General features: G+C 66.8%; 109 protein-coding genes, 1 tRNA gene and 7 pseudogenes (2 of these 117 running past the window's edge). 80 read left to right on the forward strand and 37 right to left on the reverse strand.

All coding sequences use genetic code 11. The features are described from left to right. On the reverse strand, positions 1-106 hold the start of the coding sequence (locus VZQ01_RS07755; protein ID WP_426747371.1) for a serine hydrolase domain-containing protein. 1085 nt of this gene lie to the left of the window's left edge; the window shows 106 of its 1191 coding nt (coding positions 1-106); it begins with the start codon at positions 104-106; its stop codon lies off the left edge, out of view. Further along, complete coding sequence (locus VZQ01_RS07760; protein ID WP_223750540.1) at positions 103-1002, reverse strand: S66 peptidase family protein; 900 nt, start codon at positions 1000-1002, stop codon at positions 103-105. Before VZQ01_RS07760 ends, VZQ01_RS07755 begins: the two co-directional genes overlap by 4 nt. 692 nt (positions 1003-1694) lie before the next feature. On the opposite strand from VZQ01_RS07760, the gene VZQ01_RS07765 reads away from it, so the two are divergent. The 4 genes and pseudogenes from VZQ01_RS07765 (at position 1695) to tnpC (VZQ01_RS07780) (ending at position 5709) form a co-directional block, all read left to right on the forward strand. Further along, positions 1695-3332 (forward strand): RNA-directed DNA polymerase, encoded by a 1638-nt coding sequence (locus tag VZQ01_RS07765; RefSeq protein WP_426747372.1) that lies wholly within the window; start codon positions 1695-1697, stop codon positions 3330-3332. 134 nt (positions 3333-3466) lie between these two features. Then, complete coding sequence (gene tnpA, locus VZQ01_RS07770) at positions 3467-3796, forward strand: IS66 family insertion sequence element accessory protein TnpA (protein WP_426747373.1); 330 nt, start codon at positions 3467-3469, stop codon at positions 3794-3796. A gap of 31 nt (positions 3797-3827) precedes the next feature. Further along, positions 3828-4166 (forward strand): IS66 family insertion sequence element accessory protein TnpB, encoded by a 339-nt coding sequence (gene tnpB, locus VZQ01_RS07775; RefSeq protein ID WP_426747374.1) that lies wholly within the window; start codon positions 3828-3830, stop codon positions 4164-4166. Positions 4167-4275: 109 nt separating this feature from the next. Beyond that, positions 4276-5709: pseudogene (gene tnpC / locus VZQ01_RS07780) on the forward strand (IS66 family transposase). An 81-nt stretch (positions 5710-5790) separates the two neighbouring features. Here the strand turns inward: tnpC (VZQ01_RS07780) and VZQ01_RS07785 are convergent. Continuing rightward, positions 5791-5973: pseudogene (locus tag VZQ01_RS07785) on the reverse strand (IS1182-like element ISStau7 family transposase); the annotation flags it as partial. A gap of 174 nt (positions 5974-6147) precedes the next feature. On the opposite strand from VZQ01_RS07785, the gene VZQ01_RS07790 reads away from it, so the two are divergent. The 3 genes from VZQ01_RS07790 (at position 6148) to VZQ01_RS07800 (ending at position 8737) form a co-directional block, all read left to right on the forward strand. After that, on the forward strand, positions 6148-6399 hold the full coding sequence (locus tag VZQ01_RS07790; RefSeq protein ID WP_426748940.1) for a hypothetical protein: 252 nt from the start codon (positions 6148-6150) through the stop codon (positions 6397-6399). 104 nt (positions 6400-6503) lie between these two features. Continuing rightward, positions 6504-7832 (forward strand): AAA family ATPase, encoded by a 1329-nt coding sequence (locus VZQ01_RS07795; protein WP_426747375.1) that lies wholly within the window; start codon positions 6504-6506, stop codon positions 7830-7832. Beyond that, positions 7829-8737: a DUF4435 domain-containing protein gene (locus VZQ01_RS07800; RefSeq protein WP_426747376.1), complete on the forward strand. Its 909-nt coding sequence runs from the start codon at positions 7829-7831 to the stop codon at positions 8735-8737. Before VZQ01_RS07795 ends, VZQ01_RS07800 begins: the two co-directional genes overlap by 4 nt. Before the next feature lie 129 nt (positions 8738-8866). Here the strand turns inward: VZQ01_RS07800 and VZQ01_RS07805 are convergent, their stop codons facing one another. The 7 genes and pseudogenes from VZQ01_RS07805 to VZQ01_RS07835 form a co-directional block, all read right to left on the reverse strand. Beyond that, positions 8867-10192 carry a hypothetical protein gene (locus VZQ01_RS07805; protein ID WP_426747377.1) on the reverse strand — a complete coding sequence of 442 codons (1326 nt, stop codon included), beginning with the start codon at positions 10190-10192 and terminating at the stop codon, positions 8867-8869. Then, positions 10189-10779 (reverse strand): annotated as a pseudogene (locus tag VZQ01_RS07810) (hypothetical protein); the annotation flags it as partial. The pseudogene VZQ01_RS07810 and the gene VZQ01_RS07805, both read right to left, overlap by 4 nt. Positions 10780-10811: 32 nt before the next feature. Then, positions 10812-11998, reverse strand: a protein-coding gene (locus VZQ01_RS07815) for an IS3 family transposase (RefSeq protein WP_426746270.1) whose coding sequence is annotated in 2 segments (ribosomal slippage) — positions 10812-11716 and positions 11716-11998 — 1188 coding nt in all. Because the reading frame shifts where the segments join, the coding sequence is not laid out codon by codon here. A gap of 51 nt (positions 11999-12049) precedes the next feature. Continuing rightward, a pseudogene (locus VZQ01_RS07820) lies at positions 12050-13810 on the reverse strand (hypothetical protein); the annotation flags it as partial. After that, complete coding sequence (locus VZQ01_RS07825; RefSeq protein WP_426747378.1) at positions 13800-15257, reverse strand: hypothetical protein; 1458 nt, start codon at positions 15255-15257, stop codon at positions 13800-13802. The pseudogene VZQ01_RS07820 and the gene VZQ01_RS07825, both read right to left, overlap by 11 nt. Before the next feature lie 638 nt (positions 15258-15895). After that, positions 15896-16816, reverse strand: a complete 921-nt coding sequence (locus VZQ01_RS07830; protein ID WP_426747379.1) for a DUF2381 family protein — start codon at positions 16814-16816, stop codon at positions 15896-15898. A gap of 73 nt (positions 16817-16889) precedes the next feature. After that, on the reverse strand, positions 16890-18857 hold the full coding sequence (locus VZQ01_RS07835) for a serine/threonine protein kinase (RefSeq protein WP_426747380.1): 1968 nt from the start codon (positions 18855-18857) through the stop codon (positions 16890-16892). Between the two features lie 195 nt (positions 18858-19052). On the opposite strand from VZQ01_RS07835, the gene VZQ01_RS07840 reads away from it, so the two are divergent. After that, positions 19053-19427, forward strand: coding sequence for a helix-turn-helix domain-containing protein (locus VZQ01_RS07840; RefSeq protein WP_426747381.1), 375 nt, complete (start codon positions 19053-19055; stop codon positions 19425-19427). Between the two features lie 52 nt (positions 19428-19479). Continuing rightward, complete coding sequence (locus VZQ01_RS07845; protein ID WP_020478959.1) at positions 19480-19827, forward strand: helix-turn-helix domain-containing protein; 348 nt, start codon at positions 19480-19482, stop codon at positions 19825-19827. 200 nt (positions 19828-20027) lie between these two features. Here VZQ01_RS07845 and VZQ01_RS07850 read toward each other — a convergent pair whose 3' ends face one another. Both VZQ01_RS07850 and VZQ01_RS07855 read right to left on the reverse strand, forming a co-directional pair. Further along, positions 20028-20414 carry a hypothetical protein gene (locus tag VZQ01_RS07850; RefSeq protein WP_426747382.1) on the reverse strand — a complete coding sequence of 129 codons (387 nt, stop codon included), beginning with the start codon at positions 20412-20414 and terminating at the stop codon, positions 20028-20030. Positions 20415-20420: 6 nt separating this feature from the next. Further along, a complete protein-coding gene (locus tag VZQ01_RS07855) occupies positions 20421-21590 on the reverse strand; it encodes a serine/threonine-protein kinase (protein ID WP_426747383.1) in 1170 nt (389 codons plus the stop codon). A gap of 251 nt (positions 21591-21841) precedes the next feature. Here VZQ01_RS07855 and VZQ01_RS07860 point away from each other — a divergent pair, with 251 nt between their 5' ends. Beyond that, on the forward strand, positions 21842-22222 hold the full coding sequence (locus VZQ01_RS07860) for a DUSAM domain-containing protein (protein WP_426747384.1): 381 nt from the start codon (positions 21842-21844) through the stop codon (positions 22220-22222). A gap of 112 nt (positions 22223-22334) precedes the next feature. Here VZQ01_RS07860 and VZQ01_RS07865 read toward each other — a convergent pair whose 3' ends face one another. The 11 genes from VZQ01_RS07865 to VZQ01_RS07915 form a co-directional block, all read right to left on the reverse strand. Next, positions 22335-22904 carry a PspA gene (locus VZQ01_RS07865; protein ID WP_426747385.1) on the reverse strand — a complete coding sequence of 190 codons (570 nt, stop codon included), beginning with the start codon at positions 22902-22904 and terminating at the stop codon, positions 22335-22337. A gap of 116 nt (positions 22905-23020) precedes the next feature. Next, positions 23021-23197 carry a hypothetical protein gene (locus VZQ01_RS07870; protein ID WP_426747386.1) on the reverse strand — a complete coding sequence of 59 codons (177 nt, stop codon included), beginning with the start codon at positions 23195-23197 and terminating at the stop codon, positions 23021-23023. 245 nt (positions 23198-23442) lie between these two features. Continuing rightward, a complete protein-coding gene (locus VZQ01_RS07875) occupies positions 23443-24990 on the reverse strand; it encodes a recombinase family protein (RefSeq protein WP_426747387.1) in 1548 nt (515 codons plus the stop codon). Then, positions 24987-25187: a hypothetical protein gene (locus VZQ01_RS07880; protein WP_426747388.1), complete on the reverse strand. Its 201-nt coding sequence runs from the start codon at positions 25185-25187 to the stop codon at positions 24987-24989. Before VZQ01_RS07880 ends, VZQ01_RS07875 begins: the two co-directional genes overlap by 4 nt. Then, the gene (locus VZQ01_RS07885; RefSeq protein WP_426747390.1) at positions 25184-25747 is read right to left on the reverse strand and encodes a DUF2924 domain-containing protein; all 564 of its coding nucleotides are present in this window, start codon (positions 25745-25747) and stop codon (positions 25184-25186) included. The genes VZQ01_RS07880 and VZQ01_RS07885 overlap by 4 nt, the downstream gene beginning before the upstream one ends. An 88-nt stretch (positions 25748-25835) precedes the next feature. Further along, the gene (locus VZQ01_RS07890) at positions 25836-26027 is read right to left on the reverse strand and encodes a hypothetical protein (RefSeq protein ID WP_426747391.1); all 192 of its coding nucleotides are present in this window, start codon (positions 26025-26027) and stop codon (positions 25836-25838) included. 96 nt (positions 26028-26123) lie between these two features. Next, a complete protein-coding gene (locus VZQ01_RS07895) occupies positions 26124-29309 on the reverse strand; it encodes a hypothetical protein (RefSeq protein ID WP_426747392.1) in 3186 nt (1061 codons plus the stop codon). 26 nt (positions 29310-29335) lie between these two features. Continuing rightward, the gene (locus tag VZQ01_RS07900) at positions 29336-30847 is read right to left on the reverse strand and encodes a DEAD/DEAH box helicase (RefSeq protein WP_426747393.1); all 1512 of its coding nucleotides are present in this window, start codon (positions 30845-30847) and stop codon (positions 29336-29338) included. Between the two features lie 89 nt (positions 30848-30936). After that, positions 30937-31680 (reverse strand): hypothetical protein, encoded by a 744-nt coding sequence (locus tag VZQ01_RS07905; RefSeq protein ID WP_426747394.1) that lies wholly within the window; start codon positions 31678-31680, stop codon positions 30937-30939. 5 nt (positions 31681-31685) lie between these two features. Further along, entirely contained in the window at positions 31686-31847 is a 162-nt protein-coding gene (locus VZQ01_RS07910) for a hypothetical protein (protein WP_426747395.1), read from the reverse strand. A 392-nt stretch (positions 31848-32239) separates the two neighbouring features. Then, entirely contained in the window at positions 32240-32923 is a 684-nt protein-coding gene (locus tag VZQ01_RS07915) for a sigma-70 family RNA polymerase sigma factor (protein WP_426747396.1), read from the reverse strand. 1419 nt (positions 32924-34342) lie between these two features. Here VZQ01_RS07915 and VZQ01_RS07920 point away from each other — a divergent pair. From VZQ01_RS07920 to VZQ01_RS07945, 6 genes are all read left to right on the forward strand, one after another. Continuing rightward, a complete protein-coding gene (locus VZQ01_RS07920; protein WP_426747397.1) occupies positions 34343-34942 on the forward strand; it encodes a hypothetical protein in 600 nt (199 codons plus the stop codon). Between the two features lie 130 nt (positions 34943-35072). Continuing rightward, positions 35073-36248 carry a RecB family exonuclease gene (locus VZQ01_RS07925; RefSeq protein WP_426747398.1) on the forward strand — a complete coding sequence of 392 codons (1176 nt, stop codon included), beginning with the start codon at positions 35073-35075 and terminating at the stop codon, positions 36246-36248. Continuing rightward, entirely contained in the window at positions 36248-36907 is a 660-nt protein-coding gene (locus VZQ01_RS07930) for a 3'-5' exonuclease (protein ID WP_426747399.1), read from the forward strand. The genes VZQ01_RS07925 and VZQ01_RS07930 overlap by 1 nt, the downstream gene beginning before the upstream one ends. Then, on the forward strand, positions 36904-37242 hold the full coding sequence (locus tag VZQ01_RS07935) for a hypothetical protein (protein ID WP_095957623.1): 339 nt from the start codon (positions 36904-36906) through the stop codon (positions 37240-37242). Before VZQ01_RS07930 ends, VZQ01_RS07935 begins: the two co-directional genes overlap by 4 nt. Continuing rightward, positions 37218-38048, forward strand: a complete 831-nt coding sequence (locus VZQ01_RS07940) for a hypothetical protein (protein ID WP_426747400.1) — start codon at positions 37218-37220, stop codon at positions 38046-38048. The genes VZQ01_RS07935 and VZQ01_RS07940 overlap by 25 nt, the downstream gene beginning before the upstream one ends. A gap of 8 nt (positions 38049-38056) precedes the next feature. Continuing rightward, positions 38057-38980, forward strand: coding sequence for an AT hook motif domain protein (locus VZQ01_RS07945; RefSeq protein ID WP_426747401.1), 924 nt, complete (start codon positions 38057-38059; stop codon positions 38978-38980). Positions 38981-41158: 2178 nt separating this feature from the next. Here VZQ01_RS07945 and VZQ01_RS07950 read toward each other — a convergent pair. After that, complete coding sequence (locus tag VZQ01_RS07950; protein ID WP_426747402.1) at positions 41159-41773, reverse strand: tyrosine-type recombinase/integrase; 615 nt, start codon at positions 41771-41773, stop codon at positions 41159-41161. Between the two features lie 128 nt (positions 41774-41901). Between VZQ01_RS07950 and VZQ01_RS07955 the strand changes: the two genes are divergently transcribed. Beyond that, positions 41902-42438, forward strand: coding sequence for a hypothetical protein (locus VZQ01_RS07955; protein WP_426747403.1), 537 nt, complete (start codon positions 41902-41904; stop codon positions 42436-42438). An 83-nt stretch (positions 42439-42521) separates the two neighbouring features. Here VZQ01_RS07955 and VZQ01_RS07960 read toward each other — a convergent pair whose 3' ends face one another. Next, positions 42522-42980 carry a hypothetical protein gene (locus VZQ01_RS07960; RefSeq protein ID WP_426747404.1) on the reverse strand — a complete coding sequence of 153 codons (459 nt, stop codon included), beginning with the start codon at positions 42978-42980 and terminating at the stop codon, positions 42522-42524. 313 nt (positions 42981-43293) lie between these two features. Here VZQ01_RS07960 and VZQ01_RS07965 point away from each other — a divergent pair, with 313 nt between their 5' ends. From VZQ01_RS07965 to VZQ01_RS07995, 7 genes are all read left to right on the forward strand, one after another. Beyond that, entirely contained in the window at positions 43294-43884 is a 591-nt protein-coding gene (locus VZQ01_RS07965) for a phage terminase large subunit family protein (protein ID WP_426747405.1), read from the forward strand. A 430-nt stretch (positions 43885-44314) separates the two neighbouring features. Further along, on the forward strand, positions 44315-44929 hold the full coding sequence (locus tag VZQ01_RS07970) for a bacteriocin fulvocin C-related protein (RefSeq protein ID WP_426747406.1): 615 nt from the start codon (positions 44315-44317) through the stop codon (positions 44927-44929). 207 nt (positions 44930-45136) lie between these two features. Beyond that, a complete protein-coding gene (locus tag VZQ01_RS07975) occupies positions 45137-46465 on the forward strand; it encodes a neutral/alkaline non-lysosomal ceramidase N-terminal domain-containing protein (RefSeq protein WP_426748941.1) in 1329 nt (442 codons plus the stop codon). 198 nt (positions 46466-46663) lie between these two features. Continuing rightward, positions 46664-46978 (forward strand): IS66 family insertion sequence element accessory protein TnpA, encoded by a 315-nt coding sequence (gene tnpA / locus VZQ01_RS07980; protein WP_426747407.1) that lies wholly within the window; start codon positions 46664-46666, stop codon positions 46976-46978. Positions 46979-46981: 3 nt separating this feature from the next. Continuing rightward, on the forward strand, positions 46982-47347 hold the full coding sequence (gene tnpB / locus VZQ01_RS07985; RefSeq protein WP_426747408.1) for an IS66 family insertion sequence element accessory protein TnpB: 366 nt from the start codon (positions 46982-46984) through the stop codon (positions 47345-47347). A gap of 109 nt (positions 47348-47456) precedes the next feature. Beyond that, entirely contained in the window at positions 47457-48896 is a 1440-nt protein-coding gene (gene tnpC / locus VZQ01_RS07990; protein WP_426748942.1) for an IS66 family transposase, read from the forward strand. A gap of 102 nt (positions 48897-48998) precedes the next feature. Further along, the gene (locus VZQ01_RS07995; RefSeq protein ID WP_426747409.1) at positions 48999-49310 is read left to right on the forward strand and encodes a terminase; all 312 of its coding nucleotides are present in this window, start codon (positions 48999-49001) and stop codon (positions 49308-49310) included. A gap of 677 nt (positions 49311-49987) precedes the next feature. Here VZQ01_RS07995 and VZQ01_RS08000 read toward each other — a convergent pair. After that, the gene (locus VZQ01_RS08000; RefSeq protein WP_426747410.1) at positions 49988-50890 is read right to left on the reverse strand and encodes a hypothetical protein; all 903 of its coding nucleotides are present in this window, start codon (positions 50888-50890) and stop codon (positions 49988-49990) included. A 239-nt stretch (positions 50891-51129) separates the two neighbouring features. Here VZQ01_RS08000 and VZQ01_RS08005 point away from each other — a divergent pair, with 239 nt between their 5' ends. From VZQ01_RS08005 to VZQ01_RS08095, 19 genes are all read left to right on the forward strand, one after another. Then, on the forward strand, positions 51130-51330 hold the full coding sequence (locus VZQ01_RS08005; RefSeq protein ID WP_426747411.1) for a hypothetical protein: 201 nt from the start codon (positions 51130-51132) through the stop codon (positions 51328-51330). After that, a complete protein-coding gene (locus VZQ01_RS08010) occupies positions 51327-53126 on the forward strand; it encodes a phage portal protein (protein ID WP_426747412.1) in 1800 nt (599 codons plus the stop codon). The genes VZQ01_RS08005 and VZQ01_RS08010 overlap by 4 nt, the downstream gene beginning before the upstream one ends. A 74-nt stretch (positions 53127-53200) precedes the next feature. Next, positions 53201-53404: a hypothetical protein gene (locus VZQ01_RS08015; protein ID WP_426747413.1), complete on the forward strand. Its 204-nt coding sequence runs from the start codon at positions 53201-53203 to the stop codon at positions 53402-53404. Further along, positions 53385-54461, forward strand: a complete 1077-nt coding sequence (locus VZQ01_RS08020) for a head morphogenesis protein (RefSeq protein WP_426747414.1) — start codon at positions 53385-53387, stop codon at positions 54459-54461. Before VZQ01_RS08015 ends, VZQ01_RS08020 begins: the two co-directional genes overlap by 20 nt. 54 nt (positions 54462-54515) lie before the next feature. Then, on the forward strand, positions 54516-54701 hold the full coding sequence (locus tag VZQ01_RS08025) for a hypothetical protein (protein ID WP_426747415.1): 186 nt from the start codon (positions 54516-54518) through the stop codon (positions 54699-54701). Continuing rightward, the gene (locus VZQ01_RS08030) at positions 54694-56046 is read left to right on the forward strand and encodes an XkdF-like putative serine protease domain-containing protein (protein ID WP_426747417.1); all 1353 of its coding nucleotides are present in this window, start codon (positions 54694-54696) and stop codon (positions 56044-56046) included. The genes VZQ01_RS08025 and VZQ01_RS08030 overlap by 8 nt, the downstream gene beginning before the upstream one ends. Beyond that, positions 56043-56744: a hypothetical protein gene (locus VZQ01_RS08035; protein ID WP_426747418.1), complete on the forward strand. Its 702-nt coding sequence runs from the start codon at positions 56043-56045 to the stop codon at positions 56742-56744. The genes VZQ01_RS08030 and VZQ01_RS08035 overlap by 4 nt, the downstream gene beginning before the upstream one ends. A gap of 45 nt (positions 56745-56789) precedes the next feature. Then, on the forward strand, positions 56790-57401 hold the full coding sequence (locus tag VZQ01_RS08040) for a phage major capsid protein (RefSeq protein WP_171442062.1): 612 nt from the start codon (positions 56790-56792) through the stop codon (positions 57399-57401). A gap of 101 nt (positions 57402-57502) precedes the next feature. Then, complete coding sequence (locus tag VZQ01_RS08045; protein WP_426747419.1) at positions 57503-57730, forward strand: hypothetical protein; 228 nt, start codon at positions 57503-57505, stop codon at positions 57728-57730. 8 nt (positions 57731-57738) lie between these two features. Beyond that, entirely contained in the window at positions 57739-58116 is a 378-nt protein-coding gene (locus VZQ01_RS08050) for a hypothetical protein (RefSeq protein ID WP_426747420.1), read from the forward strand. 1 nt (position 58117) lies between these two features. Beyond that, the gene (locus VZQ01_RS08055; RefSeq protein WP_426747421.1) at positions 58118-58756 is read left to right on the forward strand and encodes a hypothetical protein; all 639 of its coding nucleotides are present in this window, start codon (positions 58118-58120) and stop codon (positions 58754-58756) included. Continuing rightward, positions 58756-59280, forward strand: a complete 525-nt coding sequence (locus VZQ01_RS08060; RefSeq protein ID WP_426747422.1) for a hypothetical protein — start codon at positions 58756-58758, stop codon at positions 59278-59280. Before VZQ01_RS08055 ends, VZQ01_RS08060 begins: the two co-directional genes overlap by 1 nt. A gap of 74 nt (positions 59281-59354) precedes the next feature. Beyond that, complete coding sequence (locus VZQ01_RS08065) at positions 59355-59585, forward strand: hypothetical protein (protein ID WP_426747423.1); 231 nt, start codon at positions 59355-59357, stop codon at positions 59583-59585. Next, the gene (locus VZQ01_RS08070; RefSeq protein WP_426747425.1) at positions 59582-60223 is read left to right on the forward strand and encodes a hypothetical protein; all 642 of its coding nucleotides are present in this window, start codon (positions 59582-59584) and stop codon (positions 60221-60223) included. Before VZQ01_RS08065 ends, VZQ01_RS08070 begins: the two co-directional genes overlap by 4 nt. A gap of 7 nt (positions 60224-60230) precedes the next feature. Beyond that, a complete protein-coding gene (locus VZQ01_RS08075; RefSeq protein WP_426747426.1) occupies positions 60231-60827 on the forward strand; it encodes a hypothetical protein in 597 nt (198 codons plus the stop codon). Then, on the forward strand, positions 60827-61729 hold the full coding sequence (locus VZQ01_RS08080; protein WP_426747427.1) for an IPT/TIG domain-containing protein: 903 nt from the start codon (positions 60827-60829) through the stop codon (positions 61727-61729). The genes VZQ01_RS08075 and VZQ01_RS08080 overlap by 1 nt, the downstream gene beginning before the upstream one ends. Continuing rightward, on the forward strand, positions 61726-62055 hold the full coding sequence (locus tag VZQ01_RS08085; RefSeq protein WP_426747428.1) for a hypothetical protein: 330 nt from the start codon (positions 61726-61728) through the stop codon (positions 62053-62055). Before VZQ01_RS08080 ends, VZQ01_RS08085 begins: the two co-directional genes overlap by 4 nt. A gap of 50 nt (positions 62056-62105) precedes the next feature. Continuing rightward, positions 62106-64268 (forward strand): phage tail sheath family protein, encoded by a 2163-nt coding sequence (locus tag VZQ01_RS08090; protein WP_426747429.1) that lies wholly within the window; start codon positions 62106-62108, stop codon positions 64266-64268. Positions 64269-64279: 11 nt separating this feature from the next. Beyond that, positions 64280-64741 carry a phage tail protein gene (locus VZQ01_RS08095; RefSeq protein WP_426747430.1) on the forward strand — a complete coding sequence of 154 codons (462 nt, stop codon included), beginning with the start codon at positions 64280-64282 and terminating at the stop codon, positions 64739-64741. A 7-nt stretch (positions 64742-64748) separates the two neighbouring features. Here the strand turns inward: VZQ01_RS08095 and VZQ01_RS08100 are convergent, their stop codons facing one another. Then, positions 64749-66878 carry a patatin-like phospholipase family protein gene (locus VZQ01_RS08100; protein ID WP_426747431.1) on the reverse strand — a complete coding sequence of 710 codons (2130 nt, stop codon included), beginning with the start codon at positions 66876-66878 and terminating at the stop codon, positions 64749-64751. 508 nt (positions 66879-67386) lie between these two features. On the opposite strand from VZQ01_RS08100, the gene VZQ01_RS08105 reads away from it, so the two are divergent. The 9 genes from VZQ01_RS08105 to VZQ01_RS08145 all read left to right on the forward strand — a co-directional run bounded on the left by VZQ01_RS08105 (position 67387) and on the right by VZQ01_RS08145 (position 74865). After that, positions 67387-68160, forward strand: a complete 774-nt coding sequence (locus tag VZQ01_RS08105; RefSeq protein WP_426747432.1) for a T4 family baseplate hub assembly chaperone — start codon at positions 67387-67389, stop codon at positions 68158-68160. After that, entirely contained in the window at positions 68157-68348 is a 192-nt protein-coding gene (locus tag VZQ01_RS08110; RefSeq protein WP_426747433.1) for a hypothetical protein, read from the forward strand. The genes VZQ01_RS08105 and VZQ01_RS08110 overlap by 4 nt, the downstream gene beginning before the upstream one ends. Before the next feature lie 3 nt (positions 68349-68351). Then, positions 68352-71045 carry a phage tail tape measure protein gene (locus VZQ01_RS08115; RefSeq protein WP_426747434.1) on the forward strand — a complete coding sequence of 898 codons (2694 nt, stop codon included), beginning with the start codon at positions 68352-68354 and terminating at the stop codon, positions 71043-71045. Between the two features lie 14 nt (positions 71046-71059). Beyond that, complete coding sequence (locus VZQ01_RS08120) at positions 71060-71572, forward strand: CIS tube protein (protein ID WP_426747435.1); 513 nt, start codon at positions 71060-71062, stop codon at positions 71570-71572. Then, positions 71572-71913, forward strand: coding sequence for a hypothetical protein (locus tag VZQ01_RS08125; RefSeq protein WP_426747437.1), 342 nt, complete (start codon positions 71572-71574; stop codon positions 71911-71913). Before VZQ01_RS08120 ends, VZQ01_RS08125 begins: the two co-directional genes overlap by 1 nt. Before the next feature lie 263 nt (positions 71914-72176). Further along, positions 72177-73193, forward strand: coding sequence for a phage late control D family protein (locus VZQ01_RS08130; RefSeq protein WP_426747438.1), 1017 nt, complete (start codon positions 72177-72179; stop codon positions 73191-73193). Between the two features lie 10 nt (positions 73194-73203). After that, the gene (locus tag VZQ01_RS08135; RefSeq protein WP_426747439.1) at positions 73204-73782 is read left to right on the forward strand and encodes a phage baseplate assembly protein V; all 579 of its coding nucleotides are present in this window, start codon (positions 73204-73206) and stop codon (positions 73780-73782) included. A gap of 8 nt (positions 73783-73790) precedes the next feature. Beyond that, positions 73791-74465 (forward strand): hypothetical protein, encoded by a 675-nt coding sequence (locus tag VZQ01_RS08140; RefSeq protein ID WP_426747440.1) that lies wholly within the window; start codon positions 73791-73793, stop codon positions 74463-74465. Between the two features lie 10 nt (positions 74466-74475). Continuing rightward, positions 74476-74865 carry a GPW/gp25 family protein gene (locus VZQ01_RS08145; protein ID WP_426747441.1) on the forward strand — a complete coding sequence of 130 codons (390 nt, stop codon included), beginning with the start codon at positions 74476-74478 and terminating at the stop codon, positions 74863-74865. Positions 74866-75862: 997 nt separating this feature from the next. Here VZQ01_RS08145 and VZQ01_RS08150 read toward each other — a convergent pair. Then, a complete protein-coding gene (locus VZQ01_RS08150) occupies positions 75863-76711 on the reverse strand; it encodes a TIR domain-containing protein (protein ID WP_426747442.1) in 849 nt (282 codons plus the stop codon). Positions 76712-76801: 90 nt separating this feature from the next. On the opposite strand from VZQ01_RS08150, the gene VZQ01_RS08155 reads away from it, so the two are divergent. The 18 genes and pseudogenes from VZQ01_RS08155 to VZQ01_RS08240 all read left to right on the forward strand — a co-directional run bounded on the left by VZQ01_RS08155 (position 76802) and on the right by VZQ01_RS08240 (position 91653). Next, the gene (locus VZQ01_RS08155) at positions 76802-78331 is read left to right on the forward strand and encodes a baseplate J/gp47 family protein (protein WP_426747443.1); all 1530 of its coding nucleotides are present in this window, start codon (positions 76802-76804) and stop codon (positions 78329-78331) included. A 1-nt stretch (position 78332) separates the two neighbouring features. After that, complete coding sequence (locus tag VZQ01_RS08160; RefSeq protein WP_426747444.1) at positions 78333-78863, forward strand: hypothetical protein; 531 nt, start codon at positions 78333-78335, stop codon at positions 78861-78863. A gap of 7 nt (positions 78864-78870) precedes the next feature. Beyond that, positions 78871-79566 carry a hypothetical protein gene (locus VZQ01_RS08165; RefSeq protein WP_426747445.1) on the forward strand — a complete coding sequence of 232 codons (696 nt, stop codon included), beginning with the start codon at positions 78871-78873 and terminating at the stop codon, positions 79564-79566. A 4-nt stretch (positions 79567-79570) separates the two neighbouring features. Next, positions 79571-79966, forward strand: coding sequence for a hypothetical protein (locus VZQ01_RS08170; RefSeq protein WP_426747446.1), 396 nt, complete (start codon positions 79571-79573; stop codon positions 79964-79966). A 9-nt stretch (positions 79967-79975) separates the two neighbouring features. Further along, a complete protein-coding gene (locus tag VZQ01_RS08175) occupies positions 79976-81313 on the forward strand; it encodes a phage tail protein (protein WP_426747447.1) in 1338 nt (445 codons plus the stop codon). A gap of 712 nt (positions 81314-82025) precedes the next feature. Further along, on the forward strand, positions 82026-83936 hold the full coding sequence (locus VZQ01_RS08180) for a hypothetical protein (protein WP_426747448.1): 1911 nt from the start codon (positions 82026-82028) through the stop codon (positions 83934-83936). A gap of 9 nt (positions 83937-83945) precedes the next feature. Beyond that, complete coding sequence (locus tag VZQ01_RS08185; RefSeq protein WP_426747449.1) at positions 83946-84383, forward strand: hypothetical protein; 438 nt, start codon at positions 83946-83948, stop codon at positions 84381-84383. 146 nt (positions 84384-84529) lie between these two features. Next, positions 84530-84827 (forward strand): annotated as a pseudogene (locus VZQ01_RS08190) (hypothetical protein). Positions 84828-84899: 72 nt separating this feature from the next. Beyond that, complete coding sequence (locus VZQ01_RS08195; protein WP_426747450.1) at positions 84900-85124, forward strand: DUF6900 domain-containing protein; 225 nt, start codon at positions 84900-84902, stop codon at positions 85122-85124. Positions 85125-85238: 114 nt separating this feature from the next. Next, positions 85239-85856, forward strand: coding sequence for a DUF2924 domain-containing protein (locus VZQ01_RS08200; protein WP_426747451.1), 618 nt, complete (start codon positions 85239-85241; stop codon positions 85854-85856). Between the two features lie 8 nt (positions 85857-85864). Further along, a complete protein-coding gene (locus tag VZQ01_RS08205; RefSeq protein ID WP_426747452.1) occupies positions 85865-86227 on the forward strand; it encodes a hypothetical protein in 363 nt (120 codons plus the stop codon). Positions 86228-86492: 265 nt separating this feature from the next. Next, on the forward strand, positions 86493-86831 hold the full coding sequence (locus VZQ01_RS08210; protein ID WP_426747453.1) for a hypothetical protein: 339 nt from the start codon (positions 86493-86495) through the stop codon (positions 86829-86831). A gap of 213 nt (positions 86832-87044) precedes the next feature. Next, a complete protein-coding gene (locus tag VZQ01_RS08215; protein ID WP_426747455.1) occupies positions 87045-87386 on the forward strand; it encodes a hypothetical protein in 342 nt (113 codons plus the stop codon). Positions 87387-87763: 377 nt separating this feature from the next. Next, positions 87764-88738: an amidoligase family protein gene (locus tag VZQ01_RS08220; protein ID WP_426747456.1), complete on the forward strand. Its 975-nt coding sequence runs from the start codon at positions 87764-87766 to the stop codon at positions 88736-88738. Between the two features lie 221 nt (positions 88739-88959). Further along, the gene (locus VZQ01_RS08225; protein WP_426747457.1) at positions 88960-89400 is read left to right on the forward strand and encodes a gamma-glutamylcyclotransferase; all 441 of its coding nucleotides are present in this window, start codon (positions 88960-88962) and stop codon (positions 89398-89400) included. Beyond that, complete coding sequence (locus VZQ01_RS08230; protein ID WP_426747458.1) at positions 89397-89786, forward strand: gamma-glutamylcyclotransferase family protein; 390 nt, start codon at positions 89397-89399, stop codon at positions 89784-89786. The genes VZQ01_RS08225 and VZQ01_RS08230 overlap by 4 nt, the downstream gene beginning before the upstream one ends. Positions 89787-89791: 5 nt before the next feature. Then, complete coding sequence (locus tag VZQ01_RS08235; protein WP_426748943.1) at positions 89792-90022, forward strand: hypothetical protein; 231 nt, start codon at positions 89792-89794, stop codon at positions 90020-90022. Between the two features lie 905 nt (positions 90023-90927). Further along, complete coding sequence (locus tag VZQ01_RS08240; protein ID WP_426747459.1) at positions 90928-91653, forward strand: hypothetical protein; 726 nt, start codon at positions 90928-90930, stop codon at positions 91651-91653. Between the two features lie 35 nt (positions 91654-91688). Here VZQ01_RS08240 and VZQ01_RS08245 read toward each other — a convergent pair. Both VZQ01_RS08245 and VZQ01_RS08250 read right to left on the reverse strand, forming a co-directional pair. After that, positions 91689-93565: pseudogene (locus tag VZQ01_RS08245) on the reverse strand (HEAT repeat domain-containing protein). Positions 93566-93616: 51 nt separating this feature from the next. Next, the gene (locus VZQ01_RS08250) at positions 93617-94009 is read right to left on the reverse strand and encodes an RDD family protein (RefSeq protein ID WP_426747460.1); all 393 of its coding nucleotides are present in this window, start codon (positions 94007-94009) and stop codon (positions 93617-93619) included. 698 nt (positions 94010-94707) lie between these two features. On the opposite strand from VZQ01_RS08250, the gene VZQ01_RS08255 reads away from it, so the two are divergent. Continuing rightward, on the forward strand, positions 94708-94947 hold the full coding sequence (locus VZQ01_RS08255) for a hypothetical protein (protein ID WP_426747461.1): 240 nt from the start codon (positions 94708-94710) through the stop codon (positions 94945-94947). A gap of 616 nt (positions 94948-95563) precedes the next feature. Here VZQ01_RS08255 and VZQ01_RS08260 read toward each other — a convergent pair. Next, positions 95564-96691: a hypothetical protein gene (locus VZQ01_RS08260; RefSeq protein WP_426747462.1), complete on the reverse strand. Its 1128-nt coding sequence runs from the start codon at positions 96689-96691 to the stop codon at positions 95564-95566. Between the two features lie 260 nt (positions 96692-96951). On the opposite strand from VZQ01_RS08260, the gene VZQ01_RS08265 reads away from it, so the two are divergent. Continuing rightward, positions 96952-98733 (forward strand): DUF7380 domain-containing protein, encoded by a 1782-nt coding sequence (locus VZQ01_RS08265; RefSeq protein ID WP_426747463.1) that lies wholly within the window; start codon positions 96952-96954, stop codon positions 98731-98733. A gap of 215 nt (positions 98734-98948) precedes the next feature. Here VZQ01_RS08265 and VZQ01_RS08270 read toward each other — a convergent pair whose 3' ends face one another. Together VZQ01_RS08270 and VZQ01_RS08275 are read right to left on the reverse strand one after the other, a co-directional pair. Next, positions 98949-99377, reverse strand: a complete 429-nt coding sequence (locus tag VZQ01_RS08270; RefSeq protein WP_426747464.1) for a hypothetical protein — start codon at positions 99375-99377, stop codon at positions 98949-98951. Between the two features lie 247 nt (positions 99378-99624). Next, entirely contained in the window at positions 99625-99927 is a 303-nt protein-coding gene (locus VZQ01_RS08275; protein WP_095957570.1) for a helix-turn-helix domain-containing protein, read from the reverse strand. Between the two features lie 565 nt (positions 99928-100492). On the opposite strand from VZQ01_RS08275, the gene VZQ01_RS08280 reads away from it, so the two are divergent. Then, complete coding sequence (locus VZQ01_RS08280; RefSeq protein WP_426747465.1) at positions 100493-100711, forward strand: hypothetical protein; 219 nt, start codon at positions 100493-100495, stop codon at positions 100709-100711. A gap of 205 nt (positions 100712-100916) precedes the next feature. On the opposite strand, the gene VZQ01_RS08285 is transcribed toward VZQ01_RS08280, so the two are convergent. Next, on the reverse strand, positions 100917-102098 hold the full coding sequence (locus VZQ01_RS08285; RefSeq protein WP_426747466.1) for a hypothetical protein: 1182 nt from the start codon (positions 102096-102098) through the stop codon (positions 100917-100919). Positions 102099-102185: 87 nt separating this feature from the next. Here VZQ01_RS08285 and VZQ01_RS08290 point away from each other — a divergent pair, with 87 nt between their 5' ends. After that, complete coding sequence (locus VZQ01_RS08290) at positions 102186-102392, forward strand: hypothetical protein (RefSeq protein ID WP_426747467.1); 207 nt, start codon at positions 102186-102188, stop codon at positions 102390-102392. A gap of 923 nt (positions 102393-103315) precedes the next feature. Here VZQ01_RS08290 and VZQ01_RS08295 read toward each other — a convergent pair. Further along, positions 103316-103388: transfer RNA gene (locus tag VZQ01_RS08295), tRNA-Asn, on the reverse strand. Between the two features lie 139 nt (positions 103389-103527). Between VZQ01_RS08295 and VZQ01_RS08300 the strand changes: the two genes are divergently transcribed. Next, positions 103528-104730 carry an RsmB/NOP family class I SAM-dependent RNA methyltransferase gene (locus VZQ01_RS08300; RefSeq protein WP_223750640.1) on the forward strand — a complete coding sequence of 401 codons (1203 nt, stop codon included), beginning with the start codon at positions 103528-103530 and terminating at the stop codon, positions 104728-104730. A gap of 132 nt (positions 104731-104862) precedes the next feature. Beyond that, complete coding sequence (locus VZQ01_RS08305; RefSeq protein ID WP_223750539.1) at positions 104863-105252, forward strand: hypothetical protein; 390 nt, start codon at positions 104863-104865, stop codon at positions 105250-105252. Positions 105253-105274: 22 nt separating this feature from the next. Here the strand turns inward: VZQ01_RS08305 and VZQ01_RS08310 are convergent, their stop codons facing one another. Continuing rightward, the gene (locus VZQ01_RS08310) at positions 105275-105826 is read right to left on the reverse strand and encodes a transposase (protein ID WP_370640420.1); all 552 of its coding nucleotides are present in this window, start codon (positions 105824-105826) and stop codon (positions 105275-105277) included. Between the two features lie 334 nt (positions 105827-106160). On the opposite strand from VZQ01_RS08310, the gene VZQ01_RS08315 reads away from it, so the two are divergent. The 4 genes and pseudogenes from VZQ01_RS08315 to VZQ01_RS08330 all read left to right on the forward strand — a co-directional run bounded on the left by VZQ01_RS08315 (position 106161) and on the right by VZQ01_RS08330 (position 111194). Next, positions 106161-106556, forward strand: coding sequence for a hypothetical protein (locus tag VZQ01_RS08315; protein ID WP_223750538.1), 396 nt, complete (start codon positions 106161-106163; stop codon positions 106554-106556). 538 nt (positions 106557-107094) lie between these two features. Further along, positions 107095-107493, forward strand: coding sequence for a hypothetical protein (locus tag VZQ01_RS08320; RefSeq protein ID WP_223750648.1), 399 nt, complete (start codon positions 107095-107097; stop codon positions 107491-107493). Positions 107494-107641: 148 nt separating this feature from the next. Next, positions 107642-107921, forward strand: a pseudogene (locus VZQ01_RS08325) (DDE-type integrase/transposase/recombinase); the annotation flags it as partial. Positions 107922-108278: 357 nt separating this feature from the next. Then, the gene (locus VZQ01_RS08330) at positions 108279-111194 is read left to right on the forward strand and encodes a cell wall anchor protein (RefSeq protein WP_223785976.1); all 2916 of its coding nucleotides are present in this window, start codon (positions 108279-108281) and stop codon (positions 111192-111194) included. A gap of 639 nt (positions 111195-111833) precedes the next feature. Here VZQ01_RS08330 and VZQ01_RS08335 read toward each other — a convergent pair. Then, positions 111834-112158 carry the final stretch of an SDR family oxidoreductase gene (locus tag VZQ01_RS08335; protein ID WP_426747468.1) on the reverse strand. It continues 392 nt past the right edge of the window, so 325 of the gene's 717 nt are visible here — the last part of the coding sequence; its start codon lies off the right edge, out of view; it ends in the stop codon at positions 111834-111836.

Consider the following 112158-nt stretch of genomic DNA (forward strand, 5'->3'; position numbering starts at 1 on the left):
GGTGGAGGACAACGGCCTGGGCGGCGGGGAAGACGCCGATGCCCACGGCCTCGTCGAGCAGCGTCTGGAGGACGGCGACAGGGTGTTGTTCGGGAGGGGCGCTCATGGGCGCACGGCTCCTTCGAGGAAGGTGAGGCGCGCGGCGTCAGCGTCCAGGCGGACCTGGGTGCCGAGGGCCACGGGGTAGTTGAGGGTGCCGTGGCCGATGGGGAAGCCCGCGGCGCAGGGCAGACCGGATTCCTGGGCGAGTCCCCGGAGGACGTCGGCGCTGGAGTACTCCGCGTTGCGCTCCTCGCAGGCGGTGAAGTCCCCGAGGACGATGCCGCGCACGCGGGAGAAGACGCCGGCGAGGCGCAGCTGGGTCCACATGCGGTCGAGGCGGTAGGGGCGCTCGGTGACATCCTCGAGGAGGAGCACGGCGCCGTCGAGGGGCGGCAGGTACGGGGTGCCCAGGAGGCAGGCGAGGACGGAGAGGTTGCCGCCGACGAGGTGGCCCTCGGCGGAGCCGGGGACGTAGGTGGCCGAGCCCGAGAGGGGTGGCGGGGGCTCGGGGGACTCGAGGAGGCGGAAGTAGTACTCGCGGACCTCGGGGGGCTGCTTGCCGAGCTGGGTGAGGACGGGCCCGTGGATGGAGACGCGGCCGAGGGCCTGGAGGGCGCCGTGGACGGAGGTCAGGTCCGAGAAGCCGGTGAAGAGGCTGGGGGCGGCGTCGGCGAGGTTCAGGTGCGGCAGGAGGCGGGCGCTGCCGTAGCCGCCGCGGGCGCAGAAGATGGCGCGGGCGGAGGGGTCCGTCAGGGCGTGGCCGAGCTCCTGGGCGCGGCGGGCGTCGTCACCGGCGAGGTAGCGGTGGACGGAGGAGATGTCGGGGCGGAGGGAGGGGGTGTAGCGCTCGGCGATGAAGGCGAGGCCGGCCTCGAACAGCGGGCGGTCGAAGGGGCCTGCGGGGGCGACGACGTGAACGGTGTCGCGGGGGCGGAGCGGGAGGGGCTTGAGCCAACGCACGGGCGCTTCATACCACCCGGGACACGGGGGGCCTTGGGATTCGAGTCCAGGTGTCCGTCGGAGCACGGCTCCCTGGTCGCTCGCGGCGCCCCTCCTCCGACCCAGCAACCGCCCGGCGCCAGGCCCCAGGCCCGTGGCTCGACGCGTGATGCTGGAAAGAAAAAAGGGCCCTATCGGAATCGATAGGACCCTTCGTTCAGCTCCCCGAATGAAGGCCTGCGCGAACTCGTTCTCGGCGCTCTCTCCAGAGACTGCGACGGAAAAACGAAAGACATCATAGGGTTGGATGAAGTCCGGAAAATTCGGGGTCCGATTGAGTGTCCGCGAACTCAGGTGCGCCTGCACCCGATTATCGCGAATTGGGGATAGCGTCCAGCATCCGCCCTCAAGGTGTGAGTGAGTGTCGGATGGGGTCGGGGCGTGGGGCTTCATGCCTCCGTGAAATCGGAAGCGCAGCACGTCTCGCTCTGCTACGTCGGCCCCATCGAGTTTGAGGCGCTTGTCTCGTGGTGGAAGGGCGAGTCTCGTGCGACCCATCGCGTCCTTCTAGTGGATGAGGGCACTGCGGCTCGCGTGGCCGGTTGTCCCTCTGCGCGCAATCAGTTCGCGAGGAGCTGTCGGTCCCCCGGTGACTATAAGGTGGTAGGGGTACTAACGGCCCCTGCAACAACCTAGGAACCGCGGAGAGGCGGATGAATTCGATCACGGAGTCTCTGCTGGCATTGGGCTACTTCCCCAAGGAACTCCCGCCATGCTTCTCGACGGAGGCCTTCGCCACGTGGGCAAAGGGCGCGCCAGCCATAGCGGTGCCGAAGGCGCAGACCTACCTGCCGGTTACTCACAGCCTCGCTCGCGTAGCCGGTGTCCGCAGGACGCTCTCCGTTCCGCATCCCGAAGCGTATCTGCGCCTATGCAAGCAACTCGGTGACGGCTGGAATGAGGTAACTGCCCTTTTGAATCAGAGCAACCTCAGTCGGAGCAAGCCGACCAAGGGGAAGGATCCGGAGAGGGCATTCGTTCCGGAATTAGTGCCCGGCGACTTGGCGAGGGTGCGCATCAACAACCGTCGCAATCGACGCTATTTACTCGTCGCGGACGTCGCCGAGTTCTATCGCAGCATCTACACACACAGCGTTCCGTGGGTGCTTCACTCGAAGGCGGTCGCCAAGAAGCGACGGCGTGACGACTCTCTCTTGGGGAACCGGTTGGACAGCTCCCTCATGGCAGGCCAAGACGGGCAGACCAATGGGATTCCTGTCGGCCCTGACGCGTCGCTAATCATCGGCGAACTTGTGCTCTCTGCCATCGATGCAGAGATGCAGAGACGTCTTGGCTCTGAGGTCCAAGGTTTTCGGTACTACGATGACTACGAGTTCGCCTTTGTCCGCCGAGGTGCCGCAGAGGACGCGCTGAGCCACATGCAAGAACTGCTCGCGGACTACAGCCTCCAGCTCAATCCGCTCAAGACGCGGGTGCTTGAGCTCCCGCAGCGTCTCGAGACTCCATGGCTCACCGAGTTTCGCGAATTCGACTTCTCCAGAGGCACTCGGGCGTCACTGCAGCGCATCATCCGGTACTTCGACCGCGCGTTTGAGGTCCACAACGAACACCGCGACTCCTACGTGCTCGCCTACGCCATCTCTCGCACCGAGGGAGAGAAGTGGAGCAAGAAGACCGACTGGCCGGTAGTGCAGGATCTCTTGCTGCAGGCGGTGGCTGTCGAAATGAGCGCCACGCAGCAGTTTGTCACCGCGCTCCTGGTCGCGCAGCAGCGTGGATACCGCTTGGCTAAGGCGGCAATCTCGGATGCACTCAACCACGTCATCAGAGAGAGCGCTCCGGCAGGGCTCGCAAGCGAGACCACGTGGGCGTTGTGGGGCCTGCTCACCTTGAAGTTGAATGTCAACAAGTCTGCGGCTGAGGCATTGAGGCAGTCACAGGACGTCTTCGTGGCTTTACTCGCCTTGGATGCCAAGTCCCAGTCGATGGTGTCGGGAGTTCTTGAGACGAGCCAATGGGAGTCAGCGCTTTCGGTAGAGGAGTTGCACGGCGAGCGCTGGCTTCTCGCCTATGAGGCGGCGCTTCGTGGCTGGCTGGGCGGGCCCAGCCCTTATCAGCAGCACATCAATAAGGACCCGTTCTTCAACGCCCTGCTCGCGGCCAAGGTGAGCTTTTATGCGCCCGTGACGGGCGTAGAGGTCAGTAAAGAGACCATCAGGCGACTCAAGAAGCGACAAGCGCAGAGCTATAGCTCTGCGGCCCAAGATGATGCGGAGCAAGAGACGTCACTCGCTGGCGAGCCCGAAGAATACGACCCCAACAGGGACTAAACCGAGGTTCGTGATTCTCGATCTGGCGTTACACCGGTCTCGTTGAGTCCCAGCGACTTGGTGGGGCAAGCCGCAGTTCGGTAACCGTCCGGCGAGCGACGTGGCGGGAGGCATTGCCGGGGTAGCAGTCGTGGTTGACCCTGGCCGGAACGTCGAAGCCGGTTGAGAAGCAGGAGTGGTTCCAGGTCGCCGAGGCATTCGAGGCGAGCGGACTGACGCAGAAGGAGGTCTCCGCGCAGCGAGGGCTGCGGCTGAGCACGCTGCAGTCGTGGGTGTACCGGCGCCGACGCCAGCACGCCCGGAAGGCCCAGCAGGTGCACCTGCTGCCGGTGGAGATGTCGGCCGTTGCGCAGGTGAGTCCCGTGCTGCTCGAGGTGGTGCTGACCAGCGGAGCCAGGTTGCGGTTCCCCGTGGGCGTCGACGTCGACTACGTGGCTCGGCTCGTCACGGCGCTGGGCAGGTGAGTGGGGGTTCACGCTGCCAACGTCGGTGCGCGTGGTGCTGGCCACCGAGGCGGTGGACATGCGCACGTCGATTGATGGCCTCATGGCGCTGGTGAAGGCCGCCTGGGGCGAGGATGTCTACTCCGGCCACCTCTTCGCCTTCGTCTCCAGGCGCGGGGACCGAATCAAGGTGCTGACGTGGAGTCGGGGCGGCTTCGTGCTGCTGTACAGGCGGCTGGAGACCGGCCGCTTCCGGCTGCCGAAGGTGGACGCCGACGCGAGCGCGGTGCACCTGGACGCGACGCAGTTGGCGATGCTGCTGGACGGCATGGACGTCACCGACGTCAAACGCTCGCCCGGCTGGACGCCTCCCGGGCGCACGTCCTCGTAGCGCGAGGATAGGCCGTGGCGCGGTGAGGTGTTGGCACCAGGTGCCACGCGAGCTGCCCCAAGACCACTTCTGCCCCTGGCGCGAGGAAGCCGAGGAGCTTCGCGAGCGGATGACGTCGCTGGAGGCGAAGATGGCGGCGCTGGAGCGGCGCGTCTTCGGCCGCAAGACGGAGAAGCTGCCGCCGGTGGCCAAGGAGTTGAAGTCGCAGGCCACCAGCCCGGAGGACGAGGCGGCCCGGGCCGCGAGCGCGCTTCAGACGCGACGCGAGCGCGCGGCACGCAAGGCCGCCGGGGCCGTGGAGCGTCCGGCACGAGGTGCCCGCCGAGGAGCGGCGCTGCCCGGCGTGCGGCGGCGAAGCGCTCAAGCCCCTGGGGCCGGGGCGCCGGACGGTGGTGTACGAGTACGTGCCGGCCTTCTTCGAGAAGCAGGTGCACGTGCAGGAAGTCCTGGCGTGCACCTGCGGCCGAGGCGTCGTCACCGCACCCGCGCCGCCCAAGGTGGTGGACAAGGGCGAGTACGGGCCGGGCCTCCTGGCGCACGTCGTCGTCTCCAAGTGCGCGGACGCCATGCTCTTGCACCGGCTGGCCCAGCGGGTGGAGCGAAGCGGCGTGCCCATGAGTCGCAGAACCCTGACGGACCTCTTCCACCAGGCAGCCTCGGTGCTACTGCCGTTGTCCCAGCACCTCCTGCAATGCATTGCCTCGGCGGACGTGGTGTGGCCGACGAGACGCCGCTGCGCGTGCTGGACGTGAAGAAGACGAAGCTGGGCTACGTCTGGACTTTCCTCACCCGGAATGACGCGGGCGAGTGGCTCATCGGCTACCGCTTCAGCATGGGCCGGGCCAGCAAGACGCCGAAGGAAGTCCTGGGTGGCACCGCGGGCGCTCTCGTGGTGGACGCGTACACCGGCTACAACGCGGTGACGCTGCCGCAGGGCCGGGTGCGCGTCGGCTGCTGGGCCCATGTGCGTCGCCGCTTCTTCGACGCGCTGGCCACCGCGCCCGAAGCGCGACAGGCGATGGACTTCATCCTCGAACTCTACCGGGTGGAGGCACAGGCGCGAGAGGCGGACGTGGTGCGCACCGCGGCCCACCGCGAGCTGCGCCAGGTGCACAGCGCCCCCATCCTCGCCAGGCTGCGCGTCTGGCTCGAAGCCCAGGCGCCGCGTCACCCGCCCAAGAGTCCACTGGGCCAGGCCATCTCCTACGCCCTCAAGCAGTGGGAGGCCCTCACGCGCTTCGTGGAGAATGAGCGTCTGCCTCTCGACAACAACCGCTCGGAGGCGGCGCTGAGAAAGGCGGCTCTGGGCCGTAAGAATTTTCTCTTCGTCGGCCACGAGGCAGCGGGTGAAAACCTCGCGGGCCTCTACGCGCTGGTCGCCACCTGCGAGGCCAACGGCGTCAATCCCGAGGCGTACCTGGCTGACGTGCTGCTCCGGGTGCAGACGCATCCCAACTCGCGCATCGGTGAGCTGCTACCCCACGAATGGAAGCGGCGACGCGCCGCCGACCCGCCCGATTCGCCCCTCCAGCTCAGTCACTGAACAGCTCGCTCGTCGCGGCGCTCGCCGAACACGGTCCTCGACCGGCATCAAGCCCTCCGGCACGACGTCCACCGGACGGTTACGCGGCTCTTGCCCCTGGCCCGTCTGTCGGTACATCGCTTCGAGCTCGTCCTGAAAGGCCTCGTCGAACAACTCGTGCCGATGCTCGCGCAGGAAGACGAAAAGCTTCCTGCTCTTCCCCGCCAGCTTCAGCAGGCGCTGCTCCCGTGCGCTCTGCTCCACAGTCGGCTTCCAGCGTTCCATGCGCCACCTCCGAAGGTGGCGACCTGATCACGCGACCACAGCCCGAGTCGAGCCCCTACCGCTTGCCTGCTCCCTCGCCGTAACCTGATCGGCGCTCTAGGGCCACTCATCCGCGCCACGCCGGCCTACTCGCTGGACAGCAACGGCATGGCCAAGCCCTTCGCGAAGAGCTTCATGCGCGACGACTTGTACCTTGCCCGCTCGTACAGCGCCGAGGGGTTCTCGAGCAGTTCCCCCCGCTGGTTCGACGACTACAACGCAGTGGACCCGCACAAGTCACTGAAGATGCGTTCCCCGCGCGACTTCAGGCTCGCGAGTTCATTCCACTGCCCTATCCGATTTGACGGGGCAATTCCACCTCATGGGTTCGACGCACACCATCAGAAAAAGGCCCGAGCACCATCTTGCACACAACAAGACCGTTAAATACCATCCCTAAACAGCCACGGGGGCGAACCCTGTCATAGAGGCAGGGAGACGGCACATCAGAAATTCACACCAAGACAACCCCACAACCACACGGACCAACAATGAAGAGACTAGTATCGATCGAAGCGCATGGACTATTCGGAGCACTCGATCACAAGATCAATCTAGACACGGAGCGCGGAATCACCATCATCCATGGCGCCAACGGAACAGGAAAAACAACACTCCTTCGTGCCGTAAGCCAACTCTCCAAATCCATCCCACCATTTCTCTCCCATCTCAAATTTAAGGACATTCGCCTAACATTCAGCGACACAACCTCCATAGTCACCAAAAAGGACGGAAGACACTTACAGCTGGAGGAGTGGCGGAACCAAAAACGAATAAACCAATTCAATACAAAGGAAATCTCAGGTAGAACAACCAGGCTAAATCAATACGAAATGATGCGGCACCTGGCCGGCGACGAGGTAACCCCGCTCGGCAGCGGAGACTGGTTCATCTCCGGACGAGTCGTGAGCCCAGATGAAATATGGGAACACATTCCGCTCTCCTCACTAACAACCACGCTCGCACGACAAAAATCACTATTCGGCGAGCACGAAATTGTCCCCAAGTGGCTGACGAATTTTTGGTCGCAATTCCGGTGCACACTCATCGAGGAACAGCGACTATTGCGTGTCGCCGAGGATCGCAAGAAGGGCAAACCGCTATTCAAACGCGTGGTCGAAGACTATGCCGACAAGGTTCGCACTTTAATCAAGGATGTTCTTGGAGAGTACGCGGAACATTCCCAGTCACTTGATCGCTCATTTCCGCGACGCGTCGTCGAGGCATTGGAAAAGCCAAGCCCGAACGCCGACCTTGTCTCAAAAAAGCTCAATGACATCGAACGACGACGGGACGAATTGTATCTGGCAGGCCTCCTCGAAAAGGAGAGTTCGATCAACAGATTCGACCCATCAAAGCTCGGTCGTCAGGAGACCGTTCAAGTTCTGAGCGTCTACGCCGCAGACACCGAGAGTAAACTAGAGAAGTTCTCCGAAATACATAAAAAAATCACCCTATTCGAAGACCTCGTAAACTCACACTTCGTTAGAAAATCTGCAAGAATCTCCAAGGATGCGGGCCTCGTATTACAAACCGATTCGGGAGAGAATCTAGATCCCGCAGCGCTTTCTTCGGGAGAGCAACACCTACTAGTGCTGTGTTATGAACTCATATTCGGCGGATTTCATTCAAACCACCTGGTAATGATCGACGAGCCAGAACTCTCTCTCCATCCTGCTTGGCAGCTTCGATTCATTGACGACCTTGAGCGCGTACGCGAAGTCAACCAAATGGACTTCGTACTAGCCACTCATTCGCCACAAGTAATTGGAGGAAACTGGGGGCTTACTCGCGAGCTATCCGTTCAGGCTGGAACATGAGAGAACTCATAACTGGGGAGATAGTTGCAAGCGCAGTAATGATGCTCCGGGCCGCACAGACAACAAGAGTCCCAATACTCGTAGTCGAGGGCGGCTCCGATCGTCGAATCCTTGAGCACTGCTTTGGCTCGCGAGTGCAATTCTATCCCGCTGGCGGAAAGGACTATGTTTGCGAAGGCATATACATTCTGCATGATCAACGGGGGGAACGAGACTGGTTCGTCGGAGTGGTTGACGCAGACTTCGATCGAATCCTAAACAGGATTCGCAATCATCCTGCAATCATAGTGTCCGACATGCACGATATCGAATGCGAGTATGTCCGTAGTCCCGCCCTCACAAAGCTTATCCGTGAATTCGCTTCGACTGAGAAACTACACCGCACGCTTTCAGTCACCGCAGACTCCGAACTTGAGGAAATTTCAACGGCCGTTAGAAGCGAACTGCTAACGTCGGCATCAGCAATGGGTGCGGCTCGACTGGTAAGTGCAAGAGACAACTTGGCGCTTGACTTCAAGGAAATCAAACACGAAGGGTACCTAATCCCGAAATCGCTCAAGGCAGATCAAGCGCGGCTAATCGACCTAATCTGCATGAAGAACAAACTGGAGGCCTCGGCCAAAGAGCGCTTCGCATCTGCTGTACAAGAGGCGCTCAGGGAGGGACATGATCCGTGGCAACTCTGTCAAGGCCACGACCTAGTTGAGTTGCTCTCCCTTGGTTTAAGGCGAATGTGGGGCACCTCTACTCCTGACGTCGATGTGCTTCAAAAGGCATTGCGACTAGCCTATGAGGTAGTGTTCTTTCAGATTACCGAAGCAGGAAGGAGGCTAGCCGGACTGATTAGCCAATTTGAGGGAAGGCTCAGCCATGGCGCCCCGAAACATTCCCTGGAGGCGGTCTAACCTGAGCGCCGCAGATACGCACCCCAACAAACGCCATTGGCATCTCCATTAGTGGCAGCTCGCAGCGGGGTTCGCCTTGTTCTACGCGCCAGCAAGCACGGCCTGGCGCGCGCAGGGAGGAAGCCCCAGTTAGGGCCGGTACCGCTCCACCTCATGGAAGAACTGCGTGAGCGAGTAGTCCAGCAGCGACTGGCGGGACTGCATGTACCGGCGGGCGCGGAGGAAGGGCAGCCAGACGCGCTTGCCCACGCGCACCTGGGACTCTTCCATCTTCTGCCGCAGCACCCATGTCCCGCCCAACCGCCGCACCAACACGTCCCCCAGGTAGGCCCCCAGCGCCGGAGCTGTGTGACTGTCGATGAGTTCGCGCGTGTACCGCTCCGGGAAGTTCTCCTTCCAGAAGTAGAAGTCCAGGTCCGTGAGGGACTCGGCCGACTCGTCCATGATGGAGGGTACCTTGGTGTGCAGTGCCGCCACGAGTCCTTCGGACAAGTCGCCGTAGGACTCGAGGACGCGCTCCGGATTCACCACGTCCGAGGGATGAGCGACAGGGAGCCACTCCTCCGGCACGGGGGGTCGGAAGGCGTTGAGTTCGGCAATCTTCCGTTGCCGCTCGCTGATGGCGAACTCGTCCGGCAGCCGCGAGAGGAACGGCGCCACGTCAGGGTGAAAGCATGGCTCGACGGGTACGAGCACGGCACTGCGCTCCCGCAGCGTGCGCAGCACCGTGTCGAAGTCGAGGTCCGGCCGCAGGTGAACGTGCGCGCGGGCCTGGGCAACACGGGCCTCGTCGCTCGCGAATTCGGCGGGAGTTGGCCACAGCACCAACAGGACGGAGCCGTTGGGAAGCTCCTCGACGAGATGCGCAGGCGTCGAGAGCATCCGCTCACGGCCTACTGACTCCACCAACTTCGGACCGAAGATGTTCAGCCAGAACAACTCATAGATCTTGTCGAACCCGTCCCGTTTCCATGTCGCATCGTCACGGCCGAATGCGGGAGAGTCCGCCAATTGCAAATCTGCCAAACCATGAGCTACCGAATGATGCGTAGGGTATCGTGAGGCCCAGGCACGCACCATAGCCACAAAATCGCGACAGGCCTCCGCCGCAGCAAAAAACGTGAGCGGCTGTATAGTGAGACTGACGCTCAGGTCGGACGTCCGCTGAGTGAGCCCGAGGTCGAGTGCCATCGAAACAGCAGGACTCTCCGCGCGAGACAGCCCAATGATTGAGCCATACTCGTCGCGCCGCTCCTCTAGCGCGCGCAGCACAGCGTCTCGGGAGTATTTGCGTTTCCGACTGCCTTTGATAGTAGTCGGCATCCAACTGACGAAATGCCTCTCAAGAGCATCAAGGAAGGGTGCCACTTCGCGCTCCAATCCATCCTTCGGCTCGAAGGCCCCGTCGAAGGTGAAGCGAAAACTATCTACCTTGCTCAGTTCATCCAGCCTCATTGAAACAACACCTCCACCCCCTCGATCCGCCTCTGCGTCCTGGTTACCGCATCGTTCAATATCGTGGGGTCGCTGGGCAGGAGTTTTCCTCCCTCGTACACAAGGCGCACTCTCTGAACCTTCGCCTGCTGTCGCAGTCCGTCCCGAACAATCTTCAACGTTCCACCGTAGTATTTCATCGCATTGCTCGCATCCGTATTCAACTGCACGCGTAGGTCCTCGGCCTCGAAAGGCTTGAGGTCTCGGCTCTTGAAGCTGAACGTCTCCACCCGAGGTGGCTGGCCCGGTGGAGGGCGCTCCTCGATGACAAGGACGTCGGCGTACCGAAGGTCCATCTTCGACACGCCCACGTGCGTTTCGATGCGGGGCTGCTCGAAGTCGCCTAGCCACCGCCGCTGTGCGCGGGGCAACGCAGCGTCCGCCTCCAGGATGGCGATCATGGTCCTCTCGAAAGCCATGCCCCGAGCATAGTAGGCGCGCATCCCCCCGTAGCCCTCCCACTTCAGGGGACCCTTGACGGCGTCACCGCCCCGAATCTCCTTCAGCCGCCTCTTGCGGTAGGCAACGTACTCCTGCCAGAGCGGAGCCTGAGCTTGCCCCGGCTCCGTGGACAGCGTGGTTATGCTGCCTGAGCTATCGATGAGGCCGTCCGCTCATACTCCACCGGGCTCACGTAGCCCAGCGAGGAGTGGCGGCGCTGCCGGTTGTAGAAGACCTCGATGTATTCGAAGAGCGCGGAGCGGGCCTGGTCGCGCGTCGCGAAGTCCGCATCGTGGACGAGTTCCATCTTCAAGGTGCTGAAGAAGCTCTCGGCCACGGCGTTGTCCCAGCAATTGCCCTTGCGGCTCATGCTGCACTCGATGCCACGGGAGGCCAGTGCCTGCTGGTAGTCCTCGCTGGCGTACTGGCTACCACGGTCCGAGTGGTGCAGCAGCCCTCGCGGAGGCTGGCGGCCCTTGAGCGCCATATCGAGCGCGCCCAGAACCAGGTGGCGGTCGATGAACTCGCTCATGGCCCAGCCGACGACTCGGCGCGAGAAGAGGTCGAGCACCACGGCCAGGAAGAGCCAGCCCTGCCTCGTCCAGACGTAGGTGATGTCCGTCACCCAGGTGCAGTTGGGCTGGTCGGCAGAGAAGTTCCGCGCGAGCACGTTGGGCGCCACCGGCTGGCAGTGGCGTGAGTCCGTGGTGCACACGAAGCGACGCTTCTTGCGCGCGGCCAGTCCCTGCTGGCACATGAGGCGCGCGACGCGTTTGCGGCTGACGTACCGGCCTGCGGCTCGCAGCTCCGCGTGCACCCGGGGGCTGCCGTAGGTGCCGCGGCTCTTCTGGTGCACGGCCGCCACCTCCGCCGCCAAGGCCCGGTTCGCCTTCTGCCGCTCGGACTCCGGTCGCTTCTGCCACGCGTAGTAGCCCGAGCGGGCCACCCCCAGCTGCTGACACATCAGCTCGATGGGGAAGTGGGCCTTCTGCGCTTCGATGAGCTCGAACTTCACTTCGAGCCCTCCTTCGCGAAGAAGGCCGCTGCTTTTTTTAGGAAGTCACGCTCCATCTGCAACTGGCGGTTCTCCTTACGCAGCCGCGCCAGTTCCTCACGCTCGGCTGTCGTCAGCGCTCCCGCCTTGCCCTGGCCCCGGTCCGCCCGGGCTCGCTCCACCCAGGTGCGAAGGGCCGTCTCGGTGAGGTCCAGGTCTCGCGCCACCTGGCCCACCGTCTTGCCCTCCTCCAGCACCAGCCGGACAGCCTCCACCTTGAACTCGGCGGTGAAACTGCGGCGCTTCCTTCTCTGCTTCGTATCCGTGGACATCCTTGGTCCCCTTCATCACATCTCGGGTGTCCACGGAACTGGGGCAGACTCAGCCCCCTTCTCAACTCCCGGCGGCGGCTCGTTCAGCTTGGGCGCCATCTCCTTCAGCAGCTTCACGTCCTTCGGGAGACGGGGCCCCGAGGACTCCAGCTCCGCCTGGAACAGCTTGGCCCTCGCGGACTCCTTTGCGCCGACCTTGGCATCCTGCGCGAAGAGGTCCAGGTTGACGTACCGATTCCCGCTTGCGCCCCGTGAAGCCGCGGGTTGCGCGGACTCGCGACTCGCGCCTCCTCTCGTCGCCGCAGCCCCGGACGACTCGCGGCTGGCCGCCTGCGCCTCCGCAGCGGACACCTCGGCATTCTGCTCGAAGAGGTCCAGGTTGACGGGCCGCTTCCCTGCGGAGCCCCTGCTGGCCACTGCTTGGGCGGACTCGCGGCGCGCCGCCTCCATCAGCACGACCTGCGCCTTCGCGGGGTTTCCGCGCGCCTCGTACAGCGCCAGCAGTCCCGCCTCCCCCCACTCGGCGGCCACCAGCGCGCCCTCGCGGCTCGCCTGGAGGTAGCGCAACAAGTCGCGCGCGGCGGTGATGCCGAGCTGCTCCTCCAGGCGCGCCATCAGCGCCTTCATGCCGGCCACGTCGAGCGCCGGCATCTGGAGGCGCCGCAGCCCGCCACGCGACTCCACCAGAGCCCGAGCGCCCTTGCCCCCGGCGTACACCGCCACCGCCAGCGCGGCTGGCGCCAGCTCGCGCGTGGCCTGCTCGTACTTGCCCTGCGCCAGCGAGTACGCCCCGTGCCCCGTCCCCACCGCCAGGTGGTAGAAGCCCACCGGCACACCGAAGGTGAGAGAGTCAAAGGCTCCCGCCGAGAGGCTTCCCGGCGAGTAGTGCCTCTCCATCAGAGCCTTCCCCACCTCATCGATGGCGGCTTGGTAGGGCGACGGCATCTGCCCACGCATCGCCATGAGCTCCGTGTACCGGGCCTCACCGCTCACCAAGGTGCTGGAGAGCATGTCCCTGCCCGCTCGCCCCAATCCGCGCAGCACGTCGCCGGCCTTCTCTTCTCGCTCTGGGAAGGACCCCAGCTCCATGCCCCGCCGCTTCAGCTCCTCGCGGACAGCAGCCATGGCGCCCAGCGTCTCGCCCAGTTGCTTGTCACGAGCGAGCCGCTGCACCACCTCGCGAAGCTCGTCGTCGAAGGCCGCATGGAGGACGAAGAGGGCGAGCACCTCCGCATACGGCACGCCGTACTTCTCCACCGACGTGACGATGAAGTCGGCGCGCTTGCGGCTGAGGGCTGCCGATGCGTCTTCGTCCATCGGCCCCAGGGCGCCCAGGCGGACTGCATCCCAGGCCGTGAGGGACTGCACCAGCGCGGCCATGTCCACCCCGCGCTGCATGGCCACGAACTCCGCGGGCGAGGCACATGCCAGGAAGGGCGCCAGCACCTCCCGGCTTTGAGTCAGGCGGGGCCAGCCCGGTGGCAGGGCCTTGCCGCCACAGACGAAAGCCCCTCCCCCGCCGCTCGAGCCGCGCGCCCCCTCCTCGGGAAGGGCCCGGCCGATGACTCCACGTCGAAAGCCCATCGGCCCCGGGTCTGGCGTCCCATCCGCGGAGCCCGACGCCTCCCCCTGGTACACACCCGTCGCCGCGCTCCTCGCCACCTGGGAGGGCACGGAGACGGGGCTGAAGGCCAGGACGGCCCCACGGCCCGCCTGGCCCGGCCTCGCTGGCAACGAGGCGCACCCAGACGCCAGGAGGGCCACCACCAGCGCGAGCCCAAGCCCGCCGCGCCAACGCCGCTCAGCGCGCATTGTCCACCCCCAGTCCCACGGAGGCGAAGGCGCCTGGCCGCAGCGTCCCTTCCGCCGTCGGGAAGAGCAGCGTGCCGCCCTGCCCCACCGCGTACAGCTTCCCGCCCAGGAAGCGCCACCGCGCGTCAGCCGAGGCGAGGTAGCGCGCGCCCGCCTGGCCCGCGCCCACCGACAGGCCGCCCACCCCCACCGAGAGGTTCCGGTGGAAGAGCTGCGTCTCCAGCCGGCCATCCACGTCCACCCGGCCCCAGTTGAACACCTCGGCCCCCATCGACAGGCGGAAGTGGCGCTGCCCCAGCACGCCCAGGCTCTCCGCGTCCCAGTTGAGAATCAATTCGCCGTGGGCCGAGTACCCATCCGGGAAGGGCGCGTCCGCCTGCGGAACGGCAGACGGGCCCGCCACCTGGAAGCGCGCCAGCTCGTAGTCCGGGCCGAAGGCGCCCTGACGGAAGCCTCCGCGCTGGAGACGGCCCTCCAGGCGCGCGCGCATGTCCACCGTCGAGGACATGTACTCCGCCCCCAGCCCCGCCACCGCGCCCCACGCGCCGCCCTCTCCCGGACGCCCGCCCCAGCCCGCGTTCGCCTGCAGCTCGAAGCCACCTTTCCCGTTGCGGCGGCTCACGAGGATGGCCGTCCCGTCGAGGTGGGCCAGCGTCATCGGCTCCGACGTCCCTCCGGCCTTGCCCCAGTCATGCACCGCGGACAGCGCCAGCATGTACTTCATCGGGTACGGCTGTCGGCCCATGAGGATGTGCTGCACATCCAACACGACTTCCGCCCCCATCAGCCGCGCGCCCAGCACGTCCGAGGCGAAGGCCTCGACGTACAAGGGCCTCAGCATCCCCGTCACCACCGCGCCGGCTGGGTTGTAGTTGGGGTTGGCCCGGTTGTTGTAGCGGCGCACCAGGTGCCCGGACAGCAGCGTGTACGACTCGAAGGCGCCCACCCACACGAAGTTCGGCGCGTCGCCCCCCACCATCAGGTTCTGCACCACCTGGCCCCAGTCGGAGAGCTCGTCCCAGTCCTCCTTGCGCACCAGCCTGTCCCCCGCCTCCCCGCCCCACATGCGCAGGCGCACGGGAGCGCCCATCTCGACTTGGAGGAAGCCTGGTTTGACGACCTCCAGCCGCGGATGCACCTGCAGGAAGCCTTCATCCGTCCCCGCCCCACGGCGAGGCAGCAGCGCCCATGTCGTGGTCTCCAGGCTCAGCCGGTTCGCCCAGCCAGAGCCCGAGCTGGACGAGGCCGGCTGCTCCTCCACCATGGCGTCCCCCTCTTCGACCAGGGCGTTTCCCTCGTCCACGGAAGGCCCGAGGAGCGCGTCTCCCTCTTGCTCAAGGAGAGCGGTGTCCTCCTCGGCCACGTAGTCTTCAGGATAGGCAATCTCTTCCGCCCACCCCACTTCGGGTAACACCAACAGCAACACGACGGCCCAGCGCATGAACATCGACGTCTCCAGGGAAGGCCCCCGGCAGGGGCAAAGGACAGAGGTTTCCCGTTCAGTCCGGCAGGGCGCCGGGCTGCGGGGTGAATGCATTGCATTGCGGAAGTCGCCGGCAGGCCGGCCGGGCAAAGCGACAAGCAGACGAGTCACGTCACGGCGCCAGGAAGCCCGGCTCCGTCCCACCAGCAGGCAGACGTGTCGCGCGACGGCGCCAGGGCAAAGCCCGGCTCCGCTCATGACTCCAAGCGCGAATTGGGATGACTGGAGGAGGGCTCCTCAGCGCCCGTCAGACACGCGGTCCGACAAAGCGCAGACGGCCACTCGGCGCACGACGACAGCCAGCACGCGCCTCACATGGCAGTGCGGGAGGTCCTCGGCTCAGCGCGCGAGCCCAACGCATGTTTCGAAGTGGAGCTAGGAAGGCGGCTCAGGTGCGTCGCCCTCCGGGAGCTCTCCGCAGCCACCAAGGAAGCGCGCAGTTACGCGCGCGCTCTCCAGCACAGTGAGGAACACATCGCCTCCAGGGCACGCCAGAATGAACTAGACCAATAGGTACAGTCCATTGGACCCTAGATTGGCATTCGGCACAAGCCCCCAATGTCGGAAACCCGCGAAAGGGCTTGGAGACAGCGCTCGTAAGGTTAAGGAAAGGTGACGTTCCCCAGGGTGACGGTGCGGCGTCCATCCACATCCCAGAGCTTCAGCGTGAAGGGGCCTTGAGGAGACTCGGCTGCAGCCTCGGCCTCCACGACGAGTCGCTGCGATGTCGAATCTGAGGCCACGGGGCCAGACTGCCATACTCGAAGCACCTTCAGCTCCTCGTTGGCTTTGCCCCGGAGCATCGCCCCCACCGCTGTCCACGGTTGGGCGTCCCCTCCTGACATGAAGATAACCTCGACAGCCACCCTGCGGGCTGCGCGATATGCATAAACATACTGCCTAGCTGCGGCCCCTCCCGGGGCCTGGCTCACCCCCTTGGTCAGGTCGCGGTAGTCAACGCCTCGCTTGCTGAGGACTTCCGTCGAGATGAGTCCCGTCAGCCCGTCAGGAGCACTTCGCTCCGCGCGCAGGCGCGCATTCTCCTCCCGGCATTGCTCGGCCTCGCTGCGCGCCAGACGGACTTCCTCCTGGTACGTCTCGACGCTCCTCTTGCGTCGATAAACTTCGACATGCGCCTCCGACCGTGCAGGGTGCGCGACCAAGACAAACGTCGAAGCAGCCGGGGCCGACCCATCCTGGAAACGCACCGTCAGCTTGAGCCGCTCGCCCGCCAAGATTTTCTCTGAAGGGACCAGGCGCAAGGTGTTGAGCCCAGCGTCCACCATCGCAAAGCGCTCGCGTCCCTCGAGCATCAGCCCCTCTCGACTCACCTCCGAATCAAAGAGGAACACCGTCGAGAGGCCCGGGCTCACCGCCACTTCAACTGTTGGCTGGGCATCATCCGGGACCAACTCGACTCGGCGAACGCTCAGCCCCACGGTGGATGAGGGCGACTGCGCCAGAGCTGCCCCCGTTCCTGAGAGAAGGAGGGAAAGCAGCACGGCCGACACGGAATGATGCACTCGACGTTTCTCCTGGACCAAGCCAGCGTCAACGCCGCTGGCGACTCACGGGCGCCTGCCAGACAGCAACACTTCACTCAAACCCACTCACTGCCTTGACAGTAACGGCAGAGAACACGCGCGCCCTACCCGTCTCCCCTCCTCCACCCTCTATCTCCAGTCCGCGGCTGCCTGAGCTGTCCAGCACCTCCAGACACACGGGGAAGCTCTCTCCGCGAAATCGCGCTCGCGTCAATCGGACATGGACGCGGTCGGCAATAATGAGCCGCCCCGACAGCGTGGCGTAGTCCGAGCCCACAATGATCTGTGCAGTGCCTTCTTTCACCGTTACGTATTTCGCTGGCCCTCGGATGAAGCTCGCGTACTCCTCGTCCCCAATGTCCATGCCCAGCTTCTTCATTCCCTTGGTGGCGCCTGCCGGGCACGGTTCAGGGTCGGGAGCCGGGCGCACTTGGGGACCGGAGCACGCGAACGTGGTGCAGAGGGCCGCCGTCGCCACGGCACTGCTGACGCTCCTCGTGGCCTTCTTGGCAGGCACCGGCGGGGAGGTCGGGGAGTCACTCTTCGTCGTCGTCACAGTGGCAGTCACCTCGGGAAGCGTCGCGGAGGGAGCGACGGCCGCAGGTGTGGCCTCCGGCCCGGTGGGAGCTGCGGCCGGGGCAGCTTGAGGTTTTTCTATATATGGCGCTACTTCTTGGCCGGTGACGGCCTGCGGCTGCGGTGAGTCCGCCCGCAGCGAGAAGTACGCCCCAGACGCGAGGGCCATGGCCAGCAGCCCCGCGCCCAGCACGCGTCCCATTCTGAGTCGCGCGAGGAACAAGCGCCGCTCCACCTGGACAACGGGGGCCTCGGGTGCCACTTGCGGCGCGCCGTTCGCCTCCAATGCGGCTTCCGGCCCCACCCCGACCTCGAGCGCCAAGCACAGCCCATGCGCCTCCACAGGCCGGGGGGCAGCGGGCGCCAGCGGGACCTCGAGTGGCAAGGCCGCGGGCCTGCCTTCGCCTGGGAGTTCCGGCAGTGCCAGCCCTGGCGGCTTGCCACGGCGCATCTGGCGCAGGGGCCGCTTCGCCCACCGCTCCAGCTTGTTCACCTTGCCCTCGTTCTCGGTGGTGGCCGAGTTCGGGCCATACGCATCGAACAGGGGCGTGTCCCACGCCTCTCCTTCCGCCCCGGCCAGGAGCGTCTCCAGGGCCGCACAGACAGCGCTCGCGCCGGGACGCGCAGCAGGGTCCTTCTCCAGCAGCCGCATGCACACCTGACTCAGCCGCTCCGGGACGAAGCGGTTGACGTGGTGAGGGGGCACAGGCGCCCTGCTAATGACAGCCTTGACGTACTCCTCTTCCAACCCCGCGTCGAAGGGCAACCTCGCCGTGAGGAGGCGGTAGAGGACAGTGCCCAGGGCCCACATGTCATCCGAGGGGGCGGACACGTAGCGAGCGCCCGTCTTCTGGCCGAGGTACTTCTGCTGCAGGAAGCGCCAGGCCTCGGGGGGCCGGTACTCCATCGTCCCCGGCGGCAGCAGGGACTGGGTGATGCCGGAGGGGGCTCCCTCGTAGTCCCCGATGCCGTAGTCCACCAGCACCGCCAGGCCGTCCGCGTCGCGCACCATGACGTTGGAGTCCTTCACGTCCCGGTGCACCACTCCCGCCTCGTGAGAGGCCTCCAGCGCCCGCGCCATGTCGAGCGTCACCTTCGCGATTCGCCGGGCCGAGGGGTTCTCATCCTTCACCCACGCGCTCAGCTTCCGCCCCTCCACGTACTCCATGGCGATGAGGGCGAAGTCGCGCTCCTCGGCTTGCCAGTAGGTGAAGCCGCGAATGCCCACCACGTTCGGGTGCGTCAAGCGCAAGAGGATGGACACCTCCTTCTCCACCCGCCCCTCCACGCGCTGCCGCTCCACGAGCTTCAGTGCGCAGGGCTGCCCACCGTTCGTCGCGAGGTACACGGTGCCGAAGCCACCTCGGTCCAGTTGCCTCACCACCGTGTAGCCCATCACCGAGTCCCCAGGGGACAGCACGGCTGGGGGGCCGTTGTCCCTCATGGCGACTTCCTTGAGACTCTGTAGGACAGCAGGACTGCGGCCACGCGCATGCGACTCCCTCCCAGGCGCCGGCCCACGCTACCAGAAGCCCGGGGAAATCGCGCGAAGTCCTATCCCACCTCCAACCACCCTGAAAGATTCCGACCCGCACCACAAGGTGAAGTCAACTAGACTAATGGGTATAGTTTTCCTGAAATGCATATCCCACTTGATGTCCGCAACTTCGCCCTTCCGAAGGAGCCCGCCCGCCCCCTGCCCAGCATCATCAGCGGCACTTTGCGCGCGGCCCGCCTTCGGGCAGGACTGAAGCAGACAGAGGTGGCCCACCTCATCGGAATCTCCCCCGGCGTCTACAGCCGGCTCGAGCGCGGGCGAACGCTCCCCAGTGTCCCGACGCTGTTCCGCCTGTGCATCGTACTCGAAGCCTCTCCCAACGAGGTGCTGGGCTATCCCGATGCGCTGCCGCCGGACGTCGTTGCTGCCGCGAAGGACGCCCTGCGACGCCGTGTGCACCAGTTGGACGGACGCCAGGCCCTTGCTCTCATTCATCTCTTGTCGGGCGTGCGTTGATGGAATCGTACTCCCTTGACAACGCGTAACTCGGGTATACTCCCTTGTACCTATGAACCAACAGCTTGCAGCGCACCTTGGGAGTATCGCCCGCCTCGCTCGGGAACAGATGAGTCTGACGCAGGTCCAAGTCGCTGAGCGCGTGGGGCTGGCCTCTGCCGTCTACAGCCGGATTGAGCGTGGGCAGATGATTCCCAGCGTCGAGACGCTGAAGAAGCTGTGCATCGAGTTGATGGTCTCCCCGGAGGACCTGATGGGCCTCACCGAGTCCCCCAGTAGCGGGAGTCCAACTCGGCCGGACGACGATGTGACGCTGCGGCGGCTGATCTTCTTGGCGAGGAAGCTCGACGCGTCGAAGCTGGACGCCCTCGTCCGCATCACCACCGAGCTGGCCCGCTGAAGCAGCGCTCCGAGGGAGCCCGCCCCCTGAGCGCCAGGCGGCTTGCGGCCGGCGCTCCGGAGGGCTCCGAGCAGGGAGCCGGCCCGGCGTGCAGGGCCCCATGCCTCGGGGCCCTGCGCCGGCCCCTAGCCCGCAGCCCGAGTGGTCCCCGGAGATGACGGAGCGCCTCCCCGTCCGAAGGAGGAGGCCCCCCGCTACGCCTACGCTGCACCGCGCTCCGCCAACTCCTCATTCAAGTCGGCGAGCTGCGCCTCCAGGGCTTTCTTCCTGAGTTGGAGGCGGGCCACATCGTCCAGTCCCGCTTCCTCGTCGAGGCGCCTCTCCCTCGGAGGGTCAGGCTCCAAGTCCTCACGCACCTCCACCGTGAGGACGTCGCCCGCACGGATGTCCTTGGCGTAACACCACTTCAGGTGCTCGCGGTACTCTCTGCCCACGGAGCCCCCAAGGTGGAGGTCCACCTCCGGGTTGTCGCGCGTCTCATCATCGGGGCGGCGCACCCACGTCAGAATGGTGGAGACGACTCCGAAGCCCGACACCCCCGCGGTTGCGACGTGCCGGCCATTGCGCAGTAGGCGAAAGCAGAGCATTGGCGCCTACACCTTCTTCGGGAGTCCCAGCTCGTGCTTCTCCAGCCCATCCGGGTAGAGGCCGGCCTCGCCGAACTCCACCAAGTCCCGCAGCACCCCGCCTTCGGACACCACGAGGGCGGCCTCCTTGGCGGCCTCCGCGCGCCCATAGGGCGCACGGAGCTGGGCGTGGGCGACGCCACGCAGCGCATCCCGCATGTCCGCCGCCGTCGCGAAGCGCTCCTCGGGGTTGAGGCGCAGGGCCGTGTGCAGCACCGCCTTCAGGTCCTCACTGAGGTGGCCCACCGCCTTCTCGACGACGTGCGGGCCGAACGTGTCCATGAGGGCCTGCATCTGCTGCAGCGGCAACGTGGGGGGCGACTCCACGACAAACCGGCTCTCCTTCGCCACCACCGGGACGTCGTGCACCTCGAAGAGGTGCTTGCCCGTAAGGACTTCCACCAGCAACACCCCCAGGCTGAAGACGTCGGAGCGCGGCGTCAGCCCTTCCTTGCGCAGGTACTCCGGAGAGGCGTAGGCCACGTCTCCTCGCAGCAGATTCTCCGGCGACTCCTCCCGCCCCACCATCAGCGAGAACGCCGAGCCGAAGTCCAGCACCTTCACCTCTCCATGGAGGCCCAAGGCGATGTGCCTAGGACTCACGTCACGGTGGACGACGCCCAGGGGCGCGCCCTCCTCTGACGTCAGCGTGTGCGCGTAGTGCAGCGCATCCGCCACGTCCGCCCCCACGTACAAGGCAAAGCCCTCCGAGAGGGGCTTGCCTCGCACCAACGCTGCGCACACCAGCGTCTCCAGCGAGGGCCCACCCACGTACTCCATGACGGCGAAGGGCACATCCGCATCCTCATCCACCTCCATGTGGAAGACTTGAGCGATGTTGGGGTGGTTGAGTCGGAAGGCCAACTGCACCTCTTCAATCAACCGCGTGCGCATCATGAACGTGGAGGGGCTCGCAATCTGGCGAACCAGGCAGGGGCCGGCCAGGACTCCATCCGCCACTCGCCGCTCCGCCTTCAGGAGCCTCTCGCCATTCGACCGCACCTCAAGCTCCTCCACCGCCTCGTAACGGACGCCATCCACCACGAAGAGGAAGCGCGGCGAGCTGGGGCTGGGCGGGGCGGAGGGACTAGGCGGTAACTCCTCCGTCGACACTTCATCTTCCGAACGTTTCGTCATGGCTGTGAATCCTCCTGAAAGAGGGGACGCGGCCCCACGGACGCCAAGGCTCGCCGTCGCGGGTCACTCTCCCGAAACTTACGAGGTCTAGTTGACTCGACCGTCCAATTAACATGACCTTTGAGAAACTGTGAAGCCCTCTACCACTCGCAGCGGACAGGCCGCCCCAAGCGCGCCTTCCCGGGGTGAACGAGACCCCAGCTTCGGCCTCACATGCCGAGACAGGGCAACCTACAAAGGAAACATGCATCGTGAGTGAAACCGTTGACTGGGGCCCGATTCGCGAACTGGCACGTCGTGTCTCCACCACAGGAGCGAGCCTGGCCCTCACGACTGAGGCGAAGGCACTGCTGAGGCGCACGGCCTCCGAGGTTGGCATCATCGACAGTGAAGCCGAGAGCGCGCTCGCCACGGAGGAGGGGGCGCTGGGCCTCTTACGTGAGGAGTCCCGGCGCATTCGAGAAGGCTCCCACAGGCTCATGGACGCGCTGCACCGGATGTACCAGCACAAGGACAAGGGGGACTTCGCCAGCGCCCGCCAGGAGATGCGGGACGTGCTCAAGGTGGAAGTCGTGCCCCACTACCGCGCCCTCGCCGAGGGGCAGCTCGAAGACATGGCTGACGCACCGTAACGACAAGCGCGGCGCGCGTTGCGCAGCGGCATGCCGGGTGAAGGCGTCTCTCCCGCCCCCGAGCTGATTGCCGCAGGAGCGCCCTCCCGAGAGGGCGCTTCGCAGGCCTGACTCAGGCTGATGTCACCTTGTCGAAGGGGCGCACAACCTTCCTGGAGTCGGAGACACGCTCCAACGTCACCGTCTTCGCCTTCTCGTCGACGGCCTTCACCTTCGCCGTGAAGGCGCCCCGCCCTTGCTTGTAGCGCACCTCCTGTCCCACCGAGAAGGAGGCGGGAACCTCGGGACTGGAGTTGGGGCTCGCGCTGGGGGCTGCGACCGTCTCGGTGCGTCCCGCTACGCGCGGGCGCCCGCGGCTCTTCTGGAGCGCGGGGCCAGCCCGCGTGGGCTTCGTCGCAGCCTCCGGCCTCACGTACTTCCGCACGGGCACCGAGGGCGTGCGCTTCGTCGCGGTCGTGGACGCAGGCACGGGCGCCGACGTGCGCTTCGCTGTGGGCACAGGCGTGGGCGTGCGCTTCTGCACGGGCGCCGCTGGGGCGCGGCCAGGCTCAACGCCCAGGAACAGAGCAATCCGCTCCAGCAACTCCACCTGCCGCTCCTGCAGTTCCAGTTGTCGGCCCAGCGCCTTCTCCACCGACTCCGCCACCGCAGCATGGATGATGCTCTTCATGTCGTTCTGCATGTCTCTTCGCTCACTTTCCTCGCGGGGCGTACAGCCCGCGCACTCTCAACACGGACAACAATTCAGCCTCTTGCACTCACGCTACACCAAGGAGTCCAGGCCGCCGGACTCCCATCTCAGAATGAAGCCTTCACCTCACGCCAACGCTCACGCTGCGCTTCCCACGTCCCCGCGTGTGCAATGGCCCGGAGTCCTCGCTCGCTGAGGGGCTCCTCTCCCTCCACCGCCTCGAGGAACAGCACCTCCTCCTGGATGTCGGACGCCAGCAGCACCAAGTCCAGCAGGTGCGTCACTCGCGCTCGGGTAAAGCCCAGTTGACCTGCGACGTCCGCTGCGCTCGCCACGAGACCCCGCCCAATGGCGGACTCCACATGGTGCGCCAGGGCCAGCATTCGCGCGACGCGTGCTGGCCGTCGCGCCACCTCTCGCGGCGGAGGTAGTGCTCCCCCTCGGAGGCGCACCGCCTTCGCGCGACGCACGCGGTGGAAGTGCGCGCTGACGAGGCCGGCCTCCGCCGGCCGAGACTCGGAGCTCATGCTCACGCCGCCACCTCCTCGCGCCCAGTCGCCGCGGCCTCACCTGCGTGGGCCATATGCACGTCGACCTGACCCGTCGCCTCGTTCACCACCACCCGGCCAACGAGGGCCCGCAGCAGACGCCCCCGATTCGTAGGAGTGAGGGCGTCCCACACCGCGTCGAAGCTCCCCAGGGCCTGGGCCACCCACTCCGCTTCCACCTTCTCCCCCTCAATGGCGTCCAGGGCGCGCTCCACCTCCGCCAGCCGCTTCCTCATACCGGTGACCTCCACTTCCGCAGCCGTCAGCTTCTCCTCGACGAGGCGCCGGGCTGGGCCCTCCAGCTTCGAGAGGGAGTCCACCCACTTCGCGGACTCCGCGACGCGCCTGGCCAAATCCTTCGGGAGCTGCGCACGCTCGGCGCGCAGGGCCTGGTGCTTCTCCTCCAGGCGCGTCGTGAGGCGGGCATGCACCTGGGCAGCGAAGCCGCCACCTACCGAAACCTCCCGGAGCTGCGTGACGACGAAGTCCTCCAGGGCGGCTGCCGGAAGGGGCGCGGCCCGGCACCCTTCCTTCCCCCGCTTGTCCCGGGTGACGCAGCGGTAATAGCGGTACTCGCGCTCGCCCTTGCGCGTGCTGCCGGGCGTCATCGCCTCGCCGCACAGGCCGCAGCGCAGGAGGCCTCGCAGCACGTAGTCGGGGTTGCGCCCGTGGTACTGAATACCGGGGCCCTCAAGCATGTCCTGCACCCGGTGGAAGGTGGCCCTGTCCACAATCGGCGAGTGCTCGCCCGGGTGCGTCTCGTCGCCATACGGCACGAAGCCCGCGTACAGGGGACTCCTCAAGAGGCGCAGCACGTCCTGCGTCGTCCACTTCCGCGCCGCGCGCGTGGCGCCGCTCTGCGCCTCGTACCGCTTCGTCGTACGCCCCTTCTCGTTGAGGAGGCGCGCCACCGCCGAGGCCTGCTGGTGCTGGAGGTACAGCTCGAAGGCCTCGCGCACCACCACCGCCTCGTACTCATTCACCACGAGGCGCTTCTCCCTCACCTCGTAGCCCAGCGGCGCGCGCCCCCCCGTCCACTTCCCCTTGCGTCTCGCGGCGGCAACCTTGTCCCTCGTGCGCTCCGAAATCATCTCCCGCTCGAACTCGGCGAAGCTCATCAGCATGTTGAGGGTGAGCCGCCCCATCGCGTCGGCGGTGGAGAAGTTTTGTGTCACCGAGACGAAGGACGCGCCCGCTGCGTTGAAGCGCTCCATGACTTTCGCGAAGTCGAGGAGGGAGCGTGAGAGACGGTCGACCTTGTAGACCACGACGACGTCCACCCGCCTCGCGTCCACATCCTGCAGCAGTCGCTGGAAGGCGGGCCGCTCCATGTTGGCGCCGGTGAAGCCGCCGTCGTCGTAGCTCTCATCCACCAACACCCAGCCGGGCTGGCGCTGCACGTAGGAGACACAGGACTCGCGCTGGGCGTCCAGCGAGTTGAACTCCATCTCCAGGCCCGCAGCGGTGGACTTGCGCGTGTAGACGGCGCAGCGCTTCGCGTCCGAGGGCGGCAACTTGCTCTTCCTCATCGCCCCTCCGAATCCTCGGGCGTCGGCTCCCGAGGCTCGACGCTCGACGACTGAGTCTTCCCGGCGAGCTGCTCCGCCACGGCCACCAGTCGCTCCATGTTGTCGTTGAGGCGCTTCAGCTCACGGACGAGCCCCGGCATCGTCGACTCGTAGAAGCGCTGCCCCATGTACGTCTGAAAGAAGGACGGGCCGCTCATGACTTCACCGCGTTCGGGCTGGCATCCTTGATGCCGAAGAAGGTGAAGCCATTCCAGGCCGTGCCCGTAATCAGCTTGGCCACGCTGGAGAGGCTGCGGTGAAGCTGGCCCTCGTATTCGATGCCGCCCTCGCGCACCGTCACCCGGTGCTGCGTGCCCTTGAACACGCGCGTCAGCACCGTGCCCGGCTTGGGCAGGCGCGCGTCGCGCCCATTCACAGCAGCCGTGCGCCCGTCCACTGGGGCAGGAGGAGGTGGTGGTGGCGCGGAGGCCCTCGTCTCCGCCACCTGTCGCATCCGCCATCGCTCGGGCAGCTTGTCACCCAGCTCCGCGATGCGTGCGACGGCGCGCGGGGAGAGTCCCCCTTCGGCCAGCTCCTGAATCCGAAAGGCCAGGCGCTTCTTCAGGTAGTCCCGGTTGCGGCTGCGCGTGGGCTCGCCGTACAGCTCCAGGTACTTCGCCGCCAGCTCCGGCACCGGCATGGTGGCTAGCGCGGCCACCTGCTGTGGCACGTCCGCCAACTGCTTGCGCGCAGCGCGCGCAGTCTCCTTCTTCGCCACGGTATCTCCTTTGCCCGGAGCAGCACGCCCTCGGGCGAAGGCCATGGACGCTCTGTCCCCAAAAGAAGACAAGTCGAGAGTCTGAGCCTCAGCCATGCGCGTTCTCCTCCGCGCCCCACGCCGGCGTCTGTCGTTGCGCCTGCACACGCCGACGCAGCCACAACTCCCAGAGGGCCTCGGACAGCACGTCCACCGCATCCTCGCGGCGCTGCTGCGGAGTGCTGCGCCGCACCCCGGCTGAAACATCAACCTCATCCTGCTTCGACACTTTCGGGGTCATCACGATGACAACTCCACCTGCAAGCGTTTGGGAACATGCCCACGCGACTCCGCACCCCACGGCCGCCGGCCGTAGGGCACTCGCCGCCCGGGCCGGCTATCCGTTGGCGTCCTCCGCCATGTAGTCACCGTTGCGCGCGCGCCAGTCGTGCGACTGGGGGAAGTCCTCCGCCGACACGAGGCGCGTGCGCGACAAGTCCATCACCACGGCGCGGCGACGGTTCATCCGCCCGTCGAAGCAGATGCGCTCATTCAGGGCGGTGACGTAACCACCCTCACGGTGGTTCTCCTGCAGCAGGCGCCGCAAGGCCCGCGTGTCCACCACCTCGCCCTCGTAGCCGATGCGCCGGCAGTGAGCGCGGAAGGCGTCATACGCGCTCTCCAGGTGCAGGCAGAGGCGCTCGGCGTCGAAGACGTAATGCACCCGGTGCCGTAGCTCCCCTTGAATGGCCATGACGCCCAGCATCTCGAGGAAGGCGTCGAGGGCATTCTTCACTCCGACCTCCGTCTCGAGGATGTCCGCCAGCACCGCGTCGACTGCTTCGCGAGCCCCCAAGTCTTCGGGCAGCGCGTACCCGCACTCCTGAGCGAACTCCTCGAAGAGGTGCAGCCCCAACAGCATCGCCACCACGTTGTCGACGACGCGCGTGGGCACCTCCCGTCCCGTCAGGAAGACATCCGACACCGCGCGGGCCACCTGGAAGTCCGCGTCGAAGTCTCGCCCCAGGCAGAATTGAATGTACCGAGGCGCGAGCAGGGCCAGGTTGACGGACTTCAGCTTGCGGAAAGCCGCCCGGCACTCGCGCCGCTTCAGCGTCGCCTTCTCGGGGTTGACGGTGAGGAGGCGCTCCAAGAGAGCGGCCTCCGTGGGACGTGTCTCGCCCGCCACGCACAGCGGTGCGTGCAGGCGGTAGCTCACCACCGACAAGTCCGAGCGGCCTCGCTCCTCCGTCTCCCCGCGGTAGAGGCGCCGCATGTAGCGGTGCAGCATCTGCAGCCGGTGCAGCGGCATGTCGTAGGGCTTGTACTCGTCCGCCACCACGGGCACGGAGCGCGTGGCGGACAGCAGCTTCACCAACGCAAATTCCGTCTCCGTCACACTGTATGCGTCTGAGGAGGGCACGCCGAAGAGGGGCCAGAAGACGTCGGTGCACATGCTCGACTTGCCGCTCCCTTGAGTCCCGTGGATGAAGAGGAGCGGGAAGGAGCCCACCTTCTCCATGAGGCGCGGCTTCATCGGCGTGGCGAAGAACCACCCCAGCATGGGCACCACCACCTGCGGCGTGTTGAGCTGTGGCAGGTACTCGAAGACGGTGCCCGCGACGTCGTGGAAGGTGTCCTCGTCCGCGGCCTCGTAGCGGATGCGTGCCTCCAGCGACGTCCCATTCGGCAGGTACGCCACGGGGGAGGCTGAGAGGAAACCCTCCCGCCCAATGGTGCACCCGGGTGCCACCCAGACGTGGTGCGCTCCCTGCTTGAAGTCGCCCAGCGTGGTGGTGCCCGGTAGCCGCGGCACCGGCCGGCGCGCCACCGCGCGCAGCAGGCCCTGCACGTTGTTGTCGCTGCCCGTCCACTGCGTGTGGACGGAGGGGAGGTGGTTCAGCAGCTCCTTGCGCGAGTGGAATGCCCGTCGCGGCAGTCGGGCTCCCTCGATGACGGTACCCTTGTCCGTGCGCACATCCCCGAGGAACACCTCCCCCTCCTCGGTCTCCACCAGGGCCTGCGGTGTGAAGGTGAAGGAGGAGATGGCCTTCGCCTCTCCCCGCTGCGTCACCGTGTAGTAGCAGTACGCGTCCTCGTACACCTCGCCGTCGATGGTGTCGTCGCCGGTGCTGCTCTTCCCTCCGCCCTTGGTGTCCGCGCCCTCACCTGCGGCCTGGGTGCGCACAGCGCGGGCCATGGACAGCCGGAGCTTCTGGGCGGGCTGGCCCGTGCGCACCTCCAGCAGCGCCAGGTACTTCTCCTGCGCCGACGGCGGACGGTGAGCAATCGCCTCAAGAATCGGCTTGAGGCGGTACTCCACGTCCTGGGCCGGCACCGTGGCCAGGCGCTCCACAGCCGCCTCAATGTCGAAGACGACGTCGTACAGCTCGCAGCGCACCTCCGGCTCGCGGTTGACGCGGCAGAAGCCCATGCCCTGGAGGGAGTGGCAGGGTGGCGCCACGGAGCCATCCTCGCGGGAGGTGGCCGCCACCTTCTCGTAGGCCTTTTGGACGTACCCGGCGCCGTCCCGGCCCTTCAGCTTCCCGAGGCCCCGGCGGTCGTACTCCAAGACGAGCTCGGTGATTTCGTCGAGGCCCAGCCTCTTGTGCGCGAAGAAGCGCACCATGTTGAAGATGGCGACGCTCCGGTCCTCCGCGCCCTCATTCCACAGGCGCTGTACCGGGCCGCACATCTCCACCGGCTGCGCCCAGTCGTACTCCCCTGACTCCGTCCGGCGGGCCTTCACCGCCCCCTTCAGTGCCGAGGCAGGGGAGGACAGAGGCAGCGCCGTCTGCGCTGGGCGCGACAGGCTCTCCACCGCCTGCGGAGCCGCCGCGCTCAGCAGGCGCTCCAGGAGCTGTGCATCCTCGACACGCTCGAAACCGGCAAGCGCCCGGGCTGCTCTGTGAGGCCGCTCCACCGTCCCCGCCCCCTTCCTGCTGACGGTGCCCACCACCTTGATGACACGGGCCACGTCATGGATGGAGTCCACGCGCACGCGCTCCGAGGCAAAGCGGGCGCGCAGCTCGGCCTCGAAACTCTTCAGGCCCGCCTGCACGCGCTCGTGGCGCTCGCCCTCCAGGGACTGCGGCGGCAGGGCAAACCAGAGCTGCGCCCCGTTGCCGCTCATCATCAGCCGCGGGCGTACGAGCCCCTGGGCTTCACACCAGGCCGCGGCGGCTTCTGCCACCTGGAGCGTCAGCGAGAGCTCGTCCTCAGTGCTGGCCGTGTGTTTGGGACGCACAGGGTCCAGGTCCACCACTGTGGCCGTCACCACCTCGATGTCCTTGCTGCCCGCCCCCGTCCTCAGCGGCAGCAGGACGTTGGGGGCAAGCTCGAGCAGGCGCCGGGGGCGAGGCTGGATGCCCACGTACACGTTGCCGTCAGCATTCGCAGCCGAGCAGGCCGCGACGAAGGACTCCTCGTCGTCGAAGAAGCCCAGCCCAACGACGCCCCCGCCGCCCGGGCGGATGACACGGACTTCACTCACACCGTGCGGCGCATGCGCCAACCACCGCCAGGTGGCGCGGATAGCGTCCGCGTTGGGCGTGCTCGGAGTGGTGTCAGAAGGTGTCGTCATCGAAGATGCTCACTCCATGCAGCGATTCAAAGGGCCTTGGCGGCGCCGGCCACCCCCAGCACCGTGGCGTACTGCTGGCTGCGCTCCGCATGGTGGCGCCGGAGCAGCGGCACCAGCCCGTCGACGAAGTCGATGAGGACGGCGCTCTTCTTCTCCGGGTGGGGGCGCATGAGGCGTCCGAGGCGCTGGACGGTGCGCCCCTTGGCGCGGCCGGGGTACGCCAGGAAGACGCGCGAGAGGCGCGGCAAGTCGAGCCCCTCATCCGCCAGGCTGGTGGCCACCAGCACACGGATGCGCCCGGAGCGGGCCTGGTCCAGTAGCGCCTTTCGCGCCTCGCGCGGCACCTCGCTCGTCAACGCGGCGGCCGCGAGGCCCGTGGCCGAGAGCCGCTGCGCCAGCAGTTCGCAGTGCTCCACTCTGCCCGTGAGGACGAGGCACAAGTGGCCTGCCCACGCTTCGCGGGCTACGGCCCCGAGGACGAGGTCGTTGCGCGCTTTGTCCTCGGCCAGCGCCTCCAGCATGGGCGCGTAGTCCGAGGCGCCGAAGTAGGGGAAGTCGAAGGCTGTCTCCACGGCACGCACCTCGGGCACCACCAACACGCCGCGCGCGACGAGGTCCTCGTGCTTCACCACGGCCAGCGGCGCGCCCAGGTACAGGCGCAAGAGAGGCGTCAGCCCGTCCTCCCGCTCGGGCGTCGCCGTCAGGCCCAGCCGGTAGCGAGCCGGGCAGCGGTCCACGATTCGGTGGAAGGCGCTGGCGGCGATGTGGTGGGCCTCGTCGAGGACGAGCAGGCCGAAGCAGTGGAGGAAGGCGTCGAGCTTCGCCTCCTCCCACCGGGCCAAAGACTGGACGACGGCCACGGTGACGGGCCGCACCTCTTCCTCGCCTGCTCCTACGAGGCCCGCCTCCAGGCCCAGGCGCTCGCGCACGTGCTCTCGCCACTGCTCGGCCAGGTCCAAGGTATGGACGAGGATGAGCGTCTGCGTGCGGAGCCGAGAGATTGCTCCGACGGCGAGGACGCTCTTGCCTGCCCCGCATGGCAGCACCGCCGTCCCCTGGGTGACTTTCACCAGGCGCTCCACGGCCGCGGCCTGGTAGTCGCGCAGAGGCACCGCCGGCAGCTTCGTCAGGCGCTTGGGCGGCAGCACCCGGGCGTCCTCGAGGGACAGCATCAGGCCCGCTTCGTCCGCGGCCCGGCGCAGCAGGTGGATGGCCCCGCGCGGCAACACCAGCTCCTTCTCCTCCTGGCGGAAGAAGTACAGCGTCTGGGGCTCCGCCCCGGGGCGCTTGCGCAGCCGCACCAGCTTCAAGAAGGCTGGGTTGGGCAGAGAGAGCGCCCGGCAGAGGCCCTCCAGCACCTTGGGTGGTACGTCGCCCACCGCGAGCCGCAGTCCGGCATCCACGCGCACGCGCAGCGTCTGCTTGCCCGTGCCCGAGTTGCGAGCAGGCGCTGACGGCGCTGCGCCCACGCTGGAGTCCTGGGCGCGAGAGACAACACGCCCCCCGTCCCCGTGCATTTCGGAGAAGTCTTCCACCATTCCTGTTGTCCCCAATGAGGCACGTCGGAGGGCTCGCAACAGGCCCCCCTTCGCGCATGGCTACGGCAACCAGCGACGGCGAGGCCGGCTTACGGCCCGAAGGGGTCCACGTCGGCAACACTCTCCGCGGAGTACTCGGCCACGAGGGAGTCGACGAAGGCGCGCGCGAGCTCGGCCTTCGACGCCGGGATGTCCCGAATGCGCTGGACGGAGAACTTCTGGAGGAAGCGGTCCACCGCCTCGCGCGGCAGTGCCTTCAGCGCGGTGGCCATGGCCTGCGCGAGCCTCACATCGACAGGCTCGCCCGCCTTCGCACTTGAAGTGGCTGCCGGCGAGGGGCCCCCGCTCCCGCCCCCATTCCCCGCGGCCTCGGCGGCATGCAGCTTCTGAATGTCGTGCAGGTGCAGCCGCTGGAAAGCCTGCTGTTCATCCGGAGTGAGCTGACACTCCGGCAGAATCGAGTACGTCGTCTTCGGGTCATTGGCGGCCCCGTGGCGCTTCACCTCGAAGGCCCACTTCTCCAGTCCGTACTTCGCTCGGACTTCCATGAGCGAGTCGAAGAAGGCGGTGGGCCGCTCCAGCACCTTCACTTCGCGGGTGCTGTAGAGGGCAAGGTTGTAGGTGATTCGCAACGAGGGCTTGTGCCCTTGGGCCTTCAGCTTCTCGTCAAAGCCGACGCACCGTCCGCCGATGAAGCACACCTCCCGCGGGTACGGCTCCCCCAGGAAGACGACGACGGCGGTGTCCCCGTCATTCGCCAGCTTCAGCCAGACGCTGCCCTGCTGCTCATGCTGCTTGGCCATCTCGGCCGTCATTTCCCACATGTTGGGCATGTGCTTCACTCCTCCTTCTGGCGGTGCGTGGTGGTGGCGGGACGCTCGCGCCGGTACACCGCAAACAACTCGGTGCCGTCCGCAGTGCAGCCCGCAGGCTCGACGTTGAAGTCCGCCTCGGTGTCGACGAGGTGCTCGAGCTCCCACCTTCGGAAGAGGCCCGGCATGCGGACATAGTCGTTGTCCCCTGCACACTCACAACACCGGCAAGCAGGGCCCGCGCGGGCTCCACTCCCCTCCTCGACGCTCACGACTCGCACGTGGTGAGAAATGAGGTGCAGGAGCGTCTCTTCACGCTCGAGTGGCTTTCGCTCGGCTGTCTTCATTCTGTCCTTCCGGGAGGCGGCAATAGGAAAGCGTCCCTGGCCTTCCGAGAGGCCAGGAGGACACAGAGGCGAGACTGGGCAGGGGCGAGGAAGCCCCTCTCACTCAAAGGCAGCGCACAGCCAGACGGGGACATCGGGCCCGAGACATTTGTCCTCGCTGCGTCGCGCCCGTTGTTTCAAATCCCCCATCCCCTACATGCACCCTTCGCGGAAATTTGGGACACGGAATCTTTTCACCGGAATTTATCGGCCATTTTCCGGAGGCGTCGCAGCGCGCGCTGGAAGCGCTTGCGCGCCACTTCCGGCGCAAGCCCCAGGCGCGCCCCCACCTGCGCGTGGCTCTCCTCGTGAAGAAGTACGGACACCACCAGCTCCGTGTCCCCTCCCGCCAACGGAAGCAGCCACTCACGAAGGGCCCCTTCCTCCGACTCCAGCGAGAGGCGCGCTGGCAGCCCCAGGGCCGAAGCAGCAGGAGGTTCCGCCCAAGGCTTCAGGCCCACTGTCCCCTGATGGAGAGCCTCGAGCTGGGCCACCTCAGTCCGGGTGCGCTGCAGCGCCTTCATCAAGTCCCGCTCAGCCCCCAGCACGAGTGTCGCAGCGACGCGGTGGGTGCGCCACAAGTCGACGCGTGCCACCAATGAGGAGAAGGCGAAGGACAAGGCCGAGGTGAGCTCGTCGGACGACTCGAAGCACCGACGACGCCGGCGGTATATGGCGTCGAGGGCGGGCCACAGGCCCAGCCACAACAGGGTCGAGGCCAACGCCCCTTCATCACGTTCCTGCACCATGGAGACGAGCGTCGCGAAGACGGCATTCCTCGCCCCCGCATCCTCGTCCCGACTGTTGAGGTACGCGACGAGTGCCGACGGTGTCACGAAGCCGGCGAGCGCCAGCCGCCTGGACTGCACCCTGCGCAAGGACTGCCGCGCCCCTCGGCTCTCCATGGTTTGGCGAAAGCCCTCACGGAGGGCCTCCCAGCGCCTGCGCACAACGCCTCCTGGTTGAATGAGTTCCTAGGGACACGCCGGGCTGGAGGCACCAATGGAGCCTCTCTGGCCTCGGCAGGCGACACGCCCTGTCACGCCTTGGGAAACTGGGTGACGAAGACGGGCGTCCGCATGGACGGGCGAGGAAGGAGAACCTTCACGGGAGCTTCCGCGGAGGGGCTGCAGTGAGGGCACTCGATGGAGCCTGCCACCCAGTCTGCGACGACGACTCCCTCGTCGGTGCGCAGGCGAGGCCCGGCCCCGTCACGGACGGCCAGCACCTGGCGACACCGCCTGCACCGAACTTCCACGAGCGTCAGCGACACGTCTTCCCCTCTCTACGCAGCCACCTGTCGACTCGCGGCATGCGTCATCGCGCTGTCCCCCACGGAAAGCGCATCCCCTGCACGAAGGGCCCACGCAAGTGGACTCCCTCGCGACTTCACCTTCCTCGCGTCCCTCCAGGGGCATGGGCCTCAGCTGGATTCAGGGACGCGGCAGACGAGCTCTGCGACTTCCATGCCCGGGCAGGCGAACAAGCATCCTGAGGCTGTCTCTCGCTCGGGCCTGTCGCACGGGTGCACAGGGCTGGACGGACCGTCCCGACTCTCAGGCCCACACAACGTGAAACACATATTTCTCAATGTATCAGCACGAGAGAGTCGCTCGGGTGACTTCACAGACTGCGGGCTCGAAGGCGATGGACTGCCTCCAGGCGCATGGAAGCCCTCTTTCATGAACTGGGCCCGTCCTGGAGCTGCTTCGTGCGCCAGGAGGCCATTTCCGGCCGTTCTACGGCCATTCACAGGACGAGCTTCTTCCGAGTTCCGGCGGTGCCGAGCACCGGCCGCACGCGCCTTCACATTCAGCCGCACCGGCTTCCACTTCAAGAGCGGGTGTGGACAGCGTGGACAGGTGTGGACAGCACGCTGTCCACACTTAACCTCATGATTTCTCTAACGAAAACCTTAGTGTGGACAGTGTGGACAGCTTTTATGGGGAGAGACTCGTATGCGCGTGCGCGCACTTGTACATGGAGCCTTCGCGTGCGCGCGCACATGACGTAGGGGTACTCTTCAAAAGCTGTCCACACTGTCCACACCCACCTATCCACAGGCAATCACTGGCGAAAACTGTGGACAGCAACCTGTCCCAGAGCTGTCCCGGGGCTGTCCACAGCCGAGGGGATGTCCCCGATTCATCGCCGGATGCCTTTGTGCCTCTTTCCCTCGGCGATTCGCTCGCCTGGAAATCAGAAAAGAAATCGGGCGAAAAGATTCCTTGTCCCAAATGGAAGTGAAGGGGTGCTTGTAGGGTGTATCGGCAATCACGCGCCGCCGACATCCGCGCATGGCCCTTACACACCACCTCCAGCCCACTGCCGCACAACAACGCCCTCCCGGCGTGACGTGCGAAGCGTACGTCCGCGGCGAGGGCAAGCACTGCTTCCACTACCGGACTGGCGGGAGATGCACCCTGCCCAGCGTAGGCGGCACCTGCACCGAGTGGCTGAAGGTGAATCGGCAGGCCCGGCCTCCTCGTGACGTGGCCGCGCCGCCTGTCCCCGCGCCTCCGACGAAGGCCGCTCCAGTCGCTGTGGATCTCTTCGGTCATCCCCTTCCCGAGTCGGACTCGAAGAAGCCCGCCCCGGCCCCCGCCTCCAAACCCGCGCCGCCAGTTCCGTCTCCCGATGTGAAGGGGCTGGCCGCGCAGGCCCTGCGAGGCCTCACCGACGAAGACATCGCCAGCTTCAAGGCCCTCAACGCCGAGGTGTGCTTCGCCTCCGAAACCTACGGCAAGGTGTGGCTCGTCCCGGCCTACACCGGCCAGGCCCGAAGGGAACTCACCCCCGAGCACGCCGCCACCCTGGTGCGCGTCCTGTCCGCCTTCCCGGGCTCTCGCGTCTTGTCCTTCGAGAAGCGGCAACCCTCATCGGAGGTGTCGCCATGAACGTGGCCCACGTCCGTGAAACACACGCATGGGGCTGCGCTACTTGTCCCCTTCGACTTGATGTGTCTCTCGAAAAGAGCGTGATGACTGTCTCGCGACACGCCACTGCATCGGCCCGGAGGCCCACGTCATGAGCGCCCTGCGAAACCAGCATTTGTCATACAGCCGGCTGAGCCGCTTCGAGGCATGCCCGCTGTCCTACCGGCTCCACTACCTCGACAAGCACACCGCCGAGCCCGGCGTCCCCCTGAGCTTCGGCAAGGCCCTGCACGCCGTCCTCGAGCGGCTCCTCCAGGAGGTCATCGACACCGAGTACGCGGGCCTGCTCTCCGAGGAGCGCGCCCTCCAGCTCTACCGTGAAGAGTGGGCCGCCTCGGGCCTCTCCGGCCTGAACCTCTTCCAGCAGGGCCTCGGCATCCTCCAGGACTTCGTGCGCCAGCAGGGCCGTGTCGACGCCCGCGACATCCTCGCCGTGGAGAAGGAGTTCCGCCTGCCGGTGGGCCCATTCACCGTCCTGGGCTTCATCGACCGCGCCGACTGGGTGGACGATGAGACAGTCCACGTCATGGACTACAAGTCCAACCACCAGCTCTTCACCCGCGAGGAGCTGGACTCCAGCCTCCAGCTCAGCCTCTACGCCCTCGCCGCGCGCCGCCTATGGCCCTGGGCGAAGAAGGTGCGCCTTTCCATGTGGATGCTGCGCCACGGCGTGCTTCAAGAGACGACGCGCACCGAGGAGCAGTTGGAAGCCGCCCTCGCCTACGTCGAGACGCTGGGACAGCAGATGGAGACGGCGGAGTCCTTCCCCGCACGCATCAACCCCAACTGCGTGTACTGCGACCACCGGCACAACTGCCCCGCCTACGCACAGGCGCTGGAAGGCCAGCGAGACGTCGTCTGCGAGGACACCTCGGACTTGGAGTCCGTCGCCCGCGAGCGCCAGGAAGTCGCCCACCTCGCGAAGATTCTCGGCGCGCGCAAGGCGGAGCTGGAGGACGTCCTCCGCGCGCACCTCGCCGAGAAGGACGAGCTCGTCCTCGCCGGCACGCGCTACCGCATGTTCAACACCACCAGCCTCGACTACCCGCTGGAGCCCACCGTCACCCTGTTGGCCCGCGCCACCGGCCTCCCCCGTGAGGAGCTGGTGCAGCGTCTCGCCAGCGTCGACAAGAAGGCCCTCGACGCGCTGCTGAAGGACGCGGGCAAGCGCCTGGGCACCGCGCGCGTCGCGCTGCTGAAGGCCGAGCTGGACTCCCTCGCCGCCAAACACCACTCGCCCCGCTTCTGGGCCAAGGAGGTCGCATAGTGCTGCTCGCTCACCCTGCTTCTGACATCACTCCTGTCTCCGGTCTCCACGAGCCGCTCTTCCCCGGCCTCCCGCCGCACCTGCGGACGCTGGCGTTCATCGACCTGGAGACGACGGGGTTGGACGCCTCCCGGCACGAGGTGCTGGAGGTGGCGGTGCTGCGCGTCGACGCCCGCAGTCTCAAGGTGCTGGCGGAGTACGAGGCCCGCGTGCAGCCCACCCGGCTGTCCGACGCCCACCCCGAGGCCCTGGCCGTGTGCGGCTACTCCGACGACGAGTGGCGGGACGCTCTGCCCCTGCACGAAGTCTTGGCCACCGTGACGCCGCTCCTGGCGGGCACCCTCGTGGCCGGCCACAACACCAGCTTCGACTGGGGCTTCCTCGTCGAGGGCTACCGCCGCACCGAGATGGCCCTGCCCCGCGTCGACTACCACCGCCTCGACACCGCCAGCCTCGCCTGGCCGCTGCTCGCCACCGGCGAGGTGGAGTCCCTCTCCCTCAACGCCCTGGCCAAGCGCTTCGGTCTCCACCGACCCACGCCTCACCGCGCCATGGCGGATGCCCGCTGCACGCTGGAGCTGGCCCGCTGCCTCGCAGTGCGCATGGCCCGGGGCGGCCACATGGAGCGACTGCTGGAGGAATCGGGAGGTGTCTCGTGAGTGGCGCATCCTCCCGTCGCAAGGGCGCCGACTTCGAGCGAGCCCTCGTCCACCGCTTCCGTGAGGCGATGCCCGAGGCCCTCATCCGCCGCGGCCTCCAGTACCGCACCGGACAGGAGATGTCCGACGTCGAGGTGCCTTGCTTCTGGGTCGAAGCGAAGGCCCACCAGCGCACCAACGTCCGCGAGGCCATGCGACAGGCGGTGGAGACGTGCCCGCCGGGCCGCTGGCCGCTGGCCGTGTGCAAGGACGACGGGCAGCCACCCCTCGTCACCATGCAGTTGGATGACTTCCTCGAGCTGGTGCGCGAGTGGTGGGAGGCCCGTCCTCGGTGAGTGACTTCTTCGGCCATCTCCTGGGCCTCCTGCGTGTGGAGGCGCTCGCCCCTCGGCACCATGCCGTCTTCTCGGCTGCGCGCACGTGGCGGCCCGACTTCGCGCGCCACGCCTCGCTCGAATCCGTGCTGGCCGCGATGGACGACGCGCGCGAAGAGACGTACCCGGAGCGAGAAGCCCTCACCCGGGCCCTCGTGGCCGAAATGCAGTCCTCCTCCAGCCCCGCGTGGACGGCTGCCCTCGCCTCCGCCTACGCCCCCATGCTGCGCCGCCTGCGCCGCCGCCTCCTCGGCAACGCGGTGCCACGGGAGGACCTGGACCAGCTCGTCCTCGCCACCTTCCTCTCCGTCGCGCGCGGCTTCCCTCTCTCGCGTTGGGGGGACTGGACGGCGGCACGCCTGCGCCAGCAGACGGCGCGCGAGGTGTTCCGGCACCTCCGAAAGGAGCGCGCGGAACAGCACGAGACGTACACGCAGGCGCAGCTCGCCGAGTGGCTGCCGGACACCCGTCACGCCACGCCGGTGGAGAGCCCCAGGCGTCCCAGCGTCCGGCGCAGCTTCGTGAAGCGCGATGCCGTGCTGGTACACCTCGCCCGCGCCAGCCTGCCGCGCAGCGACGTCGAGGTCCTCATGGCCACCGTCGTCCGGAGGGAGAAGCTGCGCACCTACGTCAGCCGCCTCGTCGAAGGTGACGCCGCCGAGGCCGAGAGGACGTACCAGCGACTGAAGCGCCAGCGCACGCGGCTGATGCAGCGCCTGCGCACCCAGGTGGTGGACGTCGCAGCGCAGCCCTCCGGAGGCTGCTGAGGGAAGGCATGGCCCAGAAGAAGCCCCTCAAGAAGCTGGGGCGCCCCACCAAGGCCGAAGGCCCTCGGCTGCCTCATGACGAGGTGGACAGGCTCCTCGTGGAAGGCGAGGAGGTGCCCACCACGCGGGGCCGTGTGAAGAGGCGATTTCCCTCCTTGCGCGAGCTGGCCGAGCGCTTCGGCGTCGCCCACAGCGCCGTCGCTCGGTACGCCCAGCAACACGACTGCCTCGGCCGCCGCAAGCGCCTCCTCGCCGGGCAAGCTCCGCCCGAGGTGGAGGCGTTTCCCGACGAGGCGCCACCGGCTCCACCGCCCGCGAAGCGCAAGACGGGCCGCCCCCGCAAGTCCGAGGAGCCCGCGCTCCCGCGCCAGGAGCTGGACCGCGCCCTCGTCTTCGGGGACGTGAAGACGCTGCCCGACGGCTCCACCATGACGAGCTACGCCTCGTACCGCGAGTTGGCCGAGCGCTTCGGTGTCGCCACCTCCCTCGTCGCCAACTACGCGAAGGAGCACAACTGTCTGCGCCGCCGCGAGGAGGCCAAGACGCGCATCGCCACCAAGGCGGACCAGAAGTTGATTGAACTGCGCGCCAACGCCATCGCCGTCTCCAAGGACGATGCCCTGAAGATGATTGACGGCTACCTCCTCGGCTTCGAGGAGGCCCTCGCCGAAGGTCGCGTCCGCGTGGACAACCCCACCGACTTCAATACGATGGTGAGGCTCAAAGAGTTTGTCCAAGGCGGCGCCGACTCTCGCCAGGAGCTGCACGCCACCTTCTCGCTAGAGGGCTTGCAAGCGCGACACGCTCAGGCCCTACGCGCAGCGCGGGAGTCCACTCCAGCCGAGCGAGGTGAGGTGGATGCGGAGGTGGAGAGCAACGATCAAGAGCAGAGCGTGTCGGGAGGCTCGGCTGCATCAACACACTTACGATAGGCAGGTTAGAGAGCCAAGCAACTCCACAGTTCGCGCCGAAGCTTCGCTCGTTCTTCTGCCCACAGGATAACCACTCCCAACCCCAAGCAGCCAGCTCTGCCGGGACAATGGATTCCTACACAACCACCAAACGACCAACACACCCCTTCCCACCCAACCGTAACGATGGCAGCATCCCCACACAACACCAACCAGGAGGACAACCTTGTCAATCAAACGCATTGCCGGACTCATTGCAATGGGGCTTCTTTGGGGCTGCGGCGGGACTGAATTTCAACCGCAGGACGAGCAGGACACGGGCGAGTCCTCCGCACGCCTCACGCCCTGCGAGGAGTGCACCAGCAACTATGCCACGTGCATAGAGCTAGCCAATGGAAGCCCTGACGGAGAAAGGATCTGCAAAGCGCAGCTTCGGATTTGCGTCCAAAATTGCACGTAACAATGTCCATCCCAAGCTGCTCCGAAGCACATTTCTGGAGCAGCTTGGGAATCCCCGCCAAACCGCAACTACGCCCAAGGGGCACCAATGAAGAGTTCATTCGTGGGCATTCTCCTATCAACACTGGCATTCATAGGAGACCTCTCTTTCGCATCCAAACACCAACACCTGACATTGGACACAACACTCACAACAGAAGACTGTGACGAGGCATGCCTTACCGACCTCTTGATGTGCCTCTCTTATACAGAGGACGATCCATCGGCCCAAGCCCTCTGCTACAGAAGGTACGAGCAGTGTAGACTTACCTGCACCCACCACGGCGAAGCCTAAACGGGTGGCAGGCTCGCCCTGCCCTTCAGAGGTGGCGGATTCCGAATGTCGCGCATACGCCGTCCCAAGATGCATGCTTACCGGCTTCTCTCCATAGAATAGTCTGCAGGAGGAAGCTCATCGTAGGAGGAATCGGCTCCCGCCGAGAGGTACACGCCAGTTCCTCGCGGGAAGGACACCAAACTCGGCGCACAGCACTCGCAACGCGCAAGGCAACACAAGCCGAGCACGGCGAGATGAACACGTAGGTGACTGGTAGCGACGACGAGGACCTCGACACGTCCTCCCCGGATGGCCCCAAGGACGACGCTCCCGTGGCTCCATGGACGGACGTCGCGCCCTCGCCGACTCCGTCTGAAAGCCCCATCCGGTAAGCGAACGCGGGCACTTTCGCGATCAATTTCGCCGTTCACTTTCGCTGTACCAAGCGGTGCCTGGTCACTTTCCCCCGGGAGCTCCACCTGGCGCGCGGATGCACACGCCTAGCGCCACAGCCTTCGTAGTTTCGCGAGGTTAGGGCGAACAGCCGCCAGGTCCTCGAGCACCGCGGTCCGAGTTCCGGCCCGAACTCGCGCCCGGAAACACACTCCGTCCAGCGAGCTGGACGCGCGCGCCGTTCACGTCTCCGGCCCACCCTCCCCTTCCTTCGACAGGGCCCCGCTGGCCGCCATGTGGCCCACCTGGCGCGGCCCCGGTTGGCCCCGCGCACCGCGCCTGCCGCCGCGTGGCGCCCGTTTCGTGCGCGTGTGTCCCCGCGCACTTCGGGCCTCATGCCTTTGTCCTCCTCGTGAGCCCCGCGACTCCGAGCCAAGCCCCCCGCGCCCCCACGCTCAGCCCCACGCTCAGCCCCGCGCGCACCTGGGCGCGCGTGCCGTTACCAGGGCCCAGCCGAATGGCCGAAAATGGGTAAAGGCGGCCATTCGGCGTCAGTGCACCCACGCTGTTTCGCGCGCTTACGAGGCCTCCTGACGGGCCGAAGCGCCGAGGCCAATGGCCGCTTTCCGCTGGTTGGGCCATCTGCCGCTCGCTGCGCGGCCCAGCTCCTTCCCCGTCACCGTCGCTGCCTGCCCTTGCCGGGCGCAACCATGCCTACCGATGACGCCAGCGCGCCTACCCCGCCTACCCCTGACGCCAGGGTGGGGGGTGGTGCGATCTTTCGTGCGGGGTGCGCCGCCGGGGCGTGTACCTGGGGCCCTTTTCGAGAGGGTCAGCTCCGAAAAAGTGAACACCCCTCCCCTGATCATTTGCGGCCGGTAAGTGAACGCCTCGCGCTGTTCACTTTCGTCGGCTGCGCCTGGAGCGGCATGCGCGAGCGTTGCGCACGTCCGCCCCTCACCGCCTCCGCGCGGCACCCCGGCCCAACCAGGGGCTCTCGTGGGCGCTCAGCGCGGAGGCGGCATTCCCCATCAGCAGGGCAAGTCCTGCGTCACGCGGACCAGCTCGTCGTCCGAGGGGTGCGTGTAGATGACCGTGGAGTCGATGCTGCGCTGGCGCGCGAAACGCTGGGTGAGGCGGATGTCCTTCGTGCGCCGGTACACTCCGGTGCACGCAGTGTGGCGCACGGCGTGGAAGTTCAGGTGCCGCTCCAGGCCAGCGCGCTCCTGCCACACCGCGAAGCCGTGGCGCACCTGCCGCGTGGACAGGCGCAGGCCCTTGCGGCTCAGGAAGAGCGGTGCCTGGGGCTCCACGTCGTGCCCCTGCGTGCGCTTCAGGCGCAGCAGCTTCTCCAGCTTCGCGCGCACCGTGTCCGAGAGGACCACCTCCTGGGGGCGCGGGTGCCGGCGGCAGCCCTTGAAGACGTGCAGCAGCACGTGCCGGCGTGCGCGACCGCGCTCGTCGAAGATGTCTCCGACGTTGAGCCCCACCAGTTCGTGCTCACGCAGGCCCGAGGCCAGCGCGAGGCTGTAGAGGCAGTGGTCCCTGAATCCCTCCTTGTGCTCGCCCGTCGCGCGCAGCAGCCGCGCCACCTCCTTCTCCGTGAGAGTGCGGGGTGCTCGGGCGACAGCGGCATAGGCAGACATGGCGACTCCTTCGTGAAGAGGACGCGGCCATACGCGCTCTGTCGCCCCCACAAGACAAGTCATTAACCCCGCTGCGCATTCTTGAGCCGGGCCCGCGCGGCCTCGGCCTTTCCCCGAGAGGAGTCGCTGTGCATCCGCTGGCCCATTTCAACTTCGAGGCACACCGCAAGACGGGCAGCCACACGGTGTCAGGTGCTCCGTCACCACAGCCACGCCTGGCTCCCGTCTCACCGCTCCAGGACCTGGTGCTGGCCCACCTGGAAGTGGCCAAGACGCTCGCTTCGTTCATCTCGAGCCTCACGCCGGAGCTGGCAGCGGCCCGCGCGCTCGACGCCATCCACACGGACACGGGGCTGACGATGGAGCCCCATCGCAGGGGGCTATCTGCCGCCGCCAAGCCACCCGCGCGCCTCACCGCCGCGCAGCTCAGCCAGAAGGTGGGGCTGTCCATCCAGACGATGAACCTCCGCCTGGAGGCGTGCGGCCTCCAGCGGCAAGCCGCGAGTGGCAGGTGGGAGCTGACAGACGCGGGCTGGGAGTACGCCGAGGCTGTTCCCCTCAGCCCCCATGAGGATTCCGCCTGCGAGCTTCTCTGGCGGCCCGAGGTGCTCGGCGTCCTGGAGGATGCCGCTCGTTCCTCGGCCATTTCCGTCGGCCTCGGCTGAAGGGGGACACCGTGACACTCGGCATCGTCAAGCGCACCGAGGATGACCTCACCCAGTGGCTGGCCACCGAGTCCGGATTCATTTCAGGGCTGTGCCAGTACGACAACGAGCCCGTGGTGCTGGAGCCGTACCAGCAGTCCTTCCTCGGCAACCGCTCCCGATTCCGTTGGGTCGCGAAGAGCCGCCAGGTGGGCTTCTCCTTCCTCTTCGCGCTCGAGGCCCTGGCACGGTGCCACCTGCGCGACGGCCACACGGCGGTGTTCGTCTCGTACAACTTGAGTGACGCCGTGGAGAAGGTGCTCATCGCCCGGCAGGTGTACGAGGAGCTGCCGCTTGCTTACCAGAAGAAGCTCGTGACGGATGCCAAGACGGAGCTGGCCTTCGAGTCGAACTCCCGAGGCCGGCGCCTCTCGCGCATCATCTCCGTTCCCGCCAAGCCTCCGCGCGGCAAGCGCGGCGATGTCTACCTCGACGAGCTGGCGCACCTGGTCAACGACCGCGAAGTCTATACAGGCAGCACCGCCCTCATCCTGCGCTCGCATGGACAACTCACAGGGGGCAGCACCCCGCTCGGCCGGCGCGGCATCTTCTGGGAAATCGACACGCAGGAGCTGCGCAAGTACCCGCACCACACCCGCCAACTGGTGCCCTGGTGGCTGTGCCGCTTCTTCTGCCTGGACGTGAAGCGCGCCTCGGTGGAGGCCCCCTGCATGTCCACCGAGGAGCGCGTCGCGCGCTTCGGGCGCCCCGTCCTCACCGAGCAGTTCGACTCCCTGCCGCTGGAGGACTTCCAGCAGGAGTTCGAATGCCTTTTACGTCGACGAGTCCTACAGCTATCTCCCCTACGAGCTCATCTTGCCGTGCACCACCGCCGAGCTGCCGCTGGCGCAGGACGCGTCCGACGTGCCCGTGCCGCAAGGGCGCCTGGTGGCGGGCTTCGACGTGGGCCGCACAAGAGATCGCTCGGAGCTGGCCGTCTTCGAAGAGGTGGCGGGCCGCTTCACCTGCCGGCTCCTTCGCAGCTTCGAGGGCATCCCCTTCGCGGAACAGGAAGCCCACCTGCGCCGCCTGCTCTCCGTCCTTCCCATCGCCCGTCTTTCTGTCGACCGGAGCGGCATCGGGATGAACCTCGCGGAGAATCTCGCCCGCGACTTCCCCCAGGTGGTGGAGGAGAACTTCACCAACGAGGCCAAGGAGCGCTGGGCCACCGACTTCAAAATTCTCCTCCAGCGCCGCGACGTCACGCTGCCGCGCCAGCGAGAGCTGGTCGGGCAGATTCACTCCATCAAGCGGCGCGTCTTGCCCTCGGGGAAGGTGGCTTTCGATGCTGAACGCACGGGCCGTGGGCACGCGGACAAGTTCTGGGCCGTCGCCCTCGCATGCCAGCGAGAGCGCACACCGGAGCGGCGAGGAAGCGGAGAGATTGGGGTGCGGGTGATTGGATAGCGCTACCAAGAACACCGCTTGCAATTAACTTCGCCACGCAGGGACACACGGCCCACGCCACGCCTTGCAGCGGAGTTCACGCATCCTTGACTCCCGTCACGGCAAGGAGCTGGCCTGCCCATCAACACAGCCAGCAGCCACAGGAGCAGCCATTACAGCCCGAACGGACTCGGCCACCCTTTATAAATCTCCCTCACGCCAAAGCCGCCCAAAGAAGCAAGCACAAACAAATACCACAACACCATTCACGCCACCCACACCGGCGCACCGCCACGCAAAACAGTGCGAGCGCACTATGACGGCCAACAAAAACACCCTTGACCAGACAAGCACAACACACAGAACATACAGAACCACCCAATGGCGACTCGCCACTGGGCATCTAGCCACACAACCGCCTCGCGCCAGGGGCCACCACGGGAGCCATAGCGTGCCCAACATCAGTCCAAAGTCATTCACCATCGCCCTAGCCATAGCACTCGGATGGGTAGTCCTCCTCTCGCCCAAGCATGCAAACGCCCAGGAGTGCGCAGAAGCAGAAGCCTGGGTCAAGGCACACGCCGGCCGACTCCCATCCGACTACGAAGACTTCTCACGCCATTCCATGGCCTATCGCAAGGCCATCTTCGCAGCCTTGCCTCCTGAGACCCAAAGCTCCCTCTGGAGGCAACACTTCGAGCACTATCTTGAGTCGCATCCCAAGCTGAGCGAGAGCCAGGTAGAGTTCATCCAGGAACTCATCGAGCTCTCCGCCCCTTCGCTCTTCATGAAAGCAGCAAATGCAACAAGCCCTAAGGGCCCCGACCTTACAAAGCAAAAAGAAGCTGCCACAAAGCTCTTTGGCCCTACCGAAACGACATTGCTGCTTGCAACGTTGGGCCCTCAGGAGCAGCTTGCCGGGAACAAAGCGAACTGCGAATGCAACATCGTTGAGGACTTTTGCCCTCCCCTCACCTTCTGTACTCGGGGAACGTCCTGCACCGTAGTCTTCACCGGATGCGGCGCAGTTTGGCTGCAGCCCTGCAACGGCGACTGCATGTACTGACGCGTCATCTTTCCCCTTCGGGCTGAACCTCAATCAAGGATTGGCCCGAAGGTGGATGCGCTTGAGCGAAAGCCAGCCCCTCTCCATCTACTCACACTGCATTGACATGCCAGCCCACCAATGCTAAGCACGGCGTGTGCCGCATGAATACACTCCCCCGCCTCGCGCCAAAGGCACTTGGCTCTGGCGTGGACGCAGCCATTGAAGATGAGCGTGAGGTCGCATTTTCGTCCAAGGCACAAGCGGCTAGCCGTGGCCCTCCTCGCCCTCCTTCTCGCCTATGTGGTCTCCTCTCTGGACTGGTGCCCTCCTCGAGGCGGAGGTTCGATAGCGATTCAGGCTTCCGAAACTGCCCATGGCACACTACAGGCGGGCGCGGGAAAGGCAGAAATTTCCCCGCCGTTTCCAGTCGCGATTGCAGGCTATGGCCCTGCTCGCCCCAAAGCAGACGCTAACCAGACACCGCTCTTCGTCCGGGCCGTTGTCCTTCAAGTGGGCCATGTGCGCATTGGCTTGGTCTCAATTGAACTCCTAACGCCCCCTCCCTCACTCGCAAGTTCCATCCCCCAAGCGCTCAAAAAACTCGGAATATCTGAACTCTGGACTGTGGCAACACATACCCACTCCTCCATGGGAAGCTACGAGCCTTCCCTTCCTTTTCAGGTAGGTGGTGTTGGCATCTACCGAGAGGCCGCGCACAACGCCATCATCCAAGCTGTCGAGGCTGCCTTGGTCAATGCAGCGAACTCGCTCGTCCCTGTAAAACTCGAGTTCGGCACAACTACCGCGCCAGCCCTCGTTGCATCTCGCAACGCAGCCGAGCCCCAAGCCGACCCTCGAGTTACACGGGCAGTCTTTCGCTCCCACCAAACCAAAATCGCAGAGCTCACGATATTCTCTGCACACCCCACACTATTCCCCCACAAGTCCAAAAAACTATCAGCAGACTATCCTGGAGAGTTCTCCCAAACCCTTGAACAAGAAGAAGAGGGTGTCGTCCTATTTTTCCAAGGGACCGTGGGCAATGCGAGGGCAAACGTCCCGACCTCCAGCGCCGATACAAATTCCCTCGTAAGCCTTTTCGCAGCAAGCCTCGCACGGGCAGCGAAAGAGACTCCACTCCAGCCAATCGAAGCCAGCAGGCTCACATTTACCCGGGTGAGTACACCCCTTCCTCGCGCTGATGCGAGCCGCCTCCTACCTGGATTTCTCCGCAACATTGGGGACAATGTCCTCTGCAGATTCGCCCCCAGCACAGCTCAACTCTCTCTCCTTCGCATAGGGCCACTGAGCCTACTCTTAGTTCCAGTCGAAGTCACATACTCAGCGGGTGTAGCTCTAGAATCAGAGTCGGGTGCTACCCGAGTCGTTTCACTCGCAGATGACTACATTGGCTACCTGGACTCCCCCAACCACGTGCAGACCAGCAGCGGGGAAAGTCGGCTCCAGTATTACAGTCCAGAGCTTCTCGACACTCTAACGGCGGCGGCGGCAACCGCCTATGTCGAGAACGAGAGAATGAGCCCATCCAAATAGCCTCAATGTCCGCAAACTACGGGGACAACCCGTAGCAATCAGAAAGTGGCGGCTACACTAGCGGCCGTCTCGCGATATCAGTCGCCATCGCCAGTTCCTCACACTGTGGCGCCTGTGCATCGTTCGTAGGTAACCGTCCGGCGAGCGACGTGGCGGGAGGGATTGCCGGGGTAGCAGTCGTGGAGGACCCTGGCCGGAATGTCGAAGCCGGTTGAGAAGAAGGAGTGGTTTCAGGTCGCCGAGGCCTTCGAGGCGAGCGGCCTGACGCAGAAGGAGTTCTCCACGCAGCGAGGATTGAGGCTGAGCACGCTGCAGTCGTGGGTGTACCGGCGCCGCCGCCAGCGCGCCCAGAGGACCCCGGCAGTTCGCCTGCTGCCGGTGGAGGTCTCGGCCATCGCACCGCCGAGTCCCGCGCTGCTTGAGGTGGTGCTGGCCAGCGGAGCACGGCTGCGGTTCCCCGCGGGCGCCGACGTCGCCTACGTGGCTCGGCTCGTCGCCGCGCTGGGCAGGTGAGGCGTGTTCACGCTTCCCTCGTCGGTGCGCGTGGTGCTGGCCACCGAGGCGGTGGACATGCGCAAGTCGATTGACGGCCTCATGGCGCTGGTGAAGTCCGCCTGGGGCGAGGACGTCTACTCCGGTCACCTCTTCGCCTTCGTCTCGAGGCGAGGCGACCGCATCAAGGTGCTGACGTGGAGCCGGGGAGGCTTCGTACTGCTGTACAAACGGCTGGAGACGGGCCGCTTCCGGTTGCCCAAGGTGGACGCCAACGCGAGCGCAGTGCAGTTGGACGCGACGCAGTTGGCGATGCTGCTGGACGGCATGGACGTCGCCGACGTCAAACGCTCGCCCGCCTGGACGCCACCTGGGCGCACGTCCTCGTAGCGTGACGACAGGCCGTGGCGCGGCGAGGTGTTGGCATCAGGTGCCACGCGAGCTGCCCCAAGACCACTTCTGTCCCTGGCGTGAGGAGGCCGAGGAGCTTCGCGAGCGGATGATGTCGCTGGAGGCGAAGATGGCGGCGCTGGAGCGGCGCGTCTTCGGCCGCAAGACGGAGAAGCTGCCTCCGGTGGCCAAGGAGTTGAAGCCGTCGTCCACCAGCCCGGAAGACGAGGCGGCCCGGGCCGCGAGCGCACTGCAGACGCGACGCGAGCGCGCGGCCCGTAAGGCCGCCGGGGCCGTGGAGCGCGAAGTCCTGCACGAGGTGCCCGCCGAGGAGCGGCGCTGCCCGGCGTGTGGCAGCGAGGCCCTCAAGTCCCTGGGAGAGGGGCGCCGGACGGTGGTGTACGAGTACGTGCCGGCCTTCTTCGAGAAGCAGGTGCACGTGCAAGAGGCCTTGGCGTGCGCCTGCGGCCGAGGCGTCGTCACCGCGCCCGCGCCGCCCAAGGTGGTGGACAAGGGCGAGTACGGGCCGGGCCTGCTGGCGCACGTCGTGGTCTCCAAGTGCGCGGACGCCATGCCCTTGCACCGGCTGGCCCAGCGGATGGAGCGCGGCGGCGTCCCGATGAGTCGCAGCACGCTGACGGACCTCTTCCACCAGTCCGCCGAGGTGCTGCTGCCCTTGTCCTCTCACTTGCTGCAGTGCATCGCCTCTGCGGAGGTGGTGTGGGCCGACGAGACGCCACTGCGCGTACTGGACGTGAAGAAGACGCGCCGGGGCTACCTCTGGACGTTTCTCACCCAGACGCCCCAGGGCGAGTGGCTCATCGGCTACCGCTTCAGCCTGGGGCGCGCGGGCAAGACGCCCAAGGACGTGCTGGGAGGCACCACGGGCGCGCTCGTGGTGGACGGGTACACCGGCTACAACGCGGTGACGCTGCCGGAGGGCCGCACTCGCGTCGGCTGCTGGGCCCACCTGCGTCGTCGCTTCTTCGAGGCGCTGTCCACCGCGCCTGAGGCCCGTGAAGCGATGGACCTCATCCTCGAGCTCTACCGCGTGGAATCCCAGGCGCGGGACGCAGGCCTCGTGGGCACCGCCGCGCACCGAGCGCTGCGCCAGGAGTCCAGCACTCGTATTCTCGCGCGTCTGCGCGCGTGGCTCGCAGTCCAGACGCCGCGCCACCCGCCGAAGAGCCCCATGGGGCAGGCCCTCTCCTACGCGACGAAGCAATGGGAAGCGCTGACGCGCTTCGTCGAGGACGCGCGACTGCCTTTGGACAACAACCGCTCGGAGGCGGCGCTGAGAAAGGCCGCCCTGGGCCGGAAGAACTTCCTCTTTGTCGGGCACGAGGCCGCAGGTGAGAACCTCGCGGGCCTCTACGCCCTGGTGGCCACCTGCGAGGCCAACGGCGTCAACCCCGAGATGTACCTGGCTGACGTCCTGCTTCGTGTCCAGACGCATCCCAACTCGCGCATCACGGAGCTGCTGCCGCACGAGTGGAATCGTCGGCAGACCACCGGTCCGCCCGAGTCACACCTACAATCCACTCCCTGAACACCCCTCCGGTCCCGGCATCCGTCGGGCACAGACCTCGCCCATCTTCAACCGCTCACGCCACGTCGCTGACCGGACGGATACGTTCGTAGCGGCATCGACATGAACCTGGCCCGCGACTTTCCCCAGGTGGTGGAGGAGAACTTCACCAACGAGGCCAAGGAGCGCTGGGCGACTGACTTCAAGATTCTCCTCCAGCGCCGCGATGTCACCCTGCCGCGCCAGCGTGAGCTTGTCGGGCAGATTCACTCCATCAAGCGCCGTGTGTTGCCCTCGGGGAAGGTGTCCTTCGACGCCGAGCGCACCAACCGCGGGCACGCGGACAAGTTCTGGGCCGTCGCATTGGCCTGCCAGCGAGAGCGGGGACCCGAGCGACGAGGCACTGGGGAGATTGGGGTGCGGGTGATTGGTTGAAGGCTACCGGGGCCTGGCTGCTGAGCGCACCGCGCCGAAACACCGGCCCTCGTGGGCCCCCAGCACCGCGCCGGCATGGTCCCCCCAGCACCGCGCCGGCATGGTCCCCCCAGCACCGCGCCGGCATGGTCCCCCAGCACCCCGCCGGCAATGCCGCGCCCTCGTGGCGCCCAGTACCGCGTGTCGCAAGTCAGGGATCTTGAGCCGGTCTAGCCGCCGCGCCCCGCAAGTCCGGACCTAGGACATGCTCCCTTTCCACGGTCGCCGCAGGCATCAACCTGCTGCCTGCCTTCTCAGTGCCGGGCCATAGATGTTCTGCGGCCCTCGGCCACTAGGGACTCGGAACAGGCCATCGGGACGAGCCTCAACCGGCATACCGCCGGTAGGACTCCGCCCCGAAGGAACGAACCGTGAACCAGGACAACCAGGGCACCAACGAGCGGCTCAACCGGCTCCTGCTCGTCGCAGGCCTGATTCTCCAGTTGCTGCAACTCCTGCTCGACTACGCCGCCTTCCGCGCCCATTCCTAGTCCGACTGGACCGGAACGGTCCAGGGTGTGGCAGCCCACGCATGGGCTGCCCACCATGGGCCGGGACGCGGCAGCTGGCCACGCTGCGCCACCCCTCGCCCGATAGCCCCATAGGCAGCGGAGCGGAGCGCACCACCATCCAAAGGCTCAACGCCTCGCTGCCGTTCGCGCCTTGACCTTCAGCCAGGCCTGCCGCCGGAAGGGGTACGTCGAGCAGATGCGGCGCCACGTCCACACCTCGCTCCGCGTCCACCAGTCCGCAGGCGGCTGGAGGCCGACGTCTCGCAGATTGCCGAGGCCCCGGTAGCCGACGCCATCGAGCCCGAAGGCGAAGTTGGACTCCAGCACCAGCACCTTGTCCGTCTCAGCATGGTAGTCCACGACAAGGAAGGTGTGCCCGGAGCCCCACTGGCTGCGCCACCCCTGGATGAGTGTCCAGGGGTGGGACGGCACATCCGCCGACGGCGCCAGTAGCGCCATGCCGGACTCGACGGCAGCCGTCACGGGGGAGAAGTAGTCCTGGGTGGAGGCGATCATCATCTGGCGGTGGCGGCGCATGTCCCAGGTGAAGGCTGCGCCGCGCGCCTCGGAGAAGGCCTTCACCAGTAGGGCCTCGACGAAGGTGCAGCAGTTGTTCAACCGGGGCGGCGCGAGCTGGACACGAACGCCCTGCAGCGTCCACGGGTAGTACGCCCGACTCCCGTCATACCTGTAGTCGAGGAACGCCCCCAGGAGCGTGGTGAGCCGCTCCTCCAAGACGGCCAGCGGCTCGCTGTCGAACGACAGCCGGGCCATGGCAGGGACGCGCTCCTGGGAGACGAGCGTCGCGTAGCGCTGCGTGCGCCAGCGCGTGCACACCCAGGTGTCGAGCGCGCCGAGCTTTGGCACCAGCAACCGGGCGTAGTCCGTGTCGGGCATGGGGTAGCGGGCCCTCTCCTCGAGCACGAGGTAGTCCCCCGCCTCGACATAACCCTCGGGTGACAGGCTCGTGTCCGGTAGCGCGAAGCCGCGCAGGCGCGCGGGCAGTCTGGCGACGCGGTAGGTGTCCATGGTGTCTCCTCGGAGCTGAAGGGCTACAGCGCTTTCGCCATCGACGACGCGACGAGCCGCCCTGGCGTGTCGCAGTTCGTCTCGACACACCCGCAAAGCACTCCCACCCGATGTCCCCGAAATCGGGCCCGAAGCCTTTGTCTTCGCTGGAGGCAAGGCGTGCGGCTCCCAACGCCCCCTGACGCAGGGGGCCCCCCTCCCACCGTGCGCCTTGCCTCTTCTTCGTGTGGGAGGCCCGTGTGCAGAGCGTCGTCAGAGTCTTCGTCCTCTCCCCCCCCTCGGGCGCGGCACGCCCCGGGCCGGAGTTCACCGTCGAGGCCAGCACCCACGACGGCCTGCTGGAGGCGCTGCACGCAGAGCTGGCAGCGCGCGGCCAGCGCGTCCGCGCCGTCTCCCACACCCCCATGGGCCTCCTGGCCTACGTGGAGGACCGCCCGTGACAGTGCCTGCGGAAGTCCACCAGGCTGAGGAGCGCCTCCAGGACATCCTCAAGGCAGTGGTGGTGGGCGCCCGTGTCGACGAGCCCGCCAGTCGTCCTGGCGGAGAGGAGGCCTTGGCCTTCTCCGACGCGGGTGCGCTCCAGCCCCCATATGAGCCGGAAGCGCTCTGCCTCCTCGTCGAGCACTCCAACTCGCTGAGGCAGAACGTCGACGCCTACGCGACGAACATCGACGGCTTTGGCTTCCGCTTCGAGCCCGCCATCGACTTCGACGCCGACGGCGCCAGGGAGAAGGTCGCCGACGCCATGGCCCTGGAGCGTCTGTCCGCGCGTGACGCGGGCACGCTGCCGCCGGGGACACCCCTACGCCCCACGGACGAGGACGTCGCGGCTCACGCGGAGGAGGTGCGTCAGCAGGCCCGAGTGGAGAAGGCCCGCCTGGAGTCCTTCTTCGACTTCTGCTGCTTCGACTCCAGCTTCGTCGAGCTTCGAAGGCGGACACGCCATGACTTGGAGGTGACGGGCAACGCGTACTGGGAGGTGCTGCGCGATAGCAAGGGCGACATCGCCCGCTTCGTCTACGTCCCCTCGTACACGGTGCGCCTGCTCCCCTTGGACAAGGAGGCCGTCGAAATGCGCGAGCGCGTCCGCATCTCCGCCGTCAGCTTCGACACCGTCACCACCCGCCGACGCCTGCGTCGCTACATTCAGGTGCAGGGCAACGAGCGGGTGTACTTCAAGTCCTTCGGGGACTCGCGCGTCATCTCCCGTCTCACCGGCCGCGCCTTCAAGGACGTCGCCGCCCTCAAGGCCGCGGACGCCTCCGACGGTCCCGCCACGGAGCTCATCCACTTCGCCATCCACTCGCCGCGCTCTCCCTACGGCATTCCGCGCTGGGTGGGCACCCTGCTGTCCGTGCTCGGCTCCCGGCAGATGGAGGAGGTCAATTACCTCTACTTCAACAACAAGTCCGTCCCGCCCCTGGCGCTGCTCGTCTCCGGAGGAAGGCTCTCCGACGCGTCAGTGCCGCGCATCGAGCGCTTCATCGAGGAGAACCTCAAGGGCAAGGCCAACTTCCACAAAATCCTCATCCTCGAGGCGGACGGCGCCGGCACCGGCGACGGAGGCCGCGCGAAGATTGAGCTGCGCCCCCTGACGGAGGCCCAGCAGCAGGACGCCCTCTTTCAGCAGTACGACCAGCGCAACATCGACAAGGTGGGCAGCGCCTTCCGTCTGCCACCGCTGTTGCGCGGCGACGGGCGTGACTTCAACCGCTCGGTGGCGGAGGCGCAGCTGCGCTTCGCCGAGGACCAAGTCTTCCAGCCCGAGCGCGACGAGTTCGACTTTCTCCTCAACCGCAAGGTGCTCGCCGACATGGGCGTGCGCTTCTGGAAGTTCAGGTCGCAGACGACGGCCACGAGAGACCCGGAGCGCATGACGGAGATGGTGGAGCGCCTGGTGCGCGTCGGCGTGCTGACACCCGAGGAGGGCCGCCACCTGGCCGGCGACATCTTCCACCGGGAGTTCCGGAAGATTTCGGATGATTGGGTCCGACGCCCCCTCACACTCACTTTGGCGGGCATCCAGACGGGAGTGGAAGACTTGAAGCCCCGGAGGGACAAGGACTCGCTGCTGGGCGAGGCGAAGCGCCTCTTGGGGCTGCGAGAAGAGCTTCGGGCCGAGGAGGAGCGCCTGGCCCAAGGACGCCTGGCGCTGGCCCGCCGGTACCTGGACACCGAGCACGTCCCCGTCCCCCGCGAGGAGTTCGACACCTGGTTCTCGGGGCAGTCCACATGACGCCCGAGCACCTCCAGCGCGCGTGGGTGCTCCAGGCCCAGGCCGACGCCGAGCGCGGCGTCCTCGAGTGCCGCATGTGCCGTAGGCGCGGCCCCCTGGAGGAGACGACGACGCTGTGGCGCAACGGCCTCCTCGTCTTCGCCCTGTGTGACAGGTGCTCGGCCAGCCACGACGTCGTCTTCTCCCCCACTCCGGCTGGCGTCGAGGTGCGCGCCAGGCGCCGCAACCCCGTGGAGCTGGTGACGCAGGAGGCGCCCCGTGTGCACGGCCCCCGCTGACAGCCTCCTCCTGCACGAGGCACGGGCGGTGGCAGACACTCTCCTTGGAGACGTCCTGCGGCTGCCGGTGGCCAAGGCCCTCGACGTTGGCACCACCGCGGGCATGGACCGCGCCGTGGCCCTGCTCGCCGCACGCCTCCGTCGCGCTGTCGGGCGCGCGGATGTGGACGCCATGCGGGAGGCGGTGGCCGTCCTCGACGTGGACTGGAGGACAACGACGGCAGTCCAGCGCAGGCGCCTCGTCGCCCAGGCCCTGGAGGCCGCCGGCCGGCGGACAGCCGTCATCCCCTCTCGCATCCAGGCGCCCCTCGGCGACGCAGCCGAGGAGGTGGTGGCCTCCACTCGCAGCCATGCCCGACGCGAGCAAGGCCTCGCCCTCGCCGCCCGCTTCAACGCCGTCGACAGGCGCGTGGCCCAACACATCGTCCGCACCCAGGGCAACTTCGTGCGGGACGAGTACGGGCGCCGGCTGGACGCCTTCGGCGAGGAGGCCCGTCGTCTGGTGGCCGAGGGGCTGGAGGCCGGCCTCGGGAGAAGCGACATCGCCGAGTCGTTGGAGCGCGCCGCGCGCGGCGCCCTCATCGAGAGGGCCCCATTCTACTGGGAGGTGGTGGCGAGCCACTTCGTCAGCCAGGGGCGCTCCTTCGCCCAGGTGAGCAGCTACGCCGAGGCCGGCATCCGCCGCTACCGCATCGAGGCCGTCCTCGACGAGGCCACCACCCAGGTGTGCCGCTTCCTCCACGGGAAGACATTCTCCGTAGGCGAGGCCCTCCAGCGCTTCGAGCGCCTGGAGTCCCTCGAGCGGCCGGAGGACGTGAAGCAGGAGCTGCCCTGGGTGAGGGAGCGCCTGGACGAGGACACCGGGCGTACCCTCCTCTACGTCAACCGAGGAGGCCAGGAGACGCGCCTGGCCGAGGTGCTCCGCTCCGCCGCCGGCACACGCGACGACGTGGGCGAGTTCCGCGCACTCGCTTCGGACAGGCAGCTCGCGGACGCGGGCGTGGGCTTCCCTCCTTTCCACGCCCTCTGCCGCACCACGACGCTCGCCATCACTTAGTGATGTCCCCGATTTCGCGTCGCAGGCCTTTGTCTCTTCCGGAGACGAAACGCCATGCCGGCCACCTCGACACCTACCCCCACTTCACCTCCGACGGCGGAGGGCAACGCAACGACGCAGGAGTCGACCTCCACGGCCAAGGCCGAGGCGACGTCCGTCGTCTGGCCTCGCGACTTGAACCTCCCCACGTCCGGGGAGCTGGCGTGGGGCTTCGACCCGGAGGGCCTCCGCGATGGGTAACGCCCTTACGAAGGCCCTCGCCCGGGCTCGTCACGTCCTGGAGTCCCTCCAGGGCGAGCCGGTGGAGAAAACCATCTGGGGAAGCCCGGCGGGCAAGAAGCGCCTGGCGAAGCGCCTGGTGGCGATGCTGCCCGCGCACAAGACGTATGTGGAGCCCTTCGCCGGCAGCGCTGCCGTTCTCTTTGCCAAGGAGCCCTCGGACGTCGAGGCCATCAACGACGCGGACCCGGAGATTGCGGACGCATACCGCCTCCTCCAGAAACTGACGCCAGCGGGCCTCGCCAAGCTGAAGAAGCTGCCGTGGGTCGGCGACGAGAAGACCTTCAAGAGCCTCTTCGACTCCAAGCCCAAGGGCGACGTGGAGCGCCTGCACCGCTTCCTTTACCTGACGCACTTCAGTTACGGAAAGCTGCGCGGTCGCAGCGTCAGCCCCAACGGCATGGGCGTCGAGGCGAAGACGCTCGCGCGCATTGAGCAGTTCGCCCCGCGCCTCAAGCGCGTGAAGGTGTACGGCGGCGACTACGAGAAGGTGGTCCGCAAGTACGACGGGAAGGACACCGTCTTCTTCCTGGACCCGCCCTACCCTGGCTACAACGTCGACGTCGGCGAGGGTGACTTCGACGAGGAGCGCTTCTACGGCGTCCTCAAATCGCTGAAGGGCCGCTGGCTCATGACGTATGGCATCCGCGGCAAGCTGCCCGGGCTGCTGAAGGGCTCCGGCTTCCTCGTGAAGCGGATCCGCACGCCTCGCACCATCGCCGCCATGCGCGGCGTGGGCGGCTCCTCCGTGCTGACGCAGCTCCTCGTCTCCAACTACCAGCCCGCCGCGAAGGCGCTGGAGAGTGACGCGGACTTCGCGCTCAACGACTGGCAACCGGAGGAGCCGCCCGGCGCCGCACCCTTCGTCGCCACGACGTCCCTCCTCAAGGGCGTCGAGCCCGACGACGAGCGGTACGTCCTGGGCGTCGTCCTGGAGCCGGAGACGGTGGACGCGCAGGGCGACATCTACTCCGCCGCGGAGATTCGTCAGGCCGCGCACCGCTTCATGGAGGAGTTCGGGGGCCTCGGCCTCATGCACCAGATGCGCGTCAACGGGCACGTGAAGGTGCTGGAGAGCTACCTGGCCCCCGTCGACTTCAACCTGGGCGAGGTGCCGGTGCGCAAGGGCACGTGGCTCTTCGCCGTGCGCGTCCTCTCCGATGAGCTCTGGGGCCGGGTGAAGGACGGCCAGTTGACGGGCTTCTCGATTGGCGGCACCGCGCGCCGACTCCCCGAGGCCTCTCCTGCCTCCAAGACGCCCCCTTCCGACACACCTGCCGCTGACTCCCAGCCGGAGGCCGCATGACGACCACCGCCCAAGGCCCCGCCCCAGTCCACCGCCTCATCGACATGGTGGTGGAGGAGGTCTCCCTCGTGGACAGGGCCGCCAACAAGCACCGCTTCCTCCTCGTGAAGCGAGACGGAGACACCATGGACGACGCTCCCCAGGACACCCCACAGGCCGAAGGCGCCAACAGCGCCGCCTCGGACACCTCCAAGGCCAATGACGCGCTCCTCGCCACGGCCCAGCAGGCCCTCGAAGCGGTGACGGCCCTCGTCGAGGCGCTGGCCTCCACGGACGGCATCGACGGCGTGCGCGTGGTGGAGGTGGCCCAGCACCTGCGCGCGCTGGCCGACGCGCTGGAGGGTGAGGACGAGGAAGAGGACGAGGAGGAGGATGACGTCGAGGCGCGTGCAAAGACGGCCAACCCCGCTCCGCCTCCGACTCCGCCCGCGCCTACGCCAACGCCGGGCGCGGATGCCCCCGGCCTTCACGAGAGCCTCACCAAGCTCACCGACGCCGTCCGCGCGCTGGAGGGCAGTGTGAAGGAGCAGCACCAGAGGCTGGGCCGCGTGGAGAAGCAGTTCGGCCTGCCCAATAGCACCGCCCCCGCGGAGCGTCCGCCCAAGCCCACCGTCGAGGACGTCGGCTGGCCGCTCGACCTCAACAAGCCCCTCAACCGGGAGAGCGTCGACAAGGCCCTCTCCTTCCATGACGTCTGACGTCCCCACCCGCCACCAGGAAGCCTCAACGCCGAAGGAATCCCCATGAGCCGTCTCGACAACAGCACCCTCTTGGCCAAGGCGGACCTGGCCCTCGCCGACCTCACGGCCGGCGGCGGCATCCTCCAGCCCGCCCAGGCGCAGAAGTTCATGCGCCTCCTCATCAAGCAGTCCGTCCTGCTGCAGCAGTGCACCGTCGTCCCCATGGCGGCGCCCAAGCAGCAGTTCTCCAAGCTGAAGTTCGGCAGCCGCATCCTCCGTCCCGGTCAGGAGGCCACCGCCGTCCCCGCAGCCCAGCGCGTGAAGCCGGACCTCTCCCAGGTGGAGCTGGACGCCAAGCTCTTCAAGGGCGAGGTGCGCCTCTCCGACGAGGTGCTGGAGGACTCGATTGAGCGCGGCGAGCTGCGCCAGACGCTCATGGAGATGATGGCGGACGCCATCTCCCGCGACATGGAGGAAATCCTCGTCAACGGGGACACCGCCTCCGCCGACCCCTTCTTGGCCACGTTGGACGGAGTCCTGAAGCAGGCCACCAGCAACGTCGTGGACGCGGCCGGAGCGCCCATCTCCAAGGACGTCCTCGGCGACTTGCTCAAGTCGCTGCCCTCGGAGCACCTGCGCGACAAGAGCAGTATGGGGTTCCTCTTACCAGCGTAGACGCGGACCTGGACTACCGCAGCACGCTGGCGGAGAGGGCCACGGCTGTCGGCGACAAGTTCCTCGAGGGCGACGCGCCGGTCCTCTACTCGGGCGTCCCGGTGCGGCCGATTCCTCTGTGGCCGGAGAACCTCGGCGCGACGAATGACCGCACGGCCATCCTCCTGTGCAACCCGAAGAACATCCACGTCGGCATCTGGCGGCAAATCCGCATCGAGTCGGCGCGCGACATCTCCGAGGGCACGCTGAAGGTGGTGGCCACGCTGCGCTTCGACGCGAAGTTCGCGGAGGAGCCGGGCACGGCCAAGGCCATCAACGTGCAGTTGTGAGGCCCACCATGGACAACACCTATCTCGTCCGACTCAAGGCCTACGACGCGCGCCGGGGCCACGTGCTGCGGCGCTACACATATGCCGGCATCAAGTTTCAAGAGGAACGCGGCTGGTACCGCGTGGAGAAGCCGGTGGCGGACTACCTGCGCACGGTGCGCCAGTTGCCCGGTGACGCCTACTCGCCGCTCGCCTTCGACGTGAGCACGGAGGCCGAAGCCAAGGCCCTCGACGCGGCCGAGGCCGACGAGGCCCGCGTGAAGCGCAGCGCCAGCGATGAGCTGAAGCTGAGTCCAGCGCGGCCCGCCGGCACGCTGACGACGGAGGACCTCCCGAAGGCCAGCGAGGAGAAGGACACGCGCCGCGCCAAGCGGGAGAAGGACTGACGTGTACGCCACGGTGGCCGACATGCGCGCCGAGGGCGTCACCCCGGCCATGGCGGGCGATACCCGCCTGGCCGTCCTCCTGGAAGAGGCCACGCGCACCATCGACAAGGTGACGGGGTGGCACTTCGAGCCGCGCTCGGCGACGTTGCACCTCGACGGGCGCGGAACTCCGTCCCTCTGGCTGCCAGTGCCCCCCATTCGCCTCTACCGCCTGGCACTCCATGGGGAGGACGTGTCCTTCTCCAAGGAGCGCCTGGTGGTGGGGGGGGCCCCGGTGAGCCCGGGCTTCGACGGGCCTCGCCTCACCTTCCGCCATGGGCGCGTCTTCCCGCGTGGCGAGGGCAACGTCACGGTGGGCGCGCGCTGGGGTTACACCGAGGCGGACGGGACGCCCGAGGGTCGCACGCCGCCCGCCATCCGCCGCGCCTGCATGCTCCTCGTCCTGCGCAGCCTCTCGCCGCTGGCGGACGAGGCGTCCCTGGAGGAGCGCACGCGCTGGCGCGTGGTGGAGGAGCGAACGCGCGAGCAGAGCTACCGCCTCGACACTGTCCGCCCCTCGGTGCGGCCACTCACTGGAGAGCCAGAGGTGGACCTCTTGCTCTCGCCCTACATGAAGCCCTCCTTGCCCGGAGCGGCCTGATGCGGGGCAGACTCATCTTCCCCTTCCTCGCGGAGCTGCACCGCCTGGACACCGCCGCCATGGCGGGGCCCGGCCCAGGCCCCCATGCCAGCGGGTACGACGCGGACTTCCGCGAGCCCGCGCTGGAGGACTCGGACGACGACGGCCTTGCCGAAGCCTTCCGCCGCGAATTTCCGCCCGTGCGTGTCCCCTGCCAGGTGGAGCCGGATGCCTTTGAGTCATTGCGCATGACTCCTTCCGGCAACAGCCCCCGGACGAGCTTCGAACTCGTCTTCCACTTCAGAGACCTCGAGCGCCTCGGCCTCGTCGACGCGGCCACGGGCGACTCGCTCATCCGCCCCAGCGACAGGCTGGGCGCCCTCTACGACGTCGCGGGCGCGCTCGTGCAGGCCGTGAGGACGCCGCCCGGGCTGTACGTCACGGAGGCGCGCCCCACGGGCTTCGGACTCCACCGCCGGAGGCCTCGCCGCAACCTCCTACTCGTCACCTTCAACGACAGGCCCCAAGCCCGAGGACTCACATGAAAGCACTGCTACTCGCCCCACTTCTCGCAACCGCCTTCCTCCCTCGCTGCCTTGCGCCGGATGGGTGCGCGCCGGTGTCCACCCGGTGCGCTGGCAACGTCGCGCAAATCTGCAACGGCGACGGCAACTGGCAGGTGCTGGCTGACTGCGACGCCGTCAGCGAGCACAGCAACGCCACCTTCACCTGCGCCTACGTCAACGAGGAGGGCGTCGCCGGCCACACCTGCCTGCCCGCCACCTTGGACGCGGGCACCTTCGACGCCGGCACCGTGGACGCGGGCGCCGAGGCCGGAGGTGTCCTGTGAAGGGCTACCTCCAGTCCCTCCCCGGCGTGGGCGGCCTCTTCCAGCGCGACCTCCAGCCCGCGGAGGTGTGGGCCTTCTACCAGCACATGCAGGAGCGCTTCCGCACGAAGACGGCCAACAAGGCCGACTCCCTCGAAATGCAGCTGGCGGCCGAGGTGCTTCGGCGCATGGGCATTCTCGACAGGCAGCGCTTCCTGGAGAAGTACGCCACCACCGTGGGGCGCACGCTCTACCTGCCCTTCGAGGTGGGCATGCCGAAGTCGGGCTGGGACTTGTGGGCCCAGGTGGTGGTGTGCGCCCACGAGCACCAGCACGTCGTCCAGCACGACGAGGAGGGCCCCAGCTACGAGCTGGCCTACCTCACCAGCGCTTCCGCGCGCGCCCGCTACGAGGCCGAGGCGTACACCTGCAACCTGGAGCTGCACTTCTGGCGCTACGGCAGCGTGCCCGCCGTGCGCCCCATCGCCGAGGGCCTCAAGCACTACGGCTGCCGGCCGGAGGACGTGGAAGTCACTGCGCACTCCCTGGCCCTCACCTCCGTGTCCGTCCGCCACGGCGCGGTGGTGAGTGAGGCCACGCACGTGGCCCTGGAGTGGCTCAACTCGCACGTCCCTCACCTGCGGGCGAAGAAGGGCTGAGACTCGCATGGCCGTCTCTCGCACCGGAGATTGGGCACGGGCCCGCCAACTGTTGGCGGCGGGCTCGTCGCGCCTTGAGGGTGCGCTCCAGACGGCCCTGCGTCAGGAAGCGCACGCCCTGCGCAAGGAGGTGGTGCAGGGCCTCACCCAGCAGGCACCTGGTGGCGAGCCGCTCCGCCCTCCCTCGCCCCTTACGCTGGCGGCGCGCCAGCTCGCGGGCTTCAACGGCACCAAGGCCCTCCTCGTCTCCGGTGCGCTGCGCAACTCCATCTCCGTCGTCGTCGAGGGCGACGAGGCCTTCATCGGCGTCTCGCGCACCGCGAAGAGTCCTGACGGCGAGTCCCTCGTCGACGTGGCGCAGCTCCAGGAGTACGGCGGGCCGCCCGTCGTCATCCCCATGACGCCGAAGATGCGACGCTTCCTCTTCGCGCTGCTGCGCCAGGCCGGCCAAGCGCGCACCGGCGGCAGTGGGCGCGGCGTCATTGTGACGCAGACGCCCGCGCGGCCCTTCCTGCGGCCGGCCTTCGCGCGCTTTCGGCAGGGCGCCAACCGCCGCTTCCTCGCGCGCGTGGCGAAGGAGCTGGGCCTCGGAGGGCCCGGGTAATGGCCCTCCCCTCCCTCACCTCCGTGACGCCCTCCTCGGGCCCCACCAGCGGCGGCGACATTCTCCGCCTCGCCGGCACGGGCTTCGCCGCGCGGGTGGCCGTGCGCCTGGGTGGAGTGCGCGCGGAAGTGCTCTCCGTCCGTGAAGAGGCGGGCAGCCACTTCGCGGACGTGCGGACGCCGGCCCATGAGGTGGGCACCGTCGACGTGGAGCTGCTCAACCTCTCCGCAGACGGACGCCCCATCCCAGGAGAGGCCGCGCTCCTTCCGGGCGCGTACCGCTACCTGCGCCCGCGCGTCGCGAAGGAGGCGGACCTCACCCGCCTCGTGCGCACCCTGCTGCGTGAGCTGAAGCGCCAGGTGGTGGCCAACGTCAGCGCCAGCGTCTCCGTCGACTACGACGACACGGTGGCAGACGACCTCAACGTCATCGCCATGGCCTCGCTGCCCTCCGTGGTGCTGTCAGGCCCCACGCTGCGCGAGAGTCGTCGCTACTCCACCAACGTCTTGCACGAAGACGTCGGGCAGGGCCCCTCCGGCTCGGAGCTGGTGCGCAGGCGCCCCGCGTACACCGTGGACCTGGCCTTCACCCTCACGGTGGCCTCCAACCGCACCGCCGAACTATTCAACCTCATGGCCGCCGTCGCCACCTTCCTCAACCGCAACCGCTGGCTCTCCATGGCCCGAGACGCCGAGGACACCTCGCGCGGCACCGTGCGCTGGGAGCTGGACGCGGACGGCGAGGTGCGCACGCAGCTCGGCAGCCGCGATGACGTGCGCGCCTTCACGTGGGGCCTCGTGGTGCGCGGCTTCGACGTGGACGAGGGCCTGCCCCTCGACATCGGCAAGGCCGTCGCCGGCACTCACCTCGAAACGGACTCTCTCTCCGGAGGCACCTCATGAGCGTCACCCTCACCAATGCCCTGGGCAGGCTCGTCACCTTCCTCTTGCCCCACGAGTCGTACTGCCTGGCGCGCGGCGCGTGTGCCTGCGGCGTGCAGCCTGGCCGTGGTGGCCGGCGCCTGCCCTCCTCCCTCACCCTTGCCACGGGTGTGTCGCTGGAGGACGTGCCCGAGGCGGCCCTCACCGTGCCCGCAGTGGCTACTGCCATCCGCCGGGGCGAAGTCACCCTGAAGCGGCAGGCCCCCACAGCCCCGCCGTCGTCGCCCCCCTCTGCCGCGCCAGAAGCGTCGGCGCGCGCGTCCCGCAAGAAGCGAGGTGCCCCGTGAGTCGTGAGTTGCTGTCGTCGAAAGTCGTGTTTGAGGAGGAGGAGCCACGCGTGCGCGGCATTCCCTCCGCGCCCACCTCCGTGGCGGGTGCCGTGGGCCTGGCGGAGCGCGGGCCCATTGGCCAGGCGGTGCTCTGCACCTCCTTCGAGGAGTACCAGGCCACCTTCGGCGGCTTCACGCCAGACTCCGATTTGGTCCTCGCCGCCATGGGCTTCTTCGAGAATGGCGGCAGCCACTTCTGGGCGGTGCGCACCGTCCACTACGAGGACGCCTCCAACCCCGAGTCGCACACGGCCACGCGCGCGGCGGCGGCCCTCACCACGGGCGGAGGGCCCACGCCCGCTGCCGTGCGCGGCACCCTGCGGCCCCCCTTCACTCTGGCCGATGGCCAGCGCCTGGAGGTGTCCGTCAACGGCGCCGAGGCGGTGGACGTCGTCTTCTCTGGCGCGGCGGCTTCCGTCTCTGCCGGGCGCCCGGGGCCGTATGCCCTCACCGCCGGGCAGGCCCTCCGTGTGCGCGTCGACGACGGCCGGGACGTCTTCATTGCCTTCAGCGAGGAGGACTTCGAAGACGTCACCCAGGCCACCGCGCAGGAGGTGGCCGCCGTCCTCAACGCGGGACTCATTGGCGGGCGAGCCACCGTGGCGGACGGTGTGCTGAGAATCGCCAGCGACACCCAGGGCGCCTCCAGTCGTCTGGAGGTGGGCGACGAGGTGGCCAACACCGTCTTCGGCTTCCCCGGCGGCCCGCAGGTGGGGAGTGGCAACGTCCAGAGTCTGCGCGCGGTCGAGCTGGCCGAGGTGCGCGCCCTCGTGGAGGCAGCGGTGACGGGTGTCCGCGTGGCGCCGTCCTCCCTGGGGACGCTGCAACTCCGCACCCTGTCCACGGGACCTGGCGCCTCCTTGCGTGTGCAGGGCGATGCGGGCTCCGGCCTCGGCCTCGACGCGCTACCGCACACGGGCGACGCCTCCGGCGCCACCGACGTCCTCCACCTGGAGGCCAAGGACGCGGGAGCCTACGCCAACCGCCTCGAGGTGGAGGTGCGTCCCTCCACCAACGGTGCCCCCGACACCTTCGACGTCCTCGTCCTCGAGGACGGCGCCTACCGCGAGTCCTTCCCCAACCTCTCCTCGTCCGAGGACGACGCGCGCTACGTCGAGCACGTCCTCAATGACGAGCGCACCGGCAGCAGCTACGCCCAGGCCTTCATGGTGCAACCGGACGCGGTTCCGGACGTGCAGACGGTGGCCCTCTCGGGCGGTACCGACGGCCTCGTCGGCCTGGACGACGCCGACTTCATCGGCTCCGAGGCGGGTAGGACGGGCCTCTACGCGCTCGACGAGGTGCAAGACGTCTCCCTCCTCTTGGTGCCCGGACGCGCCACGCCCGCCGTCCACAACGCCATGGTGCGCTACTGCGAGGTGGCGCGCGACGGCCTCGTCTTCGCCGTCCTCGACTCGCCCGCGGGCTACAGCACCACGGACATCGTCTCCTACGTGTCGCAGGAGGCCGCCCTCGAAGGACTCTCTGAGCACGCGGCCCTGTACTGGCCGCGCGTGAAGGTGCTCAACCCCGCCCGCAGCGTCTTCGGCAACGTGGAGCAGCTCGTCGTCCCGCCCTCCGGCATCATCGCTGGCGTCTTCGCCCGCAACGACGGCGCGCGCCCCGGCGGCGTGTACGACGCGCCCGCGGGCATCGAGGCCGGGCGCATGTTCGGCGTCCTCGGCTTCGAGACCAAGGAGGTCCTCGAAGAGAAGAAGCGGGACGTCGTCTACCCCCGCCGCATCAATCCCCTCACCACCGGGCCCGGCCTGCCTCGCTTCATCGATGGCTCGCGCACGCTGAAGGCCAGCGGAAACTTCCCCTACGTCGCCGAGCGGCGCGGGGTGTCCTTCATCGAGAAGAGCCTCAAGTCGGGCCTGCAATTCGCCCGGCACCGCAACAACACGGAGGGACTGCGCGCCCAGGTGCGGCGCTCCATCGCCGCCTTCCTCCTCGCGCAGATGAAGAACGGGGCCTTCCGCAGCCAGGAGCCCGCCACGGCCTTCTTCGTTGACGTCTCGGACGCCCTCAACCCGCCGTCCGTCATCTTCGCCGGCAAGCTGGTGGCGCGCATCGGGCTCGCCACCAACAAGCCGGCCGAGTTCATCGTCCTGCAGGTTTCTCAGGACACCCGCGCCCTCGAGGCCGAGCTGGCCTCGGCGGGCCTGTAAGGAGACTGGCCATGGCCATCATCGGACAGCCGCGCAGCTTCCATAAGCGTTTCAAGTTCCTCGTCGAGATTGACGACATCGGCCACGCGGGTTTCCAGAAGTGCTCCGAGCTGTCCGTCGAGGTCGCCAACATCCAATACTTCGAGGGCGGCAGCCTCATCCCCAACAAGTCCCCGGGGCGCCTCACCTTCTCCGACGTCACCCTGGAGCGAGGCGCCACGCAGGACCACCAGCTCTTCGACTGGTTCCAGGACGTCGTCCACATGTCGAGCGGGCTGGGCCTGCCGGACGCGATCTACAAGCGCAACTCCGACATCGTCCAGCAAGACAGGGACGGCACCACGCTGCGCCGGTGGAGCCTCTCCCGCGTCTGGCCCGTGAAGTTCGTCGCGGGCGAGTGGGACAACGAGTCCGATGAAAACGTCATCGAAAGCGTCACCCTCACCTATGACTTTTTCGAGTTGGCGGGGTGACTATTTCTTAATGAATGTCATAGTGGGAGGGGTCACTCTGCGCCGCGTCCAGGCATTGCACCAACGCATCCTTCAAACCCGACGCGAGCTTCATCCGCATGGCATTTCGACCCGCATCGATGAGCAACTGCACCTCATTCTCGTTTCGAGAGAGGGAGGAGTCAAAGTGGCCCAGTAGCGCCTGCGGCGTCCCTTTTAACGGAACAGGCTTGCAATCCCAGCGATCCTCTGGCAGCCACATTCCAGGACGCAGCCTGCGAAGACAGCCGCCCTTGGGAAGCGCATGGAATAGAGTGGGCCTCTCTTGGTTGAGGTCCATCACGTCGGACATCCTCACCACGGACAATAGGTAGTTCCTAGCCGTCGTGAATAAAGGAGCAACAGGTTCCCCTAGAACGCTTCGGACCTGTGCGCCCGCCGCCCCCTCAGCTTCAAGCCGTGCGGCGCCTAGGAGTGGCACCGCGTTCTGTACCATCTTAGACAGCCCCTCGCCGAAGTCGTAGCGCCTCACCAGATAGGGAGAAGACGTCTGGATGCTACTATCCAGGACAATGTGTACAACGGGGTGTTGCTTCGCGTGACTCAGTCCCAACCGAAGAGCCACGCCCAGCCCCAAGTTGTCAGACTGGCCTCCATCCGCGAGTGCGATGCCCCTGCGAATGGAATTGCCATCAGGGCGCTTCAACGGCACGGTTGTACCCAAAACAGGTCCAATGCCAGGAAACGACATGGAGAGCGTCACGGCATCCAAATAGTCCATTACACGTGGATCAACCTGAAGAACATCATTCCTTGACGCCGCATGAGGAAGCGCCAGCCGGATTTCATCCACCCCCAACTGATTGAGCCATTTCGGAAGCAGCGGCACCACATGACCTGTCTCGTAGGCCGTTACGGTGGCGACGAAGACAGGCAGCTTGACGGGAACGCCTTCTGGGGGAAAGACCTCATTAAAGCTCAGAGGAGAGGTGAGACTACAGGTTGCATACGTCTCGAACGCAGCACCTTCTCTCGGAACACTCCTAAGCGGTCCAGCGTAGTCTCCCTTACAGACTCCGCCATCAAGTCCGACAAAAGCAGTTTTCAGTTGGGCTCGAACCCGCGAAGCAGCTCTTCCATCTAATACGTTCCTAAGAAACGCGTCTTTCGTACTCGGCAAATAGGAGAGCCCCAGCACAGAGAAGAAGCGCGAACTCTCCAGATAGTCACGGGCTGTCGCCGAACTGAGCGTATCTCCTCGAAGGTCTGCCTCGCGAAGGATCTCCATCAAGGAAAGGGCCATCAGCCCGCCCCCTGAAGCCGTCACAAGATAGTCAAACTCACGGAGCACGGAGCGCTGACGCTCGGGAAAGGCCTCATTCAGTTCATGGATGGCTCCCCAGGCAAACGAAGCCGAGTTCGTACCTCCTCCCGACATGGATAAGACGACCGTGCACTGGTCGTTTTGTTCGGGACGCAACTCGGGTTCCGCCCGGTACCCTCTCAAGGGTTCTCGCGGATATGCCCCATCGTGCGTGGCAAGAAAAGGAAAGTCCGATGGCGCCGTCTGGTAATCCATAAGCGTTTTGTAGCTAGGCGCATTACCAGCACCGAGCCTTGGCCACCCATCCGAGGTCTTCCATCCAATAAGTGCCAGCAGGAGCACCAGCCAGCCAATTCCCAGCAACAGGCCCCGGGGGCGACAACCCTGCCAAGCACGAATTAAGACATAGCCAAGCGTGGCCACCAGCGACAGAACCGGAACTGAAGCAAGGCCTACATGATCGTAAAACAACCGCCGATCTGGCGAGGATACTTCTGTTCGAGCGTAGTGGGTCAGGAACCAGCAAAGGGCCACAAATCCCCAGGAAATGCTCGGGGGTTGCACCTGACGGGCCAAACTACGCCATTGCACAGACGCTTTCGCGGCGTCGAGAAGCACTGGAACGACTGGCAGCAGCAATATCAGCCACTCAATAGAGGAGAAGGGCCTGGTGTTTTGTTGTGCCTGTGTCTCTTCCTGCATCGGCAATGTCTGTAAAAACCCGACATCCCACAGAAAATAGACTGCCGCAACAACCGCAAGGAATCCCAGTTTTTTCCAGTAAGTCTCAGGCAGCTCACTGCGCGCCACGGCAGGGAGGGCTTCGTCTTGCATGTGCACCTCAAGCAATCAGGAGGAATGTAGCGCACACCAACAGCGAACAGAGTGTACACGCTTTATGGATGGGCGCGTTTCACGCACATCTTCGAATGAGGAGCGACTGACCAAGAGGCTATCCCTCATCTACCTGCACTCACTCTTTGCCTTCTGCCGCATGGAAGTGAATGAGGCATGGGTCACTACCGACCACAACTGGGTAAAGCATGGAGGCTCGAGGGTTAGGGCCCGCTCGCAATTTACATGGCCATGAGAGGCGTGCCCACCCCCGGAGAATCGGCTTCCGGGCGCGGAAATCGGCCAAGTAATTTCTGAGCGGGCCCTTACATGCGGGGGCTAGCCTTGAGAGCGGGCCACACGTGCTCTCGAATGGAACCAACCATTCGGTGGCGCAGCAAGCTCTCCACTTCGATCACTACCATTGCCCGGCGCCAACATCTGGCCCTTCGCAAGAGAATGTCCCCGATTTGCCGCCCGAGGCCTTTGTCCTCCTAGGAGGTAGGACATGGCGGACATCATCTCATGCCCCTCGGGGCTGACGGGCCGCATCCGCGGCATGAAGGTGCGGGAGGAGCGCGTCCTCGCGGACCGCAAGCTGGCGAAGAGCGGCGGACAGGTGGATGAGCTGCTCTCCGCGTGCTGGGAGGAGCTGCTGGAGGCAGGCCCCTACGCCTTCCCCGACGGGAAGGTGGACTGGGGCCAGGTACTCCAAGGGGACCGCTTCTACGCGCTCCTCCAGGTGCGCGTGCTCACCTACGGCCCCGAGTATGCCTTCGCCGTCCCCTGCCAGAATGCTGCCTGCCGGGCCCGCATCGACTGGGAGCTGGACTTGACGCAGTTGCCGGTGCGCGTCCTCTCGGACACGAGCCGCGCGGCCTTCATGGCTGGCAACCGCTTCGAGACGACGCTGCCGGACTCTGGCACGCGCGTGCGCTTCAAGCTGCTGACGGGGGAGGACGAGCGGCGGCTCCCGCAGCTGCAGCGCGCGGCGCCGGAGAAGCTGCTGTCCTCCGTCCTCGCCTACCGGGTGCAGGACATCGACGGCGTGGACGCACACGACAAGCGCCGCTTCCTCGAAGACTTGAGCCTGCGCGACGCCGACTTCCTCGTCGACGAGTTTGACGCCGTCGACTGCGGCGTGGACACGACGCTCGAAGTCGAGTGCCCCGAGTGCTTCATGCGCCAGGAGGTGGAGCTCCCTTTCGACCGGGGCTTCTTCCTCCCGGGGACGCAGCGGACAACGAGGCGCCGGGAGCGCTCCACCTCTTCCCCGGCGTGACGCTGGAGACGTGGCGCGAGGGCCTCTTCCAGTTGTGCTGGCACCAGCACGGAGGCAGCGGCCTCGCAGTTCCCCTCGGTAACGCCCTGGAGCTGCCCACCTCGGACAGGGACTGGCTGCTCGAGCGCATCGGCCAGCAGCGTGCCCAGGATGCCAAGGCGTTGGAGAAGGCCGCGAAGCGGAGGTAACGCATGCTCAACAACCTCGGCCTCGGCTTCGTCCTCACGGCGAGAGACTTGGCCTCCGGAGTCTTCTCCCAGGTGGAGGTCAACTTCACGCGCATGGACAGGCGCGTGGGGTTGGGCACCGCGCGCATCGAGAGTTCCTTCCAGCGGCTCGGCGTCGCCATGTCCCTCTTCACGGCGGGCGCCGTCACCCTGGGCGCGTCGCTGTCCCTGGCCAACACCGCCGGCCAATTCGAGCAGGCCGTGGCGGGCGTGGGCGCCGTCTCTGGCGCCTCGTCCGAGGTGCTCGGACAGCTTCGTGACGCGGCAATCAAAGCAAGCCTCGCCACGCAGTTTACGCCCACCGAGTCCGTGCTGGGCCTGCGCGAGCTCACCCAAGCCGGCTTCACCGCCGCGGAGGCCATGAAGCTGCTGGAGCCCGTCTTGGATTTGGCCGGTGGCTCGCTGGGGGAGTTGACGCCCCAAGGTGCGGCGGGCTTGGCCAGTCAGGCCATGAAGGCCTTCGGTATCTCCACCGACAAGGCATCCCTCTCCGTCGACCAGATGCTCCAGGCCGTCAACGTCTTCGCCCTCAGCGCGAATGAGTTGCCCCTGGCCCTCGGCACCGCCGCACGTGGTGCGCAGGCCCTCAACCAGTCCCTGCCTGAGACACTCATCGCGTTGGGGTTGGTCAAGAATGTCGTCCCCGGCGTGGAGCGCGCATCCACCGCCGTGGCCGTGGCCATGGAGCGCATGGCCGACCCGCAGGTGCAGAAGCACCTGCGTGGACTGGGCGTCGCCGTCACCGACTCCAAGGGCAACTTCCTCTCCTTCCTCGGCATCCTCGACAAGCTGTCGCCCGCCCTCGAGCGCATGACGGCGGCGCAGCGCTCCGCGTTCCTGCTGAAGGCGTTCGGCCGCGAAGCGCTCGGCGGTGTGAATGCCATCCTCACGCAGTTCTCCAACGGCATCCGCAAGGACACCGGCGAAGTCGTCCGAGGCGCCGATGCCCTCGAGTACCTGAGAGGCGCGTTCGAGAAGGCGGGCGGCACGGCCACGAAGTTCCGCGAGCAGATGCTGGACACCTTCGAGGGCCAGAAGACGCTGCTCGCCGGCAACCTGGAGACGCTCGCCATCGTTCTCGGAGAGCCCTTCTCCCAAGTCTTGAAGCCCCTCGTCACCCTCGTCGCCAGCGCGGTGCAGCAGGTGCTGGGTGTCTTCCAGGCGTTGACCGGCCCCGTGAAGCGCGCCTTCGCAGCCTTCGCGCTCGGGGCTGGTGCCCTGGTTTCCCTTGTCGGCGCTGTCATCGCCGCCAAGGTGGGCCTGGCGCTGATGGTGGTGGGCCTCAAGGTGCTGGGCCTCACGCTGGGTGGCCTCCTGGCCACGGTGCTTCCGGCCGTGGGCGCTGTCGTCCTCCTGGGCGTCGCCGCAGCCGGCCTCGCCTACGCCTTCCGTCACAACCTCGGGGGCCTGGGCGACTTCGTCCGGCGTGTGCAGGAGCAGGTGACGCTCGCCTTCCGCGGCCTCGTCCAGCTCTTCGAGGACGGAGGCTTCTCCGGCGCAGTGCGGGAGGAGCTGGGCCGCGCGGAGAGCGCCGGCCTGAAGGACTTCCTCATCAACGTCTACCTGTGGGCGCACCGCATCCACAGCTTCTTCTCTGGCATCGCCGACGGCTTCTCCGCTGGCCTGGAGGCCGCGCGCCCCACCCTTGACGCCTTCCAGGCGACGCTGGGGCGGGTGGGCACGGCGCTGGGCTTCCTCTCCGAGAGAGACGACGCGGCCACCGCCGCCGCGAAGTTCGCTGCCTTCGGTGCCTCCGGGGCCACGGTGGGACGCGCCCTCGCCCGCGTCTTCGACTTCGTCGTCATGGGCATGACGGCCGGTGCCGAGGTGGCCGAAGGGCTGGCGGGGCAGTGGGGCTACATGCAGGCCGGTGTCGACGTCCTCCTGGGCAGCCTCGCGCACCTGGGCCGCGTCCTCGGTGGGGCGCTCTCTGGCCTCCTGGGCACCAGCTCCGCCGCGAAGGACGGCAGCAGCATCTGGGTGGCCATGGGGCAGGCCATCGGGTTTGCCATCGGCAACATCACCACCGTCGTGGGCGTGCTGGTGTCCGCCGTGTCCCTCGTGGTGTCCGTGGTGGGCGGCGTCCTCAACGCGGCCCTGGCGGCCTTCTCCGGCATCGTCGACGTCTTCTGGGGCGTGGTGTTGACGCTGGGCGGGGCCCTCACCGGCAACTGGGCCGAGGCGTGGACAGGGCTGCGGCTCATCGTCTTCGGCACGGTCGACGCCATCTCCGGCGTCCTTCTGGAGCTGGTGGGCGCCATCCTCGGTGTGGTGGACGCGGTGGCGAGCCTCTTCGGCACGGACACCGGCCTCCAGCAGGCGCTGCGCACGGCCCGACTGGGCCTCCACCGGGACTTGTCCGTCGCCTTCGGCCTGGAGGACTCCTCCGGCAGCGCCGCCACACCCGCCTCCGTCGTCACCACCGCTTCGCCCACCCCGCCAGTGGACTGGCCCCTGGAGTCCTCATCCATGCCGGCGGTGGCCGCCCTCCAGGCCTCGCTGCCCCAGCCCGAGGTGCTCTCCTCGCAGCCAGCCTCGACTCCCGCCGCGCCCGTCCTCGTGAGTGTCCAAGTGGACGGCGAGGTGCTCGCCCAGGCCACAGCGCGCGCCGAGAGGGACGCCGCCTCCCGCAGCTTCTCTCCCATGGCGTCTTACTGAGAGGCAGGCCCCACGTGTCCTTCGCTGCCGGCCTCGCCCGTCCTCCTCGCTGCCTCCTCGTGAATGTCCTCACCGGCGAGGCCATGGAGTGCCTCTTCAACCCCACGCAGCTCACCGAGAAGCTCCAGGTGAATTGGAACCGCCTGGCGGTGCCTGGCCTCTCCCACCAGGTGCTCCAGTTCCAGGGCACTTCCAACCGGCAGTTGGCGGGCGTGGAGTTCTACCTGGACGCCTTTTTCGCCACGCAGCAGGGCGACGCCTCCAACATCATGGCGTTCCGCGCCTTCCTGCGTGCCCTCACCGTGCCCCCGGCGGGCACCGAGGGTGTGCTGGCGACGGCACCGCCGCGTGTCCTCGTCCTCTGGCCCGGCCTCCTCACCGTGGAGTGCGTCGTCGCCAGCGTGGAGTTCCAGTACCGCCAGCTCGCCGTCGACGGACGCGTCCTCGTCTACACCGCCACCGTCACCTTCGAGGAGGTGCTCGACACCCGCGTCACCTCCGAGCAGCTCCGTCAGGAGGTGCCGTAGTGGCCCCTCACGCTGGCAGCCGCTACTCCTTCTCCCTCGGCCTGCGGGACGAGGCCGGCCGCCTCCTCCTCACCGAGAGAGCCCCTTACGGCTTCCAGCCGCACGCGGACTCGCGCGTCCACCTCGTCGCCCAGGGCGACTCCCTCTGGGGCCTCGCCGGCCGCTACTTCGCGCCCCTCCCGCGCGCCTGCGGCTTCTGGTGGGCCATCGCCGACTTCCAGCCGGAGCCCATCATCGACGCGACGCTGGAGCTGGAGGCCGGGCGGCGCCTCTTCGTTCCTTCGCTACGCGTCCTCACCGACGTCATCCTCAGCGAGCAGCGGCGGAGGGCCAGCGAATGACACGGCCCCTCGACAGGAGCGCGCCTGGCGTGCGCCTCACGCTGCTGGCACACGAGAGGGCCCGCAGCGGTGAGGCCCTCTCCCTGGAGGGCCGCGTCCTCGGCCTTACCTTCGAGGACTCCGCGACGAAGGCCGACAAGTTGTCCCTCCAGTTGGACAACTTCGACCTGGCCTTCTTCGACAGGGAGGAGCTCGTGGGCGGCGCGGTGCTAGAAGTGTCGTGGGGCTACCCGGGCCTCATGGCGCCGCCGCGGCGAGTGGTGGTGAAGAAGCTGAAGGGATTCCAGGTGCTCACCGTCGAGGGCCAGGCACTCAGCGCCCTCATGCACCGCGAAGCGAAGACGCGCACCTGGAAGGGCAAGACGCGCGCCCAGGTGGTGCGCGAGGTGGCCGCCGAGTACGGCTACGAGGAGGACTCCGTCCACGTCGAGGACACTGGAGAGTCCTTCGACACCATCCACCAGGCCGGGGAGACGGACGCGCGCTTTCTGCGGCGCCTGGCCGCGAGGGAGGAGTTCGAATTCCACGTCGACGACAAGGGCCTCACCTTCGGCCCGCGCAACCAGGCCGCCGCGCCCGCCCAGGTGCTGTGGTGGTACGCGGACGCGGGCCGGGGCGACATCCTCTCCGTCAACGTCGAGTCGGAGCTGGGCCGTCGAGTGGGCCAGGTGGGCGTCCGTGGCCGGGACGCCATGGCCAAGGCGAACATCGAAGCTCAGGCGAGCAGTGCCACCGTGGAGCGCACCACGCTCGCGGACTTCCTCGAGGTGGTGGACAAGCGTACGGGCACCACGTCGCTGCAGCTTCGCAACAGCACCACCAGTGTCCAGCCCACCTCGGCATCGACACCTGCCCAGGCCCAGCGCGAGTCCGCGGCTCGCTTCCGGCGCGCAGAGTCCGGCACCGTGAAGCTGTCCCTCCAGGTGGTGGGCAACCCCAGCTTGCGCGCGAAGTCCGTGGTGGAGGTACGCGGCATCTCCAGCTTCCTGTCCGGGAAGTATTACGTCACCGAGGCGAAGCACGTCCTCTCCTCCTCCGGCTACACCACGGACTTGAAGCTGTCGCGCGACGGCACGGGACAGCGTCAGCAAGCCAGCGCCGAGAGGCAAGGCCAGCCCCAGGGCGGACAGCCCAACACCAGCGCCCCCGAGACGACGGGTGCGCTGAAGGAAGTGGAGGCATTCGAGAGGGACACCGGCACCCGGTACATCGAGTACCGACGTGACGGGCAGCCCATCGGTGTCGAGGACCCCGAAGCCGGAATGAGTCTCCCCAGGTAGCGAGCCCACCATGAGCACCTTCGACGACGACCTCCTCGCCCACGACACGCGCCTGCTCGGCATGTACGTGGGCTACGTCACCAGCCGCGACGACGAGGCGCAGCTCGGCCGCGTCCGCGTGTGCATCCCCGGCGTCATCGAACCCGAGTCCGCCTGGGCCTGGCCCCTGGGCACCTCCGGGGGCGGCGCCAAGGACACGGGCTTCTTCGCGATTCCCATGGTGGGCGCCGAGGTTGCCGTCTTCTTCAACCAGGGCGACGTCGACGCGCCCTACTACCTCAGCGCGCACTGGGGGAAGCCGGGCGGACAGAGCGAGGTGCCCGAAGAGGCCCAGGTGTCTCCGCCCGAAAACCGCGTCCTCGCCACGCCCACCTTCCGTGTCGAGTTGGACGAGTCCGCGGGGAAGCGGAAGCTGAAGCTCACCAACCGGAAGACGGGTGACTGCCTCACCTTCGACGCGGAGGAGAACACCGTCACCCTCGATGCCACCACCGCCCTCACCCTGCGCGCGGTCGGCGCCATCTCCATAGAGGCGGCCCAAGTCACCATCGCCGGCCGCGTGGTGCGCCCTATTGCCGAGCCGATTTGAGGAAGCCCATGGCGCTGCCCATCTGCATCCACATCCCCCCGCTGCCCGAGGCGCCCAGCCTCACCCTGCCTGGTGGCGCCACCCTGCAACACCACCAACTCCTGCAGGCCGTCCAGCCCGCGCTCGCGCCGCTCACGCCCCTCTTCGACATCATCGGCGCGGTGCTGGCCCTCGTCGAAGTCGTGAAGGCGATACCTGACGCGCTGGGGCCTCCGCCGGACCCGACAGCCATCGCCGCAGCCCTGCCGACGCTGGCCGAGAAGGTGTCCAAGCTGCTCCGCCTCGTCCCCCAGCTCTCGGTGCCGTACACGGTGGTGGGCGTCATCGACATCGTCCTGGGCGAGTTGGGGCACGCCCGTAGCCAACTCCTCCACCTGCAACTGCGCCTGTCGAGTGTGGCGCGGGCCCGGCAACGCGCCGCCCAGCTTGGGGACGCAGGCCTCCTCGCGGTGGCCGGCTGCGCGGAAGCCAACGTCGCGCAGGAGGCCGCCAACGTCGGCAAGGCCCTGGCCGCCCTCTCCCAGCTCATGGCCCTCCTCAACGTCTTCCTTGGGCTGGTGGGTGGGCCCCAGGTGCCGGACTTCTCCAGCCTTGAGGGGAGCCCGTTGGAAGAAGCCATTGCTCCCCTCGATGCCATCGTCCGCACGCTGCAGCAGGTGCGCGCGGCCATCCCCATTCCGTGAGGAGGACGTCGTGAGTCGAGCCCCCCAGAATCTCCTCATTCCCTTCCGGCGCGACAGGAAGCGCGACTTCGCCGCGGGCGCCGGGGCCGAGCTGCTCGCCTCGAAGGTGCGGCAGGTGCTGCTGACGGAAGGTGCCACGCCCCACTCCACCGGCGAGCTGCCCTGGCGCACCAGCTTCGGCGCGGGCCTCTCGCGGCTACGCCACCAGCGCAACGACACGGTGCTGGCGGAGCTGGCGCGCGTGTACGTCCGTGACGCCCTCGCGCGCTGGCTGCCTGGCGTCCAGATTGTGCAAGTTACTGTTGAGCAGGACGAGGGCGGACATACTCTCCGCATTCACATCCGCACGAGCAACACATCACCGAATTCGGTATCTCTCTCGATTGCCAGAAGCTCTTAATCAACAAAAAAACCTCGTCGAGGCCTACTCTCTCGCTCTCGCAAAGGAGGAGAAGAGCGAATCCGCCGCCACTCTCCTGCCTCAAACACTGCTCCTCCGGCCGACACCAATGTCGTCTCACGGGCAACATCCGAAAGCACCCGGTCCACCTTCAACACGTAGATCGAATTCAGCTCGTCAGGACGCGAAACACACGCTTCCCCGTCTGCGATAGGCCCATCGGCAACCACTCCGTCACCATCGGCAAAAAATGGCGAAGGAAGAGGGAAAACCACATAGCCATCACGATACATCCGAACCATACCAACCTGCACCATCTGACGCTCAATAGGCGCTCCAACAACACTGCCAAGCGAATACTGCGCATAAACAACCGCAAACGCTCCACTCAGAGACGGCCCCGTCCCCTCGCAATGCGGAGCAAACATGCCAACCAACGACGTCTTAGCGGCCCAATCGGCATGACGCAGAGGCCATCGCCCTCTATCGGCATCGAGCCGAGTGGCGTAAGGAGATGGCGCCGTCACAATCGGTGCCACTAGATTAACATCATAGATGCCCTCAACAGGGGGTCTTATGTGCCCAAACCACGCACGAGAAGAATTAACCACGAAGGCAGTATGCTCAAGCGAGCGCGCTGGCAAGTCGCCCCATTTGGCGACCCTGGTGGGATGGAATATCAGACCATCAACAAATCGCTGGACCCAAATCTCACAATATGCCGCGCCAAGCATCGGTCCAAGCGAAGCACCGGCATCTAACGCTGTGGACCACGAAGTCAGGCACTCGAAATGATCGTACCGCGCACCGCTCCCACTAGCAGGAGGCGGCCTCGTGTAGTGTCGCCCGGCAACAAGTCCAACTGCCGTGACAACCGTAGCTCCAGCGGCCGTCACAAGCAGTTGGCGGCGCCCTAGTCGCGTGGAGGGAGCTAGCGACTCAAAAGGAGAGCCCTCGACGCTTCCTGGGCTCGCATCCCCGGGCCTAGAGAGCGAGCCTACTTGGGGTCCTTGCGAAAGACCGGGCCAAAATAATCGCGTTCAAGCCAATCGCGCCTGCCCTCAGTGACGACACTGCATCCAGAATCCCTCAAACGCTCAACAATCGCATGACGCTCGCCTGCTCCACCAGATGCAATTCTTACGGTATGGCGACCAGCGATATCACTAAACGGCCTCAACTCTCCAATTTCAATGAGCACAGTTCGCTCAGGATGGCGCCCGAGAGCCATCCCAGCCTCAAACAAGACATTCGCACGAGCTTGTGGAGTCAAATTCGTCTCATGGGGCAATTCCGTATGCCCACGAAAAGGTTCCCGCAGGCGCGCCTCATCCTCTCCCGTAAGAAGAACCACGATGGCCTGTGCGGCACCAAACGCAGCGTCAAGTATCTGACCAATATAGGGGGAGGCACTACCGGTTTGCCGCCGCGCCTCCTCCCACTCCATGGGATTAAGCCCAACGCTACGAAGGAAGTCGAAGAGTGCGTCGCGAGCAACTGCATTTCGCCCGTGAACAACAAATACGTTCCTGGGATCTTTCTGTATCGTGCTCATCATGCCCCCAGCCAGTCTCCGACTGGCCATTCTCCCTTGCGCGGTAAGACTAGCCTGAGAGAAGCCAAGCTTCGAACTCATCCCGAGGTACCGCACCACCTCAACGAGCCCGCGGTCTTCAAGCTCTTCAATTATGCCACCAAGGTCTTCGGCGTTGACACCTGACTGCAATGCAAGGCTCTGGGCATCAAGCCACCCACGCCCTAACCGAGTCCCTCCGGAGTCGCCGCGACCACTACTGGCAAGCACACGAAGGATGACTGCAACTTGCTGTTCGATGGAAGCATCCACCCCCCCAGTATAAGCCCCTCTCGTCGATTTGAATAGAAGTGGAGGCGCCCCGCGTCCCCATCGCCGCACGACTAGTGCCTTTGTCTCCCGGTGGAGGCCTTCGCCGACGTGCCACTTCTTCCCGCGTCCACCGACTACACCCACCGAGACTTCGACGCCCTGCGTGCGCGCCTCATGGCGCTCGTGAAGAGCGTCTTCTCCGACTGGAGCGACTTCGACGTCGCCAGCTTCGGCAATGTCCTGCTGGAGATGTACGCCTTCGTCGGCGACGTCCTTGGCAACTACCAGGACAACCTCGCCCGCGAGTCGCGCCTCTCCACCGCCACCCAGCGCCGCAACGTCATCGCCCTGGCGCGCATGCTGGGCTACCGGCTCCACGGCGCCCAGGCGGCCACCGCCGAGGTGGAGCTGCGTCTGGCCCAGCCTCCCGCTGCCCCCGTCACCTTCCCCGCCGGCACCGTTGTTCGCACCCAGGAGGTGACGGAGGCAGTCCGCTTCCAGCTCCTCTCGTCCGTCACCATCCCGGCCGGCGCCAACCCGCCGCGCGTCGTCGCCGTGGCCGAACACTCGAAGACGCACACCCAGCTCTCCGACGCCCGCGGCCTCGCCGACTTCGAGGCGCACCTGGACTTCGCGCCCTACCTTGACGGCTCCGCCCGCGTGTCCACCGCCCAGGGTGCCTTCACCGAGGTGGACACCCTCCTCAACTCTCGCGCCTCTGACGCCCACTTCCTCGTCTCGGTGGACCAAGGGGACAAGGCCACCGTCCGCTTCGGCACCGGCACCAACGGCCTGCCGCCGGCTGGCACCGTGGCGGTGGTGTACAAGACGGGTGGCGGCGCCGCCGGCAACGTGGACGCGGGGCGCCTCGTCGTCCTGGAGGGCAGCTTCCGGGACGCCCACGGCCACGCGGTGCAGGTGTCCGTCCATAACCCCGCCTCCGCCTCGGGCGGCGCGGACAGGCAGACGGTGGCCGCAGCGAAGCTGCTCGCCCCCGAGAGTCTCCGGGCCCTGACGCGCACCGTCTCCCGCGAGGACTTTGAAATCAACGCCCGACGCCTCCCCGGCGTTGCCCGCGCCCTCATGCTGACGTCCAACGAGGACGCCACCATTGGCGAGAATGCCGGCATCCTCTACGTGGTGCCCCAGGGCGGCGGAGTCCCCACTCCCGCGCTCAAGGCCCAGGTGCTGCGCCAGGTGACGGAAGTCTACCCCTGCACCCTCACCTTCCAGGTGAGCGTCCAGGAGCCGGTGTACCGGCGCGTGGACGTCTCCGCCCGCCTCTTCCTGCGCCAGGGCGCTTCGGCCCAGGACGTCGCCTCCCGCGTCCGCCAGGCGCTCGCCGCGCACTTCCGCGTCAGCGAACCGGACGGCACTCCCAACCCGCGCATCGACTTCGGCTTCAACCTCAAGGACGCCCAGGGCTTCCCGGCCGGCGAGGTGGCCTGGTCCGACGTCTTCAACGTCATCCGCGACGTGCCCGGCGTCCGGAAGCTGGGTGACGCGCGCATGGACCTGACACTCAACGGCCTGCCCGCGGATGTGAAGCTGACGGTGCGGGAGCTGCCGGTGCTGGGCAGCGTCACCCTGCAGGACGGCGACACCGGAGGGCTCCTCTGACATGGCCCTCCTCAACCCCAGCTTCGATGACGCGGGCGCCCGGCCCGGCGAGGCAGCGCACTGGACGCTGACGACGGTGACGCACCTCGAAGCCCTGGCAGGCTTCGGTGTGCCGGAGGAGGCGTGCGAGGACTTCGAGCGCTGGTACATGTGGCGCGCTGCCCTCTCCGACGTCCCTGTGGCCCTCGCCTTCTTCTCCGGCCAGCGCGAGGGCTTCGAGGCCTTCTCCCGGGGCTGGGGCAACGACGGCTTCCTCTTCGAGCTGCCACCCGCGCAGTTCGTCCCGCACCGCTTCGAGGGGGACGTCGTCGAGACGTGGGGACAGGGGCCCTTCCTCACGGACTGGGCGGACGCAGCTTCCGTCGAGGGCCTCTTCAACGACTCGCCGCAGGAGGACTTCGAGCAGCGCTGGCACACCAACGAGGCCTACGCCTGGCGCTGGGAGGACGTGACGGCGCGCGGGGCCCTTTTCAACACCACCCAGCCCTCCGAGGACTTCGACACCGGGTGGCCTCTGGCCGCCACGCAGTGAGGACATCATGGCACTCGCAGACTGGACCTACCTCAACAGCGGACTGGACATCGCCACCGTGGACAGGGGCGTGACGGCGGGCATTGCCCGTCCCCCGGGCGGCGGCACCTTCCTTTTCGCCTTCAACTCCCTCACCGCTGCGCAGGGCGCAGTCGCCCTGTTCGCCAACCTCCCCGACTTCGCCCCCATGGCCCGGGGCGGCAGCATCCGCGGCTGCCTCCAGCGCGGGCCCGGCGGCGGCCCCACCGGCTTCTCCCCCTTCCTCTTCCTGTGCGGCCAGGGCGCCTCCGTCAACGACAGCGCCTACCTGCTGGGCCTCTCCGACGACGAGCCGCACCGGGTGGTGCTGCGCAAGGGCGCGGTGGCCACGGGCCTGCCCGACGCGGACGGTCCCGGCGTCCTACTGAAGTCCTCGGCCAGCTTCACGCAGGGCACCTGGCTGCACCTGCGGCTGGACGTCATCGTCAACGCCAACGGTGACGTCGTCCTCAAGGCCTTCCACAATGACTTGGCCGCGCACCCGCTCGGCACGCCTCCGGACTGGCAGCCCGTGCCGGGCATGGCCGACTTCATTGACGATGCCCTCGCCATCAACTCCGGCAGCCAACCCCTCACCTCGGGCCGGGGCGGCTTCGGCTTCGCCGTGCGGGACGTCACCCGCCGGGCCTACTTCGACTCGCTCGAGCTGTCCCGTCAGGTGTGAAGCCATGGCACTCACCGCCTTCACCAGCCGCCTGGGCCTGGGGCAGGGCCGCATCCGGCCCCAGCGGGCCACGCCCTCCTCGGGCGAGTACCTCTTCGTCCTCGGAGACGAGGAGCCTGGGCGCCGCTTCGAGCTGGCCCCGGGCGACTTCGGCGAGGTGACACAAGCCGTGGACGTCACCAACGTGGCACTCGTCCGCTGCGTCCTGCGCCTCCGTGTGCCTGCGGGCGCCCCGGCGGGCCTGGCCTGGGAAGCGTCCCTCGTCGTGGGAGGGGTGAAGTACGCCCGCTGCCTCGGGCGCCCCGGCCGTGAGCGCCTCGTCGGGGACATGGCCGCCAACGTCTCGAAGCTCTCCGGCGTCCACACGGTGGGCGTCCGCATGGAACTCGTCTCCTCGTGAGGTGTCGCCATGGCCACGGTTGAGCTGCCCGCCCTCTACGTCGACACCGTCTCCCTCTTCGCCGAGACGCGCCGTCCCCTCCTCCTCAACCGCGCTCCGGGCCCCGAGGAGGCGGAGGTCCCCGTCGATGCCGCGCTGGAGCTGGAGCTGGTGGACGTCGACACGGACGGCATTGCCCGGGCCGCCACACGCGTCTGGGTGGACGGAGTCCTCGCCTTCGCGGGCGGAGAGATTGTCGAGGTGCAACCCGCCTTCGCGGGGCCGCTGGCGGAAGTGAGGCAGACGGCGGACACCCTGCGTGTGGTGCTCCACCCGGCGGTACCACTGGCCAGCCAGGCCACCGTCTCCGTGCGCGTCGTCTCCGCCACGGCCGGCGGCGAGCACCTCCTCGACGAGACGTACACCTTCACCGTGGAGGACAGGACGGCCCCGCGCCTCGTGGGCGCGCAGGCCGTGGGGCCGAAGTCCGTGCGCCTCGCCTTCGACGAGGACGTGCGGGTGCCGTCCTCGGCGCGCTTCACCTTCACGCCTCGTGGCTCCCCCGCAGTCCCGGTGGCCTCACTCGAGGCCGCTGCCGACGGCCCCCTCGTCCACCTCGTCCTCGACACGGAGCTGACGCCGGACGTGGGGTATGAGGTCCTCGTGGAGGGCGTGACGGACGCGCACGGCAACCCGGTGCTCCCCCCCTACCACCGCGCCACCTTCGCGGGCTTCCGTCCAGCCCGGCCGCCCTCCCGGAGCTTCCAGCTCTGGGACATGCTGCCGGCCCACAACCGCCGCGACGATGTGACGGGGGACTTGCGCCGCTTCATCTCCTGCATCCAGGAGGTGACGGACTTGCTCCTCTCTGACTTGGACGCCTTCCCCGACGTCTTCGATTTGGAGCGCGCTCCGGAGTCCTTCCTGGACGCCATCCTCCTGGACTTGGGCAACCCCTTCGCCTTCGAGCTGGACGTCCTTGGCCGGCGCCGCCTGGCCTCCGTCCTCGTGGACATGTACCGCCAGAAGGGCACCGCCCTGGGCCTGCGCAACGCCATCCGCTTCTTCCTCGGCATCGAGGTGCGGGCCATCTCCCCCTTCGCCTCAGACACCCTCGTGCTGGGCGAGTCCGAGCTGGGCGTGGACTGGGTGCTGGGGCCCTCGGAGCGCTTCGCCCGCTACGCCTTCAACGTCGAGGTGGAGCGCCTCCTCTCTCCGGCTGAGCGCCAGCGCCTGCGCACCCTCGTCGAGTACCTCAAGCCCGCGCACACTCACTTCATCGACTTGGTGGAGCCCCTGCCGCCCATTCTCCCGGAGCACTGGGAGCTGGGACTCAGCGAGCTGGGCGAGACGACGACGCTGCACTGACGTCCGCCCGGCATGTCCCCGATTTTCACTCGGGAGCCTTTGTCGTGGGAGGAGGGCCACGACACGTGACGAGCCGCAGCGCGGAAGCACAACGCCCGAAGACATGTATCGACTGCCTCCGGTCCGTTCCGTCAACGCACCGGCAGCGGTGCCCGAACTGCTACCGCATCTGGCAGCGGGACAACGCTCCCCCGAACGCAACGTGCGAGGTGTGCGCAAGGGCCTACTTCCGTCGCCCAGGCTCGCGTCAAGGCGGGCGGACTTGCGGCAGAGCCTGCTTCACAATGTGGAAGCGAGGGCGCAACGCGGCCAATGAGCCAACGGACGGTGGCCAGTTGGTCTCATGCACCTGCCGCTGGTGCGGGAAGCCTTTCGAGACGCCGCAGCGGCTGGTCGCTCGCGGTGGTGGACTGTACTGCTCGCTCGTTTGTAACGGCATTCGCCGACGCCTCAATCCCGAGCGCGCCCTCTACCCGGAAAATGCGTGGCGCCAACGTGAGGGGTTCTCCGAAACCCGCACCGCCCTGCTGCATCGCCCTGACGCGCAATGTGCGCGCTGTGGGGAACGCCGCACGAAGGGCAACCTCGTCGTTCACCATCCACGGCCGCCCGAGGGCGACCGCAAGTTGCTCCTGGCGCCGTGGAACCTCGAAGTCCTTTGCCGGCGCTGCCACTTCTACGTCCACCATGGCGCGAATGCGGAGGTCCGCTAATGGCCGACTCTCTCCAGTATTTCTTTCGTCAGCGAGTCACCGAAGCGGAGCTGAACCTCGGCTTCGCCCTCCTTGAGAAGGCGGACCGAAACCTCGCCGCCGACTTGGGCGTCCACGGCGTCATCTCCGGGGCCGTACCCGCGCCGCACTCCCCCGTCCCCAACCTCACGGTTGACTTGACGGCCCCGGGCCGCGCCTACGACAACCTCGGCCAGCGCATCTTCTTCGGCACCGGGCAGACAGTGGACTGCGCGGTGGACTTGTCCGGCATCCCCACCGACGTCTCCACCTCCGGCAGCGAGCGGTGGGTGGGCATCTTCCTACGCTTCATCCGCCTGCTGTCCGAGCCGCGCACGGACGGCAACTCCCAGCAGGTGTACTTCCGCCGCGACGAGTCCTTCGAGTTGGTGGTGCGCCAGGCGCCGGAGGGGCCCGTCGGCCAGGCGCCCAAACCCACCCTCCAGCCCGACGAGTTGCTGCTGTGTGACGTCCGGCGCCGCCCCGGGCAGACGCAGATTCTCGCCGCGGACTTGGACACCTCCCGCCGCCAGGCCTTCATCTTCGCGCGCGGCACCTCAGTGGCAGTGGAGAGCGGAACCTGGGACGTCCTGAGCCCCAGCGCGGACACCGTGCAGTCGACACTGGACGAGGTGGATGCCGAGCTGGCCGGCCACTTCTCCGGCGTCGCCCGAAGGCACGGGGCGAGTGCAGTGGACTACATGCCCCACGGATTCCTCAGCTCCACCACCGTGCAGGAAGCCGTGGACGAAGTCGTCGACAAGCTCTCCTCGGCCACCGCAGGCACACCGGGCGCCTCCCGCGTCGGCGCGGACGCGGTGCCCGGCACGCCCAACCTCCTGCCGGCGGGCACCGTCGACGCGCAGCTCTCCTCTCTGCTGGGCTTCCTCAACACCCACCAGGGCGCGGCCACGGGGGCCCACCACGCCAGCGCCGTTGGCGCCACGCCCCACGGATACGTCAGCGGCACCAGCGTGCAGGCCCAGCTCCAGGAAGTCGTCACCCGCCTCGGAGAGACGACGGCTAACAGCCCCGGCTCCTCTCGTGTCGGAGGAGACGCGCTGGCCGGGACGCCCCACGCCCTCCCCGCCAGCAGCCTGCGGCAGCAGGTGGCCGCGCTGCTGGGCTTCCTCAACGGGCACATCACCCAGTCCGCCGACGGGCACGCGGCCTCCGCCGTATCCGTCGCGGACGCGGGCAACCTGCTGACTGCGGGCACCGTCGAGGCTGCCCTCGCGGAAGTCCTCGCGGCCTTCAGCGGCGGGCACTTCCGCGGCAACGAGGAGGCGGCGGGCCAGCACAAAGCCATCGTCCAGCCCGTCCTCGGCGCCGGCCGCGTCCTTCTCCTCGACGCCCAGGGCGCGGGCGGCGCAGCCGCGCGGCTGCGTCTCTACGCCGACAGCGACTCGGTGTGGTTCACCCTCAACGCCGCCTGGAATGGGAGCGCCTGGGCACGGGACACCACCGGCGCTGCAGCTGCCGGCTTCCGCCTCTCGCGCAACGAGGCCGAGTTTCTCCATGACGCCAGCCTCACCGCCACCTTCGCCTCCTGGACGCGCACGCTGCGACTCCCGCTGAGCAGCACCGCCAGCAACACCTCCTTCGAGTTGGCGGGCAGCGTGCGCGAGGTGGGCCGGCTCGGTCTCCAGTTCAGCAACAGCGACACCGCCGCGCACGACAGCCTGTCCGGCGGCGGCTCGGTGACGTTCCGCAGTCGATTTCCCACCGCGCCCTCCTCCATCACCCTCAGCCCCTACGCCTTCGCCGGAAGCTTCGTCGGCAATCCCACCGTCATGGTGCCGGACAGAGACGGCTTCGCCTTCTACACCCACCAAACCCTCCCGGGCCTCGCCTCGACGTACTGGTTCGGCTCGTACACCGCTGTCGCGTGAGGACGCCCCATGGCCATTCACGAAGTCACCGCTGACGACGTCCTGCAGCGCTGCGCCCGGTGCGGCAGCGGCAATCGCCTCTCCCTTGGCACCCTGGAGGTGGGCGTCGCTCGTCGTGAGGACGTGGACGACGGCCTCGTTCAGCTTCCGCCCTGCCCCGCCTGCCGCTCCACCGAGTTCCTCATCCGCGCGCCGGAGGGCGAGCCGGAGCACCCCGCGCCAGGCAGCTTCGGGCACCTGCATCAGCTCCTCGTCGGCCACCTCCACGCGGAGCTCGTCCAACGCGGGCGCCTACACACGGTGCTCAAGCCCAAGGAAGGAGGCGCGGGCAAGGTGGCGGCGCGGCCCCTGTCTCAAGAGGCCCGCGCGCGCTGGTTTCCGCAGGGCCTGCGCATCGAGGTGCCGCCCGGCGAGCAACCCCGCGCCCCGGAAGAGTCCAGTCAATAGGCATACACCGCCAGCAAAACAGAGGGCACTCCCCGCCCGTCGCGCCTCATGTCGCCCCCGAATCCCTCTCTTCTCGGCTTGCTATGCCTCAAAAACAGAGCGTGTATGTCTTCGCGCGCTGCCCACTGCGCGCCAGGGAGACACCCATGGTTATCGGCACCGACACCACCTACCTCGGCAACGAAATTCCCGGCCTCCGGGGGGCAGACGGTCCGCATCTTCGCCGTGTTGCGCGGCGGCACCCGCCCTGACGCCGACCCGGAAGCCGACGACTACTACGTGAACACGGACGAGAAGCTGGCGCGCCTCGGGGGCGTCACGGCCGAGGACCGCATCGACGCGGCGCCTGTCCTCTTGGATGGCAGCACCAGCTTTGTGCATATCGACCCGCGAGCCATCGACCTGGAGTGCTTCGCGCACCTGAACAAGCCCAGCGCACAATGACTTGCCATACGCACGCAACAGAGCGTGTATGCCTCACGCGCGCCACCCAACAGCGCACCAAGGGATGAGACAATGACACCCCGCAAGCCACGCACCGCAGCCACCGCGAAGCCCGACCCGGCCCTCCAAGAAACCCTTGAGCGCATTGCTCGCGAGACGCTGAACATCGAAACCTTGAAGACACGCAACAGCGACAGCCTCGACTTTCACGAGGTGGCGGTGTGGCGCCTGAAGGAGGCGCTCGAAGCCGCCTATCAGGCCGGCCTGAGCGCCGCCAGCAACACCCGCAGCAAGTAGCGCCCCCTCTCACCTACGACGCCCCGCCCAGCGGGGCACCAGCGCATGAGGGCCGCCGGGCCGCCCTTGTGAATGGCAGACGTGTACCCACGGCCCGGAAAGGAAAACACCACCATGTCCCGCACTACCGCCCCGAAGAAGAAGCTGGAGTCCATGAGCCTGACGGAGCTGCGTGCCCGCTACCGCGAAGTCGTGGGTGAGGAGACGCGCACTCCCAACAAGAAGTACCTCATCCGCCGCATCGAGGAGTCCCTCGCCGCGAAGAAGCAGCGCAGCCCCTCCCGCCGGGCGAAGGCCGCCGCCCCCAGCGCGCCTCCGGCGCCCGCAGCACCGGCCGCTACCCCTGCCGCAGGCGCGAAGGCTGTCGCTCAGCGCGGGCGCTTCGCGGGCATGTCGCTGGAGGACTTGCAGGCGAAGTTCCGCGAAGTCGTGGGCCCGGTGGACAGCAGCAGCGTCCCCTACCTCAAGTGGAAGATTTCTGGGGTGGAGTCCGGGCGAATCAAGGTGGGCCCGCGCCCGGAGCGCAAGCTGAAGGTGCGCGAGGACGGCAAGTGCGTCATCCCCCTCTCCTTCGACGAGGACGCCCTGAAGGCTCTGGACAAGGCCTGGCGCGACGCGGGCCTGCCGAGCCGGACTCGCTTCTTCCGGCAGGCGGCGCACCGGGAACTCACGGCCATGGGCGCCACCGAGGCCGCCGCGCACTTCACCCCGAAGGCTGAGGCTGAGGAGTAAGGCCCGCCATGACGACAAAGGACCAAGCCACCGACGCCCTCGTGTCGGTGGCGCTTCGAAAGGCGCTCCTGGGCGCCCGCGTGGAAGTGAGGCTGGCCCTCCCCGATTCCGGCGCCGAGCTGCGGCCCGAAGTCGAAGTCGCCTTCCCAAAGGGCACCTCCTCGCGGCAGCGCAACGCAGCCCTCCTCCTTCTCGCCGCGCAGGTGGAGCTGCGCACCCCGGAGCAGCAGCACTGGCTCGTCGAGTCGGAGGTGCTCGACAACGGGCTCACAGGCCGCGTCCACCTGCTCTTACTCGGCGAGGGTGGCCCTCGTCCGACTCGTGACGAGGCAGAGCGCGGGCTGCAAGTCCTGCACAGGGCTCTCCGCTGACATGGACATGAGGACGGCAGCCTAACCTGCCGCCCTGAGCGAGTTGAACCCACGGCCGAGAGGGAGCGCCCACACCGCCCGACGCAAGGGTGACATCCCTCACACCACTCGAAGGCGCAAGGGGCAGAGGCTTCCATAACGAAAAACCTCTTCAAAACATGCACCCCGCGGCCCCAGAGAGGACTTGATAGGCCCGCCGACCAGAGCGTGTATGCCTTTCGCGACGAGCAGCACAGCACCGCGCGAACCCACAGGAACACCGACCATGAGCGCCACGGCCGTCCCTACTTTCATCGTCCCGGTCAAGGTTGTTGACTTCAGCAACACCGTATTGAAGCTGACCCTCGGCAAGAGCCGGTACGGCACGGCCCAGCCACAGCTGGACATCTACCTTCAGCCCAGCGCCACTCACCGACAGGTGAGCGCGCTGCTCCACACCTTCGCTGCCAGCCTTGAGCTGGATACCCCCGCCAGCGAGCGCTGGCTCATTCAGAACGACTGCTGCGCGGGGCCGAACCACGGCCGCATCTACCTGGAGCTGGCAGAGGGGGACGAGGCCGAGGCCATGCGGGGCATGGCACTCCTCAACAGCCTGTTGGGCTGAGTGGCAGGGCCAGGGGAGCCCGCGCAGCAGGCCCGCGCGGGCTTCCCCCAATCCCGCGACACTGAAACACCACACAGAACACGCTCCAAGCCTGGGTGCTGGCCACATTCGACCCAGAACACCAGACACAACCTACCTCACCTCCCCACGCAGGGATGTATGAGTTTCGCGACGACCACTAACGGCCCCGCCAATCCCAAAGGAACGCACGCCATGAAGACCTCCCTCAAGGCCCGTCACGCTCGCCAGACGACGGAAACCGAGCCTCAGAACATCACGTTGAATCTGAGCCTCGGCACGAGCCGATACGGCACGCGTCAGCCGCAGGTGGACATCCTCCTCCCGCGCGGCTCCAGCCACCGGGAGACGAGCGCGATGCTCTACACCTTCGCCGCCAGCGTGGAGCTGCGCACGCCTACCCGCGAGCGGTGGATTGTGCAGCTCGAGCGCCTCGCGGAGGCGAACCACGGCCGCGTCTACCTGGAGCTGGCCGAGGGGGACAAGGCCGAGGTCAAGCGCGGGATGGCGGTCCTAAACGCCCTGCTGCCGAGCTGAGCAGCAGGAGTTATAGGGAACCCGCACCGCCGCACCGCGCGCCCGCCAGCAGCCGGGCGCCGGTGCACGGCTCCTCCGGCTGAACCAGCAGACGGGGTGGGGGACTCCGCGCCGCCCCAGCCCGCCCCACCCCTGGCCTGTCGTCGGAGCAATCACACACACTAGAATTCCGCCTGCCGCCCCGAGCCCAGAAACGCCGGACTGAGCGCCTCCCACAGGAGGCCGGCGTGGAACCCCGCGGATTCTCGCGACTATTCCAGACACCAAAAATCCACCACCCCAGCCGTCGAACTGGACTTGCTTCATCTGCACACCAGAGCGTGTATGTGTTTCGCGACGGGCGCCACAGCCCCGCGCGAATGCGAGAGGCAAACTCCATGAAGACGCTCCGGTTTGGAATTGAGATTGAGACGGTTGGCGCCGGCCGCGAGAAACTGGCCAACGCGATTCAGAGCGTGGTGGGCGGACGGATTTCCGCAAACTACCTGGGCATGCAGGTGACGGATGCCCAGGGCCGCGCCTGGAAGGTGGTGCCGGACGGTTCACTGAGCGGGAGCACCTACAGCGGCGAAATCGTCTCTCCCATCCTCACCTACCAGGACCTGGACGCCCTGCAGTCGGTGGTCCGCGCCGTGCGCGAGGTTGGCGCTCGCGCCGACGCCACGTGTGGCATCCACATCCACGTCGACGGCAGCCGCTTCGACGCCAAGGCCGTCACCAACCTCGTGAAGATGGTGCACAAGCAGGAGCGCCTCCTGGAGACGGCCCTCGGAGTGAGCGCCGCGCGACTGAACCGCTTCTGCAAGCCCATCGACGGAGCCTTCCTCCAGCGGCTGGAGGCCCGGCGCCCGCGCACCCTCCAGGATGTGAACGAGGCTTGGTACGGGCGTCGCAACCCGACGCCAGCGCGCTACGACTCCAGCCGCTATCACGGCCTCAACCTCAACAGCCTCTTCTTCCGAGGCACGATTGAATTCCGGTACTTCAACGGCTCGGTGCACGCAGGCGAGGTGAAGTCCTACGTCCAACTGGTGTTGGCCCTCGCCGCTCGCGCCCTGGCCTCGAAGGCAGCCTCCAGCAAGCGCCGCGACTTCAACCCCGCCACCGCCAAGTACGACTTCCGGGTGTTCCTCCTCCACCTGGGCCTCATCGGCGAGGAGTTCAAGACGGCTCGCCTCCACCTCCTCAAGAAGCTGGAGGGCAGCGCCGCCTGGAAGGGGCCGCGTCGAGACAGGCGCGGCTCGGGCGGGGACGAGGACGGCTCGCCCGGCAACGAGGGCCCCCAGGGCGCGCAGGGCGGCACTGGGCCCACGCAGGGCGGCGCGCCCGCCGAAGCCATGGCCGCCGCGTGACAGGGCCTTCACGGGCGCCAGGGCCCCTGGCGCCCGCCTGCGCTGGCCCCAGGGACTTCCCAGGAGGGAGCCCGGGCCCGCCCCTCCCGCCCCTTCAAACAGCGCTTGCTTCAACGCCGAACCAGAGCGTGTATGTCTTTAGCAAAGGGCGAGCGCCCCTCACCCACATAAGAAACGCTGAAATGAAACCATACGGAACCACCCACAAAAGGAGGAACGCCATGCTCTACTTCGCTTACGGCTCCAACCTTGACTTGGCCCAAATGCGCACGCGCTGCCCTGGAGCCACCGTCGAAGCCCGGGCCACCCTTCCCGGCCACACCCTGGTGTTTGGTGGGTACAGCCACAGTTGGGGCGGCGCCGTCGCCAGCCTCCAGCGCGTGCGCGGCGCCCACGTCGAGGGTCTGCTGTACCGGCTCACCCCCGAGGACGTGCGAGCCCTCGATGCATTCGAGGGGCACCCCTTCGTGTACAAACGCGCCGTCCGGCTGGTGACGGACATGGCCGGCCGCCGCCGCCGCGCGCAGGTGTACCTGATGCCCGAGGCAAGCTTCAAGCCATGGGCGCCCGCTATCCGCTACTTCAAGGTCCTCTGGCGCGCCTACGAGCGCCTGGGCTTCAACCGCGCCGTCCTCAAGGCCGCCCTGGGAATTGAAGCGTGAAGCGCACCCCAACCTCGACGCGCGTCTTCGTCTACGGGACGCTGTTGTCCGGCGAGCCCAACCACCGACTCCTGCGCGGCGCACGCCTCATCGGCCCGGCGCGGACGCCGCCCCGCTTCACCCTCCACGACTACGGGCACTTCCCCGCCCTCGCCTCCGGAGGCAACCACGTCGTCGAGGGCGAAGTGTACGAAGTCGACGCGCTCATGCTGGCGGCGCTCGACAGGCTCGAGAGCCACCCCAGCTTCTACCGGCGCACCCCCATTACCCTCGACGACGTCGGCCGCGTCGAGGCATACCTGCTTCCCAAGGAGCGGTTGGCCGGCCGCCCCATCATCGAGTCCGGTTGCTGGCGTCGACACCTGAAGGAGAGGAAACCATGGTAATCGTCATGCGCGACGGGCGCGTCTTTCAGGGCACGGCTGTCCAAATCGTGAAGGGAATGCAGGACGTCGCCTTCGGCGTGGAGCGCCTCTCACTGCCCGAGTACATCGACTGGGTGGTGGCCAATGCCCAGCGCTTCGAGTCCGTCGCACTTCGTGTGCAGGGCGAAACCGACGAGGAGAAGGCCGCCTCGCTCGTGGACGAGATGGTTCGCGAGGGGCTGGCGACGCGAGGGTGAAATGACTGGAGGCGCCCCGCCCATTCTCATCGAGGGCTACACGGCCGAGGAAGTGCTCCGCCTGACAGAGCAGGAGCTTGCGGCCTTCGTACTGACGAGTGAGGCCGTCGTCATCCGCATCGGCACCGCAGAGCTGCTCGGCCGCTTCCGGCTTCAGTTCGACACCCTCTTCGTGGAGCTGGCCCACGTTGACAACGGCGGGGAGGGCGTCCTCCCTGCCTTCTGGAGGCTGGTGCGAAGGTTCGCACAGGCGAGGGGCATCGGACGCATCGAGTGGGTAGTCCACGCGGTGCGATGCGCCCCCCCCCAACCTCAAGCTCCGACGAGTCCTCGAAAGGCGCGGCTTCGTCGTCCGGACGCTGCCCGGCCTCGGTGAGGCCTACCACCTCGTCGACATACCCCCGGCCCGCAGCGCCCCTGCCTCACAGGCGCAACGGTAGTCCTCCGCTCGCCTCGAGCTCCTCGACCAACGAGAGAGCCGCGCGGGCACCCAGCTCCGCCAGCACCGCTGCCTCTGCGTCGCCATACTCCCTCTTCGCCTGAACCAGCAGCATCCGGGACTCCGGACTGCCGTCCCTCATCGCGCGCGCAAGCTGCAACCCCATCTCCGCCCGTCCAAGTCGCTCCGAGAGCGCCCGCCGCTTCTCCATGTCCCTGAGAGGCCCACGAAGCAGGCGCCGTGCCAGCAGGCTCCATTACTCCCGTCGCTCCGAAAGTTGCGACCGTCCTTGCCGCGAGATGAACTGCCTCCCTTCATGGGCACGGCTGACGACGTCCAACACTTTCTCCGCACGGGTGAGCACGACGCGCACTGCCGCGCCTGGCCAGGCGACCGCCTTGAGCGGGAGCGACGCGCGCATGAGGAGCTTCGCCGGGCGCTCGTCGAGGAGGTGCAGCGGCGAACAGTGACGCGCCCCTCCGACGAGCGACTCCGGGGGCTCGACATCGTCGCTCTCACGCGGCGGAAGGTGGCGCCCATGGTGCGCGGCCTCTTCCCTGCCCTGGAACAGGGCGCCGTCATCTCCCTCCTGGAGAAGTCCGTCGTCTTCCTTACGTCGACCAACATCAGCCACGTCCTGCGCCAGTCCTCCTGGCTGAGCACGGCCTGGGACCTGGCCAACCTCTACCTCCTCAGCGTCGGCGCCGAGTTGCTCGGCGAGGAAGCCCCCCTCCTCCTGGGCCTCAGCGAGGGCACCACGTGCTACGTCTCCCTCTCCTACTTCGACGAGACGTCCCCCTTCGCTGACTACCTCGTGCATGAAGCTGCCCACGTCTTCCACAACTGCAAGCGCCGCACGGCGGGCCTGCCCGAGACACGTCGGCGCGAGTGGCTCCTCGACATCGACTACCGGAAGCGCGAGACGTTCGCCTATGCCTGCGAGGCGTACAGCCGCATCCTCGAAACCGGCGGCAGCCGCCAGGCACGCATGGCGCTCGCCGACGACTACGTGGCCAGCGCAGCACCATGCGATGAGCGTGTCTCAGTGAGCGAGGTATTGGAGTTCGTCCGGGAAGCCGCAGCAGCGCGGAATGGGTGGAAGCACATCCTCGCCCGGTGCGCCCCTCCGACGAGCGCCGGCACACGTGCCTCCGTGACAGCGGCAACAGCAGCCCGGCGTCACGGGCCTTAAGGCTTGGGAGGGCCACCCTCTCCCACGCGGTAGCTTCAGGGCCGTCCGTCCGGCTCGACGGGGGCTAGGCGCCCGTCCCTCGTGACGCGCACCACGTGGGCGGGAGCGAAGGTGCCAGCCCGACCACAGACGACTGCGTCGAGTCGCTGGTCCGTCGTCCCCACCACGAGGTCTCCCGCCTCGTCCAGCGCGTAGGCCATCGGCGCGCCTGGGAGAGTCACCCAAGGCGTGGCACGCCACCGCCCCTCGGACGCGTCGACACGCACCAGACTCCCCACGCCGCCGAACAGGTGCGCGAGGCCCTCCACCACCACGAGGGCGCCGTGCATCCGCACGACGTGCAGCGGGTTGGCATGGGGCTCCTCCATCACCGTCACCCGCCCCGCCTCATGCACCTCCAGCGTGCCCCCAAACTCCCCGTCATCCCACCCGACGAGGCAGGCCTCCCCCATGGCTTCGAGGACGGAGGCGAAGTCCCCTCCTGGCACGGAGGCACACGGGCTCCCTGGTGGGGGCGCCTTCGGCTTGTCCCAGTGCAACTGGCCGGAAGCGTGCCCCTCGCGCAGCGTCCACTCCCCATGGCGCCCTGGAATCGGAATGAGGCGGGCGCAGTCGATGGACTCCGCGGGCTGCACCTCCTGCCCGGAGAGCCCCTCCAGGGCCAACCTCGCGTGGCTCCGCGCCACCGGAGAGACGTGCGTCGCCACCACCTGTTGCAGCAGCAGCTTCAGCTCCTCCGCATGCGCTCGGAAGGCATAGCTACCCAGCGCATCAACCGCCGCAGCTTGGACTTCGCTGTGCGGCGCGTACACCGCCTGGCGCAGCACTTCGAGGGCCGCCGGGTCTCCCACGCGCCCAAGGGCCTCTGCGGCCCGTGCGCGCTCCCACCCCTCCTCCCCCGTGGCGAGCAGCCGCAGCAGGGGCTCCGTCGCGACTGGCCGCGCCACAGGCCCCAGGGACGCAAGGCTCGTGAGTGCCCGGGCACGACACTCAGGCACGGCGAGTTGCTGGAGGACGCCCAGCACCGTAGCAGGGCTCCCGAAGGCCACCAGCGCCTGCGGCGCCACGGGTGTGAGGCGCGCATCCGCCCGTTGTAGCGCCCACAGCGCCTCGGGCTCGCCCTTCGCCCCTTCGCGCGCGTGGGCCGCCAGCACGGACGCCACGTAGGCTGCGCGCGGGGTGCATCCGTCGAAAACCGCCTCGCAGCCTGGCGCAGGCGCCGACGGGCAGGACGTCCCGGGTGGGCGCCGGAGCGTGGGCGCCTCCAGCTCCCGCGCGAGGAGCGTCCGCAGGCGCGGGACGAAGGTCGCCGAGTACATGGAGGCGCGCCGGGAGAGGACGTGGCGCACCAGCACCAGCGCCTCCCAGTTCGACTCCGGGTCCTCCAGAACATCCAACAGCACCGGCGCCAATGTCGGGCCGAGGTGCTCCAGCGCCGACGTGGGCGACTCCAGGAGGTGGCGCACAATGGCTGGCGCTGCTCTCTCGTCATCAAGCGAGGCGAGTGTGTGAAGCACCACCCCACCGGGCTCACGCGCATACGCCTCGAGGAGCGCGGACACGGCGCTCGTGGCCTTCCCCTCCAGCTTCGCCAGCGCCTGCGCCGCACCGCCGCGCACGCGACGCTCTGGGTGCCGAAGCAGCGGAATCAGCCGAGGGACGACGTCCTCTCCCTCGCGCCCCAGCTTCCAGGCCGCACACGCCTGCTCCGGTGGCAGCCACTTCTCCCCGTGTCGGGGCCGTGGGTTTCCTCCAGCAGCGCAAGGCACGCGTCAGCCCCCAAGCAGCAGCCCTCCCACGTCGTGGTGTCTTCCCGCTTCCACGACCGGGCACACCCCAGGGACAGCGCCACCGCCGCACACACGAGCCCGGCCAACCAGCGCGGGCGCCCGGACTTCACCTCTCCCACCATGTCATCGCCTCTCATCCCCCTTCGTGGTGAAGGGACTCCGGAACAAACGCATCAGCCAGTCACGAACCGCGCAGCGAACGAGCGCGGCGCGCGAGGGTCCTTCACGACGCGGGCGCCGGCCACCCAGTCATGGAGGCACCGCCGGTCCTCTCCAACGATGAAGAGGGCGTCCACGAGGACGAACCAGCCGCAGTAGCTGCAGAGCGCCATCGGGAGTGCGTTCCGCAGCAGGGCAATGCGCCACACCTCCGCCGGAAGTCCGTCCCCTCGGACGACTCGGATTCCCAAGAGCCGCTTGCCGAGGCTCGCGCCAGTGCCTCGAATCAGGCTCGCCTGCACGAGCAACACGAGGAGCGCCGGAGTGTAGACGGCTGGAGCCTTCATCGCCGCCTCGTCCGGAATGGCCAGGCACCGGAGCACGCCCAGGAGCAGGGACGGGAGCACGAGCGCGGCGCCGTCGATAAGGCTGGCCGCGAGCCGGGCCCTGCGCGTCGCCAGCTCCGGAGCCGCATGAAAGCACCGAAGACACAGGCCCGCCCCGGACGAAGCACAGAAGGCACAGGTGAAGGTGCCGCAACGCGTACAGGCCAGGGCGGAGGAGAAGCCAGGATGCTCGGAGCAAGGGGACTCCGAAATCGATTCAAGGGCCTCGCGGAAGTCGGACATGGAGGGCCGCAGCACAGCTAGGCCCGCCCCAGGCAGCAAGTTCCTTCGACGAGAACTTTCCTCCTACCCAAACAAACTCGACCCAACAGGCCCAGTCTACTCGACCGTCACAGCACCACCCCTGCCACTCACGGGCTACCTCGATGACTGATTCCGCTGCGTAGAAGAGCGTCCCGCTCAAGGAATTGTCCCTTGAAGCGCACTACTCCAGGGCGGTTCCTCCAGGGAGGTGCCCTGGTCCCAGCGGATGACGTGCCCTATCGCGCCCGCCCCCTCGGCCGAGTGCCCAATGTACTTACCGAGGCCGGAGCCAGTCGCGCCAATGCCGGGGTGCAACCTCGCGTATTCTCGCGAGCATTTCGCAGGCCTCAAGTTCGCTCGTCCTCCAGCCCAATAGGACTTGCTTCAGTCGGAAGTAAGAGTGTGTATGCCTTTCGCGACGGGCAACCACGCCCACGCAGAGCGCGAGGACGTCGATGAAGATTAAAAGCACCACCGCCTTCCGAGCCTACACCACCATGCGCGCGAACCAGGCCAAGGCCACCAAGCGCTTCATGGTGAAGTCGGTGAACAAGGACGGTTCGATCAGCCGCATGGCGCCCACCAAGGCTGCCTGGCAGAACGACGCGTTCGAAGATTCCGACGCCGCCGAGGCCCGCCGCGCAGAGCTTGAGCGGCTCAATCCCGGCTCGCGATTCGCGGTCGTCCCGCTCTGAAGCCCCTGGGGCCACGCAGGCAGGCGTGAAACCTGATGTGCTGTGCCTGCCCGGAGCGCACGGCTCCGGGCAGCTCCTCCGCGGATGCGCGTGTACACAGCAAGACGGGCCGCTCCTACGACGCCGGCCGCCTCCATCGCCACGTGGAGCGCTTCGAGACGTACTCCCACCGGGAGAGAGCCAACCGAGGCCCGTGGTGCTGGCGTTTGAGGTACCCGCGCGCCTGGCGCTACACCGCGCCGCGCCTGCCGAGGCCAGCTTCGGGCGACCTCGCCGGGACAGGCACGGGGCCGAGCAGGTAGACGGCGCGCACCGGCAGGTCCAGGTGTGCGTCGCGTCGACGCGCCTCTTCGATTCGGAGCGGGGAGCCCTCGCCTCCAAGAGCAGTCCGAAGATGACAGCGTAGCGTGCCGCCTCCCGCGCCCAGGAAGCGTGCGGTGGCGCGTCGCATTCGTCGATGACCGGGGAGCACTCCCAATGCGCGCCTTCGTCCAGGTCATCGCCTGCCTACCGGGGCCGCCCACATCCAGGAGCAAGCCAGCGTTGCAGAGCGCAAGTCGCGGATTCGCCGACAGTATTTGCCAGGGACCGGCCCCACCACGCGGCGAACTCGCACTTACTTCTCTTTAAGAAAGCGCTGCAACCGCTGACGCATGGCGCCCTTGGAGATGCTTGCGTCATACCGGACATAGACCACTGCAACTCCGTGTTCGTCACACAGACGCTTCTTCAAGGCGTCGCGCTCCTTCGTCTGAGCAAAGGCGCGCTTCCCCCCAAAGACCTCCAGCGGACGATAATGTTGTTCGCCCTGGTGCTCAACAGCGAGATTTAACTCCGGCAAGAATATATCCAACCGCATCCGGCCAAGCCATGAAGGCGAGTTCTCCCGCAGGACTCGGTAGTTCGGAAACAGGTCTCGTATCACCCCATACAAGGCGGCCTCTCGAACCCAGCGACTCAGTCCAAGAACTTGCTGCACCTCTGCTCTCGCGGTCTTCTCGTCGCTTTTCATGTCGATCCGCACCTGATCCACGTAGGCTGCGAAACCCGTCTCGATGCTCGTGCCATAGCGGCGCAGACGCTCCGCCGCCCCTGCACGCGCAACACAAAGGTGACAGACCCCTTCCTGATATACAGCAGGCGCGAGTAATTCCTCTACCTGATGCGGCCATGATCCATCTGTATATCGCGGCTTCAGGTTCGCGACCTCACTCAGCATCTGTGCATGCGCAGCCTTCGCACAGGAACAGAACACGCGAACTCCGGTAAGCATATGGTCAAACGAAACCGACCGATAACCCTGAAGCAGGCGCCCAGGATTAAAGTTCGCAATCAATGGCTGCTGGTGATCTCCATCATCACGGAGGCGGGCAAGAATCTTACCGAAAAGCGACCCAGGCAGAACGAGATGGTTGATACGAAAGCAGTGGTTCGTTTGCCGCTTGAGCGGCCGGACACTCATTTGTGTAGTGCGCTCGACTCCAAAGCCATAACTGATTGGTCGCACCTCAAGACCGGTTGCCTCGATCTCCACTGCCTCAACAACATCTGCCGGCAGGGTAGAGAATCTCACTTCCATATACCACGTGTCGTACCCACTATCGACCAGCTCAGGCAGCGTGGCGAAGCGACTTTGAAAATACTCGGGCAGTCGGACGACAGGAGGCTTGCACAGGCGCTCGCGCAACCGTTCTTCGAATCGCTCGAAAAGGTACGCCTCCAGAGCGCGCTCGACGGCACTCACAGGCGATACGCCAGGGGCACGAAGGTCCTGGCAGATCCGCGGTACGAGGTCCCAACCATCAAGCACTACTGTGAACCGGGCCATCACTCAAGCATAGAGCCAACAGGAGCTCTTGGGTGGCACAAGAGGCAGCCCGAGGCACCACTCTCCAGGAAGATTGGAGATGGTAAGCTAGGACAGAAGCGCCTTGTCCTACATCGACGAACCGTGGGAAGGCGATGTGCGCTATCAAGGGAGCCCAGCATTAACATGAGGACGGTATGAACCTTGACGAAATCCTCGCCGCCCAATTGACAACCGCCATCTCGGGAGCGGAACGCTGGTCTGACTTGGCGGATGCGCTTCGACGCCCCACAAATCCTCAAGAAGATGATCCTGCCTCGGCAGCAATCATCGCATTTGACTACGTACTTCATGCGGGACCACGCGCCCAAGAACGCGAGCAGTGGGGCGAGTTCGGACCGGCGGTCTCAACACAAGGCCACGCATACCCACCCCCACTCAAAACAATCCCCGACCCAACGCTAAGCCAATGGGCCCGGCTCGCGGATACCATTAAGCACCCAATCGTCTCCTCGCGCCTAAATGACCTGCTCTGGACAAGAAAATGGAAGCCCAAGCCACATGAAAGGGCTCGCGTTGCCATATCTTCGTACCTCGACCTCGGGAAGAGTGATTGGCACCCCATTCTTCGCGCCGAGTGCCTAGCTCGAGCACTCGAACTCACCCTCGCACTGAATGACCAGGAGGGTGCCACCAGAGCTGTGACTCAAATTATCTCTGCTGCATGGGAAGCACTAGCTCAAGAAAAGCCAGCGCCAGGAGTGACTCTCCGCCTCATCGAAACGCTCACACCAGCATCCAGCATGGCCCCGCCAGCCGAGATTGATTCGCTACTCCAAAAAGCAGCGCAGAAATATGGCGCAGACCCGCACCTATTTGAATCCATAAAAGACCTAGAGGCCAACTGGGCACGGAAGACACCAGAAAAAGCAATCCGCGCTGCTCGCGACAAAGCGGAACGATGGAGGGATGTCGCGCTAGCCTCATCAGGCCTTCAGCGGCATGTCTTTCTCCAGAAAGCACTGGAGGTTGCCCGTCAGCACGGATTCCGAGATCTCGTAGCAACCGCACGCGCTGAGCTGCAGAACGTGCGGCCAGAATCGCTCGGCCTCCATGTTCACGAATTCTCCGTTGAGTTTCCGCAGGAGGCTCTAGACTGGCTGCTAGGTCACATGAGTGGCGGCGTGGACTGGCGTGAGTGCTTACGTCGGTTTGGGGGGCACGGACCACCTACAGACACGCCAGAGGAGAACATTTCGACAGCACAAAAGTTAATGCGAAACTATCCATTGCAGTTCATGGCCGAACGATTTGTCCTGGATTCTGAGGGGCGGCCGATTCGGCGAGTTTCTACTCCAGAGGAACATCTTGAAGCTGGTGTCATCGATCTTGAAACTCGGCAGATTCATCTCTGGGGCCATCTGGCGCCGCTGTGCCTGAAGTCGATCTTCGACAAACACCAACGCCCCTCACCGGAAGAAGCGACAGTCTTCTTCACAACTGACATCATCTCCAAGGAGATTGCAGAACGAATTAGCCGGTCACTTCTTCTCTACCTAGACAACCAGTTCGACGACGCACTTCATGTCCTTATTCCTCGGCTTGAGACCATCATTCGTGACCTCTGCATTATCATCGGCGCGGTCATCATACGAGAACCTGATGGAGCTAAAACAGGAGGTGTCGTAGCGCTTGGTGAACTGATGAGTCAGCTCCAAGGCAACTTTCCCGAACCGTGGCGGCGGTACCTGCGGAACTTGCTTAACGAACCCATCGGACTGAACCTCCGGAACCGTGTTTGTCATGGACTGCTGGCCCGCGGCGGTCCATCAGAAGCAGCGCTAGCACTCCATGCAGCGTGCTTCCTTCGGCTCCTAAACCATCGGCAGCGGTCATCTTCGAACCAGGCAACTCAGGAGCCTCCTTCTGGCGGCAGCAGCTCCCAGGAACCAGCCAGCAGGCCGCGCAGTGAGTCCTGACGAAGAGGGCGATTGAACACCAGGGTGCGCCTGTTCCCCCCAAGACCCGGTCGCTACGCCATGGGTGCGTCGATTCCGGGTCAGGCAGTGCGGCAATCCGCGCGAGCGAGACGCTCAAATGACATCTTCAGCTCAGCGCGTCCTCCGGAGTGAAACGTTCCTACCCCAGGTGGATGGAAGGCCCTCTTCCAACCTGAGGAGGAGGGCCTTCATTCCTAAGCGGAGGCCACCGGCTTACTGGTGTCCTCGGTGGCATCCGACTGCGCAGCCTCAACGACGGTGAGCTGCTGCTTCAGTTTGGCAGATTCCGCAGCGGCGACCTCAGCCTGCTTTTTCTGCTTCGTCGCCTCCGCCTCCGCCTGCTCTGCGCGCATACGCTGAGCCTGCTCGCGCTCGCGGGCCGCCTCTGCCTGCTGACGCGCAGCGTCCGCCTGGCGCTGCGCCTGCTGCGCCTCCCGGGCCGCAATTGCGGCCTGATTTTCAGCCTGCAGCCGCTGCTGGTTCTCCCGCTGCAACTCGGCCCGGAGCCACGCCAGCGGCTTCTTCCCTACCCAGTAGGCGCCGCCCACGAAGGCTACAGCCGCCACGCCGAGTACCCACTTCACTGCCGTTCCAAAATTTACCTTCATCGCTTGCTTCTCCATCAGCGTTCGGCGCGAATGGCCATGGCCCATCCGCCGCATTCGTCTTGAGTCAGATCGTTGCATTGCTGAATCCCCACCCAGTCCCACGTCCAGCGACACCCGACCTTGACGGAGAGCCCCTTTAGGGCCTACCTGTTGCCCAGAGCATTTGCGGTAGCACTGGCCAGCATCGTCAGGTGCCGTGCCGAGCATCAAACGAGGGGGGTCGCGCGCCAACGCGATCCCCTTTTTGATTGCCCGGCGTTCGTCACGAAGCGCCCGAAGCGTTCGGGCCCGAGGGCGTGCTCTCACCCTCGCTCCCACCTCCTTTCTCCTTCTCGGCTGCCACATCGAAGAGCTTCACGATGAGGTACGCGAGCCCTCCCACCGCAGCGGCTCCCAGCACGAACTTCGCGAGAGCTGGCCCGGCATCTGGCCGCTTATCGAGGCTTTCCCGCAGCCCCGTCATGACGGCCTCCGCAGCCCCCGTGGGCTTGGCTTCGCCGGTCTCCCAGCGATGGGCTGTTCGGAGGTCCACTCCAAGCAGGGACGCAAACTGCGCGGGCTCCATCCGCAGTCGCTCCCGGAGTGCTCGGATTTCACTTGCCGTCCATGACATGTAGGACAGAATGACAAGATGCAAGCATCCTGTCAACCACATGCCTGCATGGGTGCTGCCAACTCGCAACATGACGCACAGTGTCATACCAAGTGGCCTGTCCACGGGCGCCTGCGGGGCTCGGCGACCACGATTGAGGACGGCCGTCGGAGTGTGCGAGCAATCAGTCGGGAAAGCCCATCGACGCCCCTGGGCTGCTGCTGCACCTGTGCCCTGGGCGTGGCGGCCAGGAGCAGCACACCAGATGGTCTGACATCACCGTCAGGCTCATGGCCACGCCAGGTCGATGTGGAGCAGCGGGTCCGCGGGCAGCTCCACCTTCGCGGACTGCGCCGCGCGGAAGGCCCCGCCCAACACACCGACGTCCGGATCCGCGCGCACAGCCGTCCAGCCAGTAGCGGCTCTCCGTCTCCGCACGCAGGAAGCTCTGCACCCAGCCGCCAAGCATCGGCATCTGCTCTTCGACGTTGGAGCGTGGCAACTTCACGCCGCGCGCCAGCATCGTGGCGAAGAAGCCATGGACGGCACTCGCGCGGACGGCGCGCGCGTAGGCGAGCTGCTTGTCGCTGACGGCCTAGAGGGGCGGCACATCCAGGCCCTCCACCGTGAGGACCACGTGTGGCAGGACGACGTGCACGCAGCCCGCCTCGAGCTGGTCCGCGAGCTCATCAGCCGCATCACGCCGCTGAGCGGCGCGTGCGGCCCGGGCCGAGGTAATGCCGAATCGCTCTTCTAGTACCTGGAGAGTGGGCCCTGTTGTGCGCGGCACCACCTCAGCCACCCCGAGGACGGCACCGTGGAGAGCACCAGGTCTCGTCCGTCACCTCGACTTAGTCCTACAGCCCTAGTTCGGGAGACGCTGCAGTCCGCCTCCTGTTCAGGAAACAGGAGGCGGAGCGAGACTTCCGAACTACGGCTGCAGGGGTAAGAGATGAGGCGGCTCAATAGTCCATGTTCGCGTGCCGCTCCCATTCATAGTTCAGCCTGTCGATCAGCGCCTTGACGGCATCCTCGCCTTCGGCGATCGCGATGCCGTATTTCGACAGCGCATCCTGATCGAACCGGGGATCGATGCCCCAGCGGATGAATTCGTTCGGGAGTTTGAACATCCCCATTGAGAGGTGCTCGTCGGCTGCGTCGAACAGCTTGCAGGTCTCGGCGTGGCTGCCTGCCTCGATCGGGAAGAAGCTCATCTTAAGCCGGCCGCGGTTACGCGAGAGATTCGCGGGCACGGCGCCGACGCTGGGTAGATGGAAGTGAAAGGCGCCCCCATCGTTCTCGACGCCGCCGTGTGCCAATGGGTTGCGGATCGTCTCCTTGACCTCGCACAGCTTCATGAGAAGCCGGTCGAGCTTCGCGTCCACCACGCCGTCGTGGAGATCGATCAGGCGGTCCCGCCACTTCGCACTCAGGAACGCCCTGAAACTGCCCTTGGCCAACGGCCTGCCCAGGAAGGCCCTTAGCAGCAACATCCGGTGCTCCAGCCCGCTGAACCATGCGTCGACCATAGCGCCCGAGGCGAAGAATCCGCGGCGCTCGGCGTCAACAAGACGGTTCATCCCCTCCGTCATGTCGGCGAAGATCGCCATGTCGTCGGCCGGCTTCTTCCTCCCCGCTCTTGGCTTGAACCTGAACGCCTTGTCCGCCAGGTCCCGGAAGTAGCGGTAGCGGTCCTCGTGCAGGCTCATCCGATTCTCGAGCGTCAGATTCCCTTCGTCGATCTGCGCCTCCGCCAAGGCATTCAGCGTCGGCTCGAGGTACTTGAGCGAGCCCGAGAGCTGCCCTGCGACGCGCTTCAGCAGGTCCGGCGCTACCTCGCGTCTGGCGAGTATCCTGAAACCGAACTTCTGCCACGCGAAGGCGAATGGCTCGCCGTCGACCGTCGCGCGGACGGTCCACCTGACTTTCTCGCCCTTGCCGGTCCATTCGAAGCCCATCACGTTCCGCAGGCCGAACAGGACGAGCTCCGGCACCGGGAACAGCTTCTGGTCTGGGCTATGCGACGACAGTTCCCATTCGTCGACGCCTTCAGGAAGGCCGCTCTTGAAGCCCTTCAACGCCTTCGTCATCCGCTCCTTGATGACGCTGAGGCGTCCGGCGACCTGCTCACGCTCCTCGCTCATGGTAGCTACCTACCGCATTGCGCGATCAATATCCGGCGTTCCGACTCGGATGGGCGTCTCACCCGGCACCTGGGCCCCGAGAACGCGTTGCGCGCGCACGCGCTACTCGGCGGGGGAGCCTTCCTGCCGGTGCACTGGGGCACCTTCAAGCTCGCCATCCACGCGTGGAACGAGCCCGCGGAGACGCTCGTGCGGCTCGCCTCCGCCACAGCGCCCCTCATCATGCCGAGGCTCGGTCAGCCCATCGAGCCGGATCACATCCAATCCGTCAATCCGGGGTGGCGCGAGGTGTAGGAGACCGAGACGACGCCCGCGCCTATCGAGGCCGTGACCGACCCCATCGACTGAAAGGAGCAGGCCCACGTGCTGCCAGGGAGGTCCGAGTGGCGGCCAGTGGGTTGTACCTACAGCCCCGGCGCCGGCCCCCGCACTGCGGCCGTGTCACTCTGCAGCCGCATCCTTGATGGGGCGCTCCCCCGAGCGCGAAGCGGGCGTCGGGCGCGGCAATACCCCAAACGAGGTAGACGTCGGAGGTAGACGTCGGCGGAGGAAGGGGGACACACACCTTGGGTATGAATCGCCCCAGCGACCCGTCACCCTACATCTCCTTACTCTGGCCGCAATGAACTTCTGCGCGGGCCTCTGGACGGCTCGGTACAGGAGCCGGCGAACGCGGGTGCATCCTCGGGCCGTCCTTCCTTGCCCAGCCAGAGCTACTGCAGCGCGTGGGCACGACCAGAGAGGCGGGGCAGGCGTGCCGAGGACTCGGCCATGAGCTTCTGAAAGTCGTCTCCGAGAGTCTGCGCTGCGCGACAAAATCGAGAATATCGAGTAACGGCGAGCCCTTCTTCGCTCTCGCGGTTAACAGGTGGCCAATTTCAGCCTTCCGAAAGATGGAAATGACGCAATCCTGGAAGGTACGACATCGAAAACCCCGGATTGTTAGAATCGGTCGCCCTCGGTGGTTAACAAAACTGTTAACCGCTCTTGGCCGCTCTTTCCCCTGAACGGGTGAAAGAGCGGTCCAGAGAGCCCAGTCGGCGGCGGAGAAGCGGGGCATCTTGCTCTGCAGGAGCGAGAGCCAAGAATGCCCTTCTCACCGCCGCAAGCAAAAACCCCTTGTGATTCAAGGGGTTAAGCACGAAGACCCCGCGATGTCATCGCGAGGCTCTGTTAAACAAAAAGGGCCCTACCGGTTGGTAGGACCCTTCGTTTAGCTCCCTGACGTGGACTCGAACCACGGACCTAGTGATTAACAGTCACCCGCTCTACCGGCTGAGCTATCAGGGAATATGTCCTCGCCGTGGTAACCGCGCCGCAGCGATGACGCGCTTTCTAGAGAACGGAGCCGCCCCTGTCAACAGTCCCGTTTGATCCGCTCTCCCGGCTCCAGGTCCAACCCTGGTCCGCGCTGGCGGGGCTTGCCTCGATTTCCTCGGAGGCCATCTCCCTCGTGCTCGCTGGCTCTCCGGCCGAGCGAGTCGTGGACCGCACGCTCCGGACCCATCGCACCCTCTCCAGTCCCCAACGCCAGGCGCTCAAGGAGGTCATCTACAACGTCGCCCTCTGGCGCCGCCGCCTCGACTTCCTCCTGGGCCACGCCAACGCGCCCCCGTCGCGCCTGCTCTTCGCATTCCTCCAGGGCCTCGCCCGGCGCCCAGCGTCCGAGGCAGCCGCCCTGGCTGGAATCGAGCCCGACCAGATTCCGCCGCTGAATCCGGCCCAGCCCCCTTCGCTCGCCCTCCGGCACTCCCTTCCGGATTGGCTCGCCGACCACTTCGCGCGGGAGCTGGGCCCGGAGGCAGACGACTTCTGCGCCCACCTCAACGTCCCAGGCCCCATCACCCTGCGTGTGAATCCGCTCCGCGACTCCCGGGAAGACCTGGCCATCCGCTTGCGCGCCGAGGGCCTTCCCACTCGCCCTGGAGCCTGGAGTCCACTGGCCCTCCATGTCGACGGGCCCCGTCCCAACCTCTATGCGTTGCCCTCCCTCCGAGAGGGCCGATTCGAGGTCCAGGACGAGGGCAGTCAGCTCCTGGGACTCCTCCTGGATGCCCGCCCCGGAGAGACCGTCCTCGACCTGTGCGCGGGGGCCGGAGGCAAGACGCTCCTGCTCGGCGCACAGATGCGCGACTCCGGTCGGCTCCTCGCCCATGACCCAGACCCCGAGCGACTGGACCGGCTCCTCCAACGTGTCTCCCGAGCGGGGCTCACGCGCGTCCAGGTCCTCAGGGCGCCACCCTCCCCGGGCCTCGACGCCGACCGCGTACTCGTGGACGCCCCCTGCTCCGAGCTCGGACCTCTTCGCCGCGGGCCGGATCAACGCTTCCGCGCCACCGCGAACGTCCTCACGCGCTTCCCACCGCTCCAGCTTGAACTGCTCCACCAAGCCGCGGCGCTGCTCCGCCCAGGAGGCCAGTTGGTCTATGCCACCTGCACCGTCAATCGTGCCGAGAACCAGGATGTCGTTACGGCCTTCCTGACCTCACGCCCTGATTTCCAACGCCTGCGCCCTGGCGAGGGCTGGCTCCCCGACGAGTGCATTCGCGATGACTTCCTCGTCGTCACGCCCCACCTGCACGGCACGGACGCCTTCTTCGCGGCGGTCCTGCAGCGCTCGACCGGGAAGTAGACGCACCTCACCGAACCTGAACTGTCTGACAAAGCCTCATGGGGTCTTGCCTTGGAAACGCCGTGACGAACAGAATCACTCTGTGGATTGAAGTCATGACGGTACTGGCCGGGGCATGTAAGGAGAACTGTCGTGGTCACCGTGGCTAAGCGTGCGCGAGAGAAGTGGTTTTCGGCCCACATCGTCTTGGTGATCATGCCGAAGGCGCGTGCCAATCGGGCGGCCGTGGATGTCTGGGAGAACATCGTCCTCATCAAGGCGGTGAACGCGGCCGCAGCCAAACGACAGGCCGCCAGCATGGGTCGGTTTCACGCCCGACAAAGCAAGACAGACGCCAACATCGAGTTTCGCGGCGTTCGAGCCGTTGTTGACGTCCTGCCCTCGCCCACCGGCAAAGCCACCTGGAATGAGATTCTTGAAAGCGGCGCGGAGGTCTCTTGCAACAAGCTGCAGTTCGCCTCACGGACGGAGCTCTCAAGATTCATGAAACTGCGAAAAGCCAAGGTCGAGTTGCTTTGGTAGGGAGGCCAGCCACCGCCCTGATTCACGCCTCGGCTGATTGACTCGGGCTCCAGCGAGAGCCGAGGAGACGGAGCACGGCTTGGGGCCGGGCGCGGAAATAGCCGAGCCCCGAGCGCAGAGCGTGCAGCAACTGCGTCAACTCGTCGAAGAGGACGTTGTGCGTGGCGAACTGGCGAAGAGGTCGCCACAGCCGCTCAATGGACTGAAGCTGAGGGCTGTAGGACGGCAGCCGGTACAACGTCTGGTGCGGGTAGCGTTGCAGGGCCCAGTCCACCGGACGTCCTCGGTGCCAAGGCGCATTGTCGATGATGATGACGACTGCTGCGTACACGTCGGCCGGGTAGGTCCGCGCCACGTCGAGCAGGTGGTGGGCAAATGCCACCTGCATCCGCTTCGTCTTGGACAGCCCGTCCTTCCGGCGCGTCCGGGTGCGGCTGCCATACAACCGGCTGGTGATTTCGCCCGTCACGGTGTTGACGGAGGCAATGGTATGCACCACGTCTTTGCAATCGCGGGTGCCGCTGAGGGGGCGCTCGCCCTTCAGTCCCAGGGCGGCCGTCAACGTGGGCACCATGGGAAAGCGTCCCTCGTCCTGGCTCGAATCAGGACTGCGCACGCAATGACGCGTTCGCTGAGGCGCACTTCTCGCTGGACTCGGATATTCCGGAGCCACACCTCTGATGGTGGAGGACCCACTGAAACCGGGACGCCGTGTGAAGGCCCCGCCGGCCTGTGTTCCAGGTGCTCTCCCATGTCCCTTGGAGTTGCGCGGGTCGCCCGGGTCTTCGGGCTTGAGTCCGTGGACTCGAACGCGGGCGAGGAACCCATTAGGGTGCGCCGCCATGCGATGCGACCACTGTTCCCGGTCCGAGACGACGGTCTTTGTTGAGCTGCACCACAACGTAGGCATGTTGTTCGCGCGGCGCTCCCATACGACGGCCGCCGACCTGTGCCGAGGGTGTCTGGGCAGGGCGTTCTGGCACCACACGCTGCGCAACGTCACCCTGGGCTGGTGGGGCACGATTTCCTTCTTCGTGACCTGGTACTACCTGCTGTCCAACATCGTCACCTACGTGCAGGCCCGCGCGGAGATGGGCCGCTCGCGCCGGCGCGCGGCGCCCGTCGTCAAGGAAGCCCGAGGCGCGGACGCGCTGCGAATCCTCCAGCCCTTCGAGCACAACATCCGCATGCATCTGCGCATGGGAGATGACCCCTCCGCCATCGCGCGCGACATGGCGCGACTGCATGGCGTGGAGGCCTCCGCCGCCCAGGCCTACGTGGAGCAGCTCCGCGGCTCCGCTTGAGGCACACCGCCAAGGGCGACGCCGCACACTCTTGAGTCAGCCCCCCTGTTGGCACAATCACTGCCTCGGAAGGACACGCCTGTCGGGTTCCAGACAGACGCCATGGGGAGGCCCAAGGCCCGGACGTGCCATTCATTAAGATGCAAATCCTTTACATGCCGACGGTCGGAACGGCATGCGAGGCACGCTGCTTTGCATGAAGTCAGTTCAGGCACGAGGCGGCCATTTCCGACAAGGCCTCGTCGAGTCGGAGAGGACTGGTATGCATCAATCAAACAGGCCTTCAATGAACAGGCGGAGCTTTCTTCGCGCGGGCGCGGTGTTAGGCATGGGCGCCGGCGGGGTGCTCCCCGTGCTGCCGTCCAAGGCATGGGCCGCAGAGGGGAGTGACCTCCCGGCCCCAACCGGGCCCTACGGTGTCCCCCCCTCGCCCGGGCGCGGCTATCAGACGCGCCCACGGATTGGTCCCAATCGGTTCAACACCGCATACGAGCCCCCAGGCATCATCCAGGGCGTTCCTACGGCGAGCCCAGACTTGATGACCCAGCCGCTGCTTGGGTCGTTGGATGGCGAAACCAAGGCAAGCAACCGGCAGGTGCGTTTCCGCAACACCTACGGTTCATTCATCTGGATTTGCATCGCGTTCCCCGCCACCGCCGCCTGTGGGGGCTCGCTGGGGGGGCACCTGACACGCGGGTGGTGGGGAATCGGCCTGAATCAGGAGGTCCATGTCCTCACGACGCAGGAATCGTGGGTCTACTTCATGGCCGAGGCCGATGATGGAGCAGGCTGGGGCGGGGACGCGCTCACCGCTTGTATCCCCGGGGACGGGAGCGCTTTCGACCACTGCAAGGAACAATGCCTGTTTGGCGACCGAAGGGTCGGGATGAGGGCGCGGACCTTCTCGTCCGACGTTGTCATCACCCTGAGCCGGTGATGGCGCACCACCGGGCATCCCGCGACAATCCATGGAGCTGCGGCGGGTTCGTTGAGTCCGCTCAACAACTTCCATACCCGCCGGAGCTCCGAGCGCGAATCGTCGAGTTGGCGAAGGCGGGACGGACGACGAGCAGCCTGGCCGAGGAGCGGGCTTTCTCTACCTGGCTGTCGTCATCGACGTGTGGAGTCGCAAGGTGGTGGGCTGGGCCATGGCCACCCACCTGAAGTCGGAGTGGGTCATCGCCGCGCTGGACATGGCCGTCGCCCAGCGCCAGCCCCGAGACGTCATCCATCATGACTCACGCAGAGGCCAGGATGGCTGTCGTCCAGTACATCGACGGCTGGTACAACCTGCGCCGGAGGCACTCCGCCCTCGGCGACCAGTCTCCCGCCAACGATGAGAAGAGGTACCGAACCGCGGCTTGACCCACCAAGTCGCCGGGACTCAACGAGACCGGTGTAACTCCACCGTTCTGCTGACGTCACGAGCCTGTCACAGCCACGCTCACGAGGCTTGCCTCAAGGCCCACCCTTCGGGGTGCTGACCGCCCTTCATCCCTTGGCACCGCGCGCAGATATCCCTGGGCTTCTCGTTCTCCAAGGACTCAGCGTGACCACATGGACAGAACTGCCACCTTCTTTCGATGACACCCGACAATCCCGACCATTTCACGGCAATTTTCCCGTGTCATGACAGTCGATTGCGCTTCGCACTTCAGGGTCCTTCACATGGCCGATTCCCGGACCTCCAGTCCGGTGCGTCGACACCCCGATTGAAACACCATGACTCCATTCCGAAGTCTGTGGCTCGCGGCCGCCCTGCTGATGGCCGCCTGCGAAACGACTGAGCTCGCGCAGCCCGACGACGTCCAGGATGCGACGACGGCCCAGGACCTCTCCACGCTCTCCGTGCGAGGAACCACCAGCGCGAGCGGCCTGGCCACCGCCACCCTCTCCATCCCCACCCCCGTCGGGACGGCCGCCGGAGATGTGCTGGTGGTGCAGTTGAGCAATCGCGAGGCCGTCACCGCCGTCGCCACCCCACCCGCTGGCTGGACGCTGCTGCGCTCCGAGCAAAGCGCCTCGGCCATCAAGTCCTGGCTCTTCCTCCGCGTGGCCAGCGCGGCCGAGCCGAGCAGTCACACCTTCACCCTCGACGTCGCCAGCGCCATGGCGGCCACCCTGGTCGCGGTGTCGGGCGCGGATCCGCTCCAGCCGATCGACGTGCACGTCGGCCAGAAGAATGGCAACAGCGCGAGCCTCGCGCTGCCCGTCGCCACCACGTCGTCCGCGAACGGCCTCGCGGTGTGGTTCTCGGCCCAGGTCTGGGGAGGCACCGCGTGCCCCGCGGTCCACACCCCTCCGACGGGCTTCACCGAGCAGCTCGACACCTGCCTCGTCTCGTCGACGCGCGGCGTGCTGCACAGCGCCGCCACCTCGCAGCTCGGGGCCGCCGGTGCCCAGCCCGCCTTCACCGGCAGCTCCACGCTCCCCAACACCAACATCACGCACGCGGTGGTGCTGCGTCCCCTCCAGCCGCCGGCCACTGCGGAGATCACCCTCGTCGGCACCGCGCACGCAAGCGGCAAGACGGTCACCAGCTTGACCCTCTCGACCCCCACGGGCGTCGCCGCCGGTCACGTGCTGCTGGCGCACCTTGCGAACCGTAACCAGATCGGCGCCGAGCTCACCCCTCCCGCGGGTTGGACGCTGGTGCGCACCGACATGAGCAGCTGGAGCATCCGCGGCTGGGTCTTCGTCCGCGTCGCCACCGCCAGCGAGCCCGCGAGCCACACGTTCCAGAGCTCCATCGCGAGCTACCTCGTCGGCAGCATCGTGGCGTATGCCGGCGTCAATCCGACCAACCCGATCGACACACACGCCGGCAAGAGCAACAGCGGCTCGACGACCTTCACGACGCCGCAGCTGAGCACCTCGACCGCGGGCGGGGCCGCCGTCTGGTTCGGCGCGCAGGCGTGGACCGGCGCCGCGTGTCCGACCTCGGCGATCGAGCCCCCCGCGGGCTTCACCGAGACCTACGACACCTGCCTGGTGTCCTCGTCCCAGGGCCTCGTCTTCAACGCCGCCTTCATGCCCCTCGCCGGTGCCGGCCTCCAGGGACCGTTCAACGGGAGCTCGACGTTCGCCGAGACCAACGTCGCGCAGGTCGTCGCCCTTCGCCGCGCCGAGGTCGCGCCGTCCTCGGGGGTCGCGTTGCGTGGGAGCTCGCGCAACAGCGGCCTGTCGCTCGCCTCGCTGTCGATTCCCAAGCCGTCGGGGACCCAAGCCAACGACGCGCTCATCGCGCGGGTGATTGTGCGCAACAACATCTCCGCGACCGTCACGCCGCCCGCCGGCTGGACGTTCCTGCGCTCGGAGCAGAGCGCCTTTGCCATCCGCACCTGGATCTTCTACCGCGTCGCGGGCGCCTCCGAGCCCACGAGCTACACGTTCGGACTGGACGCGACCACCCACATGGCGGGGAGCGTGGAGGCCTTCAGCGGCGTCGACCCGGTCCAGCCCATCGACGTGCACGCGGGCCAGAAGAACGGCGACTCCGCGTCGTTCACCGTGCCCGACGTGGTGACCGGCAGCGCGGGTGGGCTCGCCGTCTGGTACGGCTCACAGGTCTGGCCGGACGCCACCTGCCCCGCCACCGGCATCGAGCCGCCGCTCGGCTTCACCGAGGCCTTCGACGCGTGCCTGGGTCACGCCAACGGACTGCTCTTCAATGCGGCCTACCGGTCGCTCACCGCGCCGGGCCTCCAGACGGGCCTCTCCGGCAGCTCCGCGTTCGTGCAGACCAACACCGCGCACGTCGTCGTCCTGCGCGCCGCCAACGCCCCCACCTGCGTGGTCGGCGACACGTACGCGACCACCTTCACGCTCCAGGGCACCGTGACCGCGCCGGAGATCGTGGAGCCCTCGGGCCTGGCCGCGAGCCGCCTGGTCGGCAACGCGCTCTACGTGCACAACGAGGACACCACCGCCATCGTCGCGATCAACACCCTCAACGCGAGCACCCTCGGCACGTTCAACGTGACCAACGTGACGCCGGCCGACTGGGAGGACCTCGCGACCGGGCCCTGCCCGAGCGGCTCGTGCATCTTCATCGGTGACATCGGGAAGTGGAGCGCCAACTTCCCTCCGGGTGGCAGCCCCACGTCGTTCACCATCTACCGCGTGCCCGAGCCGGATCTCGCCAACGGCCAGACCTCGGGGGGGCTCGTCGCCGAGGCCTTCCCGTTCGTCTATCCGGACGGCGCGAAGGACGCGGAGTCGCTGATGGTGCACCCCACCACCGGGGACATCTACGTCGTCACCAAGGACGGGGGCACGGGGAAGAGCGGCGTGTACAAGTTCCCCCGGCCGCTGACGCCGGGCGTGCAGGCCACGCTGATCCACGTCCACACGATCCAGCTGCCGCTGAACGGAGACGCCAACTTCTCGGCCGCGACCGCGGCGGCGATCCACCCCTGCGCGGATCGCTTCCTCCTTCGCACCTACCGCACCGTCTACGAGTTCCGTGCGACGCCGGGACTTGGCTTCGAGTCGGCCATCTTCGCGACGCCCGTCACGCTGACCGACACCGCCGAGGGCCAGGGTGAGGCGATGGAGTACGAGGCCAACGGCGCGAGCTACTTCACGATGAGCGAGAGCCCCTCGCCCTTCAGGCTCAAGCGTGTGCCCCTGCGGTAGGACCGCGTCGAACGCCGAGGAAACAAGGCCGGTCGTGGGGCTCGCCCCCATGGCCGGCCTTGTTGTTCCGAGCTGGGAGCTCGCGCTCGGCGCCGCCGTTCACACGGCATCCCTCCTGAAGCCCAGACCCACCTGCGGACCGGAGCATGAGCGGTGCGCATCAAGGCAGATGTCGCGTGAGAAGGCTCATCTGATGCGCTTCATCTCCTGCACGGTCGAGGTGAGGTTCGGAGCGGGGCCGAGACGGACGAGGCCTGCCGGCGTCCAGTTGCGCGTGACGCGGCTCCATCGTTTTGGGATGACGGGCTCGGGCTCGCGGGTATACCCGGTGGCGTCGAGCAAGGAGTGCAGCCTCGCGACCAGAGTGCCTGTCGTCGGGCGTGCCGAAGCGACTGGCGGAGTGTCCGTGCCCGGTGTTGTACCAGTCCACGAAGCACTGCACGTCATCCCCGGCATCCTCTGCGCGCCAGCCTCGACTCCGGGTCGGTCGTTGAGGCATGCGCGGCGTTGCTTCTCTTCTCGCCGTGGAAGTCGACGGTGGAGTTGCCCTTGTCGTCCCGAGGCTCCTGATTCACCGGGTCAGGAGACCCTGCTCCGGTGCGAGAGGTCGTCCCCGCACCGGAGGCATCCAGCAGCCTGCTAGCTCACGGGCACCGTCCCGCCGTCGATGACGTACTCCGCCCCGGTGATCGCGCTCGCTCGGTCCGAGACGAGAAACCCGATCAGCTCGGCGACCTCGGCCGGACGCGCGGGGCGCCCGAGAGGAATTCCGCCGAGCGAGCGCATCACGAGCTCCCTCGCGCCCGCTTCGTCGGTGCCGTTCTTCGCCGCGATCTCGCTCATGAACCCGACGGAGGCCTCGGTCTCGACCCAGCCCGGTGACACTCGATTCACGCGCACGCCCTGCGGCGCGACCTCCTTCGAGAGCGCCTTGCTGTAGTTCGAGAGCGCGGCCTTGGCCGAG

Origin of the sequence: Myxococcus faecalis (assembly GCF_050039385.1) — a bacterium.
Taxonomy (GTDB): Bacteria; Myxococcota; Myxococcia; order Myxococcales; family Myxococcaceae; genus Myxococcus; species Myxococcus fulvus.

Excerpts from the sequence above, each read along its gene's own strand:
- VZQ01_RS07850 (WP_426747382.1), bottom strand. The coding sequence starts at position 20,414 with ATGCTCTGCTTTCGCCTACTGCGCAATGGCCGGCACGTCGCAACCGCG.
- tnpC (WP_426748942.1), top strand. The coding sequence starts at position 47,457 with ATGATGTCGCTGGAGGCGAAGATGGCGGCGCTGGAGCGGCGCGTCTTC.
- VZQ01_RS07845 (WP_020478959.1), top strand. The coding sequence starts at position 19,480 with ATGAACCAACAGCTTGCAGCGCACCTTGGGAGTATCGCCCGCCTCGCT.
- VZQ01_RS08210 (WP_426747453.1), top strand. The coding sequence starts at position 86,493 with ATGAGCGCCACGGCCGTCCCTACTTTCATCGTCCCGGTCAAGGTTGTT.
- VZQ01_RS07825 (WP_426747378.1), bottom strand. The coding sequence starts at position 15,257 with ATGTTCATGCGCTGGGCCGTCGTGTTGCTGTTGGTGTTACCCGAAGTG.
- VZQ01_RS08035 (WP_426747418.1), top strand. The coding sequence starts at position 56,043 with ATGACGACCACCGCCCAAGGCCCCGCCCCAGTCCACCGCCTCATCGAC.
- VZQ01_RS08170 (WP_426747446.1), top strand. The coding sequence starts at position 79,571 with ATGGCACTCACCGCCTTCACCAGCCGCCTGGGCCTGGGGCAGGGCCGC.
- VZQ01_RS08095 (WP_426747430.1), top strand. The coding sequence starts at position 64,280 with ATGGCCATCATCGGACAGCCGCGCAGCTTCCATAAGCGTTTCAAGTTC.
- VZQ01_RS08030 (WP_426747417.1), top strand. The coding sequence starts at position 54,694 with ATGGGTAACGCCCTTACGAAGGCCCTCGCCCGGGCTCGTCACGTCCTG.
- VZQ01_RS08115 (WP_426747434.1), top strand. The coding sequence starts at position 68,352 with ATGCTCAACAACCTCGGCCTCGGCTTCGTCCTCACGGCGAGAGACTTG.
- VZQ01_RS08280 (WP_426747465.1), top strand. The coding sequence starts at position 100,493 with ATGGACGGCACTCGCGCGGACGGCGCGCGCGTAGGCGAGCTGCTTGTC.
- VZQ01_RS08215 (WP_426747455.1), top strand. The coding sequence starts at position 87,045 with ATGAAGACCTCCCTCAAGGCCCGTCACGCTCGCCAGACGACGGAAACC.
- VZQ01_RS08015 (WP_426747413.1), top strand. The coding sequence starts at position 53,201 with ATGTGCCGTAGGCGCGGCCCCCTGGAGGAGACGACGACGCTGTGGCGC.
- VZQ01_RS07890 (WP_426747391.1), bottom strand. The coding sequence starts at position 26,027 with ATGACCCCGAAAGTGTCGAAGCAGGATGAGGTTGATGTTTCAGCCGGG.
- VZQ01_RS07875 (WP_426747387.1), bottom strand. The coding sequence starts at position 24,990 with ATGAGGAAGAGCAAGTTGCCGCCCTCGGACGCGAAGCGCTGCGCCGTC.
- VZQ01_RS08200 (WP_426747451.1), top strand. The coding sequence starts at position 85,239 with ATGTCCCGCACTACCGCCCCGAAGAAGAAGCTGGAGTCCATGAGCCTG.
- VZQ01_RS08205 (WP_426747452.1), top strand. The coding sequence starts at position 85,865 with ATGACGACAAAGGACCAAGCCACCGACGCCCTCGTGTCGGTGGCGCTT.
- VZQ01_RS08105 (WP_426747432.1), top strand. The coding sequence starts at position 67,387 with ATGGCGGACATCATCTCATGCCCCTCGGGGCTGACGGGCCGCATCCGC.
- VZQ01_RS07925 (WP_426747398.1), top strand. The coding sequence starts at position 35,073 with ATGAGCGCCCTGCGAAACCAGCATTTGTCATACAGCCGGCTGAGCCGC.
- VZQ01_RS08025 (WP_426747415.1), top strand. The coding sequence starts at position 54,516 with ATGCCGGCCACCTCGACACCTACCCCCACTTCACCTCCGACGGCGGAG.
- VZQ01_RS08320 (WP_223750648.1), top strand. The coding sequence starts at position 107,095 with ATGACCCAGCCGCTGCTTGGGTCGTTGGATGGCGAAACCAAGGCAAGC.
- VZQ01_RS07960 (WP_426747404.1), bottom strand. The coding sequence starts at position 42,980 with ATGCGAGCGCAGGATGAGGGCGGTGCTGCCTGTATAGACTTCGCGGTC.
- VZQ01_RS08185 (WP_426747449.1), top strand. The coding sequence starts at position 83,946 with ATGGCCATTCACGAAGTCACCGCTGACGACGTCCTGCAGCGCTGCGCC.
- VZQ01_RS08330 (WP_223785976.1), top strand. The coding sequence starts at position 108,279 with ATGACTCCATTCCGAAGTCTGTGGCTCGCGGCCGCCCTGCTGATGGCC.
- VZQ01_RS08080 (WP_426747427.1), top strand. The coding sequence starts at position 60,827 with ATGGCCCTCCCCTCCCTCACCTCCGTGACGCCCTCCTCGGGCCCCACC.
- VZQ01_RS08235 (WP_426748943.1), top strand. The coding sequence starts at position 89,792 with ATGCGCGACGGGCGCGTCTTTCAGGGCACGGCTGTCCAAATCGTGAAG.
- VZQ01_RS07910 (WP_426747395.1), bottom strand. The coding sequence starts at position 31,847 with ATGCCGGGCCTCTTCCGAAGGTGGGAGCTCGAGCACCTCGTCGACACC.
- VZQ01_RS08265 (WP_426747463.1), top strand. The coding sequence starts at position 96,952 with ATGAACCTTGACGAAATCCTCGCCGCCCAATTGACAACCGCCATCTCG.
- VZQ01_RS07855 (WP_426747383.1), bottom strand. The coding sequence starts at position 21,590 with ATGACGAAACGTTCGGAAGATGAAGTGTCGACGGAGGAGTTACCGCCT.
- VZQ01_RS07765 (WP_426747372.1), top strand. The coding sequence starts at position 1,695 with ATGAATTCGATCACGGAGTCTCTGCTGGCATTGGGCTACTTCCCCAAG.
- VZQ01_RS08275 (WP_095957570.1), bottom strand. The coding sequence starts at position 99,927 with ATGGAGCCCGCGCAGTTTGCGTCCCTGCTTGGAGTGGACCTCCGAACA.
- VZQ01_RS07790 (WP_426748940.1), top strand. The coding sequence starts at position 6,148 with ATGCGCGACGACTTGTACCTTGCCCGCTCGTACAGCGCCGAGGGGTTC.
- VZQ01_RS07880 (WP_426747388.1), bottom strand. The coding sequence starts at position 25,187 with ATGAGCGGCCCGTCCTTCTTTCAGACGTACATGGGGCAGCGCTTCTAC.
- VZQ01_RS08220 (WP_426747456.1), top strand. The coding sequence starts at position 87,764 with ATGAAGACGCTCCGGTTTGGAATTGAGATTGAGACGGTTGGCGCCGGC.
- VZQ01_RS08255 (WP_426747461.1), top strand. The coding sequence starts at position 94,708 with ATGAAGATTAAAAGCACCACCGCCTTCCGAGCCTACACCACCATGCGC.
- VZQ01_RS08050 (WP_426747420.1), top strand. The coding sequence starts at position 57,739 with ATGGACAACACCTATCTCGTCCGACTCAAGGCCTACGACGCGCGCCGG.
- VZQ01_RS08285 (WP_426747466.1), bottom strand. The coding sequence starts at position 102,098 with ATGAGCGAGGAGCGTGAGCAGGTCGCCGGACGCCTCAGCGTCATCAAG.
- VZQ01_RS08000 (WP_426747410.1), bottom strand. The coding sequence starts at position 50,890 with ATGGACACCTACCGCGTCGCCAGACTGCCCGCGCGCCTGCGCGGCTTC.
- tnpA (WP_426747407.1), top strand. The coding sequence starts at position 46,664 with ATGTCGAAGCCGGTTGAGAAGAAGGAGTGGTTTCAGGTCGCCGAGGCC.
- VZQ01_RS08060 (WP_426747422.1), top strand. The coding sequence starts at position 58,756 with ATGCGGGGCAGACTCATCTTCCCCTTCCTCGCGGAGCTGCACCGCCTG.
- VZQ01_RS08165 (WP_426747445.1), top strand. The coding sequence starts at position 78,871 with ATGGCACTCGCAGACTGGACCTACCTCAACAGCGGACTGGACATCGCC.
- VZQ01_RS08225 (WP_426747457.1), top strand. The coding sequence starts at position 88,960 with ATGCTCTACTTCGCTTACGGCTCCAACCTTGACTTGGCCCAAATGCGC.
- VZQ01_RS07975 (WP_426748941.1), top strand. The coding sequence starts at position 45,137 with ATGAGCGTGAGGTCGCATTTTCGTCCAAGGCACAAGCGGCTAGCCGTG.
- VZQ01_RS07805 (WP_426747377.1), bottom strand. The coding sequence starts at position 10,192 with ATGAGGCTGGATGAACTGAGCAAGGTAGATAGTTTTCGCTTCACCTTC.
- VZQ01_RS07795 (WP_426747375.1), top strand. The coding sequence starts at position 6,504 with ATGAAGAGACTAGTATCGATCGAAGCGCATGGACTATTCGGAGCACTC.
- VZQ01_RS07835 (WP_426747380.1), bottom strand. The coding sequence starts at position 18,857 with ATGAGGGACAACGGCCCCCCAGCCGTGCTGTCCCCTGGGGACTCGGTG.
- VZQ01_RS07905 (WP_426747394.1), bottom strand. The coding sequence starts at position 31,680 with ATGCCCAACATGTGGGAAATGACGGCCGAGATGGCCAAGCAGCATGAG.
- VZQ01_RS08175 (WP_426747447.1), top strand. The coding sequence starts at position 79,976 with ATGGCCACGGTTGAGCTGCCCGCCCTCTACGTCGACACCGTCTCCCTC.
- VZQ01_RS07945 (WP_426747401.1), top strand. The coding sequence starts at position 38,057 with ATGGCCCAGAAGAAGCCCCTCAAGAAGCTGGGGCGCCCCACCAAGGCC.
- VZQ01_RS07920 (WP_426747397.1), top strand. The coding sequence starts at position 34,343 with ATGGCCCTTACACACCACCTCCAGCCCACTGCCGCACAACAACGCCCT.
- VZQ01_RS08315 (WP_223750538.1), top strand. The coding sequence starts at position 106,161 with ATGTTGTTCGCGCGGCGCTCCCATACGACGGCCGCCGACCTGTGCCGA.
- VZQ01_RS08160 (WP_426747444.1), top strand. The coding sequence starts at position 78,333 with ATGGCCCTCCTCAACCCCAGCTTCGATGACGCGGGCGCCCGGCCCGGC.
- VZQ01_RS08180 (WP_426747448.1), top strand. The coding sequence starts at position 82,026 with ATGGCCGACTCTCTCCAGTATTTCTTTCGTCAGCGAGTCACCGAAGCG.
- VZQ01_RS07895 (WP_426747392.1), bottom strand. The coding sequence starts at position 29,309 with ATGACGACACCTTCTGACACCACTCCGAGCACGCCCAACGCGGACGCT.
- VZQ01_RS07840 (WP_426747381.1), top strand. The coding sequence starts at position 19,053 with ATGCATATCCCACTTGATGTCCGCAACTTCGCCCTTCCGAAGGAGCCC.
- VZQ01_RS07995 (WP_426747409.1), top strand. The coding sequence starts at position 48,999 with ATGAACCTGGCCCGCGACTTTCCCCAGGTGGTGGAGGAGAACTTCACC.
- VZQ01_RS08085 (WP_426747428.1), top strand. The coding sequence starts at position 61,726 with ATGAGCGTCACCCTCACCAATGCCCTGGGCAGGCTCGTCACCTTCCTC.
- VZQ01_RS08040 (WP_171442062.1), top strand. The coding sequence starts at position 56,790 with ATGAGCCGTCTCGACAACAGCACCCTCTTGGCCAAGGCGGACCTGGCC.
- VZQ01_RS08310 (WP_370640420.1), bottom strand. The coding sequence starts at position 105,826 with ATGGTGCCCACGTTGACGGCCGCCCTGGGACTGAAGGGCGAGCGCCCC.
- VZQ01_RS08270 (WP_426747464.1), bottom strand. The coding sequence starts at position 99,377 with ATGGAGAAGCAAGCGATGAAGGTAAATTTTGGAACGGCAGTGAAGTGG.
- VZQ01_RS07865 (WP_426747385.1), bottom strand. The coding sequence starts at position 22,904 with ATGCAGAACGACATGAAGAGCATCATCCATGCTGCGGTGGCGGAGTCG.
- VZQ01_RS07800 (WP_426747376.1), top strand. The coding sequence starts at position 7,829 with ATGAGAGAACTCATAACTGGGGAGATAGTTGCAAGCGCAGTAATGATG.
- VZQ01_RS08100 (WP_426747431.1), bottom strand. The coding sequence starts at position 66,878 with ATGCAAGACGAAGCCCTCCCTGCCGTGGCGCGCAGTGAGCTGCCTGAG.
- VZQ01_RS08135 (WP_426747439.1), top strand. The coding sequence starts at position 73,204 with ATGAGCACCTTCGACGACGACCTCCTCGCCCACGACACGCGCCTGCTC.
- VZQ01_RS07950 (WP_426747402.1), bottom strand. The coding sequence starts at position 41,773 with ATGTCTGCCTATGCCGCTGTCGCCCGAGCACCCCGCACTCTCACGGAG.
- VZQ01_RS08140 (WP_426747440.1), top strand. The coding sequence starts at position 73,791 with ATGGCGCTGCCCATCTGCATCCACATCCCCCCGCTGCCCGAGGCGCCC.
- VZQ01_RS08195 (WP_426747450.1), top strand. The coding sequence starts at position 84,900 with ATGACACCCCGCAAGCCACGCACCGCAGCCACCGCGAAGCCCGACCCG.
- VZQ01_RS08075 (WP_426747426.1), top strand. The coding sequence starts at position 60,231 with ATGGCCGTCTCTCGCACCGGAGATTGGGCACGGGCCCGCCAACTGTTG.
- VZQ01_RS07900 (WP_426747393.1), bottom strand. The coding sequence starts at position 30,847 with ATGGTGGAAGACTTCTCCGAAATGCACGGGGACGGGGGGCGTGTTGTC.